We start from the raw sequence: 115,343 nt of genomic DNA on the forward strand, positions 1-115,343 counted from the left end.
TCACTCATTTTGTAGGTTCGCAGGATTTTTTTTTCAGCTTGTGCATAACGTTGTTGTATATGGTTTGTTGCGTGTTTTAAGTAACTAATTTAGTAAATAATTACCGACCAAGAAAGTCCGCGAGGACTTTCGTAAGTAAGCGAGAAGCCAGCAATAAATTATATACGGTGTTAGCCATAGTTATTTTTTGCAATGTTTATCTATTTCCGACTGTAAAAAATTCAAGGTTTTTGTTCTCAATTTTTCAGCTTTAACTTTATTAATTAAATAAAACTCTGAATTGTCTATATTTCTTCCATTTGACTTTCTATTCAGCCATTCCATTAAATCATATTTACTTTTAGACTTATTAATTGAACGTTCTGTAAATCCAATATTCTTACGATTATTCAAAATTTTAGATTGAATTTCGTAGTCGATTTTCTCAATGTTATTTAAACCACTAAATTCTTTAGCTGAAATTATATGTTCAAAATCCCAAGTTCCTCCTGGAATTAATGATTTTCCAGTATAAGTATCAGTGTGATAATTATTAGTTTCTTTGTATAATATTTTTTTTATTTCAGAGAATCCTTTCTCAAAAACATCTCGACGATATTCCATTATGTTAATTCACTTTTATCGTAAAATTCTACATCAAAACTCCATTTCCTTTGATAATTAAAATTACTGTTAGCTTTGAATAATTCTAAAACATTAATATCAAGACCGATGCTCAAGTTTATATCTTCAGTGTACTTTTCAGTTAATTGATTTCCTTCAATACGAGCCTCTATAGTAGATTTTACAGCTGGAATATCAAATATTAATAGTTTATCTTTTTTAGCTCTTTCTGGGTCAAATATTCCTTTACCAAATGTTTTTTCTCTTAATATTTCTTTTGTGTACTTTGATGTAGCATTAGCTTCAACTTTACCTTTTTTTCCACCAGCATCTGCATTAATTGTGGTGAGGTCGTGTATTTTAATGCTTTTAGCACCAAGTGCTTCGTAAGCTCTAATCGTCTCTTCTAAAATTAAAGATTGTATTAAACTATTTGAATTATTTAAAGGGATTAATTGACTTTCATCTTTTGGATGTGCTATGTAAATACCTTCATTAAATTTACCTAATTTTCCTCCAAAGTGAAAAAGGCTTTTAGGCATATCATCTCGTTCTAATATATGTAAAGTTGCACCTCCTTTTGATTTCATTAAAATTTCAAAGGATTTATTTTTAGAAGGCAATTCGTCTAAAAGCCCATATGAATATTCATCTTCTAAATCGTAATCATTTTTAAGTCCTGTATTAGGAATAATAATAGTTTTGTTTTCTGATTTTATTGATTTTTGAAAAACTATTTTTCCTTTATTTTTATTTTTTATAAATTTCTCATAAACCTTTTTTCCTATTAAAGTAGGAAGCCCAATTATCGGAATACTATAAATAGCAATATCAAGAATTGTATCGCGTTTAAGCTGTTTGTTTAATTCCTTTAATTGAGCTTCGTTTAATTTTTTTCTGCCATATATTCCAGATTTATGTTCATCCTTTATTCTATTTACTATTGCGTAGTATTTCATTCTATACTGTATGTTTTTTTTAATTATGGCTAACGTTGATGTATAAGCTTTGTTGCGTTGTTTAAGGAGTGAATTTAGTAAATAAAACACGAACGGCGAAATTCCGGAGGAATTTCCCAAGTGAGCTAAAACCAGCAATAAAGTTTATACGGTGTTACCCAACGTTTTTTATTCAATTCTTATTTCTTTATAAATTCCATTTATTGAGTTGTTATATTTTTCTTTCAGGAATTTATCTACTAATTCATTATAACAAATCATTTCAGATTGAATGATACAACCCATTCCGAAAGTTTCAATTTTATATTTATCGTCTAATATTTTTGCCAATTCTGTATCATAACCAATTCCGAAAAAGAAATACTTTATTTCTCCTTTTTTTAAGTCACTTGCAAATCGAGTTTCCATTTCTTTACAAGTTTTTAATTCATAATATTCAGAAAGAATTTTATTCGTTTTATTCATTTGATATTTATAAAATCCAACGTAAGAATTTATTACTAATGAAATAAAAACCAATCCAATAGTAATATTTTTAATTTTCCTACTTTCTTTAGCTATTAAATAAATAATAAATCCGATAATTCCAATTACTATTAAAATGGCAGAAATATTCAGTAATAAGTTGAAGTTATTAATATTCCTAACATCGGAATTCGAAAACAATAAATATATTCCTAAAGAAGAAATAATTGAAATTATTATTGATGTTTTGAGTTTCATTTTCTATGTTGGGTAACGTTGTTGTATAAGCTTTGTTGCGTTGATTAAGCAGTGAATTTACTAAATAAAACACGAACGGCGAAATTCCGGAGGAATTTCCCAAGTGAGCCAAAACCAGCAATAAAGTTTATACGGTGTTGGCAGCAGGTTTTTTCTTTCAACATTATTGGCATTCAATAACCTCTAACCATATTACAGGATATTTTAAAATAGAATCATTTTTTCTTTCATAAATATAAACCTGTTTATATACCTCAGAATTTTCTAAAATCTTTAGTTTTCCATTTTTTTCAGATTTCTTTATGTTTTCATCTATTAATTTGTTCCTATAAATAATTATTTCAGAAAGAGAGTTTATAATTAAATTTTCAATTTCATTTTTTTCCACGTTTATTAATTCAGAGTTTTTATTATACTCAAAATAATTTCCATTAAAATAGAAAGTCGTATTTCCGTTTTTCTCAATTATTTTTCGATTATTTTTACTTATAATTTCATTGTTCAAGTTGAATGATAAATTCGCGATTTTTGTCTTTTGTGAATAACTATTTACCGAATAAGTTAGAAGAATATAAAGTAAAAATTTCATAATTAAATTTTGATTAGTGCGTGAGGTTTTTTTGACTTGCTGCCAACGTTGTTGTATAAGCTTTGTTGCGTCGTTAAGCAGTAAATTTACTAAATAATTACTGACAAAGAAAGTCCGCGAGGACTTTCGTAAGTAAGCGATTACTAGCAATAAAGTTTATACGGTGTTACCCAACGTAATTATTCCCTTAACTTCTTACTTTCAATTCGTTCCTTTGCATTTAAAATAGCTTGATGTAACCTTTTTTCTAACTGTTTTTTAGGCAAAACTTCTGTCAAGTATTCAGCGACCATAATTCCATCTTTATGCGTTTGTAATAATTCAATATGTTCTTTACTTGCTTCTGAACATAAAATTATTCCTATTGGTGATTTCTCGTCTTTTTGTTTTTCGTGTTTTTCTAACCATTTTAAGTACAATTCCATTTGTCCTTTGTATTTGGCTTTAAATTTGTCAATTTTCAATTCAATTGCTACTAATCTTTGTAGCTTTCTGTTGTAGAAAAGCAAGTCTAAATAATGGTCATCTCCGTCAATTATCATTCTTTTCTGTCGCTCAACAAATGTAAATCCATTTCCTAATTCTAAAAGAAATAATTCAAGTTCTTTAAGAATTGCATTTTCCAAATCATTTTCTAAAAAGTCGCTTTTTAAATCAAGAAAGTCCAGCAAATATGGGTCTTTAAAAACTCCTTTTTCTATGATATTACTTTCCTGAATTTGAATATCTGCATTTTCAGTTCTTTCGTAAACTTTTTTAGAAATTTGTTTTCTTAATTCTCTAACACTGATTAAATTCTCAAAAACTATTTTTGAATAGAATTCACGTTGTTCTTCTGTTTTTAGAGGAATTAATACCAGAAAATGTGACCAAGATAAATGTCGTGACAGTGTAACGACATTTTCAGAATTAGGGAATTGTTCATAAAATTGAACCATTCTCCTAACATTCTTTTCTTTAAAACTTTCTCCAAAATTTAAAGTCAATTCTCGTGACAATGAAACGAGAATCTGTTTTCCATATTCAGCTCTATTATTTTCTAAAATATCGGATTGAATTCGTTTTCCAATTTGCCAAAACATAATAGTTAAAGAACTATTTGCTTGAATAGTAACTTGAGTTTTGGTCTTTTCTACTATTGAAATTAAGTCTTCAAGTATGTTTTCGTAATTAGATTCGTCTGTCAACATTATTTTGATTTTCTACAATTCAAAGATAATATTAAAATTTGATTGATTTTTCTGAAGTTCGTTTTTTATGTTGGGTAACGGCTTATATTAAATCAAATGTATTGATTTTTACTTAAATATCCCGGGATAATAAAACATTTCCCTTGTCTTTATCGGACTTATTTAATTTCTGTAAAGCAATGTCCAAAGGGTTCTGAATTTCCATTAAATCCTTTCTTCTTACATGTGTATAGATCATCGTAGTTTCTGGTTTTGCATGTCCCAACAAAGATTGAATATACCTAATGTCAACACCATTTTCTAATAAATGAGTTGCATAACTATGTCTTAAAGTATGAGGAGTTACTGTCTTTTTGATTCTAGCTCTCGCACAACTTTTTCTTAAAAATTGTCGCACACTTTCTGTGCTATATTTTCCTCCGTTTTGTCCTTCTACAAAATAGATCTTTGGTTTGTAAGAATAGTAATAATTAGATAATAGAGGTAAAAAACTATCTGCTAAACTAACGTATCTGTCTTTTCTACCTTTTCCATTTTTTACTATCAGTTGTTTTCTTTCAATATGAAAATCTACCAATTCTAAATTTGTAAGTTCACTAATTCGTAATCCGCAAGAATAAATTAATGCTAAAATTGCTCGGTGTTTTAAGTTTTGTGTACACCTTATTATCTCTAAAACTTCCTCTTGTGATAAAACACTAGGTAACTTTCTAGATTTCTTAGGTCTTTCTAATACAAGATCATTAATTTTGGTTTGTGGACAAAAAATAATAAAAATCTTTAAGGCACTTATAAACTGTCTTTGAGAGCTAATTGAATAATCTCGTTCTATAAAAACTTTTTCAATAAAAAGTTCAACACTTCTATTGGTAAGTTCATCTAAAGGAATTTTTGTGTGGAAATTTACAAAATCAGCAATAAAAAAAGTATAAGTCTGTATGGTGCTTTTACTATACCTTTTCCCTTTTAAAAAAAGATAAAAGGTGTTTAATAGTTTTTTCTCACTTTCAGTTAAGTCTCTTTTAAAAAGGATTTTTTTATTTATTTTAGAAGTATCAACTTCAGTAATACCTTTAAAAAGAGTGGTGATTTTCTTTAAATTTTCTGGTGTGTTTTTTAAATACCAAGCGGTTAAATTTTGACTCCAATAAGTATCTTTAATAGACTTAACAAGAGTAACTAACTTTTTATCATAGGTAAATCTAACCAAAAGATGATCTTCCTTTCTATGATTCTTTTGTTCCAGATAAATAGTTGGTAGTTTTTCCAAAATTCTTTTTCAGTTTATAGCACTCTAAATATAATGAAAAAAAACAGTATCAACTTGTTTATTTTCAATCAATTATAGTGAAACTGAATTTTAGGAAGCAAAAGAACCATTTAAAAGTGTTAGAAATTTATAAATTATTTATTCCTCATCAAAAGTAGCAGTTGGGCAAAATAATAAATCTGTAGGGTTGTCAATTTCATATAAATACTCATATCCTTTAGATTCTTTTCTACAAAAAGGCTCTAAAAGTCTTGCCATATTTGTAAACCCTTCTAAAGTTAAAATACAGAAAAAAGTCTCATTATCTTCTGTCAATATTCCTTCATCAGTTTTAAATAATCCAAAAATTAAATTACAATTACGTGGTGTTATAAAATCTACAGCTGCCAGATTTAATTTTTGCTTTTTATTGATAACTGTATCTACAATTAGTTCTCTAAAAAGGATTGCTTCTGCTTTGTCAAAATTGTATAAACGGACAATATTCTGATCGTGACCATCTATGTTTTCAATATAATCTAATTCCATTTCTTGTGGTAAACTTGTTTTTAGCTTTAATACTTGGTGTCTATAATTTTTAAAATCTAATGCGCTTGTAACCAGTTTTCTCCAATTCCAACTTCAACATCTAAAGGAACGCTCATTTTAAAAGCATTTTCCATTTCGTATTTTATAATAGGTCTAATAATTTCTAACTCGTCTTTATGCGCGTCAAAAACCAATTCATCATGTACTTGCAATAACATTTTAGATTTAAAACCTTCCTTCTCAAAACGGTTATGAATGTTAATCATCGCTAATTTTATAATATCTGCAGCAGAACCTTGAATAGGAGCATTTACAGCATTTCTTTCTGCGCCACTTCTAACCATAGCATTTCTAGAATTGATGTCTTTTAAATACCTACGTCTGTTTAAAACCGTTTCTACATAACCATGTTCTCTAGCAAAATCTACCTGTGCAGACATATATGCTTTTAACTTCGGATACGTTTCGTAATACGTATCAATTAGCTCTTTTGCATCACTTCTAGACAAATCTGTTTGATTACTTAATCCGAAGGCAGAAACACCATATACAATTCCAAAATTAACTGTTTTTGCATTACTACGTTGTTCACGCGTAACTTCATCTAAAGGAACATTAAAAACTTTTGCAGCGGTAGAAGCATGAATATCTTCACCGTTTTTAAAAGCTTCCATCATGTTTTCTTCTTCACTTAAAGCAGCAATAATTCTTAATTCTATTTGAGAATAATCTGCAGCTAATAAAACGTAATTTTCATCTCTTGGTATAAAAGATTTTCTAACTTCTTTACCACGTTCTGTTCTAATAGGGATATTTTGTAAATTCGGGTTGTTAGAACTCAATCTTCCCGTAGCAGCAACTGCTTGCATGTATTCCGTATGAATTCTTCCTGTTTTAGGATTCACTTCATTTGGCAGCGCATCTACATACGTGCTTTGTAATTTTTTATACTGACGATATTCTTGAATATCTCTAATAATTTTATGGTCTTTTGCTAAGAAGGATAAAATATCTTCACCTGTTTTATACTGACCCGTTTTTGTCTTTTTAGGTTTATCTACCAACTTCATGTTTTCAAACAATACAATACCTAATTGTTTTGGCGATGCAATATTAAATTCTTCGCCTGCTTGCTCATAAATATTTTTTTCAAGTCTATTGATGTCATCTGTTAAGGCGACAGATAATTCTTTTAAGAAATCGATATTGATGTTAATTCCCTCAATTTCCATGGCAGTTAAAACAGAAACCAACGGCAATTCTATATCATTAAAAAGACTAGAAACATTTCCGCTTTCTAATTCGCTTGTAAAAAGTTGTTTTAATTGAAATGTAATATCTGCATCTTCAACTGCATATTCTGTTTGATCTGCAATAGGAACAACACGCATAGAAAGTTGATTTTTTCCTTTTTTACCAATTAAATCTACAATAGAAACTGGTTGGTAATTTAAATACGTTTCTGCCAACATATCCATATTATGACGCATATCTGGATTAATCAAATAATGCGCAATCATGGTATCGAATAATTTACCTTTTACAGGCATTTCATAATTAGACAACACCTTAATATCATACTTTAAATTATGCCCAATTTTTTCAATTCCTTCGGATGTAAAAAATGGACGAAACTCTTCTAAAATTGCTTTGGTTTCTTCTTGATCTTCCGGAAAAGAAACATAATATCCTTTACCAATTTCATAAGAAAAAGCAATACCAATTAACTCCACTTCCAAGGCTCTTAAACCTGTAGTTTCAGTATCAAAACAAACAGAAGTTTGCTCCATTAATTTTTTTAATAATAATTTTCTAGCAAAAGGAGCATCTATATGTTGATAAAAATGACTCGTATCTTTAATTGTTTTAAAACCAGATGCAATTGCTTCTTCAGAAACAGATCCAGTTCCTGGTGCCGCAAATAAATCAAACTGACCTTCAGGAAGTGGAGCTGCTTTTTTGCTTTGCAACGGACTTGAGTCCGTTGTGTTTTTATTATCTTCTACAGAATTTGCTTTTTCTGCATTTTCAACGGCAAAAGTTCGTAAGAAATTAGTTAATAAATTTCTAAACTCTAACTCGTTAAAAAGTTCCGTTACCTTGTCTTTATCTGGCTGATCTAATTCAAAATCTTTTGCATTAAAAGTTACAGGAACATCTAACATAATTGTTGCCAATTGTTTAGAAAGTATACCTAATTCTCCGTTAGCTTCAATTTTCTCTTTCATTTTTCCTTTTAGCTCATGTGTATTGGCTAAAAGATTTTCCATAGAACCATAAGTTGCTAAAAACTTTTTGGCAGTTTTTTCTCCAACACCAGGTAACCCTGGAATATTATCTGCAGAATCTCCCATCATTCCTAAAAAATCGATGACTTGCTCTGGGTTTTCTACACCAAATTTTTCTTTTACTTCATCAACTCCCCAAATATCGTAACCACCACCAAAACGAGGTTTGTACATAAAAATATTTTCAGAAACTAGTTGTGCAAAATCTTTATCTGGCGTTACCATATATGTTTTGTAACCTTCTTTTTCTGCTTGTTTAGCTAAAGTTCCAATAACATCATCTGCCTCAAAACCAGCTTTTACCATTATTGGTATGTGCATGGCTTTTAAAATTTCTTGAATATATGGAACCGCTAACTTAATAGCTTCCGGAGTTTCATCTCTATTTGCTTTGTAAGCTTCAAACATTTCTACCCTGTCTACACTTCCGCCTTTGTCAAAACAAACCGCTAAATGATCTGGTCTTTCACGTTTTATAACATCTAAAAGAGAATTCATAAAACCCATAATAGCAGAGGTATCTAAACCTTTACTATTAATTCTTGGGTTTTTTATAAAAGCATAATATCCTCTAAAAATTAATGCAAAAGCATCCACTAAAAAAACTCTTTTTTGATCTGACATATCTATTTTGTAATCTATTTTAATAATAGTTCTTATAACAATAACTGAAAAATAAGGGGTTATATAAGCAGCAGTAAAGCTACAAAACTTTAACATCCTATTAAAATTCCACCGACAATATAACTGTTATCTTTGACGAAATTTTTTAAAATAAAATTTCTTTTATGAAAATAGCAATTAGACTAATTATTTTGTTTGCCATTATTATGTTGTTAGAGGTGTATGCTTTTCAGGCAATAAAAACAATTACTAAAAATAAAATTTTTCGTTACTCTTGGGTTTTAATAAGTGTAATAGCATATATAAATTTCTTTTATGTATCAATTACCTACGATAGAACTGAAGGTCAAACTCCACAGTTTCAAATGGCAATGGGTATAATGTTAACGGTCTTAATACCAAAATTAGTCATCTTAATAATAATGTTTGGTGAAGATGCATATCGCTGGGTTTTAAAATTGTTTTCTGCCGTTTCAAACGGAGAAACAAATGAACTTGCAGGTAGAAGAAAGTTTATTTCTCAAATTGCTTTAGGTTTGGCAGCAATTCCATTTGCAGCATTTATCTACGGAATTATTCAAGGGAAATACAATTACAAAGTTTTAAAATACCAATTAAGTTTTAAAGATCTACCAGATACTTTCGATGGATATACCATTACTCAAATTTCAGATATTCATTCTGGGAGTTTTACAAACAGAGAAAAAATACAATATGGTGTAGATTTAATAAATCAACAAAAATCGGACGTAATACTATTTACGGGTGATATTGTGAATAATAAATCGGACGAAATGGATAATTGGATGGATGTTTTTGATAAATTAGAAGCAAAAGACGGTAAGTATTCTATTCTTGGTAATCACGATTATGGAGATTATATAGATTGGGATAAGCCACAAGACAAAATAGATAACTTTCAAAAAGTAAAAGACATTCATAAAAAAATTGGATTCGATTTGTTGTGTAATGAAAATAGATATTTAGAAAAAGACGGGCAAAAAATTGCATTAGTTGGTGTAGAAAACTGGGGGAAAGGTGGTTTTCAGAAAAAGGGAGATTTACAAAAAGCATCGGTAAACATTAAAAAAGAAGATTTTAAAATATTAATGAGTCACGATCCAAGTCATTGGGAACATAAAGTAAAAGAAGACCCTTTTAATTATCAACTTACCTTAAGTGGGCATACACATGGCTTGCAGGTGGGTATAGAAATTCCGGGTTGGTTAAAATGGAGTCCTTCTCAGTTTGTCTATAAACAATGGGCAGGTTTGTATGAAGAAGCAGGTAGATTTATTAATGTAAACAGAGGTTTTGGATACCATGCATTTCCGGGTAGAGTTGGTATTTGGCCAGAAATTACGGTGATAGAATTGAAGAAAGCCTGATAATCAGTTAGTTTAAAAACTTTTTTATATCTTTGCACTTTGTAACAAAAATTGTTTGCAGATTATCCCTCATTTAAAACTTATACTATGACTAGATTTGGGGAGTTAATAAATACTGAAAAACCTGTTTTAATTAACTTTTATACAGACAGAAATGATTCTGACACTGCAGTAAGTACCTTAAGGTATGTTGTTGCAGCTATAGGAAGCAAGGCAAAGGTAATTAAGATAGATGTTGCTAATAACGAAAATCTTGCAGATGCTTTACTCATTAAAGGAGGCTCAACTTTTATGATTTATAAAAATGGCGAAATGAAATGGCGTCAAGCAGGTTTACAAGACTCAAAAACTTTAGTAGGTTTAGTACTAAAATATCTTTAATTTTTTTAGAAGCTATTTCCTGTTTCCACTTCTCGCTTTTTTATTCTAAAAAAGAGCTCAAACAATGAGCCTGTCTTGAGCTTGTAGAAAGGTTCTATGAGGGTTAGAATTTGTTTGTTAACTTTTTGTCATTGCGAGGTACGAAGCAATCTCTAATTTATGAAGAGCAAGGCATTATTTCTTCATAAAATTACAAACAAAATTGATTACATTCAGTTTTGCTATTCTTACTGTTATAAGATTTCTTAACCGCTAAAAAGCTCATTTCGAAATGACATTTGGTCGTTTTTATATTGCTTTAAAAACAAACCCTTTATCAGAAAAATGCTGCAACACTTTTGGTAAGGCATATTTGATTCTTTCAGCTGCTTTTACGCTATCATGAAAAACAATAATACTTCCTGATCCCGTGTTTTTTAAAACATTCTCTAAACACTTTTCATTAGAAATAGAGGTATCAAAATCTGCAGATAAAACACTCCACATAATAATTTGGTAGCCTTTTTTAATCAATTCTTGTGCTTGTAATTTTTTAACCTTACCGTATGGGGGTCTAAATAGTTTTGCTTTATCCTGCAAGGTTTCTATAACCTTGTAGGTGTCTTTAGATGTTTCTGCGGTATTTAAATGTACACGGTTCTTAAAAACTTGCAGGTTGTTTTCGCATTCTAAAACATTATCAATATAAGTTGTATTACCAGTTTTCCAACCATTTAAATGGTTTTGGGTATGGTTACCAATGCTATGTCCATCAGTAATAATTTTACTAAAAATTTCTGGGTGATTTTGTATGTTTTTTCCAATACAAAAAAAAGTTGCTTTTGCTTGGTATTTTTTTAATTCGGCTAAAACAAATTGGGTAATTTCAGGCGTAGGTCCGTCATCAAAAGTGAGAAAAATTTCTTTTTTATCAGAAAGAAAACGCCACGTATATTTAGAGAAAAATCTCATAATAAAACGTGGCGTTCTGGGGAAATAACTTTTCATTTAAAAGGTGTTATTCTTCATCCGGAATTAGATGATCAAATAGTTTTACAATATTTATAAATTCATTTTGTAATGCCTCTAAATATTCTTTATCAACTTCGCCTTCTTCTGTTTGTGTAATAATGTTTCTGTACATGTAAAGAGTAGTATCTATGTCGTCAAAAATTAATTGAGTATCTTCTGTAGAAAATGTGCTTAACCAAATTAATTTTTCTTTAAATAAGTCTATCAATGTTCTAGCTGTTTCTCTTGCCTTTTTAGTGTCTCTTAATCTATAATAAGACTCTGGGTACCCCATAGATAGGCTATAATGATCAAAGTCTTCAATTGGCATTTTATCTAATGACAAGTCTAAGAGTTCTAATGCTTTTGCGGTATCTCCTTCTTTCTCAAAAGCTTCAGATAAACGCAATAAGCTATTACGCATAGAAATTGAATTTCTTTTGGTTTGTTCGTCTAAATAAATTTTTCCGTCGTTAATGTTTCTCCAATCCCATTTCTGAATATTGGTGTACATCTTTTCGGTGTCAATTCTACCCATATCAAGTGGGCTCTTTTTAGCCATCGGAGTTTTAATAGGTACTAATTTATAGGCCAAACCATCTAACTGTAAGTAATCTTTTAACCAAAGGTATTCTTCTGCGGCATTTGCACCACCTGTAAAGTAAATTGGTCTTTCCCAATTGTTATTGGCAAGAATATCTAACATTAAAATTCTATTCTTAAATAAAGCTCTATCATCAATAGTTATGTCTATGTAAGGCAGAATCTTATCAGCATCTTTTTGGGCTACAATTCCGTTTTCTAATACTTTTTGTTTGTTAACAGGAATTCTAATTTTATTAGTAGGATAATACTTTTCTTTCTGACCATTTTCTGTTTCTACATAAGTTGCATCACTATCTGAAGCAATCCAACGCATAAAGTTTTTAATAGTCATAATAGAATCTTTAAAACGCGGATGATCCATAGAATAGGCAACATCTAAAGTTCCGTATTTATACTGATCGTGTTCTAATTGAGACGGAATAGGAGCTGCTTTATAAGTAGCTCGTTTCATTTGGTCTATATACCAAGCAGTCGCAAATAAAGAAGTGTTTACTAATTTTACATCTGTTCTAATGCCTTCTACTTCTTGCATATACCAAAGCGGGAAGGTATCATTATCTCCAATGGTAAACATAATTGCGTTCTCATCACAACTTTCTAAATATGCTTGTGCATTTAAGTGCGTTGTATATCTGTTAGAACGATCATGATCATCCCAATTTTGAGCAGCCATTAAAGTTGGCACTGCTAAAAGGGAAACTAAAGAAACTGCTATTGCAATTGTTTTTTTATTTCCAAAATTCTTTAGATATTCATATAGTGCAAGTACACCAAAGCCAATCCAGATAGCAAAAATGTAAAAACTACCCACAACCGCATAATCTCTTTCTCTGGGTTCAAAAGGTTTTGGATTTGTGTAAAAAATTATAGCAAACCCTGTAAAGGCAAAGAATAAAAGGAGTGTAAAGAAATTTTCTTTATCCCATTTAATTTGATATAATAAACCAATAATACCTAAGATTAACGGTAAAAAGTAGTATTTATTTCTTCCTTTATTTTCTAAAACCTGAGAAGGTAAGTTCTTTTGAGAACCTAATCTCATTTCATCTATTGTATTAATTCCGCTAATCCAGTTTCCGTTAAAAACATCTAAGTTTCCTTGAATATCGTTTTGTCTACCAACAAAATTCCACATAAAATATCGTCCGTACATATAGCCAAACTGATAGCTCATCATAAACTTCATATTCTCTGCAAATGTAGGTTTACGTTTACTGTTTTGTGGAATACCTGCAATAGATTTATACATTTTTTCTGAAGCAGGGTTTACCATTCTTGGTATAAAACCTTTGTGTTTGTCAGACCAGTTTGGTACAACGCCTTCGTAGTTATTTACAATCTCGTATTTTCCATTTAATTTCTCATATTTTGGCTTATCATCCTTGTAAGGGTTCTTAGCATCTTGTTCTCTGTCGTAAGAGTTTGAGTAATAAGTGTCGTAAAAAACATTTGCATCACCATATTGTTCACGATCGTAATATGCTAATAATTCACGTGCACTAGAAGGGTTGTTCTCGTTAATAGTAGTGTTGGCGTTTGCTCTAATTGGTAACATCATCCAAGAAGAAAAACCTATCATAATAAACATTACAGAAAGAACTAGTGTATTTGCATGAATTTTATTTTTCTTACGAGTATATTTTAACCCTAGGTAAAATAAAACAACTAAAATAATCGCTGCAATAATACTTCCAGAGTTATAAGGCATTCCTATGGTATTTATAAAAAATAACTCAGAAGCACTAAAGAATTTTAATGTAAACGGAAATAAGAATTTAAAAACAAACATTAAAGCAAGTACAGAAATTACGGTTGCAATTGCAGTTGTTTTTATGTTGATGTTTTTATACGTCTTAAAGAAATACAGCATTACAATTGCAGGAATAACTAATAAAGAAAGAATATGTACCCCAAAAGATAACCCTACCACAAAACTGATAAGAATTAACCATTTGTTTCCTCTAGCTGTGTGTAGTTCGCTTTCCCACTTTAAACCTAACCAGAATAATAAAGCCATTAAAAAAGATGACATTGCGTATACTTCTCCTTCTACAGCACTAAACCAAAAACTATCTGAAAAAGTATAGGCTAAAGCACCTACTATTGAACTTCCTAAAATTGCAATGTATTTTCCTTCGGAAGCTTCACTTGTTTTTAAAGCAAGTTTTAGTGCTAAATTAGAAATTGTCCAAAACATAAATAAAATAGTGAAAGCACTTGCCAGTGCAGACATAAAGTTTACCATTTTAGCAATATGAGTAACATCTGAAGTAAACATGGCAAAAAATGCCCCTAACATTTGAAATAAAGGTGCTCCTGGCGGATGACCAACTTCTAATTTAACGGATGTAGAAATGTATTCTCCACAATCCCAAGCGCTTACTGTTGGTTCTAGTGTAAGGTAGTAAGTAATTAAAGCAATTACAAATGTAGCCCATCCTAAGATGATGTTCCATTTTTTAAATTTTGCTGATGTCATAGTTGTTTAATAATGTGTGGCGAATTTACTAATAAATATGAATTAAATTAGTTGAGTCTCACTTTTAAAAGGAGAAATTTCATCATAAATGTTTGTTAAATGTAAAAAAAATTAAAAAATGTTTGCAGGTTCTAAATAAAGGTTTAAATTTGCACCCGCATTAGAGTATTGGCCTATGGTGTAATTGGTAACACACCGGTTTTTGGTACCGACATTCAAGGTTCGAGTCCTTGTAGGCCAACTGCAAACCCTTTTAATCATTTGATTAAAAGGGTTTTCTTTTTTTACACGTTTTTTGTGTTGATCCTTGTTATTGTGTTTGTACGATTCTTTATTTTCAACTCTAACCAGAGTGATTTCATTTTTAAGTTTAAATTTTCGTTTTTAAAAGCGTAATAAGCTAAAAAAGCACATGGTTTAGGTTTTAAAATCAGTAAAAAAGAGTTTTTATTTTTATTGAGTGCTACAAAAATTTTAGCAGTGTGATTTGCTATTGAATTTTAAGTTTGTGTATTGCCAAAATTAGGTCTAGGCATAATTTTTTAGTATTCAGATATCGCTTAGAATTTGTAATTGAAGAATTCTAAATATCTTTTTTTTATTTTAGCAAGCAATTAGTTTCTGTAACATACCTGCATGTTCAAAACCACCTTCTCAGAAAAGTTAAAAATATTTTACTGGAAGGATTAAAATAAGAGCGCATTGCAAATAAAATTGAAATATTATGGTTTTAAAGTTTGTGTAAATATTTGGTTTAGTATTTTTGGGTTTTTAAACTAATTCCTATCTATTGTAAGAGGTAATCTAAGCTTTCTTTTTATTAATAGGGCAATTTGCATATTCTATAATACATCATGCACGTTTTTTGTTATTAACTTATGGGGTTTAAAAGTATTTTTATTACTTGATAAAAGGCTTAGGATTTATACACTGTGTTAGGCCATTTTTTTTAACTTAAAACAAGAAGGTTTGTATTATTTAGGATTAGACATTGGGAGTTCTTCTATAAAAGCGGCTTTGGTAGAAGTAGAAACGGGAAAAAGTTTAGGAGTTGTACAAGAGCCTAAAGAAGAGATGGGCATGTTTGCTCAAAAAAATGGTTGGGCAGAGCAAAAACCAAACGATTGGTGGCTGCACATTTGCAACGCAATTACCAAGCTAAAAAAAGAATATAATATAAGTAGAACCCAAATTAAAGGTATTGGTATTTCGTATCAAATGCACGGTTTGGTTTTAGTAGATAAAAAAGGAAATCCACTTCGTAAAAGTATTATTTGGTGTGATAGTAGAGCTGTTGAAACAGGTAATACCGCTTTTTCTGAAATTGGAGAAGAAAAATGTGCTTCTCATTTATTAAATTCACCAGCAAATTTTACAGCTTCAAAATTAAAATGGGTTAAAGATAATGAGCCAGATATTTATAATCAGGTTCATAAATTTATGTTGCCAGGAGATTATATTGCTTATAAATTTTCAAACAAAATAAATACCACTATTTCAGGGTTGTCAGAAGGAATTTTTTGGGACTTTAAGAATGATACTATTGCAGATTTTCTTTTAGAACATTATGGAATTGACAAGTCTTTAGTACCAGATATTGTAGATACATTTGGTGTTCAGTCTTTAGTAGATGAAAAAGGAGAACTAGAAAGTGGTCTTGCAGCAGGAACTCCAATTTATTATAGAGCAGGAGATCAACCAAACAACGCGCTATCTTTAAATGTATTTAACCCAGGAGAAGTTGGTGCAACAGGAGGAACATCTGGAGTGGTATATGCTATTACCGATAGTTTATCTGCAAAAGAAAGCTCTAGAGTAAACAATTTTGCACACGTAAATTATCAAAAAGGAGCAGCAGCAAGAATTGGTAAATTGTTGTGTATAAATGGTGCAGGAATTCAGTACCGTTGGTTGTTAAATAATTTAGCCGTAGATTCTTACGAAGAGATGAATAATTTGGCCTCAGAAATTCCTGTAGGTTCAGATGGTGTTTGTTTAATTCCTTTTGGTAATGGAGCAGAGCGTATGCTAAATAACACAGAAATTGGTACTCGTATTGTAAACATGAATTTAAATAACCATCATAAAGGGCACATGTGTAGAGCTGCTTTAGAGGGTATTGCGTTCTCTTTTGTGTACGGTATGGAGATTTTAAAGTCAGACGGAATTAAGCCAAGCGTAATTAGAGCAGGAAATGATAATTTATTCCGTTCAGATATATTTGCAAATACGGTAGCAACTTTAATAGAGCAAGAAATAGAAATATTTAATACAACCGGAGCTATTGGAGCGGCAAGAGCTGCAAATTTACACAAAGGTGATTTTGAGTCTTTTGGAAAAATAATTATGGACAATGATCATGTAATGACCTTTATGCCTTTTAAAGATAAAGAGCCTTATTTAGAGGCTTATAAAAATTGGAAAAAAGAATTAGAACTCGTTTTGAAAAATCAATAAAAAAATATAATTTTGGGCGTTACCTAAAAAGTTAGTGCTTACCAAACATAACCGAATAACATAATAACACGAATAAACAATTAAATAACATTTAAAGATGGCGAATAAGGAATATTTTAAAGGAATTAACAAAATTCAATTCGAAGGTAAAGAGTCAGACAATCCATTAGCATTTAAATACTACAACCCAAACCAAATGGTTGCAGGAAAAACAATGAGTGAATGGTTTAAGTTTTCAATAGCATATTGGCATACATTCTGTGGGCAAGGAGGAGACCCTTTTGGACCAGGAACACAAAACTTTCCTTGGGATCAATCTACAGACCCTATTCAAGCTGCAAAAGACAAAGCAGATGCTGCTTTTGAATTTATCAATAAAATAGGTTTCGATTATTTCTGTTTTCATGATTACGATTTAGTGCAAGAAGCAGGAACTTTTGCAGAATCAGAAAAAAGATTAGATACTATTACAGATTACATTAAAGGTAAGCAAGCAGAAAGTGGCGTAAAATTATTATGGGGAACAGCAAACTGTTTTTCTAATCCACGTTATATGAATGGTGCTGCTACAAATCCAGATTTTAACGTACTTGCAAGAGCAGGTGGGCAAGTAAAATTAGCTTTAGATGCAACTATTAAATTAGGCGGAGAAAATTACGTTTTTTGGGGAGGAAGAGAAGGTTACATGTCTTTATTAAACACAGATATGGGACGTGAAATTGACCACATGGGACAATTCTTAACCGTAGCAAGAGACTATGCAAGAGCACAAGGTTTTAAAGGAACTTTCTTTATTGAGCCAAAACCAATGGAGCCAACAAAACATCAATATGATTTTGATTCTGCAACAGCAATTGGATTCTTAAAAGAGTATGGTTTAGACCAAGATTTTAAATTGAATATTGAGGTAAACCATGCAACGTTAGCACAACACACAATGCAACACGAAATGGCAGTTGCTGCTAAAGCAGGAATGTTAGGAAGTATTGATGCAAACAGAGGAGATTACCAAAACGGTTGGGATACAGATCAATTTCCAAACAACATTCAAGAAGCTACAGAAGCAATGTTAGTGTTAATTGAAGCTGGAGGCTTACAAGGTGGTGGAGTTAATTTTGATGCAAAAATTAGAAGAAACTCTACAGATATGGATGATGTTTTTCATGCACATATTGGTGGAGCAGATACATTTGCTAGAGCATTATTAACTGCAGACAAAATTTTAACTTCTTCTGCTTACAACTCTTTAAGAGAAAAAAGATATAATTCTTTTGATGCAGGAAAAGGAAAAGACTTTGAAGCTGGTAAATTAGATCTTAAAGATTTATACAACATTGCTCATGAAAATGGGGAATTAACATTACAAAGTGGTAAGCAAGAATTGTTTGAGAATATTATCAATCAATATATATAAGAATAAAGAGACCTTTCATATTTAACAATATGAAAGGTTTTTTACTAAAACTCAGTTTTAAAAAAAAAGACTTAAAAAAAACTAACTTCTAGAAAACTATGGTGAAATCAACTAATTCAGGATATCTTATTAAATTAACATTAGTGGCCACTTTAGGCGGTTTACTATTTGGTTATGATACCGGTGTAATTTCAGGAACTGTAGGATCTCTAGATAGTTTTTTTGTAATTCCAAAAGGATTATCAGAAACAGCAGCAAGTGCTTTTAAAGGATTTTTAGTATCAAGTGCATTAATTGGTTGCATTATTGGTGGAATCTTTGGAGGGTTAGTTAGTAAAAAACTAGGAAGAAAAAAAGGGTTAATCTTAGCCGCTATTTTATTTTTAATTTCAGCTTTAGGTTCTGCAATGCCAGAAATGTTTATTGGAACTTTAGGAGAATTAGATCATACATATTCTACAATTTTTATTGTGTATAGAATTATTGGAGGTATTGGAGTAGGTTTAGCATCTATGTTGTCTCCGTTATACATCGCAGAAATTGCTCCTGCAAAAAGTAGAGGTAAATTGGTTTCTTTTAATCAATTAGCCATTGTTGGAGGTTTTATGGTAGTTTATTTTGTAAACTATTTTATTTCTAGGGGTGGTGGTTCTGATGCTTGGTTAAATGAAGTTGGTTGGAGATGGATGTTTGCTTCAGAAGTAATACCTGCGGGCTTATTTTTAGGGCTTTTATTTTTTGTTCCAGACACACCAAGATCTTTAGTATTACGAAACAAACCAACAGAAGCTTTAGATGTTTTAATTAAAGTAAATGGTAAAGAAGAAGGTAATAGAGTTTTTGCAGAAATACAAGATTCTATGAATGAAAAAACATCAGGAAACCTTTTATCTTTTGGTTGGCTAGTAATTATCATTGGAGTTTTACTTTCTATTTTTCAACAATTTGTGGGTATAAACGTAGTATTGTATTACGCTCCAGAAATTTTTAAAACAATTTCAGATGGTACAGATAGTGCCTTGTTAATGACTATTATTGTAGGTGTTGTAAACTTCTTATTTACTATTGTTGCAGTAAAAACAGTAGACAAATACGGTAGAAAACCATTAATGATTATTGGAGCTGCAGGTATGGCAGTAGCTATGGTAAGTTTAGGTTTTGTATTTTATTTAGGTGCAACAGGCTATTTTGCATTGTTTTGTATGATGTTATATGTTGCAAGTTTTGCAATGAGTTGGGGACCGGTAACTTGGGTTTTATTAGCAGAGATTTTTCCAAATAAAATTAGAGGAAAAGCTTTAGCTATTGCTGTTGGAGCACAATGGATTTCTAACTATTTAGTGTCTTTAACATTCCCTATGATGAATGATAATTCTTATTTAACAGGATTGTTTAATCATGGTTTCGCTTATTGGGTATATGGTATTATGAGTGTTTTAGCCATGTTATTTATTATGAAATACATTCCAGAAACAAAAGGGAAAACCTTAGAAGAGATGGAAAAACTTTGGAAAAAGTAATCTTAAAAAAATCAAATTAAAAAAAATAATAATGAATCTCGTTGAGGAGCAGTTTCTCTGTGAGGTGTGTTATAAAAATAGTAAATATGAACAAAAAAATAGACCAACAATCAGCAGATAATATTAGAGCATTATGTGTTGCCATGGTAGAAAAAGCAAATTCAGGACATCCAGGAGGTCCTATGGGAGGTGCAGATTTTATGCACATCTTATATTCAGAATTCTTTAATTTTGATCCTTCAGATATGACTTGGGCATTTAGAGACCGTTTCTTTATGGATGCGGGGCATTTATCAACCTTAATGTATGCACAATATTATCTTTTAGGAAACTATGAGAAAGATGATGTTGCTAACTTTAGACAATGGGGTTCAATTACACCAGGTCACCCAGAAGTAGATGTTGCAAGAGGAATCGAAAATACATCAGGACCTTTAGGTCAAGGACATACTATGGGAGTGGGTGCAGCAATTGCAGCAAACTTTTTAAAAGCTCGTTTTGGAAATTGGATGGATCATAAAATTTATGGTTTTATTTCTGATGGAGGCGTGCAAGAAGAAATATCTCAAGGAGCAGGTAGAATTGCAGGTCATTTAGGCTTAAGTAATTTTATTATGTTCTACGATTCTAATGATATTCAATTATCTACACCAACAGACGAAGTTACTTCTGAAGATACAGAAATGAAGTACAAAGCTTGGGGTTGGAATGTGGTAACTATTGATGGTCATAACCATGATGAAATAAGAAAAGCATTAAAAGATGCAAATGCTGAAACAGAAAAACCAACACTTATTATTGGAAAAACAATAATGGGTAAAGGTTGTGTTACTGCAGATGATAAAACTTTTGAAGGCGAATGTGAATTACATGGACAGCCTATTGGAGCTTCTGGTGCAGATTACACAAAAACCCTATTAAACTTAAATGCAAACCCAGAAAGCCCTTTTGATATTTATGAAGATGTTAGCGCATTTTATCAGAATTTATTAAAAGAAAAAACAGCAAAAGCAGCTGAAAAGAAAACAGAAATTTCTGCATGGAAAAATGCTAATAAAGAACTTTCAGATAAATTAGATTTCTTTTTATCAGGAGAGTTACCAGAATTAGACTTTGAAGGAATTGAGCATAAAGCAGGTTTAGCATCAAGAGCAGCCTCTTCTGGAGTATTAGGATATTTAGCAGAAAAGGTAGAAAACATGATTGTTTCTTCTGCAGATTTATCGAATTCAGATAAAACAGACGGATTCTTAAAGAAAACACACGCACTTAAAAAAGGTGATTTTTCTGGATCATTTTTACAAGCAGGAGTTGCAGAGTTAACGATGTCTTGTATTGCAAACGGAATTGCATTACACGGAGGGATTATTCCTGTAGTAGCAACTTTCTTTGTGTTTTCAGATTATATGAAACCAGCGATTCGTTTAAGTGGTATTCAAGAATTAGGTGTAAAATATGTGTGGACGCATGATGCTTTTAGAGTTGGAGAAGATGGACCAACGCATCAACCAGTAGAGCAAGAAGCACAAATTAGATTGTTAGAAAAATTAAAAAACCATAGTGGAAACCCAAGTTTCATGGCTTTACGTCCTGCAGATTCTGCAGAAACAAGCGTTGCATGGAAAATGGCTTTAGAAAATAAAAACACACCAACAGGTTTAATTTTATCTAGACAAGGAATTAAAGATTTACCAACCAAAGGAGCATCATCAAGATATCAAGAAGCATTAGCTGCTGAAAAAGGTGGTTACTTGGTAAAAGAAGTAGAAAATCCTGATGTAGTATTAGTTGCAAATGGTTCTGAAGTTGCAACCTTAGTAGCAGCAGCAGAAATTTTAGAAGCTAAAAACGGATTGAAAGTAAATATTGCTTCGGTAATTTCTGAAGGAGTTTTTAGATTACAATCTAAAGAATATCAACAAAGTGTAATACCTAAAAACAAACCATTATTTGGTTTAACAGCAGGTTTACCAGTAAACTTAGAAGGTTTGGTTGGAGATGCAGGTAAAGTGTTCGGGTTAGATCATTTTGGGTATTCAGCACCGGCAAACATCTTAGATGATAAATTTGGATTTACAGGAGAAAAAGTAAGTCAACAAGTATTAGAATATTTAAAAACAGTATAAAAATAAACGTATGAAATTTTTTATTGACACAGCAAATCTTAATGATATTGCAGAAGCAGAAGCTTTAGGAGTTTTAGATGGTGTAACTACTAACCCATCTTTAATGGCAAAAGAAGGAATTACAGGAGCAGCAAATATTTTAAACCATTATAAAAAAATCTGTGACATTGTAGAAGGAGATGTTTCTGCAGAAGTAATTGCTACAGATTATGATGGAATGATTGAACAAGGAGAAGAGTTGGCAGCGTTGCACTCTCAAATTGTTGTAAAATTACCAATGATAGCAGATGGTGTAAAGGCGTGTAAATATTTTTCTGATAAAGGAATTAAAACAAATATGACGCTTATTTTTTCTGCAGGACAAGCATTATTAGCTGCTAAAGCAGGAGCTACTTATGTTTCTCCGTTTTTAGGAAGATTAGATGATATTTCTACAGATGGATTAAATTTAATTTCAGAAATGAGATTAATTTATGATAACTACGGATTTAAATCTCAAATTTTAGCAGCATCTGTACGTAATACAATGCATGTTATTAATTGTGCAAAATTAGGTTCTGATGTAATGACTGGACCTTTATCTTCTATTACTGGATTGTTAAAACATCCTTTAACAGATAGTGGATTGGCACAATTTTTAGAAGATTATAAGAAGGGGAATTAGTATTGAGGTTATTGTTATGAAGAAGATAAAAAGGTAAATTCTATTTAGAATTTACCTTTTTTTTTGCAATAATAATTATAGAATTAATCTCATGAATTATAAGATAATTGTACATTTTGCACAATCTATAACACTTCATGCACTTTTTTTGTTATCTATAAATTTAGTTTAAATGTAAATTTATTTTTTTAATAAGTTATATTAACTCAAAATTTAATTTTTAATTTTATGTCAATAACCAAAAGAAGTTTTAGTCTCTATTTTTTACTACTCGTTTTTAATTTTACTTTATTTTCTCAAGGAAAAGTTGAGGGGAAATTAGAAAAATGGAATAAAGTAACCATTCACTTTAATTATAAAGAATTTAGTGAAAATGATAAAGATAATCCCTTCTTAAATTATAGATTAAATGTAACTTTTAAAAATGGAGATGAAGAAATAACAGTTCCTGGTTTTTTTGCTGCAGATGGAAATGCTGCAGAAACAAGTGCTGAAAAAGGTGCTGTTTGGCAGGTGCGTTTTATGCCTAATAAAATTGGAGAATGGACGTACAAAGCTTCTTTTAAAAAAGGAAATGAAATAGCCATAAATGATGATGAAAAAGTTGGAGAATCTATTGGTTTTGATAATGAAACAGGAAGTTTTATAATAAAAAACAGTAAAAATAGAACTGATGGTAGATTAATTAATAAAGACGAACGTTACCTGTATTATTCTGAGTCTAACAAACCCTTTTTAAAAGGTGGTGCAAATAGTCCAGAAAACTTCTTGGCATATTATGAGTTTGATGAAACACCAGCATCTCATAAATATGAACCACATTTTAAGGATTGGAAAAAAGGAGATCCAACTTGGCAAAACGGAAAAGGGAAAAATATTATTGGAGGACTAAATTATTTGGCATCTAAAGGAATGAATTCTGTCTTTTTTTTAACAATGAATGTACAAGGAGATGGAGATGATGTTTGGCCTTGGGCTACTAAAAATGACAGAACTCGTTTTGATACAAGTAAACTAGATCAATGGGAAATTGTCTTTGATCATATGGATAATTTAGGTTTAATGTTACATATTGTTACGCAAGAAACAGAAAACGAATTACTATTAGATATTGGCGAGTTAAAAACGCAACGTAAATTATATTACAGAGAATTAATTGCAAGATTTGCTCATCACTTAGCACTTACGTGGAATTTAGGAGAAGAAAATGGACCTGTTCATTGGTCTCCAAAAGGACAAAATGATGCAGATAGAAAAGCGATGGCTAAGTATGTTAAAACACATGATCCTTATCAGAATTTTGTGGCTTTGCATACACATTCTATTGTAAAAGAACAAGATTTGTTTTTAGAACCTTTATTGGGATATAAGTTTTTAGATGGACCTTCTATGCAAACAAATGACCCAGACTCAATTCATAATATCACTAAAAAATGGATTAATGAATCTCAATTAACCGGAAAAAAATGGATTGTTTCTCAAGATGAAATAGGACCTGCAGATACAGGGGCAAAACCAGATGCAGATGACCCAAACCATAATAATATAAGACATAAAGTTTTATGGGGAAATTTAATGGCTGGAGGAGCAGGAGTAGAATGGTATTTTGGTTATAAATTTGCGCACAATGATTTAAATTGTGAAGATTGGCGATCTAGAGAATTTGTTTGGAACCAAACAAAACACGCATTAGACTTTTTTAATACGTATTTACCTTTTAATAAAATGCATGCTGCAGATGGCTTAACAGATAACCCAGACGATTATGTTTTTGTAGAAAATGATAAAACGTATGCTATTTATTTACCAGAGGTAAAAGAAACAAAAATTAATTTATTTGGTTCAACAAAAAAATACGTTGTAAAATGGTACAACCCAAGAACTGGAGGAGAATTGGTAAATGGTTCTATTAAAAGAATTACAGGTGGAGGAGAAAAATCAATAGGTTTTCCACCTAATAAAGATAAAGATTGGGTTGCACTTATTAAATCTACCAAGAAGGAAGAAGAAGGTTCTCAAGAAATTGAGCAAAAAATAATCAGCTTAAATGCTATTCAAGATTTCAATTTATTAGAAAAGGATGGTTTTGGGTATTACAAGGATTTTCCAAACAACGTATTGGCTATTGAAGCATCCGAAGTAAATAATAGAAACAAATTTGCAACAGCAATTGCTAAATTTAAAGGAGTTACTGGTGTTTATAATTTTACTTTTGTAACTACTGCAGAAAATGATGGAGAATCTGAATATGTAATTAAAATTAATGGTACAGCTTTAGATACTATTAAAAACCCTAGAGTTTCTGAGTCTTTTAAAAGCATTAGACACCAAGTTGATGCTGTTTATTTACATGTAAATGATATTATTGAAATAACCTCTAAAGCGGTTACCAATGGTTTAATTCCAGAAGGAAATGAAACAGCTTGGTCTAGAGGAAGATGGAATTCTATTACTTTTACTCCTAAAGATTATTCGTTACTAAAAATATTAGCAGATACTAAACCTTTTGAAGAAAAAGATGGAATGTTAGAAATTGAAGCAGAAAATTATCACTATAAAAATAATAATAGCACTAAGAGAAATTGGGTTGTAAGATCTTTAGATGATAAAATAAGTGTTGCAAACTATAGTAAATCTGCTAATAAAAATAGTTATATTCAAGCATTACCAGATACAAGGGTTACACATGATGATACTCTTATTTTAGGTGAAAACTTCTTTCCTGTTTCTGGTACAGGAGGTGTTATTTCTTATAAAATAAAAATAAATAATCCAGGAAAATATTATATTTGGGTCAATGCACTCTCTACAGGGACAGAAGATAATGGCGTACATGTTGGTTTTAATGAAAATTGGCAAGAAAGTGGAGCTAGAATACAATGGTGCGATGGTAAAAATGAGTGGACTTGGTCTTCTGCTCAAAGAATGCCCGATAATCATTGTGGTACAGAAAAAACAATTTATTTAAACTTCGAGAAATCAGGTGAATATGTACTGTCTTTTTCGATGAGAGAAGATGGTTTTAAAATGGACCGTTTTATTCTTTCAAAAAATAGTAACTTTAGACCAAATTAAAAATCGCAATTATGCAACTTAAGTGGTGTGTTACTTTTATTTTATCTCTATGCACATTTTTTTGTGCCCCTATTGAAGCACAAAATAAAACGCAAATTTTTAATTTTGAAACGATAAAAGAAGGGATCTCTAAAGTAGGTATTTATACAATTAGTCAAGATAATTACGGTTTTATTTGGATAGGAACCAATGGATCTGGTTTGTATAAATTTGATGGTCTTGATTATACTTCCTATAAGTTTAAGCAAGAAGATGCAACATCAATTAGTAGTAATTTGGTGTTTTCTTCTTACTTAGATAAAAACAATAATCTTTGGATTGGTACAGAAGATGGTTTAAATCTTTATGATAGAGATTTAGACCAATTTAAAAAAATATCTGTTGGTCTTTTAGATACTGCTAATATCTCTGTTTTAAGTATTCTAGAACATAAGGATAATCTATACATTGGTACACGATTTAATGGTTTATTTCAGCTGAATCTAAAAACAAATAAAATACAAAGAATAGCTAGTAAAGATGCTAGTATACCTGCTATAAATAGTATAGAAAAAAATAAAAATGGTGCTATATTTCTTGGTACAAGTTTAGGCTTAAGAAAATTAGATACGCTAAACACTGTAATTTCAAAGCCCAAAAAAGCAGAGGATACTACTATTTTAAATTTTGATGTACCTATTGAAACTTTGTTGGTAGATGATAAAAATAATTTATGGGCAGGAAGCTATACTAAAGGGATTTTTAAATATCAACTTAAAGAAAATAATATTATTGGTTCCTCACAATTTTCTATAACTGAAAAGCGCATATTATCTTTAGTGCAATTAGCCGATAAAACCATTTTATTTGGTTCAGAAAATGATGGCCTTTTTCACATAGATTCTAATGGAGTTTTAATAAAAAATTACTTCTACAATAAAAAAGACAAAAATAGTATTCGTTCAAATTCAATTTGGTCATTATTTGTTGATAATAATCAGAGAATTTGGATGGGATATTACAATAATGGTGTTGTGGTAAGCGATCATTTATTTGATAAATTCGATAACATAGAAAGTTTAGAAAATAATCCAAATTCTTTACAGATAGGATCCGTTACTGGCATTGTAAAAGATACCAATGATAAATTATGGATTACTATGGATGGTGGAGGTATTGATGTTTTTGATATCAATACATCTAAAGTAGACCATATTAATAAAGGTAATAATAAAACATATAAAGGGCTTACAAGTAATCACATTCAAACTGTTTTTATTGATAGTAAAAAGAATATTTGGGCAGGAAGTTGGGATAATGGAATTTACATCTTAAAAGATGGGTCTAAAAACTTTACTAATATTAACATCCAAAATTCTAACGGAAAATTATTGTCTAATGCCATTTTAAGTATTACTGAAGATAAAAATGGTATTATTTGGATCGGTACTTTTTATACAGGTGTTTATAGTTTTAACCCTAAAACACAGGTTTTAACACACTATAATTTACCAGAATTTGCAAAGCATGGTATAAATACAAGTGATGTTAGAAAAATATTGGTAGATAGTGATGGTTCTATTTGGTTAGGAACAACTATTGGCCTTTTTAAGATACAAAATAACCAAGGCATATTAAGTGTAAAGTCTTTTGTGAAGCCAATGGCTAACTCTAACAATAACCAAAGAAGTTCTACCCACATATTATCCTTATATGAAAGTACAGATAATTATCTTTGGATTGGTACAAGAGGAGCTGGATTGTGTAGGTATGATAAAAAAACAGACGAATTTAAATGGTTTAATACGTTTTCTGGACTAAAGGAAGAAAATATTGCAAGTATTATTGAAGATAGAAAAGGGGATATTTGGTTAAGTGGCAATACAGGAATTACAAAATTAGATTTAAAAACAAATGAAGTTGTTAATTATACCATGAATGATGGTTTATTATCTGATGATTTTAATTTTAATGCAGTATATAGAGATAAAGAAGGAAAACTTTATTTTGGAAATTATAAAGGAGTAGATTATTTTAACCCAAAAGACTTAAGTACAAATTCTAGCGTACCTTCTCTTTATTTAACGGGTTTAAAGATATTTAATGAAGACGTACATCCTAATGAAAAAAACTCACCACTTACAAAAATTATTACAGAAACATCAAGTATAGAGTTTAATCATGAGCAGTCTGTATTTACCATACAATATACAGGTATTAACTACACAAGACCAGAGAAAAACCAATATGCTTATTATTTAGAAGGGTTAGAAAAATCTTGGAATTATGTAGGCAATCAAAGAAGTGCTACTTATACCAATTTAGATTACGGAGATTATGTTTTTAAGTTAAAAGCGGCAAATAACGATGGCCTTTGGAACGAAAAACCATTAGAATTAAAAATTACAATATTACCACCTTGGTGGAAATCTAAGTTGGCTTCCGTATTTTATGTATTACTTTTTGGGTTAGGAGTTCTACTTTTAAATAAAATAACAAAAAATAGATTAAAAGAAAAAGAACTCATTAAAAATGAGAGAACTCAAAGAATTCATCAAGAGATTTTAAATAAAAATAAATTACAATTTTTTACAAATATTTCTCACGAATTTAGAACTCCCTTAACCTTGATATTAAATCCTTTAAAGGATATGATGATGGATAAGACTTTAAATTTACCAGAAATAGTTAAATCTAAACACAATACTATTTATAGAAATTCTGATAGATTGTTTAGGCTTATAAATGAGCTAATGGATTTAAGAAAGTTAGAATTTGATAAAGTAAGAGTAAGAGCATCAGAATTAAATTTGGTAGATTTTACCAAGAATATTGTGCTTTTCTTTAAAGAAGAAGCTTTAACTAGAAATATATTTTTGACTTTAGATACAGAGGTATCATTAATAAAAACATGGGCAGATCAGAACATGCTTGAGAAAATTATTTTCAATATTTTGTCCAATGCAATGAAAGTGACTCCAGATAATGGGGTAATCAATGTAAATTTAATAGACAATGATGAAGATTATATTTTACCACTTATTTCATCTACCAAAGCTGTAAAAGTAGTAGAAATTGTAATATCTGATACAGGAAAAGGGTTAGAAGAAGATCAGGTTGATAAAATATTTGAAAGATTTTATCAAGTAGAAAGTCTTAATAAAACATACTATGGCGGTACAGGTATAGGATTAGAAGTAGTTAGTAGTTTTGTTAATTTACATAAAGGTAAAATAGAGGTAACTAGTAAAATAGATGAAGGTACTACCTTTAGAATAATTTTACCAAAAGGAAAAGAGCATTTTTCTAAAGATGAAATTAAGAGTTTTAAAGCAGAAATAGATCTTCCTAAAAAAGAACTAAACTTTATTCCAGAAAATAAAATTTCTGAGACAGAAGAGGAAGAAGAAGCTGAAAAAACAACCTCTAAAAAGTATACGATTCTTGTTGTAGAAGATAATACAGAATTAAGAAACTACTTAAAAACAGAATTAAGTAAAACCTATAAAGTTTTAGTTGCAAATAATGGTTTAGAGGGATTAAAAATTGCAGAAGTATCTTTTCCAGATGTTATTTTAACAGATGTTATTATGCCAGAAATGGATGGTTTTGAGTTTTGTAGACGTATTAAAACAGATGTTAAAACAAGTCATATTCCTTTATTAATGCTTACTGCAAAAGCAAGAATTGATGATCGTATTGAAGGAATAGAACATGGCTCTGATGCTTATATGACCAAGCCATTTGATATGCGTTTGCTTACTTTAAGACTATCTCAGTTAATTACTAGTAGAAAATTAATTTTTGATAAATACTTTAGTGAAGTTAGTGGCGCCAAAGAGAACACGAATGCTACTTCTATAGATAAAAAATTTATTAATAAAGTTTTGGCTTACATCGGTGAAAATATTAGTAACTCTAGTTTAAGTGTAGAAGAATTAGCTAATGAATTAAACTTAAGTAAAAGTCAATCATACAGAAAAATAAAATCTCTAACAGGCCAAACTCCAAATGAACTGTTAAGAAGAATTAGATTAGAAAGAGCATATCAAATATTAGAAACAGGTTCTGCATTTGTAAGCGAGGTAGGTTTTAAAGTTGGTTTCTCTTCTGCATCTTATTTTACAAAATGTTTTAAGGCACATTTTGGAAAACTACCAACCGAGGTTGTTGTCAAAGAAAAAGAATAACCCTTTCCTTTTATTTCTAGAACGTAAAGTTAGCTACCAAAAGCTAATGGATATATTGTTTGTGCTATTTTACCCTATAAAGAGCCAAAATTAACATCGTATGCATTCTTTTTTTTATTCAAAAATACATCAACTTTCTATATTTGAATAGTTGTATGAGTTCGTTGTGCAGAAAAATATCCTATAAGAAATATTATTTTAGAAATATTTATTATGGGTATTTTAATACTGTTACTAATCTTAACCTTTAATTAATGATATTGAATAAAAGTAAAATGAATACCAATAAATTAAAATCTAGAAGCGCTTTTAAGATCTGCTTCCTTTCATTATTTCTTGTTTTTTCATGTAGTAAAGAAAAGACAGAATTTAAATTTCAAAATGAATCTCTATCAACAGAAGAAAGAGCAACAGATTTAATTAGTCTAATGACATTGACTGAAAAAATATCTCAAATGAGATATGATGCACCTGCAATAGAAAGATTAGGGGTGCCAGAATATAATTGGTGGAACGAATGTTTACATGGAGTTGGTAGAGCTGGTGAAGCAACTGTTTTTCCGCAAGCAATAGGTATGGGAGCAACCTGGAACCCAGATTTAATTTTTAATATGGGAACTGTTGTTTCTGATGAAGCAAGAGCAAAACATCATAAATTTATTAGTGAAGGAAAAAGAAGAATGGGACAAGGTCTTACTTTCTGGACTCCGAACATTAATATTTTTAGAGATCCACGTTGGGGAAGAGGACAAGAAACTTATGGAGAAGATCCTTTTTTAACAAGTAGAATAGGAGTAAACTATATAAAAGGTTTACAAGGTGATGATGAAAAGCATTTAAAAGTGGTTGCAACAGCAAAACATTTTGCAGTTCATAGTGGACCAGAAAAATCGAGACATCAAGATAATTATGTAACTACTAAAAAAGATTTGTACGAAACCTATTTACCAGCTTTTGAAGCTGCTGTAAAAGAAGCAAAAGTACATTCTGTAATGTGTGCTTATAATAGGTATAATGATAAACCTTGTTGTGGTAGTGATTTATTACTTCAAAAAATATTAAGAGAAGATTGGGGTTTTAGTGGATATGTAGTTTCAGACTGTTGGGCAATAAATGATTTTTGGGAAGAAGACAAACATGCTGTTGTAAAAACACCAGAAGAAGCAGCTGCAATGGCAGTAACAAGTGGTACCGATTTAAATTGTGGTAGTGCATATGACCCTAACTTAAATGAAGCAGTTTTAAAGCAGTTAATAAACGAAGAAGAATTAGATATTGCTTTGATAAGATTATTTTCTGCTCGTTTTAAATTAGGAATGTTTGATGACCAAAACAATGTTAAATGGTCTAAAATACCATACAGTGTTGTTACAAGTGATAAGCATTATAAATTGTCAGAACAAATAGCCAAAGAATCTATGGTGTTGTTAAAAAATGACAATAATATATTGCCTTTAAGTAAAAGTATAAAATCGATTGCAGTAATTGGTCCAAATGCAGACTCTAAACAAGCATTGTTAGGTAATTATCACGGAACGCCAAAGAATTTTATTACACCGTTAAAAGGATTACAAGAGAAATTACCAAACACAACTATTAATTATGCCTTAGGTTCTTACATTGCAAAAGAATGGCCAAGCTTAAAAGCAATACCTAATGAGGTTTTAAAAAATGAAAATGGTTTAGGTCTTAAAGCAGAATATTACAACAATAGTAATTTAGAAGGAGAGCCGGTATTGGTTAGAAACGATGCTACTGTAGATTTTATTTGGACGCCTATTAGACCTATTAAAGATTTAAAATCGGATGATTTTTCAGTAAGATGGTCAGGAGAAATTGTGCCAGAAGAATCTGGAGATTATAGAATTGGTTTAAAAGCAAGTAGCTATGCAAAGCTGTATATCAATGATTCTTTAAAGTTTGAATACAGTGCAGAATATGAGCCAAAATTAGAATATTTTGATGCAAAATTAAAAGCAAAAGAAGCTTATAAAATAAGAATAGAATATAATAATACACTATCAGACCCTCAAGCACATTTAGTTTGGGCAAAATTAAATGAAGACTTATTATCGCCAGCATTAGAAGCTGCAAAAAAATCTGAAGTAGTAATTCTTTGTTTAGGATTAACACCAGAAATAGAGGGCGAAGAAATGTCTGTTGTTATAGAAGGTTTTGATAAAGGAGATAGATCTAAAATTACACTACCAAAAACACAGTTAGAATTAGTTAAAAGCATTCAGAAATTAGGCAAGCCAACAATTGTTGTTTTAATGAATGGAAGTGCTTTGGCTATTAATTGGACTGCAGAAAATGTTCCTGCTATTTTAGAATCATGGTATCCTGGTGAATTTGGTGGTAGAGCAATTGCAGATATTCTTTTTGGAGATTATAACCCATCTGGGAAACTACCAGTAACTTTTTATAAATCTGTAAAAGATTTACCAGATTTTAAAAATTACAACATGGAAAACAGAACGTATAGATACTTTAAAGGAGAGCCTTTATTTTCTTTTGGCCATGGTTTAAGTTATGCTAATTTTGAGTATTCAAATTTAGAAATATCAGAGAAGATTGCTAAAAATGAGGATTTTATGATTTCGGTTGATGTAAAAAATAACAGTAAATATTCTGGAGAAGAAGTTGTACAATGTTATGTTACACATGAGAACGATACAATTAAAAACAATCCAATAAGAAGTTTGGTAGACTTTAAGAAAGTGCTTATAAAAGCGAACGAAACTAAAACAATAACATTTAAAATTCCTGCTAAAAAATATGCAAGAATATCTGAAGAAGGAAAAAAAGTAATAGAATCTGGAATGATGAATATTAGTATTGGTGGCAAACAACCAGATGTAAAGTTGTCATCAGAAAAGAATGTGTTAATCACTAAAGTTCAAGTTCAATAAATTTAAATTATTCAAAATGATAAAAATGAAAATCGCTATCATAGCATTAGTTATGATATGTACTCAGAGTCTGTTTTCACAATCTAAGACTGTTAGCGGAACAGTAAAAGATGCCATGGGAGAATTATTACCTGGTGTTAGTGTAGTAGTAAATGGAACACAAAAAGGAGTACAAACAGACTTTGATGGTCTTTTTAAGATTGACAATATTTCGCCTACAGATGAGTTAGTCTTTGCATACATTGGTATGACTGGTCAAACTATTTTAGTTGGAGATAAAACAAATATTGATGTTGTTTTAATAGCATCTTTAGAAAGTCTTGATGAAATAGTTGTAGTAGCTTATGGTAAACAAAGTAGAAAAACAGTTACAGGTGCCATTGCAACAGTAGATGCGGCAGAAATGGCCTCATTACCAGTAGCAAATGCAGAACAAGCTTTACAAGGTAGAGCTGCAGGTGTAACTATTGTTAATTCAGGAGCACCAGGATCTAGTCCTCAAGTTTTAATTAGAGGTTTAGGTACTTTTGGTAACAATAGTCCTTTATTTGTTATTGATGGTGTAATTGTAGGAGATCTTTCTGGAATTAGCCCTTCAGATATAGAAAACGTGTCTATATTAAAAGACGCTTCTACTACTGCATTATATGGAGCAAGAGGTTCTAATGGTGTAGTTTTAGTAACTACAAAAAGTGGAAAAAAAGGTAGAGGAACCTTAAATTTCTCTTCATATACAGGTGCTCAGACAGTTACTAACAGGTATAATCTTATGAATACTGCTCAGTATTTAAAATTTGCTGCTAATAACAATGTTTTTCCAGACAGACCTGCAGCAATATTTGAAAACGATACAGATTGGCAAGATGCACTATTTCAAGTTGGTTTAATACAAGATTATAAATTAGATTATTCTAAAGGAACAGAAAATAGTACACAATATTTTTCAGCAGAATATTTAAAACAAGAAGGTACAATTGTTAATACAGGTTTCGATCGTTATTCTTTTAGAGCAAACAGTTCTTATACTTTAGGAAAGTTAAAGTTTGGACAAACAATGTCTATATCATTAAGTAAGTCTAAAGGAGAACAAATGGGGGGTGGTAGAACGTTAATAACACATGCTGTAAATTCAGTTCCATTTTTACCGGTATATAATCCTGATAATAAAGGTGGTTTTCAAGGACCAGATAATGTTGGTGATAGCCAAAATGCAGAGAATCCTATTAGAATTCAAACACTTCCAACATTTAGTACCCATAATATAGGAGTTATTGGTAGTTTGTATGGTGAATATGACATTTTAGAAGGTCTTAAATTTAGAACTCAAATAGGTTTAGATTATTTTAATAGTAGAAATAGTACTTTTGTACCTATTTATTCTGATGATGCTAGTAATACGCATGCACAAGACTTTGCTTCTTTTAATGCAGGTGTAGCTTACGGTCAAGGATTGGTTTTTACAAACAGTTTAAACTACGAAAAAACATTTGCAGAAAAGCACAATGTTGAGTTTTTAGCTTTAGTAGAAAAAACAGAAAACACTTATTTAGGTTTTGGTGGTAGTGCAAGAAACCTTGTTACTGATGAGGTACAGCAGTTTGGACCAGATTCTCAAACTATTGGAAGTAATAATAACAAAACAACTAGGTTAGGTTATTTAGCACGATTAAACTATAATTATGATACTAAATATATTTTCTCTGCTTCTGTAAGAAGAGATGCTTCTTCTAGATTTGGAGAAAACAATCGTTGGGGTACTTTTCCAGCAGTATCTTTAGGGTGGGTAATTTCTGAAGAAGAATTTTTTGGAGATGATAGTAATATTAATAATTTAAAATTAAGATCTAGTTACGGTATTAGTGGTAACGATGCTATTGGAGATTACCAATACTCTGCTACACTTGTTGGTGGTTTTGAATATCCTGTAGGAGATTCTTTTGCACCAGGTTTTACCCAAGATGGTGGTTCTAACCCAGATTTAAAATGGGAGGAAAAAACGAATTTAAATATAGGTCTTGATGTAGGTATACTTAATAATAAATTTACAGCAAGTTTAGAATATTTTAACAACAGAAGTGATGATTTATTAGTGAGTTTACCAACGCCATTATCTTCTGGTTCTCATGCTGGTAACATTACATCAAATATTGGTTCTGTAGAAACTAAAGGTTTTGAAGCAATTTTAGGATATAATGATAATGAAGGTGATTTGACTTGGTCTGCTAATTTTAATATTGGTTCTAGTACTAATAAAGTGTTAATTTTAGGGGTAAATGAAATTCCTAGAAATTTTCTGCAAGATGCTGCAGTTAACGTTACAAACATTCAACAGGGAGAAGCGATAGACCATTTTTATGGTTATATTAGTGATGGTATTTATCAAAACCAAGGAGAAGTAGATGCTGTTTTTTCTGCAAATACGGGTCAAACAGATATTAAACCAGGAGATATAAGATATAAAGATATAAATGGTGATGGACAGATTAATGCTGATGATAGAACTGTGTTAGGAAATGGACTTGCAGATTTTACTTATGGTTTAAATTTAAGTGCTAATTATAAAAACTTTGATGCTAGTTTATTTATTACTGGTGTACAAGGAGTTGATGTTTATAATACCATTAGATATGATTTAGAAGGTGGTGCTCGTAGAGTATTTAATGGAAGCCCTGTTTTGTTAGATAGTTGGACTCCTGGTAATTTAACAACTACAACACCAAGATTTGGTGGATCTACAGAAAACTTTGCAGTATCAGATAGATTTATTGAGGATGGTTCTTACACCAGGTTAAAAAACATTAATTTGGGTTATACAGTTCCTAGCGAGTTGTTAAAAGGTTACCTTTCTAAACTTAGGTTGTATGTAAGTGGGCAAAACTTAATTACTATAACAGATTATAGTGGATTAGATCCAGAATTAACATCAGGTGTAGATTATGGAAGATATCCACAACCAAAATCATTCTTATTCGGAGTTCAAGTTTCATTTTAAAAAATAATAATCATGAAAAAATATAAAATTTTATTTCTGTTTCTTACAGGTGTTTTTGCTATAAATTCTTGTAGTACAAATGATCTAGAGTTAGCAGATCCAAACCAGGTAATGCCAGAAACTTTTTTTGCAAACGAAACACAAGTTCAGTCTGCTGTTAATGCCTCATACGCTAACTTACAACCTGGTGCCTTATATGGTAGGTTAATGTGGTTTATGAATGACAATATGTCTCAAGAAGCTGTTAATGGTGGTGGTATGGAACCAAATAAAGAAGTGTTTTTAGACTTTAGCTTTAACTCTACAAATGTTTTTATTAAAGACTATTGGGATGCTTGTTATAGAGGTATCAATAAAGCAAATTTTGTAATTGGTAATGCGGCAATTATTGATGGAATTCCAGAAGGAGAATTAAGTAATGCAAAGAGATTAAAATTCTATGCAGAAGCTAAATTTTTAAGAGCACAATACTATTGGTTGTTAGTTAATAAGTTTGGAGACATTCCATTATTAAGAAACGGAGACTTTACAGAAAGCTTAGGGAAGGAAATTAGCCCAAAAGCAGATATAATTGCATTAATAATTGAAGATTTAGAAGATGCTTCAATTCATTTATTGCCTAAAGAGTCAGAAGAAAACGGTAGAGCTACTAAAGGTGCTGCACAAGCTTTCTTAGGAAAAGTATTATTGTATCAAAAGAGATATGTAGATGCGTTAGCTTCATTTAACAAAATGTCTGGTTACGATTTAGAGCCTAATTTCTTAGATAACTTTTTAGAAGAAACAGAACATGGTATAGAATCAGTTTGGGAAGTGCAATATGATTTAAGTTTAGGAACTAACAATAAATGGGGTAGCGATGGTACCGGTAAAAACCATGCTACTTTTAGAGGACAAGATTATGGAGCCTTAGATTGGTTTGGATCTGCGCCTTCAGACGATTTAGTTAATTCTTTTGAAGCTGGTGATAAGAGATTAAATGCAACATTTTATTTTGCAGGAGATTCTTATGATAACAATACTAAAACCTTTAAAGCAACTGACTTTGCTGTAGGGAGAGGTTGGAGAAAATATCAAAATTATTATAAGCAACCTAGTGAAGTACAAGAATCTGGAATTAATGCGAAAGTAATCCGTTATTCAGATGTGTTGTTAATGATGGCAGAATGTGAAAGTCTAAAACCTGGTGGATCACAATCTATTGCAGTTGGTTATATAAATAGAGTAAGAGCTAGAGCAGGTGCAACAGCAGGAGGAGTATTTCCTTTATTACCAACGACACTTTCAAAAGCAGAAGTTTTTGAAGCTATTGTACATGAAAGAAAAGTAGAATTAGCAGGTGAACAAGTTCGTTTTGATGATCTTATTCGTTGGGACAGAGCTGCAACCTTTTTAGCTGGTACAGGTTTCCAGACAGGTAAAAATGAATTATGGCCAATACCAGATAAGGAAATTTCTTCTAACCCTAACGTTACAAGTGCTGACCAAAACCCTGGGTATTAATACCTATTAAAGATAAAAAATTTGAGTTGATTGATTAAAACGGCGTATTCTAACGAAGCGCCGTTTTTTTTATTTTAAAAAATAAGCAATATTCAACTAAATATTTTTTTACAACGTACTATTCTTGGGTATTTTTCTAGCAATAAAATAATACATATCAAAAGAGAAATTTATACTTGTTTCTGGGAGAAAATTGAATATAAATTTTTAAAATTTTGATAAGCAAACCAATGATTTAAATTGCTTAAATTATATAGACACATTAGCTAAAGCTAGAGTAGCTACCGATAATTTTAATATGAATGGTTTAGTAGATATTTACTTGACAATTCTTCAAAAATTTAGTAAATTAGTTTAAAATAAAATTGGTTTTATTTTGATGATATGATGCTGTCAAGAAAAGTAGAAAACATAGAAATTTATGTTATTGATTGTTAATAAAGGTGAGGCAAAATATTTATTTATCTAAATCATTAAATAATTATGATGAAATAAATTTTTAGCAACTAAAAAATAGCCAATACATCATGTTTAAAACGTGTAAATATTAACAATGGATTATCTTTATTTTAAAAAAAAAAATATATAAAAATGAAATCTTATTTTAAACACATTTTATTATTGCTTACAATAACTACTCTTTGTAATTGTACATCGGCTAAAAAAGAAATTAATATAGAATCTACACAAATTTTTAGTCAGTTAAAAAATACGGACACAAATATCGATTTTAAAAACATTCTTACAGAAAACGACTCTATAAATTATTTTACCTATTCTTATATTTATATGGGTGGTGGTGTTTCTGTTGGTGATATAAACAATGATGGATTGCCAGATTTATATTTTACAGGTAACCAAGTTTCAAATAAATTATATCTAAATAAAGGAAACTTACAATTTGAAGATATTACAGAAAAAGCTGGTGTTTCTGGCAATAAAGAGTGGCACACAGGGGTTACAATGGCAGATGTAAATAATGATGGTTTTTTAGATATCTATTGTTCCGTTTCAGGGAAATTTGGAACATTAAAAAATCAGTTATTCATCAACAATAAAGACAATACTTTTACAGAACAAGCAGAAAAATATGGTTTAGCAGATGAAGGAAATAGTGTAAATGCTACTTTTTTTGATTATGATAATGATGGAGACTTAGATGTGTATGTAGCAAATTATCCTCCTTTAAAATTTAATTCACCAGCATTTGTTTATCAAATGAAAATGAAAAACGTAAAAGAAAACGAGTCAGATCATTTATATAGAAATGATGGAGAAACTTTTACAAATGTTACCGATGAAGCTGGTTTAAAAGCATTTGGTTTGTCTTTAAGTGCTACGGTAGGAGATTTAAATAATGATGGATGGCAAGATTTGTACGTTTCTAATGATTTTAGTTCTCCAGATTTTATGTACATCAATCAAAAAGATGGAACTTTTAAGGAAGTTGTAAAAAAAGCAACTGCACATACGGCATTTTATGGAATGGGTGTTGATATTGCTGATTTTAATAATGATGGAAATTTAGATATTTTTCAGGTAGATATGGATGCTAAAAGTAACCGTAGACAGAAGGCAAATATGGCAAGTATGAATCCAGATTTGTTTTGGAGTGTTGTAGATGCTGGTTTTCATTATCAATACATGCAAAACTGTTTTCAAGTAAATTCTGGCGTTTTTGATGACGGAATTCCATATTTTTCAAATATTTCTAGAATTACAGGTACTTCTTCTACAGATTGGAGTTGGGGACCTTTAATGGCAGATTTTGATAATGATGGGTTTAAAGATGTTTTTATTACAAATGGTACACGAAGAGAAGTAAATAATAGAGATTATTTTAAAAAATTAGAAGAAGCGAATGTAGGGGTGAGTAAGTCTTTAGAAATGAGTTTACAAATTCCATCAGAAAAAATAGATAATTTTATTTTTAAAAATAATGGTAATCTTAATTTTGAAAAAGCGAATAAAAAATGGGGAATTGAATATAAAGGGTTTTCTAATGGTGCTGTTTATGCTGATTTAGATAATGATGGAGATTTAGAAATTATTACCAATAATATAGATGATTATGCTGCTGTTTTTGAGAACACAACTGCCGACAATAGCAATTTCTTAAAGGTTCGATTTAAAGGAGGTTTAAATAATAAATTTGGATTAGGAAATAGAGTTTATGTAAAAACTGCCGATAAAACTCAAATGCAAGAGTTAACACTAACAAGAGGTTTTCAGTCTTCTGTGGCACCAGAAATGCATTTTGGTTTGGGCACAACTTCTAAAATTGAAGAAGTAAAGGTTGTATGGCAAAATGGTAAAACTCAAATTTTAAATAATGTTTCTGTAAATAAAAATCTAGTTTTTAATTATGATGATGCTACAACGGCTGTTATCAATAATAAAGAAGAAAAAGAGAATTTATTTGTAGCAGAAAAGAACCTATTTCCAAAGTACAAACATGAAGAAAACGTACATGACGATTTTGAAACTCAGGTATTATTGCCTCATAAATTATCTTCTTTAGGACCTGCTTTAGCAATAGGAGATTTAAATAATGATGGTTTAGAAGACTATTTTATTGGAGGAGCAAAAGGAAAATTAGGAGCAATGTTTTATCAAACTAAAACAGGGTTTGAAGCACAGAACACAAGTTTCTTACAAGAAGATCTTTTAAGCGAAGACTTAGGGGCTCTCGTTTTTGATGCAGATGCAGATGGAGATAATGATTTGTATGTTGTAAGTGGAGGTTATGAATATGATGCAACATCAGAATTATTACAAGACAGATTGTATGTAAATGATGGAAAGGGAAATTTTTCTAAAGCAAAAAAAGGAACTTTACCTAAATTTATTTCAAGTGGTTCAAAGGTATATAATGCAGATTTTGATAATGATGGTAAAGAAGATTTGTTAGTTTTAGGCCGTCAAATACCTGGTCAATATCCATTACCAGCCACAACGTATATGTTAAAAAATGTTGGTTCAAAAGGAAATCCAAAATTCGAATTCTTTTCTGATGATTTTACAAAACCTTTTAAAGATTTAGGAATGGCAACATCGGCAACAATTACAGATATTAATAACGACAATTTAAAAGACATTATAATTGTTGGAGAATGGATGCCAATTAAAGTTTTTAAAAATAATAAAAATGGTTTTGTAGATGTTTCTAAAGAATTAGGTTTAGATAAAAATACTACAGGTTGGTGGTGGAGCATTAATCAAGGAGATTTTGATAATGATGGAGACACAGATTATATTTTAGGTAATAATGGTCTTAATTATAAGTATCAAGCAAACCAAGACGAAACCTTTGATATTTATGTGAATGACTTTGATAAAAATAACAAACAAGATATTGTATTAAGTTATTATAATGAAGGGAAACAATACCCTGTAAGAGGTAGATCATGTTCATCTCAACAAATACCTGGAATTAAAAAGAAATTTAAAAATTACGAAAGTTTTTCTGAAGCTACTTTAATCGATGTTTATTCTGATAAAGCATTAGAATCTGCTTTACACTATCAAGTAAAATCGTTTGCGAGTATTTATTTAGAAAATAAAAACGGAAAATTTATTGTACACAAACTTCCTCAAGAAGTTCAAATTTCAAGTATAAATGAAATTATTGTTAAAGATTTTAATGATGATGGCAATTTAGATGCTTTGGTTGCAGGTAATTTGCATATGTCTGAAGTAGAAACACCAAGAAATGATGCAAGTTATGGCGTTTTTTTACAAGGAAATGGTGATGGAACCTTTAAGGCAACTTCAAGAAAGGAATCTGGTTTTTTTGCCTCGGGTGATGTAAAAGGAATGGGACTAATTAATAAAGATGAAAAGAAGTATATAATTGTTGTTAGAAATAACGATGCGTCCAATTATGTAAAAATCAATAAATAGTTTCAATTTTAAGGAAACGTTACCGTTAAAGGGAATGAGTCCCATTAAATATCAAAAATGATGTGTTTTTTTTAGAAAATGCATCATTTTTTATGTTTAAAACAAGATGTTATTTGTATTTTTATATGTTCGATAAAAAAAACATTATTATAAATTATATTTAAATATGAAAATCACTAAAATTTTAAGCTTTTTATTTTTGGTAACAGTACTTATTTCTTGTGGAGGATCAGAAGAAAGTGATGGACCAATAATAATACCACCAGCAAAAGTTAGGGCTGCTTTTGAGATGACAATATCTCCAACAGACCAAAACGTACTTTTGTTAGACAATAAAACTGTTGGAACTGGAGAGTTTACAAGCGAATGGGATTATGGTCAAGGAAATGGTTTTGTATTAGATCAACCAGGAATTGAAGAAGTTAGGTTTGATGTTGATGGAACTTTTAGCGTTACATTAAAAGTGACTAATGAAGCAGGTGTAACACAAGATGTTCAAACAGTAGTTGTTGCTAATAGTGCAGGAGGAATATGTCCTAATGGAATTTGCGTTACATCTAATGCAGGAGTTTTAAAAGATGTATCAACCACCTTTTTAGTTGGTAATATAACAAGAGCTTCAAAAGTAAATAGTGTTGGTATAGATTCAGAAATTTTAAAAACACATTTTTCAAGTATTACTTCAGAGTATGAAATGAAAATGGATAGAATGCATCCATCACAAGGTACTTTCGATTTTGCAGCTGCAGATGCTATTGTAAATTTTGGAGTAGCTAATGGAATTAATGTACATGGCCATGCTTTAATATGGCACAATGCAACACCAGATTGGGTTAAAAACTTTTCTGGAACAGATGCAGAGTTTGAGACAATGGTTAAAAATTATATTACAACAACGGTAACAAGATATAAAGGTAAAGTAGCTTCTTGGGATGTTGTAAATGAGGCTATTGAGGATGGTAGTGGAAACCCTTTAAGAAATTCTGTTTTTAAACAAAAAATGGGAGACGATTATATTAAAAAATGTTATCAATGGGCAAGAGATGCAGATCCAGATTGTTTGTTGTTTTACAATGACTATAACATGGCATCTAGTACAGGGAAAAGAGCAGCAATGTTTAAAATTGTAGATAGTTTAGGAGATTTAATAGATGGTGTTGGTGCTCAAATGCATATTAATTATAATTTTCCATCAAAGGCAAATATTCAAGCAGTTGCAGATGGTACTGTTTCTAGAGGATTAAAACTACATTTTGCAGAATTAGATGTTAGAGCAAATCCAGATAATGATCAAACTAGTTTAACATCAGAAAGAGCTGGTCTTCAAAAAGCAAAATTTACAGAAGTTGTAAAAATTTATAATTCAATACCGTTAGCAAATAAATATGCATTAACAGTATGGGGGGTAAGAGATAATGAAACTTGGCTAACAGATTTTTGGGGTCATATAGACTGGCCACTAATGTTTAATGAAGATTACAGTAAAAAGCCTGCTTACGATGGTTTTTTAGAAGGGTTGCAATAAATAAGTTATTTGTTAGGTGTAATAATACAGAATCAGTTAAACTTTTCAACGAAGTTTAACTGATTTTTTTTTAGAATAAAGAATCAGTTAATAGTTTAAATAACTTATTATGAATTGCAGTATATGTTTCAATTCAATATTTATAATTACAACAGTTTCTTTATTACATTCTTGTAATAGTGGGGTACAGAAGGAAGAAATAAAAAAAAATAAGTTATGAAGAAATTTTTTATAGTAGTATTTATCAGTACGTTTATTCTAAGTTGTTCAGATAAAAAAGTAATAAGTAAAGTTATAGCAACCACATTTACAAATCCTGTTTTAAAAGGGTTTTATCCAGACCCAAGTATTTGTAAAGTAGGGGATAGTTATTATCTAATAAATTCAACTTTTGCTTATTTTCCGGGAATTCCTGTTTTTAAAAGTGATGATTTAGTAAACTGGAAACAAATAGGAAATGCTTTAGACAGACCAGAACAGTTAGATTTAGAAGGTTTAGAGGTTTCTCAAGGAGTTTTTGCACCTGCAATTTCTCATCATAATGGTGTGTTTTATATTATTAACACAATTGTTGGTGGTAATAATAATTTTATTATTTCTGCTACTAACCCTGCAGGACCTTGGTCTAACGCAACTTGGTTACCAGAAGTAGAAGGTATAGATCCTGCACTGTTTTTTGATAAAGATGATAAAACGTATGTTATTTTTAATAGCACTCCTCCTAATAATTTACCAGAATATGACGGACACAGAACTATTAAAATTATAGAATTAGATGTTAAGAACCTAAAAACAGTTGGTGAAGCTAAAATAATTATAAATAAAGGAGCAAAACCAGAAGACAAACCAATTTGGATAGAAGGTCCGCATATTTATAATAGAAACGGGTTTTACTATTTAATGGCTGCAGAAGGTGGTACCGCAGAAGAGCATTCTGAAGTTGTTTTTAGAAGTAAAAATGTTTTAGGTCCTTATAAAAGTTATGAAAATAACCCAATTTTAACTCAAAGAAATTTAAGTGATACTAGAGAAAACCCAATTACATCAACAGGGCATGCAGATATTATAGAAGACAATTTAGGGAATTGGTGGGGCGTTTTTTTAGGATGTAGACCTTATGATGGTGATAACCACTTTAACACAGGTAGAGAAACTTTTATGGCACCTGTAAAATGGAAAAATGATTGGCCTGTTTTTGATTTAGAAGGAGATGCTGTAAAAGATCATTATCAAATAACATTACAGAAACCTCTTACAAATGTACCGTCTGTTAATGCAGATTTTATAGATGAATTTAAGACAGATACTTTAGCTTTCGACTGGCTTTTTTTAAGAACACCAAAAGAAAAATGGTATTCACTTTTAAACGGAGAATTAACTATAAATACACGTTTAGAAACCACCTCAGGTACATCAAACCCAAGTTTTATTGGGTATAGACAAAAACATTTATTTGGTGAGGTAACCACAAATTTATCTTTTAAAGCAGTTGCAGAAAATGAAAAAGCGGGTTTAATTGCCTTTCAAAATGAAAAACATTATTACTATGTCTGTAAGAGTTTAAAAGGTAATAAACCAGTGGTTCAGTTACTAAAATCAACAGAAAACGGAACAGAAGAAATTACTTTTAAAGCAATAAAAGAGAGTGATAAAATTTCTTTTAAGATAGAAGCAAAAGGAATCTATTATAATTTTTACTACTCCATAAACAATACAGATTGGCAAGTTCTAAATGAAAATGTTGATGCTACTTTTTTAAGCACCAAAAAAGCAGGTGGTTTTGTAGGTACAATTTACGGAATGTATACAACTTCATCAGCAAAAAAAAGTACAAACAATGCAGTTTATCACTGGTTTAAAAATAAGAATATAAATTAATAACAATAAAAATAGAATTCATGAAGTATAGATATAGTATTTTTATAGCCCTTTTAGTAACTTTAATTTCCTGTAAATCCATAGCTATTAAAGAAGAGGTTAAGCCACCAAAGGCTAAAAATGTTATTCTTTTAATTGCAGACGGTACTGGCTTGTCTCAAGTATCATCGGCATTTTATTATAAAAAAACCAAACCCAATTACGCAAGGTTTAAGTCAATAGGGCTTATTAAAACCTCTTCTGCAACAGAAGATGTTACAGATTCTGCTGCAGGAGCAACCGCTTTTTCTACAGGAGAAAAGACTTACAATGGTGCTATTGGTGTTGCTGTAGACTCTACGAAGCTAAAAACTTTGGTAGAAATTTTATCACTACAAAATGTTAAAACCGGATTAATTTCTACCTCGTCAATACAACATGCAACTCCGGCAAGTTTTTATTCGCATGTTTTACATAGAAGTCAATATGAAGATATTTCTTTAGATTTAGTTACTTCTGATGTAGACTTTTTTGCTGGTGGAGGTATAAAATTTCTTAATAAAAGAAAAGATGGAGAAAATTTATTAGCAGAGTTAAAAGTAAATGGTTTTGAAGTAGATACTACTGCTTTGGGTAGTTTTTCTGAAATTAAAAAGCATTCTAAAATGGCTTACTTATTAGCTAAAGAACACATGAGTGCAGCAGCAAAAGGACGTGGAGATTTTTTACCTAAAGCAACAGAATTAGGAATAGAATTTTTGAATAAAGATGCTGCTAAAGCTGGTTTTTTTATGATGATAGAAGGTTCGCAAGTAGATTGGGGCGGCCATTCTAATGATGCTGATTATTTGGTGTCTGAATTGATTGATTTTGATGACGCTGTAGGTAAAGCGCTAGATTTTGCAGAGAAAGATGGTAATACTTTGGTTATTGTAACTGCAGATCATGAAACCGGAGGGTTTACGTTAGCTTCTACGCCAAAGAAAAAAGAAGATGGTACCACTTATGACGATTATAAGGAAATTACAGGAACGTTTTCAACCAAAGGGCATTCTGCTACTTTAATTCCGGTGTTTGCTTTTGGTCCAGGTTCTGAAGCATTTACTGGAATCTATGAAAATACAGCTATTTTTCACAAAATATTTGAATTAACAAATTGGAAGAATAAATAGCTTCTTTTTATTCAAATATTAAAGGCTATAGCAATTAGTATAGATTATAAAACTCAAAATAATGTTACATTCTAAAATAGTACATTTTCTTCTTTTAAGCATTTTTATTTCTCAAAGCCTCTTTGTAAATGCACAGGATAAATCAGAAAATCAGTTACAAGAATTATCAAAATATATGGGTACTTGGTATGGTGCAGAAAATATTAATGATGATAATTTAAGTGAAAACCCTAAGGTTAAAATGACTGTAAAACCTACAATTGGTTTTACAAATGGTTTACAAGTAGAAGTTTTTGAAAGTAAAAAAAATGAATGGAAAACTACTTTGGTAGAACTCATTTCTTATGATGTTGTAACTGATAAAATTATAGCAAAAGGTATTAATGATAAAAACGAATGCTTTATAGGCAAAGGAGCTTTTTATGAAAATAACCTTTGGATTATGAAAGATGAGAATTTAAATGGAGAACATATTTCTACCGTAAAATTTAATTTTTTAAGTAGTTCAGAAGTAGTTTTAAAGGGCACAGACTCTGCAGGTAAAGAACTTTGGAAGATAAAATATATCAAGAAAAATCCAAAAGATAAAAATATTGGTATTCAGTTAGTTTCAGTAAAGGATTTAATGGATAAAAACCCAGAAAATACGCTGAAACAATTAGGGAGAATGGGGTATAGTTATATAGAGACCTTTGTGTATAAAGAAGGTAAATTTTATGGTTATTCTCCAAAAGAATTTAGAGATGTAGTAGAAAAAAATGGCATGCGTTTTTTAGGTTCTATGACTTTTTATAATCCAATTAATAAAAGTGAAAAAGAAATAGAGAAGTGGTGGAGTAAAACAATCTTAGATCATAAAAATGCAGGTGTCGCTTATTTATCAACTTCAAATAACAATCTAAAAAACATCAAATCTTTATCAGAGTTAAAGGTATATACTGATTATTATAATTTAGTAGGGAAGCTTTGTGAAAAAGCAGGGTTAAAATTTCTATTTCACAATCATAAAGACGAGTTTTTAGAGGTAGAAGGAAAAATAATTTATGAGTACTTTTTAGAGAATACCAATCCAAAATATGTAAGTTTTCAATCTGATTTGTATTGGATGGATGTTGCAGGTGTTAATCCTGTAGATTATTTTGAAAAATATCCAAAACGATTTATAAGTTGGCATGTAAAAGATTATAAAGAATTAGGGCAAAGTGGTAAAATAGACTTTAATAAGATTTTTTTATCAGCAGAAAAAGCAGGTTTAAAATATGTTATTGGAGAAGTAGAAGATTACGCTTATCCAGCCATTACAAGTGTTGGTTTAGCATGGGAATATCTGTATTATGAATTATTAAAATAAACGTTTAATTATGAAATTTTTTAAAATGAAATACCTTTTATTAACTATATTTTTCTTTACAATGATTAAAACTAATGGGCAAGACCAGTTTAGTGTTTTGTTGTTTACGCAACATGATACTTGGCATTACAATAGCATACCAGTTGCTGTTGAGGCTTTTGAAGAAATGGCCGCAGAAAATCAGTTTAAGTTTGATTGGACACAAAGACCAGATGATCTTATTGATAAATTACCAGAATATGATGTAGTCATATTTATGAACGCCAATGCAAATTTTTTAACTCCAAAACATATGGATGCTTTAAAAGTATTTATGAAACGAGGAGGAGGTTTTGTAGGTATACACACAACATCAGATGGTGAAAAGGATAATGCCTGGTTTGATGGTCTTGTTGGAGCAAAATTTATAGATCACCCAAAATTACAAGCCGCAATAGTAAAAGTTGAGAATAATGATTCTCCGGTAACATGGCATCTACCAAATAAATGGCTTCGCAGTGATGAATGGTATAACTTTAAAAACATGAATTTAGAGAAACTAAATATTCTATTAACTGTTGATGAAGCTTCTTATGATTTTACTGCAGGTTATGATGACATTCCGTTAAAAGGTATGGGAGAGAAACACCCTATTGCATGGTGTCAAGAGTATGATGGTGGGAAATCTTTTTATACTGCTTTGGGACATAGACCAGAATCGTTTAAAGATAAAAATTTCTTAAATCACATTTTTGGAGGCATATACTGGGTTTTAAAAAAGAATTAACAATAAGTAAGACTATATTAAAATGATAAAATTAATAGATGCTAATCAGTTTTCTAAAGGCTTTGAGAAACAGGGAATTAAATTATTTACCTTAAAAAATAAAAATGGAATTGTTAGTCAGATTACCAACTATGGTGGTAGGGTTGTAAATTTATTTACTCCAGATAAAGAGGGCCTTTTTAAAGATGTTGTTTTAGGCTATGACACGGCAAAAGAGTATTTAGAAAAGCCAGATCATTTTTTTGGAGCTATTATTGGCCGATATGGTAATAGAATTGCAGACGGTAAATTTAGTATAGATAATAATGAGTTTTTGTTACCTAAAAATGAAGTAGAAAATCAATTACATGGTGGTAATAAAGGTTTTCATACAATTGTTTGGCAGGCAACACAAATATCAGCATCTAGTTTAGAGTTAACTCACTTTTCTAAACATTTAGACCAGGGTTTTCCTGGTAACTTAGAAGTAAAAGTAGTGTATACGTTAACAGAATACAATGAATTGCAAATAGAATATTCTGCAGTTTCAGATGCAAAAACCGTTATAAACTTAACAAATCATTCTTATTTTAATTTATCGGGTAATTTTAATAAATCAATAGAGAATCATTTATTTCAAATAAATGCAACTCATTATTTACCGGTAAATGATAAAATGGTTCCTGTAGGAGTTTTAGAGGATGTTACCAATTCTCCTTTCGATTTTAAAAAATTAAAAAAGTTAGAACACGTTGTTGATAAAGAACATCAACAAATAGAATTAGGCAGTGGTTTTGATCATAATTTTGTTTTAGATGATGTGAATTCAGGTTTTGTAGCAAAGGCAATTGATGAAAATTCTGGAAGAAGTTTAGAGGTGTATACGACCGAACCCGGAGTACAATTTTATTCGGGGAATCACCTAAATAATTTAGAAGGCAAAAACGATATTTTATATCAAAAAAGAGCCGCGTTTTGTTTAGAGACGCAACATTTTCCAAATAGTCCTAATCAAAGCAATTTTCCATCAACTTTATTATTACCAGAAGAAAAGTATTTTTCAAGAACTATTTATAAGTTTAGTGTTTATAAGTGATTGCTAGAATTTAGTAATACTTTTAAAACATAAATTAGTTATTGTAATGCAAGAATTGTTCTACTAAAAGCAGTATTTGTTTTACAGTAATCTACATATTACAGTTAATTTTAATCCTATAACAAGTCGTTTTTTTTTTAAACTATTTGTTGGTTAATTTAGCTTTAAAAAACTCACTTAATAGCAGAGTGACATCCTTAGAAATTCACAAATAAATACAATTTAGATATGTTTAATAAAATTAATACAACTTTACTCTTACTCTCAATTTGCCTTTTAAGCTGTAAAGAAGCAAAAAAAGAAACTGTTAGTGAAACACCTCAAAACAAGACCTCTTTAAAAGATAGTTTTAAAGAAGACTTTTTAATAGGAACAGCACTTAATACAGGTCAAATTAAAGAAGTAGATGCAGGTCAAACAGCTTTAATAACTAATGAGTTTAATGCTATTACACCAGAGAACGATTTAAAATGGGAGCAAATTCATCCTCAAAAAGACACTTTTAATTTTGAAGTATCAGATGCTTATGTTGCTTTCGGGAATAAAAATAACATGCATGTTGTAGGGCATACCTTACTTTGGCATAGTCAATTGGCACCTTGGGTACATGAAATTACAAATAAAGATACTTTAGTAAATAGTATTACCAAACATATTAATACAATTGCAGGTAGATATAAAGGGAAAATTGATTCTTGGGATGTTGTTAATGAAGCTTTAAATGAAGATGGGTCTCCAAGAGAGTCTATGTTTTATAAAATTTTTGGTGGAGAAAGCTATATAGAATTGGCTTTTAAACTTGCAGAAGAAGCAGCACCAGATGCAGATTTAGTTTACAATGATTATAACCTTTGGAAACCAGCAAAAAGAGAAGGAGTTATTAGAGTTGTAAAAAACTTACAAGCAAAAGGAATTAAAGTTGATGGTGTAGGTATGCAAGCACATTGGAGTTTAGATGGGCCATCTTTAGAAGATATTGAAAACAGTATTATTGCATATTCAGACTTGGGTGTAAAAGTAATGTTTACAGAGTTAGATATTACTGTACTACCAAATCCTTGGGAATTAGACGGAGCAGCTGTAGAGCAAAGCTATGAAAGATACGAGAATGACCCTAAAATGAATCCTTATCCAAATGGATTAACAGAAGACATTGAATTAAAAATAGCAAAACGTTATGAAGATATTTTTAATCTTTTCTTAAAACACCAAGATAAAATTAGTCGTGTAACTTTTTGGGGAGTTAATGATGGACAATCTTGGTTAAATAACTGGCCAATTAAAGGGAGAACAAATTATCCATTACTTTTTGGAAGAGATGATAAACCAAAAAAAGTATATAATAATGTAATTGCGCTTAAAAATAAGGCAAACTAATAATCCCTAAAAATGACAACTATTTCACACAAATTATCTGTAAAAGAAAAAGTAGGTTATGCTCTTGGAGATTTAGCAGCCAATTTAGTTTTTCAAACTTTAGTAACCTATCTATCTTATTTTTATACAGATATTTATGGTCTAAAGCCAGAAGATGCCGCATTAGTAACCTTAACGGTTGGTCTTATAGCTGCGTTTGGTTTTAATCCTATAGTGGGGGCTTTGGCAGACAGAACAAACACTAAAATGGGTAAATTTAGACCATGGATTTTATGGACTGCAATACCCTTAGGAGTAACGGCATTATTAGCTTTTACTACGCCAGATTTTGAGTATCAAGGAAAGGTTATTTATGCTGTAATTACCTATTCTTTACTGTTATTGCTATACTCCGCAAATAATTTACCGTACTCTGCTTTAAGTGGGGTTATTACAGGAGATATGAAAGAGCGTAATAGCTTATCTGCATATCGATTTGTAGGTGTTTTAGGAGCACAATTTTTTGTACAAGTTTTTATGTACGATTTAATTTTAAAAGCAGGTAATGGAGATAAAGCTGCAGGTATGGAAACCGTAATGACCTATTTGGCAATTATAGGAACCATAATGTTATTGATTACGTTTTTTACAACAAAAGAAAGAGTAGTACCTAAGCCAGAACAACAATCTAGTTTAAAAGAAGATTTATCTGATTTGTTTAAAAACAAACCTTGGGTAATTATGTTGGTACTTACCACTCTAATCTTTGTTACGTTAGCAATGAAAGGTGGATCTTATGTTTATTATTTTGAAAACTTTGTTAATGAAGAAAAATTAAGACTGTTTTTAGATCCGTATAGATCAATTTTACCCACTTTTGAAAATGAAACTTCTTTTGGTTTAGGAGTCTTTAATGGAATTGGAATTTTAGTTGGGTTAATAGGAATCATTCTTTCTAAACGTTTGGCAGATAAATATGGAAAACGAAATGTTTTTGCTATTTCGCTTTTTATTTCAACCTTATTTATCATTGCTTTTTATTTTTATCAACCAGAATCTATAGAGCTTATATTTATTACTCAGATTTTACACATGTTTTTCTACGGAATTGGTACCCCAATTCTTTGGACGATGATTGCCGATGTAGCTGATTTTTCTGAATGGAAAACAAACAGAAGAGCCACTGCTATTATTTTTTCTGCAATGATGGTTGGTTTAAAAGGAGGTATTAGTATTGGTAGTGCTTTAGTTTCATCAATTTTAGGAGCCTATGGATATGATTCTCATTTAGAAGTACAAAGTGAAACAGTTATTCATGGTACAAAATTATTAATTAGTTTGTATGCTGCAGTTCCATTTTTAATAGGTGTAGGTCTATTATATTTTTATGAAATTGATAAAAAAATGGAATTAAAAATTGAAAAAGAATTAAAAGAAAGAAGAGCAATTTAAAAAAAAATATAATGCCAGAAAATAGTATAGAACACATCAATTTTGATGAATTAAATAAAAAAGCCATTTCGCAACCATTAGTGTCTAATATTTATACAGCAGATCCATCTGCACATGTCTTTGATGGTAAGATATATATATATCCATCTCATGATATTGATGCTGGAGAAGCTTTTGATGACTTAGGAAGTCATTTTGCTATGGAAGATTACCATGTAATCTCTATGGATAGTATAGATAGTAAGGCGGTAGATAATGGTGTTGCTTTACATGTAGATGATGTTCCTTGGGCAAAACAACAAATGTGGGCACCAGATGCAAATGAAAAAGACGGTACTTACTATTTGTTTTTTCCAGCAAAAGCACATGATGATATTTTTAGAATTGGTGTAGCTACAAGTAAATCGCCTACGGGTCCGTTTAAAGCAGAACCAGAAGCAATTAAAGGTAGTTTTTCTATAGATCCAGCAGTTTTTAAAGATGATGATGGAAGTTATTATATGTACTTTGGTGGTCTTTGGGGTGGACAATTACAACGTTGGAGATCTGGAGAGTTTAATGCAAGCCAACCAGAAAGCCCAACAGCGTTTCTGCCAGAAGGTGATGAGCCAGCATTATTACCATACATTGCAAAAATGACTGGTGATTTATTAGAATTTGATGAAAAGCCAAAAGAAATTGAAATTGTTGATGAAAATGGAGATTTATTAGTAGCAAGTGATAATGATAGACGATTTTTTGAAGCAGCATGGTTACATAAACATAACGGAAAATATTACTTCTCCTACTCTACAGGTGATACTCATTTTATCTGTTATGGAATTAGTGATAGTCCTTATGGACCATTTACGTATGGTGGTAGAATTTTAGAACCAGTTGTTGGTTGGACATCTCATCACTCTGTTTGTAATATAGAAGGAAAAGATTATTTATTTTATCATGACTCTAGTTTATCTAAAGGAGTAACACATTTACGTTCTGTAAAAGTTGCAGAAATTAAATATTTAGAAGACGGACGTATTGAAACTTTAGAGCCATATCTATATTAATTTAATATAGATTATTTAATAAGAAAACTTCTTAAAAAAGAAAGTCGTTTAAAAAGAAATTTTTAAACGACTTTCTTTTTTGCATTTTAATAAGTATCCAAATCTATCTACTTTAGAAATTAATACTATGATAGAATTAAAATTAAAAATTTACTATGATAAGTGTTTTTTAGTAAAATATTGATGTGCTAAAAACTAAAAAAAATAAGTATTTTAATAAGTGCGTAATTGCTTTGTATGAGCTAAGCCTACTTGTACAAATCTTAGAATAAATAAGAATATAGATATTTTAATTTTATAACTACACCCAACAGACAACTTAAGGAAGCTAAAGTTATCTGTTGGGTGTAATTATTTTCTAGAACTTGTTTAATCTATATAATGCTGTAATTTTAGTATTTAATGCTAAGTTTTTGTTATTGAATACTTTATATTAAAACTAATTTAACAAAGTTAAATTTTAATCTTTCAAATAATTATTTTTAAATGGAAAAGCTTCATGGTTTTAGAATAGTACTGTGTTTTGTATGTGTATTTACTACATCGATTATTTCTGCACATGGTAGTTTGTCAAAAAGAATAAGAGTAAAAACAGCTGAAATTTCCGAGCATCCTAAAAATGAAAAACTATATTTTGAAAGAGGTTTCTTATATGAACAACACGAGGAATTCAATAAAGCAATAAAAGACTATTTAAAATCAGAAAAACTAGGAAATTCTAACATATTAATTCAATATAGAAAGGCCAAAACATATTATTACCAAGGTAAATTTTCTAAGGCGTTGGAATCTTCCAACTTATATTTAGAAAAAAATAGTACCGATGTAAAGATTCATAAGTTACATGCTCAAATATTAATTCTTTCTGAAGCCTATTATAAAGCAATACCCTACTACAGTTATTTTATTAAAAATACAATAGACATTAACCCTAGAGATGTTATAGAATATAGTGAGGTTTTTTTATCAATAAATAATAATAACTATTCAAAAGCTATAGAGGTAATAGAATTGGGCTTGAATAAATTGGGCAAAGATGTTTTTTCATTACAGTTAAAAAAATTAGAGTATTTAGAAGCATCGTTACAATTTGATAAAGTAATAGAGCAATACAATTACTTTATTTTAAGCTCTAGTAGAAAGGAATTTTGGTATTATAAAAAAGCGAAGTATTTATTTGAAAATAATAAAATTAACGATACTAAAATTGCAATTCAGCAAGTAAAAACAGCAATACTTTTGTTGAATGACAAAATTATTAATACAACATCAATTAAAAATTTAAAACAGCAAATTAACTTACTTGAATTAAACTTAAATCAATAAACCATGATTAAAACAATTTACATTACACTCTTGATACTGTTTTTAACAACCTTATCAAATGCTCAAAATAAAACAACCATAATTCCTATGGATGCAGATTGGAAATATCTTGTAACGCCAGCTGCACCAGATAATGATGCAGAAGGTGACACTTGGAAAGTAAATGCATTTGATGATACAACGTGGCCAATTGGAGCTGCTCAATTAGGGTATGGAAATAATGGAGATGGAGACCAAACGACTATCGGTTTTGGTGGAGATAGCTCTAATAAATACAGAACTACCTATTTTAGAAAAAGTTTTACAGCTACTGCAGCAAATTTAGCAGATCTTACATTACATATTGATGGCTATATAGACGACGGTGTTGTTATTTATCTAAATGGGGCTGAAATTTGGCGTGATAACATTGCTTCTGGTGCAGTGGAATATGCTACCAAAACTATTACAGATTATGAGGGCGGCTTTTCAGCTTCATTAACCAACTCTTTAGTTTTGGGAACGAATATTATATCTGGAGAATTACATCAAGTAAGTAGTAGCAGTTCTGATTTAAGTTTTAATTTGCAATTGGCAACCTCTACTGATAATACAAATCTGAGTGACGAAGTTATTTCTACAGGTTCTAATTGGAAATATTCTGATTTAGGCGCCGCACCTGACAATGATACAGAAGGAGATACCTGGAAACAAAATACCTATAACGATGCCTCTTGGGCTTCTGGTAATGCACAGCTTGGGTATGGTGAAAGTGATCAAGCTACTGTAATTAGCAAAATAGCAAAAACAGCCTACTTTAGAAAAGAGTTTAATTTAACAAAAGATCAAGCAGCTTTTACGTATGTACAAATGTCTGCATTGGTAGATGATGGAATGGTTGTATATCTAAATGGAAATGAAGTTTGGAGAGATAATTTGCCTTTAGGAGCTATTGATTATGGAACTTTTGCAAGAACAGATTATGAAAACACACAAGTTGAAGAGGTTATAACAAGTACTTTGTTGGAAGGTAAAAATACTATAGCGGTAGAAGTACACCAACTTTCCTTAACAAGTTCAGATATTAGCTTCGATTTTGAATTAAAAGTTAGTGCACAAATTACAGCTGAATTAAAAAGAGCTCCTTATTTACAAAAAGGAAGTTCTAACGCTATGACTATAAAGTATAGAACGAGTGCAGATACAGAAACTATTATTAATTATGGAACTTCTTTAGGTTCATTAAACAGTATAGCATCTGACAATACGTTAAAAAGTGACCATGAAATTGAAATAACAGGATTACTTCCTGATACAAAATACTATTACGAAATAGCCTACAGTTCAGGTGTTTTCTTAGCAGAGTCTAGTGATTTATTTTTTAAAACAGCCCCAGAAGTTGGTTCAGACCAATTTGTTAGAGCTTGGGTTTTAGGTGATGCTGGTACAGGTAATCAAAACCAAAAAAATGTAAGAGACAGATACTATGATTACGTTAAAAACGCAGCTACTAAAAACCCTAATCAAACAGATATGATGTTGTTTTTAGGTGATAATGCTTATAATGATGGATTAGATGTAGAATATCAAAGAGCTTTTTTCGATATTTATGAAGCACAGTTAAAAAATACTGTTTCTTGGTCAACACTTGGTAATCACGATGGTTATTCTTCTAATTCAAATTCTCAAACAGGACCATATTATGATATTTTTACGTTTCCTACTGCTGCAGAATCTGGTGGAATTGCTTCTGGAACAGAGGCTTATTATTCTTTCGATTATGCAAATATCCATTTTATTGTATTAGAGTCTTATACTTTAGATGAAGACGCAACACAAATAGCTTGGTGTAAACAAGATATGCAAGATACCAAACAAGATTGGATTGTTGCAGTATTCCATCATCCACCTTATTCAAAAGGTTCTCATGATTCTGATAATGAGAGTGAATTAATAAATATGAGAACTAAATTTTTACCTATTTTAGAAGATAATGGAGTTGATTTAGTATTAAACGGTCATTCACATTCTTATGAAAGATCTTTTTTTATAAATAAACATTACGGAAATTCAGATACCTTTAGTACTACATTAAATACGGTTGGTGTAAATGGTAATTTATCAGGAAAAGCAGATACCGCAGATGGTGCTTACAAGAAAACAAATACTCAAAACCCAGGAGCTGTTTATATTACCACAGGGTCAGCTGGTAAAATTTCTGGAGGAGATTTAGATCATGAGGCTATGTATTCTTCTTTAAATGAATTAGGGTCTTGTATTTTAGAAATTGATAGCGATGGTGGATCCGGACAAAATTTAACAATTAAGTTTATAAATGATTCTGGTTCAGTATCAGATTATTTTACAATTAACAAAACCGGAGTAACACTTTCTACAAAAGTTAATAAATTAGAAGATAATGATGTTAGAATATATCCTGTTCCAGTAAATGGTATTTTAAATATAGAGGTTACTTTAAATCAGCAATTAAAGACTGTAAATATATATAATATAGTGGGGGAACTAGTGAAAACTACTACTCGTGATAAAATTAATTTGAGTACACTAACTAAAGGTACATACGTCGTTCAAATCATTACAGATAAAGGAGATTTAACTAAAAGTATTGTAATTGAATAATTATTCAAAAAATTGTTACTTGCTTAAATAGTACTATAATATTAATAACTTAAAGGTAGTGGTTTTATATCACTACCTTTTTTTGTTTCATATTCTTTTGTTTTCAGTTGTTTAGAGTAGAATACCTATCGCAATTCTTAAATAAAAATAAAATTATTTTTTTGTACAAACTTTAAAATCTAGAATTCTACCTGTGGTATCTATTTATAAACGGTAATATGAATCTAAATAGGTGTTGACTGTTGATTAAAGTTGGTATTTAATGCTCTTAAATAGTTTGTAAAAGTAAATTGTACTAAAAATAGAAGTAGACTTTTTAGGTAGTAAAGCAAAGTAATAAATTTATGATGTTTTGGTAGCTTAATTTAAAGAAGCAACAAAAAAGTCCTAACAATTTTAATTGTTAGGACTTTTTAATTTTAAGAAGTTAAAGTTTTTATTCCTTCATTAAGAAATCTTTTAAATCTTGGTACGTAGAAGCTTTGTAAGCTACTTTTTTATTGTTGATTACCTTTTTAATCTGTTCAGGAATTGCAACTTTAACAGGTAAAGTTTCTTCTACAACATCTAAAAACTTTACTGGATGGGCAGTTTCTAGAAAAACACCGAATTCATTTTCTTTTAAACCATGTTTTTTCAACCCTAAGTAACCAACAGCTCCATGAGGGTCTGCAACATAACCAGAGTTTGCATAAATTTCTTTCATAGTTGCACGTGTTTCATCATCAGAAAAACTATATGAAGAAAAAGCAGTTTTAAGAGCTTTTAAGTCGTTATTAAATAATTCTTGTATTCTGATAAAGTTACTAGGGTTACCAACATCCATGGCGTTAGAAATAGTTGCTTTAGATGGTTTTGGTTTGTAAACACCATCCACTAAATAATTAGGAACCGTATCATTTACATTTGTAGAGGCTACAAAGTGTTTAATTGGTAAACCTAATTTTTGTGCCATGATTCCTGCGCAAATATTACCAAAATTTCCACTAGGAACAGAAAATATGAGGTCTTTATGTTTTTTATGTAATTCTTTATAAGCAAAGAAAAAATAAAACATTTGTGGTAACCAACGCGCAACGTTTATAGAGTTTGCAGAAGTTAATGTTTTGGTGATTTCTTCATCTAAAAAAGCAGTTTTTACCATTTCTTGACAATCATCAAAAACGCCATCTACTTCTAATGCTTTAATATTCTGACCAAGAGTTGTCAGTTGTTTTTCTTGAATATCACTTACTTTACCAGAAGGATATAAAATAACCACATTTACACCCTTTGCACCTAAAAACCCGTTGGCAACTGCGCCACCAGTATCTCCAGAAGTAGCTACTAAAACAGTAACTTCATCATCACTATCTTTGTTGAAATATTCTAGACATTGTGCCATAAATTTAGCACCAACATCTTTAAAAGCCATGGTTGGGCCGTGAAATAATTCTAAAGCAGCAATATTATCATCCACTTCTACCAAAGGAAAATCGAAAGAAACGGTTTTTGCAACAATCTCTTTTAATTTTTCAGTCGGAATTTCATCACCTACAAACTGTTTAATTACCTCATACGCAATTTCATGATTTGTGTAATCAGAAATATTTTCAATAAAATCTTTAGAAAGTTGTTGAATATTATCTGGAAAATAAATCCCTCTGTCTTTTGCTAAACCTTGTACAACTGCATTTTTAAAAGTTGATATTGGTGATTTATGATGTAAACTGTAATAGTTCATTTTGTTTGTTTATTAGTCATTGCGAGAGCAACGAAGCAATCTATTTGTTAGAAAGAGATTACTTCAGTTATTCTTCCTTTGTAATGACGATTAATTACTATTTATTATTTTCATTCCTTTATGATTCACTTTAGAAATAAACATTTCAAAGTCAATACCTGTATTTTTATAACTCTCTTCGATGCTTTTGTATACCTCTTTTGCAATTTCATCACCTTTACAAAGTGCGAAAATTGTAGGTCCAGAACCACTAATTCCTGCGCCTAAAGCACCTGCTTTTATAGCTGCGTTTTTAACATCATCAAAATGTGGAATTAATTTTTTACGATGAGGTTCTACAATAATATCAACCAAAGAATTACTAATTAGCTCGTAATTATCTGAATATAAGCCGCTAATTAAACCACCAACATTTGCCCATTGTGTAACGGCATCTTTCAATGCAATTTCTTTAGGTAAAACTTCTCTAGCATCTTTTGTTTTTACTTCTACCTGCGGATGAATTGCCACAACTCTTAATTCGCTAGGAACTGGTAATTTTATAATTTCTAAAGGTTCGTAGCTTCTTACTAAAACAAAACCACCGTAAATGGCTGCAGAAACATTGTCTGCAATTGGAGTTCCGCAAGCAACTTCTTCACCAAACATGGCAAATTTTGTCAGCTCTAAATCAGAATAGATATTACCTAATAACTGGTTTGCACCAAAAGCAGCACCAGCAGCACTCGCAGCAGAACTTCCTAATCCACTTCCTGGAGAAAACCCTTTGTGAATAGTTAATTCAATTCCGAAATCGGCATTTGCTTCAATCAGTATTTTTTTAACTACGGCACTTGCAGCATTTTCATCAACATTGTATGTTAGGTTTGCACCTGTAATATTGGTTATTTTAACACCTTTTTCTGTTGTTTTTGTAAAAGTCATTTCATCTCCAATTGCATCAACAGCAAAACCTAGAGAATCAAAGCCACAAGAAACATTAGCAACAGTAGCAGGAGCAAATATTTTTAAATAATCCATATTTTTTAAGTCTTCAGTTTGCAGTCTTCAGTTTGCAGTCAGTTTGATACTTAAAACTACCTATTGAAGACTATTTAATTGTTTTTATTTTCAGAAACAGATTACAGCCAGATTTTTGACTGCTTACTGCCTACTAAAAACTGCCTACTTATTTGAGATTCTAATTACATCTGCAAAAATACCAGAAGCAGTAACATCTGCACCGGCACCAGCACCTTTTATAATTAAAGGATTTTCTGGATATCTGTCTGTAAAGAACAATACAATATTATCACTTCCTTCTAAATTATAAAAAGGATGATCTGACGGAATGTGTTGTAAACCAACATTTGCCTTTCCGTCTACAAATTCTGCTACATATTTTAATCGACAATCTTTATCGTTTGCTTCTTTAAATATATCTTGAAAATGCGCTTCATTTTTAGTTAAAGAAGCGTAAAAATCATCATTATTAGTTGTGTTTAAGCTTTCATCAGGTAAAAAGGCATTTTTTGCAATGTCTTCTAATTCCATCTTATAGCCACTTTCTCTCGCTAAAATTAATATTTTACGAGCAACATCTACACCACTTAAATCAATTTTTGGATCTGGTTCTGTATACCCTTCTTTTTGAGCAGCAGCAACAACGTCATGAAAAGTTGAATTTTCATTAAAGTTATTGAATACAAAATTTAAACTTCCAGATAACACAGCTTGAATTTTATGAACTCTATCGCCAGAATTGATTAAGTTTTTAAGTGTATCAATAATTGGTAAACCTGCCCCAACGTTTGTTTCGAATAAGAAAGAAGCATTGTATTTTCTAGAAACTTGTTTTAACGTTTTATAGTTATCAAAACTAGAAGCACACGCAATTTTGTTACATGTTACCACAGAAATACTTTCGCGTAAATATTTTTCATAGATTTCAGAAACTTGTTGGTTTGCTGTGTTGTCTATAAAAACACTATTTATATGATTACTTTCTTTAACTTTTTTATGAAAGCTCTCTAAAGTTGTTGCTTCGCCATTCTCTAAAGCCTCTTTCCAATTATTTAGATCGATACCATTATCATCGAAAGCCATTTTTCTAGAATTGGCAATTCCGATAACATTAATACTTAATTTTAAGTTTTCTTTTAAGAACTTTTTTTGTTGATGAATTTGAGCTAGAAAACGTTCACCAACATTACCAACACCTGTTACAAACAAGTTTAATTGTTTCGTTCTTTCTTCAAAGAATTGCTCATGTAACGTGTTTAAAGCTTTCTTTGCATCATATTTATTAATAACTGCAGAGATGTTTTTTTCTGATGAACCTTGTGCAATTGCTCTCACATTTACATTGTTTCTTCCTAGGGCGCTAAACATTTGTCCGCTTAAACCTTGGTAGTTTTTCATGCTCTCACCAACCACGGCAATAATAGCCAAATTACTTTCAACAATAATTGGCTTAATTTTTTTCTTGTCTATTTCTATGCTAAAAGTATCGTCTAAAAGTTCTTTAGCTTTTGCAGCATCATTTTCAAAAACCCCTACGCAAATAGAATGCTCTGATGAAGCTTGTGTTATAAAAACTACATTTATTTTAGCAACAGAAAGTGTTTCGAATAAACGCTTAGAAAAACCAGGAATTCCAACCATTCCTCCACCTTCTAAAGTAATTAAGCTAATATCTTCTATATGAGAAATTCCTTTAACTTCATTACCGTTTTTAGGGTTCTTACAGATTAATGTTCCAGCACTTTCTGGTTCAAACGTATTTTTAATACGAATAGCAATTTCTTTTCTTAAAGCAGGCTGAATTGTTGGTGGATATAAAACTTTTGCTCCAAAATGAGACAACTCCATTGCTTCTTCATAAGAAATTTCTGAAATAGGATATGCTTGGTTTACAACTCTAGGGTTTGCAGTATACATACCAGAAACATCTGTCCAGATTTGTAATTCATTTGCATCTAAAGCGGCAGCATAAATGGAGGCAGTAAAATCAGAACCACCTCTACCTAATGTAGTTGTTTCTTCAAAAACATTCGAAGAGATAAAACCACCTAAAACAACAACCTGATGTTTGTTCTCTTCAAAAAAGGAAGTAATATTATTATTAGTGACTTTAAAATTTACTTGTGCATCTAAATACTGATTGTTTGTAATTATTAAATCTCTACTTTCTTTATGAGTAGCATCAAACAATTCTTTTGCTGCATTTGCAATAATATAAGAAGAAAGTCTTTCTCCAAAACTATATACTTTGGCTAGTGTTTTATCAGATAATTCTTGTAATAAGAAAATTCCTTCATAAATAGATAGTAATCTGTCAAATAGATAAGTAACCTCTTCGTGAACTTCTTTTTTATTTTTAGCAATTAAATCATCAATTACTTCAAAATGAATTTCTTTAATGGTTCCTAAAATTTCTTTAGCAGTTGTAATGTCTTCTAAAGCTTCATTTGCACCAGCAAATAATTTATCAGTAGTTTTTCCGAAAGCAGAAACTACTACGGCTATTTTTTCTTTTTTAGATGCAGCCTCAACAATAGCTAAGACTTTTTGTATTTTCTCTGAACTTGCGACAGATGAACCGCCAAATTTTAATACTTTCATTTTTAATGAATAGTTTGAGTAATTAAATTTTTTTGAGTTTGTTTCGTTTTTATTCGAAACAATATATAACCTGTGGTGATATGAATATAGTAGAACCCCTAAAGGGTAATTGTTGTATTTGTGCGTGTAATTGTGCGCATAGAAGTATAAACTACGATGGTAGTTTTAGAAGAATTAATATGTGTATTAGATAAACTCACAAAGCAAAAATAGGAGTATTATTTAATATTATCCCTTTTGATAGAGATTATTTCCTGAAATTTAATGATTTATGCAGTATTATTAAAAATAAGCTATTTCTAATGTAATTTTAATATTATTTACTAATTGGTTTTATTTTTTCTTTAATAATTAAAGCAATCGGTTTATTTTGAATTTTGCTCTCTAACCAAGATAAGATGTCTAAATATAAGAAAGCTCTTTTTTCATACGGATGATTTTCGAACGTTTTTAATTTGGCATGAATTTTCTTAAACTCACTCCTTATTTCATGCGGAAAAACATCACTTAAATCTCTAATAGAAGTTAGAAAAACTTTCTGAACTTCTTGTAGGTTTTCCATTTTTAGTAAGAACTTATAGGTATCTACAAACTGTCTTTCTAAATCGTAATCTAACCCACATTCATAATGTGCAATTAAGTTTAAAATACGTGCAAAACATTGTAAATCTTCTGCAGAACCTATGTTTTTAGAGCGAATTATTTTTTGTAAATAAATAATACACAATTTGTTTTTACCCATTCCAAAATACAAACAGGCAATTTTGTAGTAGAGTAAGACAATAAAATGACTGTCTAGTCTATTTTTATACTTTTCAATTTTATTATTAATAATGTCAACAAGATATTCTCCTTTTTCAAAAGAACCTTCTAAAAAGTGAAGGTGTAATTTATTAGAATAGAAATACAAGAAAATTAATAGTTCTGTATTGGTATTCATTGGTATTTCTTTTTGATCTATTTCAGATTCAAAAAGAGTTAATTCTCTTTTAAAAGTAGAAACTTTTTTCACTAAAAAAGAAGCTTCAAGTAAGTAGTTTTTAGATTTTAAATAGAAAACTGGGTGTGTATTAATCAGTTTTGGGCTGTCAAATAAATCAACACATTTTTTAGCATATTTATAGCTTAATAAAAAATCTTGCACCAAAAAACTATGCCAAAGATGTGCTTTGTATAACCATAATTTTTCACGAAAACCTAACTTTTGATAATCGTACTTTGGCATTCGATCACTAAAATATTTATCAACAAACTTTAGTTCTTCTTCATTTTTTACGTAGCCATTTTGTATTAAATGACTGTATAATTGTAATGATAAATTAGAAAGTTTGCTAGCAATTACATTGTCTTGGCTTAATTCTTTTGCCTGTATAGACAGTTGGTTTGCTCTGTTGCTTAAACTTCTTGTAATGTATTGTGTTTCTATTACTTTTTCTAGTTCTACAATTTCATAAGCAATATTTTTCTCATCATTATCTAAAGCCATGTTTTTGGCTTTTTCTAAAAGTTTTAAACTCTGTTTGTACAATCCCTTTTGATATAAAACAGTTGCAAAATCTAATTGTTCTCTAATTTGAATTCGCACATTTTTATGGGCAGGGTTTAAACGCAAACTAATTAATATCTGTTTATATAAATGCGCCTTTAAGTTAGAGAGTTGTTGCTTAGAAACAATTCCGCTGCCAATGATAACTTTTTCATCATATACCTTCAGTTTTTCTAAAAACTTAAATAAAGAAAAAAACTTAGCATCGATGTTTCCACCTAATCTACCTACATATAAATTAAATTGTCTCTTTTCTGACTTAGTTAAAGACTTAATTAAAACAAAAAGAGCATCATTTTGTTGATTGGCTGATGTAACACTTTTACTCATAAAGCTCTTATTATTAGGTTTTTAAGTTTTTGTAAATGATATTAGAAATCGTACGGAACTGTAAAAATAACTATTTATTTTAAGTTCAATATATACATTTGAGTTTAAATAAGATAATCTTTACAGAAATTATGCAAGATAACAAGGTTCAAATTTTTGACACGACATTAAGAGACGGAGAACAAGTTCCTGGCTGTAAGTTAGATACAGCTCAGAAATTAGTAATTGCTGAAAGATTAGATTTGTTGGGTGTAAATGTAATTGAAGCTGGTTTTCCGGTTTCTAGCCCAGGAGATTTTATTTCAGTAACTGAGATTTCAAAAATTATAAAAAATGCAACAGTTTGTGGTTTAACCAGAGCTGTAGAAAATGATATTAAGGTTGCAGCAGAGGCATTAAAATATGCAAAATATCCAAGAATTCATACAGGTATAGGTACCAGTGATTCTCATATAAAATTCAAATTTAATTCAACAAGAGAAAAAGTAATAGAACGTGCTGTAAAAGCAGTTTCTTATTCAAAGTCTTTTGTAGAAGATGTAGAGTTTTACGCAGAAGATGCAGGTAGAACAGACAATGAATATTTGGCAAGAGTATGTGAAGCTGTTATTAAAGCAGGAGCAACAGTTTTAAATATTCCAGATACAACGGGGTATTGTTTGCCAGAAGAATATGGTGCAAAAATTAAATACTTACGTGAAAACGTAAAAGGAATAGAAAACGTAATTCTTTCATGCCACTGTCATAACGATTTAGGTATGGCAACTGCAAATTCTATTGCAGGTGTAATTAATGGTGCTCGTCAAATAGAGTGTACTATTAATGGTATTGGAGAAAGAGCAGGAAATACAGCTTTAGAAGAAGTAGTAATGGTGTTAAAGCAGCATCCATATTTAAACCTAGAAACAAGTATCAATACAAAACTATTGTATGATACCAGTATAATGGTTAGAGAAAGTATGGGAATGCCGGTACAACCTAATAAAGCAATTGTTGGCGCAAATGCTTTTGCACATAGTTCTGGAATACACCAAGACGGAGTTATAAAAAACAGAGAAACATACGAAATTATGGATCCAGAAGATGTTGGTGTAACAGAAAGTGCTATTGTATTAACAGCAAGAAGTGGTAGAGCAGCGTTGGCATACAGAGCCAAAAAGATTGGTTATGAACTAACAAAAGTTCAGTTAGATGTTGCTTATGATGCTTTTTTAAGTACTGCAGATAAGCAAAAAGAAGTAAAAGATGATGATATTCATGCTATTATGACAGAGGTAGGTAAAATCTCTAAAGTAGCAACAGCTTAAAAATAAACTTTGTCTTCGAGGGTAGTTGTGAATTTTAAGACCACTATTTTAAAATAATCAACTACCTTTGATAAACAGAATAATTTTAGATTATAAGTAGAGAATGAAATACACAATTGCAATAATCCCCGGAGATGGTATTGGACCAGAAGTAACCACACAAGCAAAAAAAGCTTTAGATGCGGTAGCAGAAGTTTACGACCATATATTTTTATATAAAGAAGCTCAAATGGGCGCTTGTGCAATTGAAAAAACGGGTAATCCATTACCGCAAGAAACCATAGAGATCTGTAAAAATGCAGATGCAATTTTATGTGGAGCTATTGGAGAATTAAAGTACGATAATGACCCAACCTTAAAAATAAGACCGGAACAAGGTTTATTGCGTTTAAGACAAGAATTAGAATTGTTCTGTAATGTAAGACCTGTAAAAGCATATCCTAAATTACTCAAAAATTCACCTCTTAAAAAAGAGATTATTTCAGGTACAGATATCCTTATTTATAGAGAACTTTCTGCCGGCATTTATTTTGGCAAAAAAGAGCTAAGTGAAGATGGTAAAGAAGCATCAGATGTTTGTTCTTATACAGTAGATCAAATTTCTAGAATTACACATTTAGCCTTTAAAGCAGCCCAAGACAGAAAGAAAAAAATAACCTTAATAGATAAGGCAAATGTTTTAGCAACTTCTCGTTTGTGGAGAAAAACAGTTGCAAAAATAGGAGAACAATATCCAGATGTTGCTTTAGATTTTATGTTTATAGACAATGCAGCAATGCAAATTGTATTAAATCCAAAACGTTTCGATGTTATTTTAACAGAAAACCTTTTTGGAGACGTTATCTCAGATGTAGCCTGTGTAATCGGTGGTTCAATCGGTATCTTGGCATCAAGTTCGGTAGGTGAAAAAACCGCATTATTTGAGCCAATTCACGGTTCATACCCGCAAGCAGCAGGTAAAGATATTGCCAATCCTTTAGCATCTATTTTATCAGCAGCATTAATGCTAGAGCATTTAGGCTTGCATGATGAGGCAGACGCAATACAGAGAGCTGTAGAAAAATCGTTAGATTTAGGTATTACAACCCAAGATCTAAAAGGTAAAAACCAATATTCGGCTTCCACAGCAAAAGTGGGCGATTTTATAGCAGATTATATTGCAAACCAAGAAGATAGTAATATGAATTTTAAAAATATTCATATGGGACAAAGCACAATTATTTAAGTTTTTTAGAAGCTATTTCCAGCTTTCATTACTCGCTTTTTTTGTGAAAAACAAAAAAGAGCTCAAACAGACCATTCAATCTGGGCTAGACTTGTTTGCAAGTGGCTATCAATAAAAAAAATATTAGTTGTGTATTTAAATATAAATCGCAATATTTACACCAATGAAAAAACAATTATTAAATAGTATTTCAATTATCAACGTCATCGTAATTATTACGAATTGATAGGGAAGTGATATTTATATTTTTTATAAACGAACCTTCCATTAAAATGGAAGGTTTTTTTATGATTTTATTTTAAAGATTGAGTATCATAATTAAGTAGACTTAATTAACTTAAATTCAGTTAATTAGGGTGTTTTTTTAACACGTGAATTTAAAGTAAGTTATTGAATTTTATTCAATAAAAACAGAGAAACATAGTAATTTAGACAACAAATTGAAGAAAACATTAAATGAAACTAAATAAACACAGTAGCAGATTAACACAAGACGAATCTCAACCAGCATCACAAGCAATGTTGTATGCGGTAGGTTTAACGGATGAAGACATGCAGAAAGCGCAAGTTGGTATTGCGAGCACTGGTTATGATGGTAACCCATGTAATATGCATTTAAATAATTTGGCGGCAGAAGTCAAGATTGAAAGCAAAATTGCAGGTTTAGTCGGTTTAGGATTCAATACAATAGGTGTTTCAGATGGTATCTCTATGGGAACCTCTGGTATGAATTACTCATTAGCATCTAGAGATATTATTGCAGATTCTATAGAAACTGTAATGAATGCTCAAAGTTATGATGCATTGGTTTCTGTTGTTGGTTGTGATAAAAACATGCCAGGAGCCGTAATTGCAATGTTGCGTTTAAACCGTCCATCAATAATGATGTATGGTGGTACAATTGCATCTGGAAATTATAAAGGAAGAAAATTAAATGTTGTTTCTGCTTTTGAAGCTTTAGGTCAAAAAATGGCTGGCGAAATAGAAGAAGAAGAATATAGAGAAATTATAAAAAGAGCAATTCCAGGAGCCGGGGCATGTGGAGGTATGTATACTGCAAACACTATGGCTTCTGCAATAGAATGTATGGGGTTCTCATTACCTTATAACTCATCAATACCAGCAGAAAACCCTAATAAATTATCTGAAGCAGAAAGAACCGCTTTGGCAATTAAAAATTTATTAGAATTAGATTTAAAACCTTTAGATATAATTACTAAAAAATCTTTAGAAAATGCTATCGCAATTGTAAATGCTTTAGGTGGCTCTACAAATGCAGTATTACACTTTTTAGCAATTGCACATGCAGCAGATATTGAGTTTACATTGGCAGATTTTCAAAAAGTATCAGACAGAACTCCGTTAATAGCAGATTTAAAACCATCTGGTAAATACCTAATGGAAGATGTTCATAGTATTGGAGGAACACCGGCAATAATGAAATACTTATTAGATAAAGGGTATTTACATGGAGATTGTATGACGGTTACTGGTAAAACATTAGCAGAAAACTTAGAAAGTGTAGCAGCAATGGAATTTGATGAGCAAGATGTAATTCATCCAACAGATAAAGCATTAAAATCATCAGGAAATATTCAAATAATATATGGAAACCTTGCAACTGAAGGAGCTGTTGCAAAAATTTCTGGAAATGAAGGATTACTTTTTGAAGGAAAAGCAGTTGTTTATGATGGTGAACAAGCAGCAAATACAGGTATTGCTAACGGAGAAGTAGAAAGAGGAGATGTAGTTGTTATTAGATATGTTGGACCTAAAGGAGGACCCGGAATGCCAGAAATGTTAAAACCAACTTCGTTAATTATGGGAGCAGGTTTAGGAAAATCTGTAGCCTTAATTACAGATGGTCGTTTTTCTGGAGGAACCCATGGTTTTGTGGTTGGACATATTACACCAGAAGCACAATCTGGAGGTACAATCGGAATTTTAGAAACGGGAGATAAAATTAGAATTAGTGCAGAAGATAATTCTATAAATGTGTTAATTTCTGATGAAGAAATTGCAAAAAGAAAATCTAAATGGGTTGCACCAGCATTAAAGCACACTAAAGGAATTTTATATAAATATGCTAAATCAGTAGCGTCAGCATCTAAAGGATGTGTTACTGATTTGTAATTAGAAATAGAATCAAGAAACAAGATTTAAAAAGAGACAAGATATCCTGCAAGGTTTTTAAAACCTTGTAGGTATTTAAAACATAAAACTATGGAAACGCAAACCATACAAAACAAACAAAACACAGCAAAAGTTACAGAAAGAATTTCTGGTAGCGAAGCAATCGTTAGGTGCTTAATAGCAGAAGATACTAAAATAATTTATGGATATCCTGGTGGAGCAATTATGCCAGTTTATGACGAATTATATAAGTATCAAGATAAAATTCATCACGTTTTAACACGTCATGAACAAGGTGCAACGCATTCTGCACAGGGATTTGCAAGAATTTCTGGTAAAGTAGGTGTGTGTATTGCAACTTCTGGCCCTGGGGCAACCAATTTAATAACTGGTATTGCAGATGCACAAATAGACTCTACACCAATGGTGTGTATTACGGGTCAGGTATTTTCTCATTTATTAGGAAGTGATGCGTTTCAAGAAACCGATATTGTTGGTATTTCTACACCAGTTACAAAATGGAACTGTCAAGTAACCAAAGCATCTCAAATTCCTGAGGCAATCGCAAAAGCTTTTTACATTGCAAAAAGCGGAAGACCAGGACCTGTTTTAGTAGATATTACTAAAGATGCACAACAAGAAATGTTTGATTTTTCTTATGAAAAATGTACAAAAGTTAGAAGTTATTTTCCGTTACCAAAAATAGATGTTTCATCAATTGAGGCTGCTGCAAAATTAATTAATGCTGCAAAAAAGCCATTAGTAGTTTGGGGGCAAGGAGTAATTTTAAGTGAAGCAGAAGAAGCGTTTAAATCCGTAATTGAAAAAGCAGGTATTCCATCTGCCTGGACAATCTTAGGTGCTTCTGCAATTCCTACTTCACATCCATTAAATGTTGGTATGGTTGGTATGCATGGTAATTATGCACCAAACGTTTTAACAAACCAATGTGATGTTTTAATTGCAATTGGTATGCGTTTCGATGACCGTGTTACGGGAAGTTTAAACACGTATGCAAAACAAGCCAAAGTAATTCACTTTGAAATTGATCCTGCAGAGGTAGATAAAAACGTAAAAACAGATGTAGCGGTTTTAGGTGATGCAAAAGCAAGCTTAGAATTGTTGTTACCAATGTTAAATGAAAATAAGCATCCAGAATGGCGTAAGGAATTTGCAGATTTATACGCTATTGAGTATGAAAAAGTAATAAAAGGCGATTTGTACCCTACAAAAGAAGGGATTACAATGGGTGAGGTTTTAAAAGAAATAAACATTCAGAGTAAAGGAAATGCTGCAATTGTAAGTGATGTTGGTCAACACCAAATGATTGCTTGTAGATATGCAGAATTCAATAAAACCAAAAGTAACATTACTTCTGGTGGTTTAGGTACTATGGGCTTTGGTTTACCAGCAGCAATTGGCGCTAAAATGGCCGCTCCAGATAGAGAAGTTGTTTCTATTTCTGGTGATGGAGGTTACCAAATGACAATTCAGGAATTAGGAACTATTTTTCAGCAAAAAGCTGCGGTAAAAATAGTTGTTTTAAATAACGATTTCTTAGGAATGGTACGTCAATGGCAACAGTTATTTTTCGACAAACGTTATGCATCTACAGAAATGGTGAATCCAAATTTTGTAGCTATAGCAGAAGGGTATTATATAAAAGCGAAGAAAGTAACCAAACGTGAAGAATTAGCGGGTGCTGTTGCAGAAATGATGGCTAGTAAAGAGGCTTACTTTTTAGAAGTATGTGTAGAAAAAGAAGGAAATGTTTTTCCTATGATTCCTACAGGAGCAAGTGTTTCAGATATAAGGTTAGAGTAGAATTATATAAGTTGTCTCCTCGAGCGCAGTCGAGAGGTATTATTTAGGTCTCGACTGCGCTCGACCAGACATTCAAATTTATTATTATGAGTACAGAAAAACAATTTTACACAGTATCTATTTATACTGAAAATAATATTGGATTGTTGAATAGAATTTCGGCAATTTTCCAAAGAAGACACATAAATATAGAGAGTTTAAATACGTCTCCATCAGAAATACCGGGTGTTTCTAAATTTACCATTGTTGTAAGTATGACAGAGGAAAATATTAAGAAAATTATCGGTCAGATAGAGAAGCAAGTAGAGGTTATTAAAGCGTATTATCATAATGATGATGAAACAATTTATCAGATTTCTGGATTGTTTAAAATTAAATCTGAATTGTTATTTGAAGAACCTCAAATTCAGAATATCATTAAAAAGAGCCACGCAAGAATTGTTACTGTAAATACAGAATTTTTTGTATTGGAAAAATCAGGAAAAAAAGAAGAAATAGTAGCATTATACGATCAATTAAGCGTTTTTGGTATTATGCAATATACACGTTCAGGACGTGTTGCTATTACTAAAGAAGAAATGAAAATATCAGCATTACTAGAAACATACAACAACTAAATAAAAAGAGTAAAGAAGCAAGGAGTTAGATTGTAGGTGCTTACGTAAAGTTAATATGGTGTCTATATTCTAAAATCTTAATTCTAATCAACAAACAAAAACAATAAAAATGTCAAATTATTTTAACACATTAACATTAAGAGAACAATTAGAACAATTAGGAAAATGTCGTTTTATGGACGCTTCAGAATTTGAAGACGGAGTAGAAGCATTGAAAGGGAAGAAAATTGTTATTGTAGGTTGTGGAGCACAAGGTTTAAACCAAGGTTTAAATATGAGAGAATCTGGTTTAGATATTTCTTATACTTTAAGAGGAGCTGCAATAGAACAAAAGAGACAATCTTATATTAATGCATCTTCAAATAATTTTGAAGTTGGTACGTATGAAGAAATGTTACCAACTGCAGATGTGGTAATTAATTTAACACCAGATAAACAACATACTAGTGTTGTAAATGCAGTAATGCCTTTAATGAAAAAAGGAGCTACATTATCTTACTCTCATGGTTTTAATATCGTAGAGGAAGGTATGAAAGTTCGTGAAGATTTAACTGTAATTATGGTGGCGCCAAAGTCTCCAGGATCTGAGGTTAGAGAAGAATATAAAAGAGGATTTGGAGTACCAACATTAATTGCGGTTCACCCAGAAAATGACCCAGAAGGAAAAGGTTGGGCAGAGGCAAAAGCATATGCTGTAGGAACAGGAGGACATAAAGCAGGTGTTTTACAATCTTCTTTTGTTGCTGAGGTAAAGTCAGATTTAATGGGAGAACAAACTATTTTATGTGGTTTGTTACAAACAGGAGCAATTTTATCTTTTGATAAAATGGTTGAAGAAGGAATTGAGCCAGGTTATGCAGGTAAATTAATTCAATATGGTTGGGAAACTGTAACAGAAGCTTTAAAGCATGGTGGGATTACTAATATGATGGACAGATTGTCTAACCCTGCAAAAGTAGAAGCTTTTAGATTATCTGAAGAATTAAAAGATATTATGCGTCCGTTGTTTCAAAAACATATGGATGATATTATGACAGGTCATTTCTCTAAAACAATGATGGAAGACTGGGCTAATGATGATAAAAACTTATTAACTTGGAGAGCTGCAACAGGAGAAACTGCTTTTGAAAAACAAGTAATTACAACTGATGAAATTTCTGAACAAGAATATTTTGATCACGGAACATTATTAGTTGCTTTTGTAAGAGCTGGTGTAGAATTATCTTTCGAAGCAATGACAGATTCAGGAATTATAGCTGCTTCTGCATATTATGAATCTTTACATGAAACGCCATTAATTGCAAATACAATTGCAAGAATGAAATTGGCAGAAATGAACCGTGTAATTTCTGATACGGCAGAATATGGTTGTTATTTATTTGACCATGCTTGTAAGCCTTTATTAACAGATTTTATGAAAGATGTAAAAACTGATATTATTGGTAAATCTTTTAGCTCAGAAAACGGAGTTGATAACCAAGAGTTAATTAGAATTAACGCTATTATTAGAAATCATCCAGTAGAAGTAGTAGGAGCAAAATTAAGAGCTTCTATGACAGCTATGAAAGTTATAAAAACGGTTTAATATAGTCCGTTTTTATATTGAAATAAATCCTCAAAAGAGGTGTAATTTAGGTTTCTATAAATTATAATGTCCCCCAAAAATTGAGTTAAAAAAACCTGTTAGATTTCATAATCTGACAGGTTTTATTTTTACATTTGATCGATGCAAACAAACCAAATTTATTATCCAAGTTTAGAAAGTGTAAAAGAGGCTTTAGAAAACTTAAAAGGTGTCGCTTTTGAGACGCCGCTTAGTAAAAACTTTAATTTATCAAAAGAGCTAGCAGCAACCATTCTTTTTAAAAGAGAAGACTTGCAGGTGGTACGTTCTTATAAGATTAGAGGAGCATATAATAAGATGTCTTCTTTAACTTTAGATGAAAAACAGCGAGGAATTGTTTGTGCAAGCGCTGGTAATCATGCACAAGGAGTCGCTTTGTCTTGTAAATTATTGCAGATTAAGGGAACTATCTTTATGCCATCTCCAACGCCAAATCAAAAAATTAACCAAGTAAAAATGTTTGGTGAAGATTTTATTGAAATCGTAATTGAAGGAGATACTTTTGATGATGCTTCTGATGCTGCAAAAATAGAATGTGACTCTAAAAATAAAACGTTTATCCATCCTTTTAATGATGAAAAGGTTATTGAAGGTCAGGCTACTGTTGGTTTAGAAATTTTAAACCAAACTAAAGAGAAAATAGATTATGTTTTTGTGCCTATTGGAGGTGGAGGATTGTCTGCAGGATTGTCTTCTGTTTTTAAATACTTATCGCCAGAAACAAAAGTAATTGGTGTGGAGCCAGCAGGTGCATCTTCTATGCTAACATCTCTTAAAAATAAAGAAAATACGTTATTAGAAACCATCGATTCTTTTGTAGATGGTGCAGCAGTAAAAAAAGTAGGTGATTTAAATTTTGCAATTTGCCAGCAAAACTTATCAGAAGTAATTACGGTTCCAGAGGGTAAAATTTGTCAGACTATTTTAGATTTGTATAATAAAGATGCCATTGTAGTAGAGCCAGCAGGTGCTTTAAGTATTGCTGCTTTAGATTTTTTTGCTGATAAAATAAAAGGAAAAAACGTTGTTTGTGTGGTTAGTGGTGGTAATAATGACATTACAAGAACTGCAGAAATTAAAGAACGAGCCTTGTTGTATGCAAACCTAAAACATTATTTTATTGTAAAGTTTCCGCAAAGAGCAGGAGCGTTAAAAGAATTTGTAGCAGAAATTTTAGGACCTAATGATGATATTACTCATTTTGAATATACCAAAAAGAATAACAGAACAAATGGATCTGCTGTTGTTGGCTTAGAATTAAAATCTTCTAGAGATTTGGCTCCTTTAATTCAAAGAATGAAAGAAAACAATTTCTTTGGCGACTACCTAAATGATAAGCCAGATTTATTTCAATTTTTGGTGTAATTATATTAAGAATTTAATAAAAAGCAAAAATAGAACCTCGAAAACCATTTCGTGTTTTAAAGTCTAAATGAGGTGTTTTACAGTTATTTTTAGTTAATTTTGAAGTATAAATAATAGTCTATTTATTTTTGAATTATTATTTTTTATATAATTTATAAAATTAATTTATGAAGAAACAATTTAAAGAAATTCCAGAAGCATATAAAATAACATCACTGTTACACCAAAAAACATATTTAGTTAGTGGTGAGTTAAAAGAATGGGAAGGTGAAACAACAGAAGTATATTCTACAATTTCATCAACTAAAGACTACAAACCAACGTTGTTAGGTACTGTTCCTAACTTAACAGGAGAAGAAGGTTTAGAGGCCTTAAATTCTGCTTATAGAGCTTATGATAAAGGTCAGGGTTTATGGCCAACAATGAGAGTTGCAGACAGAATTGAGTGTATGGAGGAATTTGCAGAGCAAATGAAAACCAAACGAGATGAGGTTGTAAAGTTGTTAATGTGGGAAATTGGAAAAGCATTACCAGATTCTGAAAAAGAATTTGATAGAACGATAGAATATATCTACGATACTATTGAAGACTATAAGCAAATGGATAGAGATTCTGCTAAGTTTGAAAAAAGTAGTGGAGTACACGCGCATATTAGACGTGGTCCTTTAGGTGTAGTTTTATGTTTGGGCCCTTATAATTACCCTTTAAATGAAACATTTGCGTTGTTGATTCCTGCTTTAATTATGGGAAATACAGCGGTTTTTAAACCAGCTAAACATGGGGTTTTATTATTATCTCCGTTGTTAGAAGCTTTTCAAAATAGTTTTCCAGAAGGTGTGGTAAATGTTATTTATGGTAGAGGTCGTGTTTTAGCAACACCTATTATGAAAACGGGTAAAGTAGATGTGTTGGCTTTAATAGGTAACAGTAAATCTGCGAATGCAATTCAAGCAAACCACCCTTTTAAAAACAGATTACGTCTAGTATTAGGTTTAGAAGCTAAAAATCCGGGAATAGTTTTGCCAGATGCAGATTTAGACTTGGCAATAGATGAATGTCTTTCTGGAGCAACTTCTTTTAACGGACAACGTTGTACTGCGCTAAAGATTTTATATGTTCATGAACATATTGTAGATAAATTTAACAAACGATTTGCAAAAAGAGTTGATGCATTAAAGTTTGGAAACCCATGGGAAGACGGTGTAAAGTTAACACCTTTACCAGAACCAGAAAAACCAGCATATATTCAAGAATTAATTGACGATGCTACTTCTAAAGGTGCAAAAGTGATTAATAAAAAAGGAGGAAAAACTTCTGAAAATTATATTTTTCCGGCAGTTTTATATCCGGTTACTAAAGATATGAGAGTTTTTCAAGAAGAGCAATTCGGTCCAGTAACACCTATTGTTTCTTTTAAAAATATTCAAGAACCTTTAGATGATATGGCAGAATCTAATTACGGACAACAAGTGAGTGTTTTTGGAAGTGATGTAAAAACTTTGGCGCCATTAATTGATACTTTGGTAAATTTAGTGTGTAGAGTTAACTTAAACAGTGCTGCGCAAAGAGGTCCAGATGTGTATCCGTTTACGGGAAGAAAAGATTCTGCAGTGGCAACTTTAAGTGTGCATGATGCTTTGCGTTCTTTTTCTATTAGAACATTTTTAGCTTCTAAAGATACAGATTACAACAATGCTATTTTAGAAGAGTTATTAGATAAAAAAGCATCTAATTTTATAAGTACAGATTATCTTTTGTAAGAGAAGATAGAAGTTACATTAAATAAAAAAAACCTCCAATTTTGGAGGTTTTTTTATTTTATAATAAGTAATATCTTTCTAAATGCTTTAAAATAAGAGGTAGTTTTGGTTTTAAATTCTAGTAGTCATTTATTTAAACCTTTATAGTTAACATAGGTTTTAAAGCGTTTTTGGTTAAATTTTTTATAACACTACCTGTAAATAAATGTGCCAAACCGCTTCTGCCGTGTGTACTTAAGGCTATTAAGTCTACATTAATATCTTTGGCGAAATTTAAGATACCTTTTTCTACAGAAACATCATTATAGATGTTTATTTTGTGTTTTGGTAAGCTGTAATCAGTTATAAAGTCCTTTATTTTTTGTTTTGTTTCTGAAGTTGACTGAAAATTAGCAGGAGTATTTATTTTTAATAAATGAATGTTGCTATTAAAAATTTTAGCAAATTCTATAAATTTACCAAATACTTCTTTGTTCTCTTCTTTAAAATTAGAAGCAAAAACTAAATTTTTTAAATTAAACTTTCTACTATCCTTTTTTACAACAATTACGGGTCTTTTGGAGTTTCGTACTACTTTTTCAGTATTAGAGCCAATAAGCATTTCTTCTAGTTGAGAATGACCTTTAGAGCCCATTATTATTAAGTCTGCATCAATTTTATCAGCATATTTTTGTATTCCTTCAAAAGGATTGTTTAATTTTATAAAGTATTTAACTTGTGTTTCTTTATTAAAAAAGTTTTCTTTAAAGGCTAGTACTTTTTCTCTAACTTTTCTTAAATACAACATGCTTTCTGGAATGCTAAATTTACTTCCAGATCCCATATCTATAACTCCTTTAGGTAGTTCTATAAGGTGAATAAGGTAAACTGTGGCATTTGTTTTTACTGCAATTCTTGCTGCCATTTTTGAGGCGTATTCAGAAGTTTTTGAAAAATCTATTGCGACTAAAATTTTTTTCATAATACAGCAAATTAGAGGTTAATATGATTGTATATAAAGTTACAAAAAATAATTGACTTAAACTTAGTTTGGTAAATCCCAAACATTTAGTATATTTGCACCGAAATTTACAATAAATGGAGAAGGAAGGGGACTAAAGAGTCCCCTCTTTTTATATTTTATTTTAGGATTTAAAATGGACCAAACCAAAGTAAGAAATTTAGTAGAGGAAGCACTGGCCGAGAATGAGTCGTTATATTTGATAGATTTATCTATTTCAGAAAACAACAAAATTCAGGTTACAGTAGATGGAGATAATGGTGTTCCTTTAAGTGAATGCATTAGAATTAGTAAAAGTGTAGATAATAATTTTGATAGAGAAGAAGAAGATTTTTCTCTAGAGGTTTCTACACCAGACATATCGCATCCATTAAAAGTGAAAAGGCAATATATTAAAAACATCAATAGAATACTTAAAGTAAAAACTTCTGAACAAGAATTTGAAGGAACTTTGGTAGAAGCAGATGAAGATAAGATTGTTTTAAATTGGAAAGCAAGAGAGCCAAAGCCAATAGGTAAAGGGAAGGTTACTGTAACAAAAACAGCAACTTTAGCCTATAAGGATATTATAGAAGCAAAAGTGAAGATTGTATTTTAAGCAAAAAATGTAATGGAGAATATAGCATTAATTGATTCGTTTTCAGAATTTAAAGATAACAAGAGTATAGACAGAGTAACATTAATGTCTATTTTAGAAGAGGTTTTTAGAGCTGCCCTAAAACGTAAGTTTGGTTCGGATGATAATTTTGATATAATTATTAACCCAGATAAAGGAGATTTAGAAATTTGGAGAAATAGAGTTGTTGTTGCAGATGGTTTTTCTGAGGATGATAATGAAGAAATTGAATTAGCGGAAGCAAGATTAATTGAGCCAGATTTTGAAATTGGTGAAGATGTATCTGAAGAAGTTAAGTTGATAGATTTAGGTAGAAGAGCTATCTTAGCATTACGTCAGAACTTAATTTCTAAAATTTACGAACACGATAGTACAAATATCTTTAAACAATTTAAAGATTTAGAAGGAGAATTATATACAGCCGAAGTACATCACATTCGTCACAATGCAATTATTTTGTTGGATGATGAAGGAAACGAAATTGTATTACCAAAAAGTGAGCAAATCCGTTCAGACTTTTTTAGAAAAGGAGATTCTGTAAAAGGAATTATTAAAACGGTAGAATTAAGAGGAAACAAACCAGCGATTATCTTATCTAGAACATCGCCAGTTTTCTTAAATAAATTATTTGAGCAAGAAATTCCAGAAGTTTTTGATGGTTTAATTACTGTTGAAGGAGTTGCAAGAATACCAGGAGAAAAAGCAAAAGTAGCGGTAGATTCTTATGATGATAGAATAGACCCTGTTGGAGCTTGTGTTGGTGTTAAAGGTTCAAGAATTCATGGAATTGTACGTGAGTTAGGGAATGAGAATATAGATGTTATTAACTATACCAAAAACGAGCAGTTATTTATTTCAAGAGCATTAAGTCCTGCAAAAGTGACTTCAATGGAAATAGAAATGTTTGAAGAAGAAAGAAATGGTAAAAAAGGACGTGTAAGCGTTTTATTAAAACCAGAAGAAGTTTCTAAAGCAATTGGTAGAGGTGGTGTAAATATTCGTTTAGCAAGTGAGTTAACAGGTTACGAAATAGACGTTAAGAGAGAAGGTCTAGAAGAAGAAGACGTAGAGTTAACAGAGTTTGGAGACGAAATTGAAGATTGGGTTATTGCTGAATTCAAAAAGATTGGTTTAGATACTGCTAGAAGCGTATTAGAAACTAGTGTAGAAGAGTTGGTGAAAAGAACCGATTTAGAAGAAGAAACAATTACGGATGTTCAAAAAATCTTGAAAGAGGAATTTGAGGACTAAGTATAGTAAAGAAGTAACGTAAAAAGCATATTTTTACAAGTATAAAGTTAAAAAGAATATATGTCTGTAGGCAAAACAATGAGGCTTAATAAAGTTTTAAGAGAATTAAACATTTCTCTTGATAGAGCAGTCGAATATTTAGCGGGAAAGGGTCACGAAATAGAATCGAGGCCAACCACTAAAATTACGGGTGACGTCTATCAAGTTTTACTTGATGGCTTTGAAAAAGATGCTAATAAGAAAGCAGCATCTAAAGAAGTTGGTGAAGAAAAACGAAAAGAGAAAGAAGCTATTCGTTTAGAGCATGAAGCTAAATTAGAGAAGAAAAGAGCGGAAGAGGTTAAGAAGGAAGAGGTTTTAAGAGCCAAAGCAGATAAATTAGAGTTTAAAACTGTTGGTAAAATCGATATTGATAATATTGGTAAAAAACCTGCTGACAAAGTTGAAAAGGTAAAAGAAGAACCTGTAGAGGTTGTTGCAGAACCTAAAACTAAAACAGAAGAACCTAAAGTTGATGAACCTAAAGTAGTAGCAGAAGCTCCAGTTGTAGAGACTAAAGCAGAAGCTTCTAAGGTAGCAGAAACTCCGGTTGTTGAAAAACCAGTTGAAGAAAAACCAAAGGTTGTTATACCAGAGGTTAAAAAAGCTGTTTCTGAAATTGAAAAAGAAGTTTCTAAAGTTGGTGATAAACCAAAAGGGAAAAAAGACGCTTCAAAATCAGAAGAAAAAGCAGAAGAGGTTACTGCAGAAAATGCAGAAGCTATCAAAACGCAATATAAAAAGCTAGATGGTCCTAATTTTACAGGGAAGAAAATTGATTTAAAACAATTTGAAAGACCTAAGAAAAAGAAACCTGAACCTAAAAAAGATGCAAACGCAGACAAAAAGAAACGTAAGCGTATTGTAACTAAAGCTGGTGCGCCAGGTTCTGCTACGGCAAGACCAAGTAGACCAGGTCAAGGAAATAGAGCAGGTGGAAGTAGACCTCCATTTAATAGAGGTGGTAGAGGTGCCGCTAGACCAGCAGCAGTTAAAAAAGAAGAACCAACTGAAGCAGAAATTCAAAAACAAGTAAGAGAAACACTTGAGAAACTGCAAGGAAAATCTTCTAGAGGAAAAGGAGCAAAATACCGTAGAAATAAAAGGGACGCCCATAGAGAGCATTCTGATGCTGAGTTAGAAGCTCAAGCATTAGACAACAAAATCTTAAAGGTAACAGAATTTGTTACTGTAAGTGAAGTTGCAACGATGATGGAAGTACCTGTTACAAACATTATTTCTGCATGTATGTCTTTAGGTATGATGGTAACAATGAATCAGCGTTTAGATGCAGAAACATTAGTTATTGTTGCTGAAGAATTTAACCACAAAGTAGAATTTGTTGGTGCAGAAGTAGAAGAGTCTATAGAAGAAGTAATTGATAAACCAGAAGATTTAGAAAATCGTGCACCAATTATTACGGTAATGGGTCACGTAGATCATGGTAAAACATCTTTATTAGATTATATTAGAAAAGCAAATGTTATTGATGGCGAAAGCGGAGGGATTACACAGCATATTGGTGCGTACTCTGTAAAAGTTGGAGATCAAAAAATAGCATTCTTAGATACACCAGGTCACGAGGCGTTTACAGCAATGCGTGCACGTGGAGCTCAGGTAACAGATTTAGTTATTATTGTAGTTGCAGCAGATGATGATGTGATGCCGCAAACAAAAGAAGCAATTTCTCATGCACAAGCAGCAGGAGTGCCTATTATATTTGCAATCAATAAGATTGATAAACCAAATGCAAATCCAGATAATGTAAAAACGCAATTATCTCAAATGAATTTGTTGATAGAAGAATGGGGTGGTAACATACAGTCTCAAGATATTTCAGCAAAACATGGAACAGGTGTTCCAGAATTATTAGAGAAAGTTTTATTAGAAGCTGAAATTTTAGAATTGAAAGCAAATCCTAATAAAAATGCAGTTGGTGCAGTAGTGGAAGCATTGTTAGATAAAGGTAGAGGATATGTTTCTACTGTATTAGTACAAGCAGGAACTTTAAAAATTGGAGATTACTTGTTAGCAGGTAAACACAGTGGTAAAGTAAGAGCAATGTTTGATGATAAAGGAACTAATTTAAAAGTTGCAGGTCCATCAACACCAGTATCTATTTTAGGTTTAGACGGAGCGCCACAAGCTGGAGACAAGTTTGTAGTTTTTGATGATGAAAGAGAAGCAAAACAAATTGCCTCTAAACGTTCTCAATTACAACGTGAGCAATCTGTAAGAACTCAGAAAACATTAACGTTAGATGAAATTGGACGTAGAATTGCGTTAGGAGACTTTAAAGAATTAAACATTATCTTAAAAGGAGATGTAGATGGTTCTGTAGAAGCTTTAACAGATTCTTTCCAGAAACTATCAACAGAAGAAATTCAAGTAAATATTTTACATAAAGGTGTTGGAGCCATTACAGAAAGTGATGTGTTATTAGCAACAGCTTCAGATGCAATTATTGTTGGGTTTAATGTACGTCCGCAAGGAAATGCAAGAGCAGTAGCCGATAGAGAAGAAGTAGATATTAGAACATACTCTATTATTTATGCAGCTATCAATGACTTAAAAGACGCCATGGAAGGAATGTTATCTCCAGAAATGAAAGAAGAAGTTACGGGTAATGTAGAAATTAGAGAAATCTATAAAATCTCTAAAGTTGGTAACATTGCAGGTTGTATGGTAATGTCTGGTAAAATCCAAAGAGATTCTCAAATTAGAATTATTAGAGACGGAATTGTAGTGCACGACGGAACTTTAACAGCGTTAAAACGTTTTAAAGATGATGTTAGAGAAGTTACTAAAGGATTCGATTGTGGGGTTCAAATTAAAAACTATAATGATATTATAGAAGGAGATGTAATTGAAGCTTACAAAGAAGTAGCAGTTAAGAAGAAATTGAAATAATAATTTCAAAACTTATATATTAGGTCGAGATTTCAGCATGCTGAAATCTCGATTTTTTTTTATGTCTATTTTTTAGCATACATAAAAGACTTGTTTTAAATTGTACTCTTAAAATAATAACAAACCTTTGTAAGGTTTTTACTTTTAAGAAGACTTGAATACTAATATTATAAATAAATATAACAAACCATGAAAAAATCTATTTTATCAATTGCAATTTTTGCTATTACATTAATGAGTTCAACAGGAACAAATGCACAAGACTTTAAAGGTTTAGATAAAAGCCCAATGGATGGTGCTGCATACCCAAGTAGTTACAAAATTTCAGACAAAGTTGTAAAAGTAACTTACGGAAGACCACAGTTAAATGGAAGAGAATTAAGTAAATTAGCTCCTGTTGATAAAGTTTGGAGAACAGGTGCAAATGAAGCTGCAGAAATTACTTTCTACAAAGATGTTGTTTTTGGTGGTAAGGATGTAAAAGCAGGAACTTATACTTTATTTACAATTCCTAAAACCGAAGGAGATTGGGTTGTAATTTTAAGTACAGCAAAAAATGTTTGGGGATCTTATTTTTATAAAGAAGACCAAGATGTTGTTAGAGTACCAGGTACGGTTTCTACATCAGACAAAAATATAGAAGCGTTTTCTATGATGTTTGCAGACGATATGACTTTAAAAATGGGATGGGCTAATACGTTAGTTTCTGTTTCTATTAAATAATTTTATTTAAGAAATATATAAAACTGTCTAAAGAAATTTAGGCAGTTTTTTTATGTCATTTAATTTAAAGAAATCAATTTCTTGCTTACAAAGAATAAACGTAAATTTGTGCACTTTAATAAAAGAATCAAATGCAATATAATCACTTAGATATAGAAAAGAAATGGCAAAAATTTTGGGCAGAAAACCAAACTTTTAAAGCCAGTAATGAATCGGAAAAACCTAAATATTATGTTTTAGATATGTTTCCTTATCCATCCGGAGCAGGTTTACATGTTGGACATCCTTTAGGATATATTGCCAGTGATATTTATGCACGCTACAAACGTCATAAAGGGTTTAATGTATTGCATCCGCAAGGATATGATTCTTTTGGTTTACCAGCAGAACAATACGCAATACAAACAGGTCAGCATCCAGCGAAAACTACAGAAGAAAACGTAGCAACTTACAGAAGACAATTAGATACTATTGGTTTTTCTTTTGATTGGAGCAGAGAAGTAAGAACTTCTAGTCCGGAATATTATAAGTGGACACAGTGGATTTTTATTCAATTGTTTAATTCTTGGTACAATAAAGATTCGGATAAAGCAGAAGATATTTCTGAATTGGAAAAAATCTTTAAAAAAGATGGAAATACAACTGTAAACGCAGTTTGTGATGAAGAAATTCAATCTTTTTCTTCGGATGAATGGAAAGCCTTTTCAAAGAAAGAACAAGAAGAAATCTTATTACAATATCGTTTAACATTTTTGTCAGATACAGAAGTAAACTGGTGTCCTGCTTTAGGAACCGTTTTGGCAAATGACGAAATTGTAAACGGAGTATCAGAAAGAGGAAGCCATCCTGTTGTTCGTAAAAAGATGACACAATGGTCTATGAGAATTTCTGCATATGCACAACGTCTTTTAGACGGATTAGAAAAAATAGATTGGCCACAACCTTTAAAAGACTCTCAAACCAATTGGATTGGAAGATCTCAAGGAGCAATGGTTACTTTTAATGTTGATAACGGTGTTAAGAATACTTCTTCGGAAGTAAAATTATCTTACAAAGAATTAGAAGCATTAAAAGAATTACGTCAGAATTTATCGAAAGCAGAAACCGTTCTTTGGGACGAATTAAAGAATAAAAAAGGAGCAGCAAAATTCAGAAAAAAATATACAATAGGTACTTTTTTGGTAGATTATGTATGTTTAGCTAAAAACCTAATTGTAGAGTTTTCTGGTAAAGAAGATGAAGCAGCAAGAACAGCCTTTTTTAATAATGAAAGTTTTAATGTTGTTCGTTTTAAAAACGAAGAAGTAATTGAAAACGTTCTTAAAGTAGTTGCAGCAATTAATACTGCAATTCAATTTCCAAAAAAGATTGAAAAATTAGTAGAAGCAGAAGTAGTTGTAAAAGATGAGAAATCTTATAAGATTGATGTTTTTACTACAAGACCAGATACTATTTACGGAGTAAGTTTTATGACATTGGCTCCAGAACACGAGTTGGTTTCAAAAATTACAACAGATGCTCAAAAAGCAGATGTAGAAGCTTATATTACAGCTACAGCAAAACGTTCTGAACGTGATAGAATGGCAGATGTAAAAACCATTTCTGGTGCTTTTACTGGTGCGTATGCAATTCACCCTTTTTCTGGTGAAAAGGTTCAAATTTGGATTGGAGATTACGTGTTAGCAAACTACGGAACAGGAGCAGTTATGGCTGTGCCTTGTGGAGATCAGCGTGATTATGATTTTGCAAAACACTTTGGAATTCCGATTCCTAATATTTTTGAAGGTGTAGATATTTCTGAAGAAGCACATACCGGAAAAGATGGAACAAAGATTGCAAATTCTGATTTTTTATCAGGATTAAAATATAAGAAAGCATTAAAATTAGCCATTTTTGAAATGGAGAAACGTGGCTTCGGTTACGGAAAAATAAACTACCGTTTGCGTGATGCTGTTTTTAGCAGACAACGTTATTGGGGAGAACCTTTCCCAGTTTATTATAAAGACGGAATGCCACAAATGATTGATGCAGAACACCTGCCAATCGTATTGCCAGAAGTAGAAAAATACTTGCCAACCGAAGATGGAAAACCACCTTTAGGAAACGCAACAGAATGGGCTTGGGATTCTCGTGGAAAGAAAGTTGTTTCTAACGATAAGTTAAAAAATAAGACTGTTTATCCTTTAGAGTTAAACACAATGCCAGGTTGGGCGGGTAGTTCTTGGTACTTTAACAGGTATATGGATGCTACAAATTCTAACGAGTTTGCCAGCAAGGAAAGTTTAGAATATTGGAAAGAAGTAGATTTATATATTGGTGGATCTGAGCATGCAACCGGACATTTATTATATGCTCGTTTTTGGCAAAAATTCTTATTCGATAAAGGAATTGTACCTGTAGATGAGTTTGCCAAAAAACTGATTAACCAAGGAATGATTTTAGGAACTTCTGCATTTGTTTACAAAGCAACTGCTTTTGTAAAGAATGGTTGTGGATGTTCTGATGAGAAATCTATGGATGATGTTTTAGAGAAAATCCCAACCGTATTTGTGTCTAAAAATACATTTACTTCTGATGACGAATTTGAAACGGTTGTTATAAATTACTTATTAGATAATAAATTCTTAGACCCTAATTTTGCAGATTTAGTAATGATTACTAAAACGGCTTTACATGCAGATGTTTCTTTAGTAAATGCTTCTGATGAGTTAGATGTGGATGGATTTAAGAATCATGCTTTAAATGCTGATTATAAGAATGCCGAATTTGTTTTAGAAAACGGAGCATATAAAGTAGGTCGTGAAGTAGAAAAAATGTCTAAGTCTAAATACAATGTGGTAAACCCAGATGCTATTTGCGAAGAATATGGAGCAGATAGTTTACGTTTATTCGAAATGTTTTTAGGACCTTTAGAACAAGCAAAGCCTTGGAAAACTTCTGGTATTTCTGGAGTTTCATCTTTCTTAAAGAAATTATGGAAACTATACTTTAACGAAGAAGTGTTTGAGGTTTCTGATGCAGCACCAACAAAAGACGAGCTTAAAACATTACATAAAACCATTAAGAAGGTAGAAGATGATATAGAGAATTTCTCTTTCAACACTTCTGTTTCTACCTTTATGATTGCTGTAAATGAATTAACTGCTTTAAAATGTAACAAGCGTACAATTTTAGAACCTTTAGCAATTTTGGTTTCTCCTTATGCACCACACATTGCAGAAGAGTTATGGAGCTTATTAGGAAATAGTGAATCTATTTCTACTGTAGATTTCCCTGTTTTTGAAGCAAGTCATTTAGTAGAAAGTGCTAAAAATTATCCTATTTCTTTTAATGGAAAAATGCGTTTTACGTTAGAACTTCCTTTAGATTTATCGAAAGAAGAAATAGAAAAAATAGTAATGGAAAATGAAAAAACAATAGCACAGTTAGAAGGTAAAGCTCCTAAAAAAGTGATTATTGTTCCTGGTAAAATTATAAATATAGTTATCTAAAGGCGCAGCCTTTTTAATATTCGCTTGTTTGTAGTTTTTTACGAAACTAAGTACAAAATATAAGTTGTCATTATCAAATGAGCCTTTTTAGGCGACTGAAAAATCTCAAAAAAAATAAAAAGTCATTACAAATATTTGTAATGACTTTTTTTATTTACCTATCTTGTCAACGCAATGAGTGTAACAAAAAATCAATTTTTTAAACGTCAAATTACTTTATCAGAAATTGGTGAAGTCGGACAAGGAAAATTACAAAAATCAAGTGTTTTAGTAGTTGGTTGTGGCGGATTAGGAAGCCCAATAGCGGTGTATTTAGCCGCAAGTGGAATTGGGAAAATACATTTAGTAGATTTCGATACCGTTGATGTTTCCAATCTACACAGACAAGTATTTTATGCTCTAGATGATGTAAATAAACCAAAAGCAGCCGTTTTATCAGAATTTATAAAAAAGAGAGCCCCTTTTACAGAAGTTACTTTTACAAATAAACCAATTACAAAAGATAATGTTTTTGGGTTGATTTCTCAGTTTGATATTGTTGTAGATGGTACAGATTCTTTACCAACAAAATACTTATTAAACGATGCTTGTGTTCTTAAAAAGAAACCATTGGTGTACGGATCTTTGTATAAGTTTGATGGATATGTGTCTACTTTTAATGTTTTGCAGAAAGACGGAACTTATTCAGCAAATTTAAGAGATGCTTTTCCAGAAATGGCAACAGATATTCCCAATTGTTCAGAGGCAGGTACCATGAACTCGATTGTAGGTATGATTGCAACGCAACAAGTAAATGAAGTTTTAAAGTTGATAACAGGTATAGGAAAACCATTATCAAACGAATTGTTGATTTACAATTCGTTGCAAAATACACAGTTAAAAATGAAATTAAAACCAGCTGTTTTAAAAGATAAAATTGCAAAATTATTTGAAGTGCAAACATATTTTGATGCAGTTTGTGAGCTTCAAAATAAGGATTGGCAAATATCATCAGAAGAGTTAAAAGAATATTTATCACTTGAAAAGCAGTCGAAAAGTTTAGAATTGATTGCTGTTTTACCCAATTTAAAATTGCCTTTTAAAGTTGATCAAACAATTCCTATTCAAGAATTTAATGTAGATGCAATTAAAATTGATTTAAATAAAACCTATGTGATGGTTTGTCAAAGAGGTTTTAATAGTTACAAAGCAACCAAAATGTTAAAAAAGAAATACCCAACACTTAAGGTTTTAAGTTTGTTTGGTGGAATTTCTAATTATAATAAATAATATTAAAATGAATACTCCTTCCAATTTTTATAGTGAAGAAAAGTTAGCATTAGAAAAAGATGCAACTCTTTTAAAAAAGAAATCTATAAACCTAAGTATTTTTAGGTTTGGAGTTTTTTTAGCGACTTGTTTTTTAATTTATTTAACTTTTGGTAAATATCCAGATGTTTTTATCATTGCCTTTTTAGGCATTTTACTATTTGGTTTTTTAGTTACAAAACACGTTAGTTTACAAAGAAAAAGAGCTATTATAAAAGCTAAGATTAATATAAATACGACAGAACTCGATGTTTTAAATAGAAAATTCCATCACTTAGAATCTGGTGAGGAGTTTGTAAATCCTATGCATTATTATAGTAATGATATCGATTTATTTGGTGTTGGTTCTTTTTTTCAATATTTAAATAGAACGGTTACTTCAGAAGGGAAAAAATTATTAGCCAAAACGTTTACGGAAAATAAAACGAATGAAATTGTAGAGAAGCAAAACACCATAAAAGAATTAGCAACAAAGGTAAAATGGAGGCAACACTTTGCTGCTTTGGCAAGCTTAATTACCACAAAAGATACGTCTGGTTTTATAGTAAATTGGGTTCAGAATTATAAAGCTGTTCTCCCTATGTTTTTAAAGGGAATTCAACTTGTTTTTTCTGTGCTTTCAATAGTGTTTATTGGTTTGGTTTCTTTGGGTTTTATTTCTTTTTCTTATTTAATAATTTGGTTTTTTATTGGTCTTTTTATAAGCGCTGCCTTTGTTAAAAAAACAGGTAATTTATATGCAGACACAGATAAAGTAAGAGAAACCTTTAAGCAATACCACGTATTGTTAAATGAAATTGAGGGAGAAGAATTTTTGGCAACAATTTTAAAAGAAAAACAAGCAATTATAAAATCTGAAGATAAAAAAGCGTCAACTATTTTTAAAGAATTTTCTAAAGTTTTAGATGCTTTCGATCAACGTAATAATTTGGTAATTGCATTTTTTGGAAATGGATTTTTTCTACTTGATATTAGAAATGCAGTGAATGTAGAAAAATGGATTATTAACTATAAACACACAGTAGATAAATGGTTTTCTGTTGTTGCTTTTTTTGATGCTCAAAACTCATTGGCAAACTTTCATTTTAATCATACAAAATTTGTTTTTCCAGAAATCACAAATGAAAAAGAAGTAGTAAAAGCTACCAATTTAGGACATCCATTATTGGATGCAACAAAAAGAATTGACAACGATTTTACAATTAACAAAGAAGAGTTTTTTATTGTTACTGGAGCAAATATGGCGGGTAAAAGTACTTTTTTAAGAACCATTTCTTTGTCTATTGTAATGGCAAATTGTGGGTTGCCTGTTTGTGCAGAAAATTTTAAATATTCGCCAATTAAGCTGATTACAAGCATGCGAACTACAGATTCTTTAACAGAAGATGAGTCTTATTTTTACTCAGAATTAAAGCGTTTAAAGTTTATTGTTGATGAAATTAAAACAACAGACTATTTTATCATTTTAGATGAAATTTTAAAAGGAACGAACAGTAAAGACAAAGCTATTGGCTCTAAAAAGTTTGTAGAAAAATTGACTAAATCTAAGTCAACCGGAATCATTGCAACTCACGATGTTAGTTTGTGTGAGCTAGAAAATGAGTTTACAGACATTAAAAACTATTATTTCGATGCAGAAATTATAGAAGATGAACTACATTTCGATTACACTTTAAAAAACGGAATTTGTAAAAATATGAATGCTTCTTTCTTATTGCAAAAAATGGAAATTATTTAGAAGCTATTTCCTGCTTTCGCTACTCGCTTTTTTTTGAGAAAAAAAAAGAGCTCAAACAATTACCCTGTCTTAAGCGAAGTCGAAAGTCTCTATAAGGGCTAAACTTGTTTGCTTACTAAAATTCTTATTTCGATTTTAATAGAAGCTTTATAATAAATAGAACGTATAACGTGAGTAGCCTTATGAGGTTTCTCTCTGCTAGTGCTCGTTTGTAACGAGTACCGAAGCTAATGTTCTATATGTTATTGGCACTCGTTACAAACGAGCGCGAGCAATAAATCAATGAAAAGGTCTAATAGACAAAATTGTTTAGTTATTAAAACGGCTTAATCCTTAATGCGTATTGCAAACCTAATAAGGAAGGTTTTTTAAGACGACCAAAAAAATATTCAGACCTCACAGGTTTTTAAAACCTGTGAGGTCTTTTTTAAACGTATAATTCACCACTCACTTGTTACTTCGAAGAATTAAAAAGTCACATAACAGTGATAACATAAACCTGAGTCACATGATGAGATTTCTAGCTGCGTTTTAAAGAACAAACATCATTAACTAAAGCAAGCAAACAAGTCTAGCCCCGATTGAAACGGCATCCTTTTTTCTGTCAGTTCGAGTGAATTTGCTTTTTTGCAAATTTGTATCGAGAACAGAAGAAAAAAGATACAGTAGAAAGCGGGAAATAGCTTCAAAAAATAATGCTACACTTTTTGTAAAATACTCAAAGCAGTTTTTACGCTATCAATTCTTATAAAAGTGATTAATAATCGCAATCCGTTTTTAGATTCTTTCTCTTTCATAACACAACTTTTAGGGTTTAGTTGCACGTATTTTAACATGCGTGTAAAGGCATCTGTGTGGTAAAATTCACTTTGTTGATTGGCAACAAAATACCCCATCATTCTTTTTTGTTTTAGAATTACTTTTTCTAAACCAAGCTCTTTTGCCAACCATTTTATACGAACAGAATCGAGCAAATCTTCTACTTGCGTAGGGAATTCTCCAAAACGGTCTATAATTTCAGTTTCAAAAACTTGTAGTTCTTCCTCGGTTTTTAATTCTCCTAATTTGTTATACAAAGCCAACCTTTCTGTGATTGAATTGATATAATCATCCGGAAAAAGAATTTCGAAATCGGTATCAATCGTAACCTCTTTTACGTACTCTTTAGGTTTAGAATTGTCTGAAGGATAGAGTTCTTTAAATTCATTCTCTTTTAACTCTTCAATAGCTTCTTGTAGTATTTTTTGGTAGGTATCAAACCCAATATCATTGATAAAACCACTTTGCTCACCACCTAATAAATCTCCTGCACCACGAATTTCTAAATCTTTCATGGCAATGTTAATTCCGCTTCCTAAATCAGAAAATAAAACTAAGGCTTCTATACGTTTTCTAGCATCATCGGTCATCATATGATACGCCGGAGTGATAAAGTAACAGAATGCTTTTTTGTTAGATCGACCAACTCTACCACGCATTTGGTGTAAATCTGAAAGTCCGAAATTGTTAGCATTATTGATGAAAATTGTGTTGGCATTTGGTACATCTAAACCGCTTTCTATAATGGTTGTAGAAACCAAAACATCGAAATCTCCTGCCATAAAACCAAGCATTAAGCCCTCTAGTTTTTTACCTTCCATTTGTCCGTGACCAATACCTACTTTTGCGGTAGGAACTAATCTTTGTATTAAACCAGCAACTTCTTTTATGTTTTCTATTCTGTTGTGAATAAAGAAAACTTGTCCTCCACGAGAAACTTCGTAAGCAATAGCATCACGAATAGTTTCTTCAGAAAAACGAATTACATTACTTTCTATAGGATGTCTATTCGGCGGCGGTGTTTTTATAACAGACAAATCTCTTGCAGCCATTAAACTAAACTGTAAAGTTCTAGGAATTGGGGTTGCAGTTAGTGTTAATGTGTCTACGTTTTCTTTTAAAGTCTTTAATTTATCCTTTACAGCAACTCCAAATTTTTGCTCTTCGTCTATAATTAAAAGGCCTAGGTCCTTAAATTGTAGCCGTTTGTTAGTTAGTTGATGCGTACCAATAATAATATCTATAGAACCATCATTTACACCATTAATAGCTTCTGTTTTTTGTTTTGCAGTTCTAAAACGATTTAGATAATCAATTCTTACAGGAAAATCTTTTAAACGCTCTGTAAAAGTTTGATAATGTTGAAAAGCAAGAATGGTTGTAGGTACTAAAATTGCGACTTGTTTACCGTTATCTACCGCTTTAAAAGCAGCTCTTACGGCAACTTCTGTTTTACCAAAACCAACATCACCACAGACTAATCTGTCCATGGGTTGTTCTTTTTCCATATCATTTTTTACATCTTGTGTAGATGTAAATTGATCTGGAGTATCCTCATACATAAAACTGCCTTCTAGTTCATGCTGAATGTGTGTATCTGGGCCAAAAGCAAATCCTTTTTGTAGCTTTCTTTTTGCGTATAGTTGAATTAAATTAAAAGCAATATGTTTAACTCTTGCTTTTGTTTTTTGTTTGATTTTTTTCCAAGCACCAGAGCCTAATTTGTATATTTTAGGTGCTTTACCATCTTTACCATTGAACTTAGAAATCTTATGAAGCGAGTGAATACTTACATATAAAATATCTCTTTCTCCGTACACTAACTTAATGGCTTCTTGTTTTTTACCTTGAACGTCGATTTTTTGTAAACCACCAAATTTTCCAATTCCGTGATCCATGTGTGTTACATAATCTCCAATTTCTAACTTGTTTAAATCTTGAAGCGTAATTGCCTGTTTTTTAGCGTATCCGTTTTTTAATCTGAATTTGTGATAACGCTCAAAAATTTGATGATCTGTGTAACAAACTAATCTATTTTCAACATCTATAAAACCTTGATATAAAGGAAAAACAACCGTTTCATAATGCACTTCTTGTGCTGCATCATCAAAAATATCATGAAAACGTTTTGCTTGTTGATCGTTTGCACAAAATATATAACTGGTAAATTTGGCTTTGTGATATTCTTCTAAGTTTTCTATTAATAAATTGAATTGTTTATTAAAAGAAGGTTGTGCTATGGTATTGAATTTAATTTCTGGCAAATCTTCTTGCAAAGTTTTAGAAACTTTGTAGGTATTTGTGTTTCCAAAATTTATTAATGTAAAATCTTGTAATTGATTTTTTATAAAATTACCATCGCAAAACAATTCTACTGGTTTTGCGTGTTTTATTTCTTTAGATAAATCTAAAAAAGCTTCTTCTGCTTTTTGATAAAACTTATCTAGATTTCCAACAAGTAGATCTATATTTTTTGTAAAAACAACTGTTTTAGAAGAAATATATTTAAGAAAACTCTCTCTGTTTTCTTCCAATGTTTTATTTTCTACATTGGGCATTATAGAAATTTTCTTCAGTTTTTCTTTAGATAACTGTGTTTCTACATCAAAAGAACGGATACTATCTATTTCATCACCAAAAAACTCAACTCTGTAAGGTTCATCATTAGAAAAAGAAAAAACATCTATAATTCCTCCACGAACAGAGAAATCACCTGGTTCTGTAACAAAATCTACTCGTTTAAATTTGTATTCGAATAAAACTTCGTTTACAAAATCTAAAGATAAACTTTCGCCTACTGCTACTTTTAATGTGTTTTTTTCTAGTTCTTTTTTAGTAACCACTTTTTCGAACAAAGCTGTTGGATAGGTTACAATTACTGCAGGTTTTTTACGTGAATTAATTCGGTTTAAAACCTCAGATCGTAATAAAACATTGGCATTATCAGTTTCTTCTATTTGGTAAGGTCTTCTGTAGGATCCCGGATAAAAAAGCACATTTTTTTCACCTAGCAATTGTTCTAAATCGTTAAGGTAATAAGCTGCTTCTTCTTTATCATTAAAGATTAAAAGAAAAGGTTTGTCTGCTTTTTTAAAAGTTTCTGAAATAACAAAAGACAACGAAGAGCCGACCAAATTCGATATTTGAAAATGGTTTTTATCTTGTTGAAGTTGGTTAATTATCTGCGATACATTCGCAGAATTCTGATATTGATTTACAATGTTCTGCTTGCTCAACCCGAAATGTTTTAGCAAAGATATTAATTTGAATTTGTTAAAATAAAATGTTTTAAAACTATTTTAAATAAGACATAATTTTTTATTAAAATAGTTTAGTGAAATTATAAAGAAAGGTTTACGTTCTATATTCTGTAATGACGATTTAATTATTTTTGTTACATTTTAAAGCAGCAGATTATAATGTAAGGTATTGGTTTGTAAATTATGAATTTACAATTAATTAGGTGTTATTTTTGTTATATTCGAATAAATTAAAATTTCGACTAAATAAAAAACACAGTACTTTATTTTCTTTGTTTAATCAATATATTTGTAAAAAAAATTATTGGGAATTGGAAAATGTTTTTCTTTTACCCTAAAAAAGAAAAATTAAAATGAAACATATCGTTTTTACACTTGTTTTTTTATGTACCCTGCATAGTTTTAGTCAGAATGAAACTAATAAATGGGCTGTAACACTTGGTACAGGTTCTGTACTTTATTCTGTAGAAGATGGTAAAGATTTGGGAGGTAGGCTTATTCCTCAATTTCCAAGATTATCTCTTGCTACATATTTGTTTAAGAATGTAACTTTAGCAGGTAGTATTTCTAGTGATTTTAATGATAATCAAAAATACACCACGTTTGATGGTGAGTTTAGATATGATTTTGGTACTTCAGAAAGCACTATTAATCCTTTTGTTTTAATAGGAGGTAGCCTTGTAAAGTCTAAACATGTACTTCCAACCTTAAATTTTGGTATTGGTGGTACGCTTTGGATTTCTGATCATTTTGGATTACAAGGAATATTGATGCACAAGTATAATGAAGAAAGATTTAAAAGTCAGCGTTCTCATACATACGGTTCTGTTGGTGTTACATATCGTTTTTCATTTAGTGGAGGGAATAGTGGTTCTAGTTCTGGTAGAAAACGTATCTGGGAAGACAAACATTAATTTTCTATTTATACCCATTGTATATTTTGATGAATTTATGTTAATTTGAGGGTCTCTTAGAGAGATAGGTTGTCAATATTTTACTAATTTCTTTTGCTGATAAAAAGGAATCTATCTGTTCATCTATAGTATTATTTGCACTTAAAATAATAGTAGATGGATAGCTAATGGTGTTGTTTTTAAAAGCAAGTACCTCTACTATCTCATGAATGCCAGACTTGTTCTTAAAAATCTTGTCTTTTATATTTACCAAGTCTTTACTTTCTGCATTAAAAGAGATAAAGTAAAACTCTTTATTTAATAAGGCTACCACTTTTTTATTGATAAAAGTATTTTTTTTCATCGCAAAACAATATTTACACCAGTTTGTATGAAAAAAAACTACAATTGGCCTTTTTTCTTTTTCTTGTAGTTTATAAGCCTCTTCAAAAGAGTAACTCTTTAAAGTATGGTTTTTCTGACTAAGTAATATACTAGTAGAAAATATAAAAAAGAAAAGAAGCGTTTTTTTCATTATTGTAGTTTATATCTAAGTCCTAAAAACATACGAGTTCCTTGATTTGAAGCGTATACATAAGCTGGGTCGAAATTTTCACTAAATGGTTCTGAAGCATTTAAGATACTATTGGCTGCAGGAGTAAAATTTAATAAGTTTTTTACACCTCCAAAAATTTCAAATTGATCATTAAGTGTTTTAGTGGCTTGTATGTTTTGAATACTGTACCATGGAGATGTTGGTGATCTTGGGTCTATATCTGTATTGTCTGATATTAATGGTAAATCCATTGGAGCGTATACATTACCTGTATAATCTAGTTTTAAATCGATTGCCTTTATTTTGTAAGAAATACTCCAAGTACCACTAAAACTTTCTGTTAATAATTGTTTTTCGGTAATTCCATTTTCAGTAGTAGATACCTCCATTAAAGTTGCACCTGCTATTATTGAAAGTCCATTTCTTAAATTGATATCTGTGTTTAGAGATATTCCTTTAGAAACTGCATGACCATTTAAATTTGAATAAATAATTTGTGTTGGTTCTGTTTCGTAATCTGGAATTATTTTATTGTCGAAATAAGTATAGAAAGCACTTGCATCTAAATTAATTATAGTGTTATTGCCTGTAACTAACTTTTTAACATAGTTAATATTAGCATTCCAAGAAGTTTCTGGGAGTAATTCATCTTCAAAAACAACCTTTCTATTTCCTGTAAGTGCAGCATGATCTTCTGTAAAAACATTAGCAACCCTAAAACCATTACCAATACTAACCCTAAGCACATCTTCGTTATTTTCTGAGTTCCATTTATAATTTACTCTTGGAGAGAAAACACTTCCGTGTACATTATTATAATCATATCTTGCGCCTAAAAGCAACTTGTTTTTTGGAGATAGTGTAATTTCATCTTGAATAAAAGCACCTGGTAAATGAGTTATTGATGGAGCATTACCAGTATCACTATTTGTTGCTGTTGTGTTATCGTCATAATTTGTGTAACGATAAGCAACTCCCATTAGTACATCATGGTTTTTGCCAAAAGTAGTGTCGTATGTTAATTGGCCAAAAGCAATAAATTGATCTGCTTTATAAAAAGTGTCTCCGTAATAAGAGTTTTGGTCATGTCCATTCGCGCTAAATTGTAAATTTATTTTTTTATCGGTAGGCAATTGGTAAGTTCCAAAAGTTTCCCATCTACTGGTGTAAATGCTTTCGCCATAAACCTCTGTTCCACCTCTATATTTAGGCTCCCAATTCATTTCTCCTCCCCATCTATCTTCGTAAACATAACGTCCGGCTACAGTAAAAATACGATTGTTTTTTCTTTCAAAATTAAATTTATTAAAAATAGAAATTCTGTCTTGTAAAGTCAAATCTGTAAAACCATCCTTATTATTATCAATAGGGTTTTGGTAATTAAAATAATTAACACCTAACAGTCCATCGGTTTTTCCTAATTTATATTTTAAACCAATATCTGTATTTACTTCTCCCCAAGAACTTGCATAAGATTCTACGGTAACTAACGGGGCTGAAGATGGCTTTTTAGTGATAATATTAATGATACCACCAACAGCTTCAGAACCATATAAAGTAGAAGCAGGACCTTTTACAATTTCTACACGTTCTATTAATGCCTGCGGAATTCCTGTTAATCCATACACGGTAGATAAGCCGCTTACAATGGGCATTCCGTCTATTAAAACAAAAGTATAAGGACCTTCTAATCCGTTAATATGAATATCTCCTGTGTTACAAACACTACAATTTACCTGCGGACGAACACCATTTACATTTTGTAAGGATTCAAAAATAGATGGTGCTGGGTTTTTCATAAAAAAAGTAGGAGAGTATACTTCTACAGGTACAGAACTATCTAGTTTTTTAACCGGTTTCATGGTTCCAGAAATTACAATTTCGTCTAAAGAGTTAGCTTCTGATAAAGAAAAGTTTTTAATAATTTTTTGATTTTCATCAATCGTTATTTTAATCGATTTAGATTTATAACCAACACTACTAATAACAAGTGTATAGTTTCCTTTTGGTATGTTTTTTAACTGATAAAAACCATTTTCGTTAGAAGCTGCTCCAATTTTAGATTTTTTTAAATACACATTCACGTAAGCTAGTGCATCTAATTTGTTAGTTATTTTACCAGAAATAGAATTATTCTGTGCAAAAATTGCATTTAAGCTGATAAGAGCTGCAAATAAGATAAGTCTTTTTAGTTTCATTTAATTTTATTTTATGGCAAATGTAATTTATTTTTTAGACTTGTCTAAAAATATATTTATTAAAATTAAAAAGTATATCTTTGTAGTATAAAATTTGTAGATGTTTACACTTTCTGAAGAAAATTATTTAAAAGCAATTTATCATTTAGAGTTAGATTCCGATAAAGGAATTAGTACAAATGCTATAGCTAAAAAATTAGAAACGAAAGCTTCTTCTGTTACAGATATGATTAAAAAATTGTCTGAAAAGGAAGTTGTTGTCTATAAAAAATATAAAGGTGTAAAATTAACGGTCTTGGGTAAAAAAACTGCCGCAAACATTGTAAGGAAACATAGGCTTTGGGAAGTTTTTTTAGTAGAAAAATTAAATTTTTCTTGGGATGAAGTTCATGATGTTGCAGAACAGTTAGAGCACATTAAGTCTCCAAAGTTAATAGAACAATTAGATGCTTTTTTAGGTTTTCCAACACGTGACCCTCATGGAGATCCTATCCCGGATAAGGAAGGTAATTTAAAAACCATCGAGAAAAGTTTATTATCAACTTTATTAAAAAATGAAAGTGGAATTTGTATTGGTGTTGATGATTCTTCATCAGAATTTTTAAAATTCTTAGATAAAAAAGGTATTATATTAGGTAAACAAATTACCGTATTAGAAAAAGAAGATTTTGATGATTCAGTTTCCATTATGGTTGATGATAAAAAACTATCAATTTCAAACAAAATAGCTAACAATTTATATATTAAAAAAATATGAGTACTTACAGCCCAGTAGTAGCGCTTTTAGTGTTTTTTGGCGTTATTTTAGTCTTATTTATTATTTTTAATCCTAAAAAAGGACTCTTTTTTAAATACTTAAAAGCACGTAAAGAAACAGAGAAAACGGCTATTGAAGATGTTTTAAAGCTTTTGTATCATGACCCGAAGACATCTATAAATACCATTTTTAATGAACTAGATTTTAGTCATAGTTTGTTGTTAGAAAGTATTGATACCATGGTAGAATCTGGTTTGATAAGAAAAGAACACGATCTTTTTTCATTAACCGAAGACGGAGATGAATATGCGTTAAGAATTGTGAGAGCTCACCGTTTATGGGAAAAGTATTTATCAGAAAAAACAGGGTTTCATAAAACAGAATGGCACAGTAGAGCAGAGAAAAAAGAACACGAGTTATCTGGTGAAGAAGTAGAAAATTTGTCTACACTCTTAGGAAATCCGAGATATGACCCTCATGGAGATCCAATACCTACTAAGTCTGGTGAAATTCCAGAGAAAAAAGGAATGCTACTTGCAGATTTACCTATTTTGAATTTTGGAAAAATTATTCATATAGAAGATGAGCCTACAAGTATTTATAAACAAATTTTAGCAAAACATATTCATTTACATTCTCAGGTGTACATGAAAGAGATTAGTGAAAATCGTATTGTTTTTGAATCTGAAGGAGAGCAATTTGTGTTGCCGCCTATAGTAGCAAAAAATATTACCGTAATTTCTTTAGACAAAGCAGATGTTGTAGAAACAGATACGTTGCGTTTATCTAATTTAGAAAATAACCAAAAAGCAATAATTATTGGTGTTTCTAAAGAATGTAGAGGAGAAAATAGACGAAGATTATTAGATTTAGGTTTTGTAAAAGGAGCAACGGTTAGTATCGATTTGTTAAACCCGTTAGGAGATCCAAAAGCATTTTTAATTAAAGGAACGGCCATTGCTCTAAGAAAAGACCAGGCTGTTAAAATTTTAATTACCAAAGCATAAAAAAATGAAAACAGCACCAAAATCGGCTTGTGACACTTGTGCACATCATACTTTAGAAGGAGTTAAAAAATTAGGAGTAGATACAGAAAATGTAGATTTTGTAATTGCATTAGCAGGAAACCCTAATACAGGAAAAAGTACTGTTTTTAATGCGTTAACAGGTTTAAGGCAGCATACTGGGAATTGGCCAGGAAAAACAGTAACTAGAGCAGAAGGTGCTTTTGAATATCAACAACAAAAATTTAAATTAATAGATTTACCGGGTACGTATTCTTTAATGTCAAGATCGGAAGATGAGGAGGTTGCTAGAAATTTTATTCTTTTCGGTAAACCAACATTAACAGTAATAGTTGTTGATGCAAGTAGGTTAGAACGTAATTTAAACTTAGTACTGCAAATTTTAGAGATTTCTTCGAATGCAGTTCTTTGTTTAAATTTAATGGATGAAGCAGAAAAAAATAATATAAATATAGATTATAGAAGTTTATCTAGAGAATTAGGAATTCCGGTTGTGCCTACAAGTGCAAGGTCTAAAGAGGGGATTCCAGAATTAATTGCTGCAATTAGCGATTTGGCAAACGGAAAAATAGTTTGTAAACCTTATAAAATAAAGAGTATTCCAAAACATGTAGAAGTTGCTGTACAGAAGTTAAGCAATGCTATTAAAGAAGAATACCCAACTGTTTCTAATAGCAGGTGGTTAGCTTTTAGAGTTTTGGAAGGAGATACACATATTTTAGAAGCCTTAAAAACAGGTGATTTTATTTAATTATAAAAAATGGAAACAAAAAATATTGATAAAATTATAGAATTATCAAACGAATTACGTTGGCAAATTGGCGATGATTTTCATGATAACTTAACAGAAGCAATTTATGCGGATGCTTCTAAGATTGTTGAAAAAACAGTTGTAAAAGACAATAAAAAAGGAGCTTTTTATTTAAATGCTAAAATAGATAAAGTAGTAACTAGTAAAATTTGGGGGTTTCCAATTATGCTATTGTTATTAGGTTTGGTACTTTGGTTAACTATTATTGGGGCAAATTATCCGTCATCTATGTTGGCTAGTTTATTGTTAGATACTATTCATCCTTTATTAAAAGAAGGTGCAGCGTTCTTGAGTTTTCCTTGGTGGTTGTCTGGTTTTTTAATTGATGGCGTTTATTTAGCAGTTGCTTGGGTAATTGCTGTAATGTTGCCGCCAATGGCAATCTTTTTCCCATTATTTACCTTGTTAGAAGATTTTGGATATTTACCTAGAGTTGCTTTTAATATGGATTCACTTTTTAAAAAATCTGGAGCACATGGTAAACAAGCTTTAACCATGACCATGGGTTTTGGTTGTAATGCAGCAGGAGTTGTAGCAACAAGAATTATTGATAGTCCGAGAGAGCGATTAATAGCCATTATTACTAATAATTTTTCTTTGTGTAATGGTCGTTGGCCAACGCAGATTCTATTAGCAACAATTTTTATTGGTGCTGTTGTACCTTCTACATATTCTAGTTTAATTTCTTTAGTTGCCGTTGTTGGAATTGCCGTTTTAGGAATCTTTTTTATGTTTTTCTTTTCTTGGGCATTGTCTAAGACAGTTTTAAAAGGTGAGGTTTCTACCTTTAATTTAGAGCTTCCTCCTTATAGAACTCCTATGTTTTGGAAAACCATTTATACCTCTTTAATAGATAGAACAATAATTGTTTTATGGAGGGCAATTGTGTTTGCTGCGCCAGCAGGAGCCGTAATATGGCTGGTTTCTAATGTGTTTATAGGTGATGAAAGCATTGCTGTACATTTAATTAATTCTTTAGATGGATTTGGGTTTTTATTAGGTTTAAATGGTGTTATTCTACTAGCATATATTGTAGCAATTCCTGCCAATGAAATTGTAATTCCTTCTATATTAATGTTAACAGTTATGGTAACAGGAGTTGCTGGTGGAGCAGGAGCTGGAGTAATGTTTGAATTAGATTCTGTAACTGCTACTGGAGATATTTTAAGAAGTGGTGGATGGACGCTTTTAACAGCTGTAAATGTGATGCTATTTAGTTTATTACACAACCCATGTAGCACAACGATTTATACCATTTATAAAGAAACAAAAAGTAAAAAATGGACAGTGGTAGCAACAGTTTTACCAGTTGTAGCAGGTTTTATTGTTACTTTTTTAGTGGCGCAAATTTGGAGAATTTTAAGTTAATCACTCTAAAATAAATCTTGATATTTACCTAAACTTAATTGCTTAATTTGTATTTTGCAGTAAAATAAATTGTGCAAAATACATCTACCTTTCAGGTTTATAATGCTTCTGCAGGAAGTGGTAAAACCTTTACCCTTGTAAAAGAATATATAAAAGTCTTATTAACTTCTGAAGATATTTTTTCGTTTCAGAAAATATTAGCAATCACGTTTACCAACAAAGCAGCTGGTGAAATGAAAGAACGTGTGTTGTCTAGCTTAGAAGATTTTGCAGATGGTAAAGAGAACGATCTACTCAATATTATTATTGATGAAATTACTATTGATAAAGCAATAATTCAAGAAAGAAGTAAGAAAATTTTAGATGCAATTTTAAAAAATTACTCCGCTTTTTCTATTACTACCATTGATAGTTTTACACATAAAATAATAAAAAATTTCGCTTTCGATTTAGGCTTGTCGCTAAACTTTGAAGTAGAAATGGATGCTGTTTCTCTTTTAAATGAAGCCGTAGATGTTTTAATTTCTAAAATAGGTACCGATAAAAAATTAACCAATCTTTTAATTGATTATTCATTAGACAAAACAGATGATGATAAGTCTTGGGATATTTCTAGAGATTTAAGTGAATTTGCAAGAATCTTATTAAATGAAGATGATGTACAGCATTTTAGAAGTCTTGCAGATAAAAAATTAGAAGACTTTACAAATTTAAAAACAAAGCTTTACAATCAGCAAAAAGAATTGAAAGATTCTATTAAAAAAGTTGGTGAAGAATGCCTTCAATTAATAGAAAATAACGATTTAGAGCATAAAAATTTTATGCGAGGAACTATTCCTAAGTTCTTTGCTGATCTAAGTGAGAAGTCTGTAAATATAGATTTCATCAAACGAAGTGAAACGATAAAAAAAGCAATTGAGAATGATCAGTATTATTCAAAATCTACTGTAGATTCAGTTGCCACTTCTATAGATCAAATTGTTCCAGATATTGTTCGGTTATTTAAGGAAGCTGAGGTTATTTATCAGCAATTCTCTATGAATAAATTGGCGTTGAAAAGCATTATTCCTTTAGCTGTTTTAAATAATATCAATTCAGAATTAGAAACCATAAAAGAAGATAATAATATTCGATTAAATGCAGAGTTTAATCAATTGATTTCTGATAATATAAAAGATCAGCCAGCACCTTTTATTTATGAAAGAATTGGGCAACGTTTTCAGCATTATTTTATTGATGAAATGCAAGATACTTCTGTGCTGCAATGGCAAAACTTGGTGCCTTTAATAGATAATACATTAGCGCAAGAAAATAGTAACTTGTTGTTGGTTGGCGATGGAAAACAAGCTATTTATAGATGGCGTGGTGGAAAAGCAGAACAGTTTATTGAGTTAGGTTCTGATAGAGTAAACCCTTTTCATGTTTCTAAAGAAATTAAAAACTTAGAGACCAATTTTAGAAGTTATTCCGAAGTTATTAATTTTAATAATTCGTTTTTTCAGCATACGGCAAATTTTATTGAAAATGAATCGTATAAGAATATTTTTATAGAAGGAAATAAGCAAATAGAAAATTCTAAAAAAGGAGGTTTTGTCTCGTTGAGTTTCCTTGAAAAAAATGAAGATAAAGAACTTGAAAAAGTAAAATATCCGCAGAAAGTTTTAGAGAAAATACTTCAATTAAAAGAACAGTTTTCTTTGAGTGAAATTTGCGTATTAACCCGAACTAGAAAAGATGGGGTTGCAGTGGCAAATTATTTATCAGAAAAAGGAATTGATATTGTATCTTCGGAAACTTTATTACTTAAAAACAGTGCAAAAGTTACTTTTATTGTAGATGTTTTAAATGTTTTACAAAACCCGAGTGATGAGGAAACACGTTTTGAAATGCTGTATTTTTTACATCAACATTTACAAATAGAACAACCAAAACATGTCTTTTTTAATGAATTTGCAAAAGCTGATAATCAGACGATATTAGAGTCTTTAAAAAATCTTGGTGTAACGTTTAATATTTCAGCATTTCATCAATTACCCTTTTATGAGAAAATAGAAGAAATTATTAGAGGTTTTAATTTGATAAATTCTTCTGATGCCTACATTCAGTTTTTTTTAGATGTTGTTTTAGAACAGCAAAGAAACGGAACCGATGTTGGTGAGTTTTTAGAGTTTTGGGAACTTAAAAAAGAACGCTTAAGTATTGTTGCCCCAGAAAGTGCAGGTGCTGTTCAGATTATGACGATTCATAAATCGAAAGGATTAGAATTTCCTGTGGTAATTTTCCCCTGCGATGTAGATATTTATAGACAGATAAAACCAAAATCGTGGTTAAATAAATTGCCAGAGTCATACGATGGTTTCGATGAGTTGTTGGTAGATTATAGTAAAAGTTTAAGTATTGTTAGTGAAAGAGGTTTAGATATTTATAATAAGCAAAGAGAAGAATTAGAATTAGATAATTTTAATTTGTTATACGTTACATTAACCAGGGCTGTAGAGCAATTACATGTTATTACGGATAAAAAAATATCCTCTAAAGGAGAAGAAAACACTAATTTTTATTCAGGCATTTTTATCAATTACTTAAAGCAACAAGATCTTTGGAATGATGATGTCTCAGACTATTCTTTTGGAGTTGAACAAAGAGTTAGTAAAAAAGAAAAAGAAAGTTCTGTTGCAGAAATTCATGAGAAATTTATTTCTACTCCTTGGCAAGAACATAATATTGTTTTATTAGCAAACTCTTCTAAGTTATGGAATACAGAACAAGGAAAGGCAATTGATTTTGGAAATTTATTTCATGAAATTTTATCAAAAATTATTACTTTAAAAGATGTTGAAAAAGTAATTTCTATTTATTATCAACAAGGAGTTATAAATAATGAACAACAAATTTTTATTACAAAGAGTATTTTCAATATTGTAAATCATCCTAAATTAGAACTTTATTTTTCAGAAGGTGTTAAAGTTTTTAATGAAAGAGAAATTCTTGATGTAGATAATCACATTATCATTTTAGATAGATTAATTTTTATAGCGGATAAAAAGGTGGTTATTCTAGATTATAAAACAGGAAACCCTTCATCAGAACATCATCAGCAATTATTAAGGTATGAAAGAACTTTAAAATCGATGAATTTTACTGTAGATGAAAAACTATTGATCTATATTAATGATGTAGTAGAAGTTGTTGAAGTGTAATTTATATAAAAATAGTAACTTAGTAATCTTGATGTTACTATAAGTCAAGCAAGATAAATTTAAAAATAAAAAAGTAATTTAATTGCTTATTTTACTTCTCTTTAAAGCTGAAAAAAAAGATTTGATTTCCCTTTACTTCATGCTAATGAGTGTTTTAAAGTACGATCTTGAAGTTTTTATAAAAATTAGGTAGAGAATTAAAGACGGGTAGAATTAATAAAACGTATTGTTTTAATAATATTTTGTAGATTTGTCTTTGTAGATACGATTTAAGGATTTACTTTTGCGTATTATAATAACGAACTTTTAATTTAAAAATTTGATAATGAAACGATTAAAAATAGCTGTGATAGCTTTGTTTACGTTGGTAACAGTTGGTAACGTAAACGCACAAGATGAAAACAACCCTTGGGCTGTAGGTTTTGGTGTAAACGTAGTAGACTTTTACAATGGTGATGACTTTAGTGACCAAATAAAAGATTTAATTGGTAATGGAGATTGGAATATTTTACCTTCTATTTCTAGAATATCTGGAGAGAAGTATTTAGACAAAGGTTTCTCTTTACAATTAGCAGGGTCTTTAAATAAAATTGAAACAGTTACAATTAAAGATGATTCAGATTTTCTTTATTGGGCTGTAGATGCAGTTGTAAAGTATGACTTAAATAACTTAGTTGGACAAACAGGTTGGTTTGATCCTTATGTATATTTAGGTGGAGGTTATACTTCTGTAGATTCTAGTGGTGAAGGAATGTTAAATGGTGGTTTAGGTTTTAATACTTGGTTTAATGATAACTTAGGTTTAAACTTTCAAACAGGAACTAAAAAAGGTTTTTCTGATAAAGTAAGAGCACACTATCAAACTTCTTTAGGTTTAGTAATTAAATTTGGAGGAAAAGATACAGACGGAGACGGAGTATATGATAAAGATGATATGTGTCCTGAAGAAGCAGGTTTAAAAGAATTTAATGGTTGTCCTGATGCTGATGGCGATGGAGTAAAAGATTCTGATGATGCTTGTCCTAACGTTGCAGGTTTAGCAGCTATGAACGGTTGTCCTGATTCTGACGGAGACGGTGTAGCTGATAAAGATGATATGTGTCCTAATGCTAAAGGTACAAAAGCTAATAAAGGTTGTCCTGATGCTGATGGAGACGGTGTAGCTGATAAAGATGATAAATGTCCTTCTATTGCAGGTCCAGCTGATAATGCAGGATGTCCTTGGCCAGATACTGACGGAGACGGAGTTTTAGATAAAGACGATAAATGTCCAGAGTTTGAAGGTGTAGCTTCTAATAATGGTTGTCCAGAAGAAGCTATGACTGCAGAGCAAATTGCAGCTTTATCAGGATTTTCAAAAGAAATTTTATTTGGTACAGATAGTGCTAGAATTAATAAAGCTTCTGCAGCAAAATTAGACAAGGTTTACGGTTTAATTAGTTCTGTAGATAATGTAATCTTTGTAGTAGAAGGTTATGCAGATAGTAGAGGTTCTGATTCTTATAACTTATACTTATCTGAAAGAAGAGCAGAATCTGCTAAAACTTATTTAGTAGGAAAAGGTTTTGATGCTAATAGATTAGAAACAATTGGTCAAGGAGAGAAAAATCCTATTGCTAATAACAATACTAATTTAGGAAGAAGTAAAAACAGAAGAGTAGTTATTCAGTTATCTGATAAATAATTGTCAACTACATTTTAATATAAAACTCTGCTCATTTTGAGCAGAGTTTTTTTTGTTTATGCTATTTGTTTCTTTTTCAATTAAAAAAGAGGAAAATCTTTTTTAATTAAAGACAAAAAAATTACCTTTGCAATCTGAAAAAAGAGGCTGAAATCTCTAAAAAAAAATAATAACTTTAATTAGATACATAATGTCTACAATAACAGGTAAAGTTTCACAAATTATTGGGCCAGTAATTGATGTTGAATTCAATACTGAAAATGAACTTCCTAAAATTTACGATTCGTTAGAAATCAAAAAAGCTGACGGCTCTATTTTAGTGTTAGAGGTACAACAGCATATTGGAGAAGATACAGTTAGAACTATCTCGATGGACGCTACTGATGGATTAAGTAGAGGAACTGAGGTTGTAGCTACAGGTAGTCCTATTCAAATGCCTATTGGAAACGATATTTATGGCCGTTTGTTTAATGTAACTGGAGACGCTATTGATGGTTTAGGGAACTTGAAAAAAGAAGGTAAAGATGGTTTACCAATTCACAGATCTGCACCTAAATTTGAAGATTTATCAGTATCTACAGAGGTTTTATTTACAGGTATAAAAGTAATCGACTTAATTGAGCCTTACGCAAAAGGAGGTAAGATTGGATTATTTGGTGGAGCCGGAGTAGGTAAGACAGTATTAATACAAGAGTTAATTAACAACATTGCAAAAGGACATGGTGGTTTATCAGTTTTTGCAGGTGTTGGAGAAAGAACTCGTGAAGGAAACGATTTACTTCGTGAAATGCTAGAATCTGGAATTATAAAATACGGAGACGATTTTATGCATTCTATGGAAGCAGGAGGATGGGACTTATCTAAAGTAGATAAACCAGGAATGAAAGATTCTAAAGCTACTTTCGTATTCGGTCAAATGAATGAGCCACCTGGAGCACGTGCACGTGTTGCATTGTCTGGTTTAACAATTGCAGAGTACTTTAGAGATGGAGCAGGAGAAGCAGAAGGTAAAGATGTACTTTTCTTTGTTGATAATATTTTCCGTTTTACACAAGCAGGTTCTGAAGTGTCAGCACTTTTAGGGCGTATGCCATCTGCGGTAGGTTACCAACCAACATTGGCAACTGAAATGGGTGCAATGCAAGAACGTATTACATCTACTAAAAAAGGTTCTATTACATCTGTACAAGCAGTTTATGTACCTGCAGATGATTTAACAGATCCAGCGCCAGCAACAACGTTTGCTCATTTAGATGCAACAACAGTATTGTCTCGTAAGATTGCAGAATTAGGTATTTACCCAGCGGTAGATCCTTTAGATTCTACTTCAAGAATTTTATCTGCAGCAATTTTAGGTGATGAACACTATAATACTGCAACAGCTGTAAAAGAAATTTTACAACGTTATAAAGAATTACAAGACATTATCGCTATTTTAGGTATGGAAGAATTATCTGAAGAAGATAAATTAGTAGTTCATAGAGCTAGACGTGTACAACGTTTCTTATCTCAACCTTTCCACGTAGCTGAACAATTTACTGGTATACCAGGAGTTTTAGTTGATATTAAAGACACTATTAAAGGTTTTAATATGATTATGGATGGTGAGTTAGATAAATACCCTGAAGCAGCATTTAACTTAAGAGGATCAATTCAAGATGCAATTGATGCTGGAGAAAAAATGTTAGCAGAAGCATAAAATTAGTCAGTGGTTTGCAGTTTACAATCTTTAAAAGAGTATAAACTGCAAATTGAAGACTGTAAACTATAAGAGATATGTTTTTAGAAATTGTAACACCAGAAGCTATATTATTTTCAGCAAGAATTGACTCATTGTCGGTTCCTGGAGAGAATGGTGAGTTTCAAATGTTAAATAATCACGCACCAATTGTTGCTAACTTAAAGGAAGGAATAGTTAAAATTCATGTTCATAGTAAAGAACATCTAGAATTCGATCAATTTAAAGGACATTATGAAATTCATATAGATGATGATAATATTCTAACAATTGCTATTAAATCTGGAACTTTAGAATTAAAAGATAATAAAGCAATTATTTTAGCAGATTAAATTTCTAAAATAATTATAAAAATTAAAAGTCTCAAAACATATGTTTTGAGACTTTTTTAATTTAGACACTCTCTATAAAATATTAAGTGCTTTTTTTTTTGCAATTTCCCCCTTTACTTTTCTTTTTATTTCATACTCCAAAATTGATAAATAATTTAGAATAATCTGTTAGTGTAAACCTTTATATTTAAATAGGAAAAACACCTTTTTAAAATTTGGTCGTTATAGGGATAATGTTAATTAAATATCTGATACTTAGGGATTAGTATTTTTTGATATTGTTTAATGTTTTTATACTTTTATATATTATAATTTAAGTTGTATTTTCATACATATTAATCCAACTATGATGTTATGAAAGCGCTTTTTAAATTTTATCAAATATTTTTTTTATCATTATTTATCATTAGTTGTCAGTCTGAGACCATATCGCAGGTTCCGCAAGTTGATAGTTCTAGGCCTTCTAACACCATAACATATAAAGAAATGGCGAGTATGTTTCATCAATATGATATAGGGCAGAAACCTGTTTTAGATCAATATAGAAAAGAGCTTACAGGTAATGCTAAAGAAATAGAGAGTGTTTCTCATTATTATGACATTAATCAATTAAAGCAGTATATTGCTTATATAGAACGATTGTCTAAAGAAAAAGATATTACACTTACTGGTGTTAGAATTTTCTCTGCAGCATATCCTAACGATTATTCAGATAAACTTTTAAGAGGGAGACAAACTTTAATTTTTATGCCTACAGCAGACACAAAAGAAAAGAAAAATGTTGCTTATGAACCTTTGTATTCTAATAAAGGTGAGGCAATTCCTTTTACAAAATTCTTAGATCAATTTAGTAGTAAAGAAACTCAGCAAGTTGTAAGGGCTTCTTTTTTGCCTTTTATAGGAGGTCAAGAAGATTTTAAGAGTTCTGGAGCTAATAGATTGAAACCTACACCACCAATGTAATATTTTGGAGAAAATAATTTACATATTATATTTTTTAGCCATAGCGGTCTATGCTATCTTCTATTTTAAAAAATCTTTTGATGTTGATTTAAAATACTTTTTGGGGTACTTAATTGCTATGTTTACTTTTGAAATGATTGCTAGCTATGTGAAATATAATTTAGCGCTATATAATTTATGGGTATACAATACCCTTACTTTTGTAGAATTTAACTTATTATTCTTATTTACAAGACAAATTTTAATTTCAAGAAAAACACAAAAAATAGTTTCAAGAGTTAGTATGCTCTTTAATGTAATTTATTTGCTAACTACGTTCTATTATTTGTATCAAGGAACTTATTTTGTAACCTACAATAGCATTGCTTCTATTTCAGGGAGCTTATTAATAGCTATTGTTTTATTCTTATTTTATAGGGATTTTTTATCTTCTAATGAAATTCTTAATTATAAGAAATCTCTTACTTTTTGGATTGTTTTTGGTTTATTATTCTATTATTTAGGCACTATACCAATAACTTCTATACTAAATAATATGAAAGGAACACCAATTGAGGTGATAGAATATTTATATAATATTCAGTTCGTTTTATTGATATTTATGTATAGTTGTTTTATATTGGGGGCACTATGGAGTCAGAAGCGAGTCAAATAATATTAATTGTAACCACTATAATAATAGTTACGTTTGTTATTTTTATTATATTATTGTTTACTGTTTTTCAGAAAAGAAAAAACTCCCTGTTAGAGCAGCAAGAAGAGAATAAAAAGAGATTTGAAAGAGAGATTGCAGAAACACAAATTGAAATTAGGGAGGAAACCTTAAGAAATATTAGTTGGGAGTTACACGATAATATTGGGCAATTACTAACACTAGCTAAAATTCAATTGCAGAATGTTTCTCTAGAAAATATTCATGAAGTTTCAGAAACGATTACTAAAGGGCTGACAGAAGTAAGGGCGCTATCAAAATTAATAAACCCTGAAGCTATAAAAAACATCAAATTAAGAGAGGCTATACAGCTAGAAATAGATAGATTTAATAGATTAAATTTTATCAATTCTGCCTTAATTATTAAAGGAGAGGGAGAATTAAATAATGAAAAATCTTGCATTATTATTTTTAGAATCTTACAAGAGTTTTTTTCCAATACCATTAAACATTCCAAAGCATCTAATCTAACTGTAGAGTTAAATTTCAGTGAACATTATTTAGAAATTACAGCGAAAGACGATGGAGTTGGTTTTTCCTCTTTAGAGGGTAAATCTAATGGAATAGGATTACAGAATATTAAAAATAGAGCAAAATTAATAGGTGCAACGGCCGTTTTTACTTCCGAAGTAAATAAAGGTACTTCCCTAAATATAGTATATAAGTTATGATGAAATATTCTGTTGTTATTGTAGATGATCACACATTGCTTTCGCAAGCAATTGCTGCTATGGTAAATACTTTTAGTAAATTTAAAGTCTTATATACCTGTAAAAATGGACAAGAATTAATTGATAAATTTTCTACTTCACCAGAATTTATTCCAGATGTTGTTTTAATGGATATTAATATGCCGATAATGAACGGAATTGAAACTACAGAATGGATTTCTAAAAACCATAAAGATGTGCACGTAATGGCACTTTCCGTAGAAGATGAAGACGCTACTATTTTAAAAATGTTAAAAGTTGGTGCTATAGGCTATTTATTAAAAGATACTGAAAAAGTAGTTTTAGAAAAGGCTCTAGTAGAAATAGCAGAAAACGGATTTTATCATACCAAAAATGTAACCAATCTATTAATGAAATCTCTTTCTGGTGGAGGAAAGGCCGAAATACAACTAAAAGAAAGAGAAATTACCTTTATGAAACACGCTTGTTCTGAGTTAACCTATAAGGAAATTGCAGAAATTATGTGTTTAAGTCCAAAAACAATTGATGGATATAGAGATGTTTTGTTTACTAAATTACAGGTAAAAAATAGAGTAGGTTTGGTAATGTATGCAATTAAAAATAAAATTTACACTCCATAAAAAAAGTGTAAATTTGCAGCATGGAAGAAACGAACAGACAACGTAAAATTGCAGGAGTATTGCAAAAGGATTTGGTAGATGTTTTACAGAAAGCAGCACAAGATGGTATGAAGGGAATAATTATTTCTGTTTCTAAGGTTCATGTAACATCAGATTTAGGAGTCGCTAAAGTTTATTTAAGTGTATTTCCTTCTAGCAATAGAGAAGAGCTGATTAAAGGAGTGCAATCTAACACTGTTTTAATTCGCCATGAAATGGCTAAAAGAACAAAACATCAATTACGTAGAATGCCAGAATTATTGTTTTTTGGAGATGATACGTTAGATTATATTGAGGAAATTGATAAATCTTTAAAAGGTGAAGACGACAACCCTATTAAAGACCCTAGCGTTTTACCTAGACGTAAAAGGAATTAAATTAATTATTTCATTTGAACTTTCCCTTATACATAGCCAAAAGATATTTATTTACTAAAACAGGTAATAATGCCATAAATATTATTACCATTATTGCTTCTTTTGGAGTGATTGTAGGTTCATTGGCCTTGTTTATTATACTTTCTGGCTTTTCTGGTTTACGTACATTTAGTTACAGTTTATTAGATGTTTCAGATCCTGATATTAAAATAACTTCTAATAAAGGAAAGACTTTTTTATATACGGATGATGTTCATCAAGCATTCATAAACAATACTTCTATTAAAGCAACTTCTAAAATTATAGAAGAGCGTGTTTTTTTAGAGTACAATGATAAGAATGAAATTGCTTATATAAAGGGAGTTGAAGCGAGTTATACTTCTATTACAAACATAGATTCTGTAATCAGTTTAGGGAATTGGTTAGATGTAAATCAGCCAAATACTGCAGTTGTTGGTAATGGAATTTCAAGAAAATTATCATTAGGAGTTTTAAATTATGGAGCTCCTTTGACAGTTATGGTTCCTAAGCCAGGAGTAGGTTTTATCAACCCAAATAATGCTTTTTACAAAACAGAAGTGCAAATTGTGGGCTTGTATTCTGGTACAGAAGAGTTTGAAAGTAAATTTGTTTTTGTTTCTATAAATGACGCAAAGAATTTGTTGAATTTTAAGAAAAATGAAATAACAGGTATAGAAATTAAATTAAAAGATAATTTAGATGCAGATTTGTTTTCTGAAGAACTACAAGAACAATTAGGAGATCAATTTAAAGTACAAACCAAACAACAATTAAACGAGGTTTTTTATAAGGTAATCAACACAGAGAATTTTGTGTCTTATCTTATTTTTACGTTAATTGTAATTATAGCATTATTTAATGTTATTGGTGCAATTATAATGATGATTATCGATAAAAAATCGAATTTAAAAACCCTTTTCAGTTTAGGTGCCTCTATAAAAGACATTAAGAAAATATTTATTTTACAAGGTTTTCTATTAACCTTTTTAGGAATGATTATTGGTTTATCATTAGGAATTCTAATCGTTTTTATTCAGAAAGAATTTGGCGTATTTATGATAACTCAAAACTTTGCTTATCCGGTAGAATTTAGATTTTCTAATCTTTTTATTGTAATTGCTACTATTACTGTCTTAGGTTTTATTGCCTCTAAAATTGCAAGTAGTAGAATATCTAAAGAGTTTGTTGAGAAATAAAGAATTATTAAAAAGTTTTAAAACTGAGGGATAATTGTATTTTTAAACTTCGCTTCAACTTCATCAAAGGCAGCAAAAACATCACTAGCATCATCCGAAGTTACCATTTTCATTCTGTATTCTTTAAAATGCGGTATTCCTTTAAAATAATTGGTGTAATGTCTTCTAGTTTCTAAAACTCCTAAACCAGCACCTTTCCAATCAATAGCCATTTGTAAATGTCTTCTTGCCATTTCTACACGTTGTGCAATTGTTGGTTTTGCTAAATGTTCACCAGTATTAAAAAAATGTTTTATTTCGTTAAAAAACCAAGGATATCCAATAGCTGCTCTACCAATCATACAGCCATCTAAACCGAAAGAATCTCTCATTTCCATTGCTTTTTCAGGAGAGGTTACATCTCCATTTCCAAAAACCGGAATGTGCATTCTTTGGTTATTTTTTACAGCTGCGATAGGTTTCCAATCTGCTTCCCCTTTATACATTTGGGCACGCGTTCTACCATGAATAGAAATGGCAGCACAACCAACATCTTGCAATCTTTCTGCTACTTCTACAATTCTAATAGAGTCATGATCCCAACCTAATCTAGTTTTAACTGTAATAGGCAAATTAGTGTGTTTTACCATGGCTTCTGTTAATGAAACCATTAAATCTATGTCTTTTAAAATTCCTGCACCTGCGCCTTTAGAAACGACCTTTTTAACAGGGCAACCAAAGTTGATATCAATAATATCTGGATTCGATTTTTCAACAATTTCGACGGTTCTTAACATCGACTCTAAATTGGCTCCAAAAATCTGAATTCCTACCGGACGTTCTTTTTCATAGATGTCTAATTTCATGATACTTTTTGCAGCATCACGAATTAAGCCTTCAGAAGAAATAAACTCTGTGTATACCACATCTGCTCCATGTTCTTTACATAAGGCTCTAAATGGTGGGTCAGAGACATCTTCCATTGGTGCTAATAAAAGAGGAAAGTCTGGTAATTCTATGTTGCCGATTTTAATCAAAACGATATAATTTTTTGCAAATTTAGTGTTTTTTTAAACCTTTAAGGGGAAAAATATTTTTTGCTATTTTTAAGATTGAAATATCCCTAAATTCATTTTTAAATCATCTCTTAGAAATATGAAAAGCTTTGTATTTTAAAAATAAAATGATATCTTACAGTATAAAAGAATCAAATTATATTATGGGAGCAAAAGAAGATATTTTAAAGAAAATCAGTTTTTTAATTACTAGTAAATTTCAAAGTCCGGCAGAAGCTTTTCTTTTTTTTGATAAAGATAAAGATGGTAAATTAAATAAAGGCGAAGTAAAAGATCTATTAAAAGATGCTGATATCAGTGGCTTTTTTAGAGGAATTGTTGCTGGTGAATTGATAAAAGGATATGATAAATCTGGAGATGAATGTATCAATTTAGAAGAATTTAAAGTAGCCATTGCAGAACTAGAAAGAGATTTGTAAATCTCTTTCTAGTTTTTTTTACAATATAAAATAACATGCTTAATAAGGTTTTAAAAATGCTTTTCTTGTATACTGCAAAAGATAGCTGTTAACTACAAAAATTAAGATACTTTTAGTTATTTAATTCACAAACTTATTTACCTATCTTTGTCAGTTGAACGCAGTTAGAAAACGAAGTATGAAAAACATTAGAAACTTTTGCATTATCGCACATATAGATCATGGTAAAAGTACGTTAGCAGATAGATTGTTAGAGTACACAGGTGCTGTAACAGATCGTGAAAAGAAAGATCAGTTATTAGATAATATGGATTTAGAGCGAGAACGTGGTATTACCATAAAATCGCATGCTATCCAAATGGATTTTGAATATAAAGGAGAGCAATATATCTTAAATTTAATTGACACTCCTGGTCACGTAGATTTCTCTTACGAAGTTTCTCGTTCTATAGCCGCTTGTGAAGGCGCATTGTTAATTGTAGATGCAGCACAAAGTATACAGGCACAAACAATTTCTAATCTATATCTTGCTTTAGAGAACGATTTAGAAATTATTCCTATTTTAAATAAAGTAGATTTACCTTCTGCAAACCCAGAAGAAGTAACAGATGATATTGTAGATTTATTAGGTTGCGACCCAGAAGATGTAATTCACGCAAGTGGAAAAACAGGTTTTGGAGTGGAGAATATTTTAGCTGCAATTATAGAAAGAGTTCCTGCTCCAAAAGGAGATCCAGATGCACCATTGCAAGCCTTAATTTTCGATTCTGTTTACAATTCTTATCGTGGAATAGAAACTTATTTCCGTGTTTTAAACGGAGAAATAAAAAAAGGACAACAAATTAAGTTTATGGCAACTGGCAAAAATTATTTTGCAGATGAAGTTGGTACTTTAAAGCTAGAGCAAGTTGTAAAAAAATCTGTTAAAACAGGTGATGTTGGGTATTTAATTACAGGAATTAAAACAGCAAAAGAAGTAAAAGTAGGAGATACTATTACAGATGCTCTTAACCCAACTACAGAAATAATTGATGGTTTTGAGGATGTAAAACCAATGGTTTTTGCAGGAATTTATCCTGTAGATACAGAAGATTTTGAAGAATTGCGTTATTCTATGGAAAAATTGCAATTAAATGATGCTTCTTTGGTTTTTGTACCAGAAAGTTCTGCCGCTTTAGGTTTTGGTTTCCGTTGTGGATTCTTGGGAATGTTACACATGGAAATTATTCAAGAACGCCTAGAACGTGAGTTTAATATGACCGTTATTACAACGGTTCCTAACGTTTCTTACCACGCGTATACAAAGAAAAATCCGAACGAAATATTACTTTTAAATAACCCTACAGATTTACCAGATCCATCGAGGTTAGATAGAGTGGAAGAGCCTTTTATTAAAGCAAGTATTATTACTAAGTCAGATTATGTTGGGCAAGTAATGAGTTTGTGTATAGAAAAACGTGGTGAAATAGTAAATCAGACCTACTTAACCACAGAAAGAGTAGAATTGATTTTTGATATGCCTTTGGCAGAAATTGTTTTCGATTTTTACGATCGTTTAAAAACGGTTTCTAAAG

Annotated in this window: 75 protein-coding genes and 1 tRNA gene (1 of these 76 running past the window's edge); 57 read left to right on the plus strand and 19 right to left on the minus strand. The window is 30.8% G+C overall.

All coding sequences use genetic code 11. From position 1 onward, the window contains the following. Nucleotides 1–180: 180 nt before the first annotated feature. From GQS58_RS06180 to polA, 8 genes are all read right to left on the minus strand, one after another. Entirely contained in the window at nucleotides 181–603 is a 423-nt protein-coding gene (locus GQS58_RS06180; protein ID WP_166383966.1) for a hypothetical protein, read from the minus strand. Then, on the minus strand, nucleotides 603–1,562 hold the full coding sequence (locus GQS58_RS06185) for a hypothetical protein (protein WP_166383968.1): 960 nt from the start codon (nucleotides 1,560–1,562) through the stop codon (nucleotides 603–605). Before GQS58_RS06185 ends, GQS58_RS06180 begins: the two co-directional genes overlap by 1 nt. 168 nt (nucleotides 1,563–1,730) lie before the next feature. Beyond that, on the minus strand, nucleotides 1,731–2,285 hold the full coding sequence (locus tag GQS58_RS06190; protein ID WP_166383970.1) for a hypothetical protein: 555 nt from the start codon (nucleotides 2,283–2,285) through the stop codon (nucleotides 1,731–1,733). A gap of 163 nt (nucleotides 2,286–2,448) precedes the next feature. After that, the gene (locus GQS58_RS06195) at nucleotides 2,449–2,790 is read right to left on the minus strand and encodes a hypothetical protein (protein ID WP_166383972.1); all 342 of its coding nucleotides are present in this window, start codon (nucleotides 2,788–2,790) and stop codon (nucleotides 2,449–2,451) included. A gap of 263 nt (nucleotides 2,791–3,053) precedes the next feature. Beyond that, nucleotides 3,054–4,064 (minus strand): YhcG family protein, encoded by a 1,011-nt coding sequence (locus GQS58_RS06200; protein WP_166383974.1) that lies wholly within the window; start codon nucleotides 4,062–4,064, stop codon nucleotides 3,054–3,056. A 112-nt stretch (nucleotides 4,065–4,176) separates the two neighbouring features. Next, entirely contained in the window at nucleotides 4,177–5,334 is a 1,158-nt protein-coding gene (locus tag GQS58_RS06205) for a tyrosine-type recombinase/integrase (RefSeq protein WP_166383976.1), read from the minus strand. Nucleotides 5,335–5,472: 138 nt separating this feature from the next. Beyond that, nucleotides 5,473–5,862, minus strand: a complete 390-nt coding sequence (locus GQS58_RS06210; protein WP_166383978.1) for a hypothetical protein — start codon at nucleotides 5,860–5,862, stop codon at nucleotides 5,473–5,475. Nucleotides 5,863–5,918: 56 nt separating this feature from the next. Further along, nucleotides 5,919–8,774, minus strand: a complete 2,856-nt coding sequence (gene polA, locus GQS58_RS06215) for a DNA polymerase I (RefSeq protein ID WP_166383980.1) — start codon at nucleotides 8,772–8,774, stop codon at nucleotides 5,919–5,921. A gap of 164 nt (nucleotides 8,775–8,938) precedes the next feature. On the opposite strand from polA, the gene GQS58_RS06220 reads away from it, so the two are divergent. Both GQS58_RS06220 and GQS58_RS06225 read left to right on the plus strand, forming a co-directional pair. After that, nucleotides 8,939–10,162, plus strand: a complete 1,224-nt coding sequence (locus GQS58_RS06220) for a metallophosphoesterase (protein ID WP_166383982.1) — start codon at nucleotides 8,939–8,941, stop codon at nucleotides 10,160–10,162. 87 nt (nucleotides 10,163–10,249) lie between these two features. Next, nucleotides 10,250–10,543 (plus strand): thioredoxin family protein, encoded by a 294-nt coding sequence (locus GQS58_RS06225; protein WP_166383984.1) that lies wholly within the window; start codon nucleotides 10,250–10,252, stop codon nucleotides 10,541–10,543. Nucleotides 10,544–10,831: 288 nt separating this feature from the next. On the opposite strand, the gene GQS58_RS06230 is transcribed toward GQS58_RS06225, so the two are convergent. Both GQS58_RS06230 and GQS58_RS06235 read right to left on the minus strand, forming a co-directional pair. Continuing rightward, a complete protein-coding gene (locus GQS58_RS06230; protein ID WP_205860400.1) occupies nucleotides 10,832–11,530 on the minus strand; it encodes a polysaccharide deacetylase family protein in 699 nt (232 codons plus the stop codon). 10 nt (nucleotides 11,531–11,540) lie between these two features. Further along, the gene (locus GQS58_RS06235) at nucleotides 11,541–14,618 is read right to left on the minus strand and encodes a DUF2723 domain-containing protein (protein WP_166383986.1); all 3,078 of its coding nucleotides are present in this window, start codon (nucleotides 14,616–14,618) and stop codon (nucleotides 11,541–11,543) included. 169 nt (nucleotides 14,619–14,787) lie between these two features. On the opposite strand from GQS58_RS06235, the gene GQS58_RS06240 reads away from it, so the two are divergent. The 23 genes from GQS58_RS06240 to GQS58_RS06350 all read left to right on the plus strand — a co-directional run bounded on the left by GQS58_RS06240 (nucleotide 14,788) and on the right by GQS58_RS06350 (nucleotide 56,901). Continuing rightward, nucleotides 14,788–14,859, plus strand: a tRNA-Gln gene (locus GQS58_RS06240). Nucleotides 14,860–15,587: 728 nt separating this feature from the next. Further along, a complete protein-coding gene (locus GQS58_RS06245; RefSeq protein WP_166383988.1) occupies nucleotides 15,588–17,075 on the plus strand; it encodes a xylulokinase in 1,488 nt (495 codons plus the stop codon). Between the two features lie 97 nt (nucleotides 17,076–17,172). After that, complete coding sequence (xylA, locus tag GQS58_RS06250; RefSeq protein ID WP_166383990.1) at nucleotides 17,173–18,489, plus strand: xylose isomerase; 1,317 nt, start codon at nucleotides 17,173–17,175, stop codon at nucleotides 18,487–18,489. A gap of 98 nt (nucleotides 18,490–18,587) precedes the next feature. Beyond that, nucleotides 18,588–20,009, plus strand: a complete 1,422-nt coding sequence (gene xylE / locus GQS58_RS06255) for a D-xylose transporter XylE (RefSeq protein WP_205860401.1) — start codon at nucleotides 18,588–18,590, stop codon at nucleotides 20,007–20,009. 86 nt (nucleotides 20,010–20,095) lie between these two features. Continuing rightward, nucleotides 20,096–22,135 carry a transketolase family protein gene (locus GQS58_RS06260; protein ID WP_166383993.1) on the plus strand — a complete coding sequence of 680 codons (2,040 nt, stop codon included), beginning with the start codon at nucleotides 20,096–20,098 and terminating at the stop codon, nucleotides 22,133–22,135. 10 nt (nucleotides 22,136–22,145) lie between these two features. Next, on the plus strand, nucleotides 22,146–22,799 hold the full coding sequence (gene fsa, locus GQS58_RS06265; protein ID WP_166383995.1) for a fructose-6-phosphate aldolase: 654 nt from the start codon (nucleotides 22,146–22,148) through the stop codon (nucleotides 22,797–22,799). Between the two features lie 228 nt (nucleotides 22,800–23,027). Then, on the plus strand, nucleotides 23,028–25,874 hold the full coding sequence (locus GQS58_RS06270) for a DUF5060 domain-containing protein (RefSeq protein ID WP_166383997.1): 2,847 nt from the start codon (nucleotides 23,028–23,030) through the stop codon (nucleotides 25,872–25,874). Between the two features lie 11 nt (nucleotides 25,875–25,885). Further along, a complete protein-coding gene (locus tag GQS58_RS06275) occupies nucleotides 25,886–30,043 on the plus strand; it encodes a two-component regulator propeller domain-containing protein (protein WP_166383999.1) in 4,158 nt (1,385 codons plus the stop codon). Between the two features lie 275 nt (nucleotides 30,044–30,318). After that, nucleotides 30,319–32,955 carry a glycoside hydrolase family 3 protein gene (locus GQS58_RS06280; RefSeq protein ID WP_166384001.1) on the plus strand — a complete coding sequence of 879 codons (2,637 nt, stop codon included), beginning with the start codon at nucleotides 30,319–30,321 and terminating at the stop codon, nucleotides 32,953–32,955. Nucleotides 32,956–32,980: 25 nt separating this feature from the next. Beyond that, nucleotides 32,981–35,947, plus strand: coding sequence for a SusC/RagA family TonB-linked outer membrane protein (locus GQS58_RS06285; protein ID WP_240914569.1), 2,967 nt, complete (start codon nucleotides 32,981–32,983; stop codon nucleotides 35,945–35,947). Nucleotides 35,948–35,959: 12 nt separating this feature from the next. Then, nucleotides 35,960–37,450 carry a RagB/SusD family nutrient uptake outer membrane protein gene (locus GQS58_RS06290; RefSeq protein ID WP_166384005.1) on the plus strand — a complete coding sequence of 497 codons (1,491 nt, stop codon included), beginning with the start codon at nucleotides 35,960–35,962 and terminating at the stop codon, nucleotides 37,448–37,450. 591 nt (nucleotides 37,451–38,041) lie between these two features. Beyond that, complete coding sequence (locus tag GQS58_RS06295) at nucleotides 38,042–41,353, plus strand: VCBS repeat-containing protein (RefSeq protein WP_166384007.1); 3,312 nt, start codon at nucleotides 38,042–38,044, stop codon at nucleotides 41,351–41,353. Between the two features lie 166 nt (nucleotides 41,354–41,519). Then, nucleotides 41,520–42,878, plus strand: coding sequence for an endo-1,4-beta-xylanase (locus tag GQS58_RS06300; protein ID WP_166384009.1), 1,359 nt, complete (start codon nucleotides 41,520–41,522; stop codon nucleotides 42,876–42,878). A gap of 216 nt (nucleotides 42,879–43,094) precedes the next feature. Then, nucleotides 43,095–44,756 carry a glycoside hydrolase family 43 protein gene (locus tag GQS58_RS06305; protein ID WP_166384012.1) on the plus strand — a complete coding sequence of 554 codons (1,662 nt, stop codon included), beginning with the start codon at nucleotides 43,095–43,097 and terminating at the stop codon, nucleotides 44,754–44,756. 20 nt (nucleotides 44,757–44,776) lie between these two features. After that, nucleotides 44,777–45,907 (plus strand): alkaline phosphatase, encoded by a 1,131-nt coding sequence (locus tag GQS58_RS06310; protein WP_166384014.1) that lies wholly within the window; start codon nucleotides 44,777–44,779, stop codon nucleotides 45,905–45,907. A gap of 61 nt (nucleotides 45,908–45,968) precedes the next feature. Then, complete coding sequence (locus tag GQS58_RS06315) at nucleotides 45,969–47,258, plus strand: sugar phosphate isomerase/epimerase family protein (protein WP_166384016.1); 1,290 nt, start codon at nucleotides 45,969–45,971, stop codon at nucleotides 47,256–47,258. A gap of 25 nt (nucleotides 47,259–47,283) precedes the next feature. After that, nucleotides 47,284–48,024, plus strand: a complete 741-nt coding sequence (locus GQS58_RS06320) for a ThuA domain-containing protein (protein WP_240914570.1) — start codon at nucleotides 47,284–47,286, stop codon at nucleotides 48,022–48,024. Between the two features lie 22 nt (nucleotides 48,025–48,046). After that, the gene (locus GQS58_RS06325; protein WP_166384020.1) at nucleotides 48,047–49,099 is read left to right on the plus strand and encodes an aldose epimerase family protein; all 1,053 of its coding nucleotides are present in this window, start codon (nucleotides 48,047–48,049) and stop codon (nucleotides 49,097–49,099) included. 228 nt (nucleotides 49,100–49,327) lie between these two features. Further along, nucleotides 49,328–50,476, plus strand: a complete 1,149-nt coding sequence (locus tag GQS58_RS06330; protein ID WP_166384022.1) for an endo-1,4-beta-xylanase — start codon at nucleotides 49,328–49,330, stop codon at nucleotides 50,474–50,476. Nucleotides 50,477–50,488: 12 nt separating this feature from the next. Beyond that, nucleotides 50,489–51,907, plus strand: coding sequence for an MFS transporter (locus GQS58_RS06335; RefSeq protein WP_166384024.1), 1,419 nt, complete (start codon nucleotides 50,489–50,491; stop codon nucleotides 51,905–51,907). A gap of 11 nt (nucleotides 51,908–51,918) precedes the next feature. Then, on the plus strand, nucleotides 51,919–52,956 hold the full coding sequence (locus tag GQS58_RS06340; protein ID WP_166384026.1) for a glycoside hydrolase family 43 protein: 1,038 nt from the start codon (nucleotides 51,919–51,921) through the stop codon (nucleotides 52,954–52,956). A gap of 486 nt (nucleotides 52,957–53,442) precedes the next feature. Next, on the plus strand, nucleotides 53,443–54,282 hold the full coding sequence (locus GQS58_RS06345) for a tetratricopeptide repeat protein (protein WP_166384028.1): 840 nt from the start codon (nucleotides 53,443–53,445) through the stop codon (nucleotides 54,280–54,282). Nucleotides 54,283–54,285: 3 nt separating this feature from the next. After that, nucleotides 54,286–56,901, plus strand: a complete 2,616-nt coding sequence (locus GQS58_RS06350; RefSeq protein WP_166384030.1) for a metallophosphoesterase — start codon at nucleotides 54,286–54,288, stop codon at nucleotides 56,899–56,901. A gap of 436 nt (nucleotides 56,902–57,337) precedes the next feature. Here GQS58_RS06350 and thrC read toward each other — a convergent pair whose 3' ends face one another. From thrC to GQS58_RS06370, 4 genes are all read right to left on the minus strand, one after another. After that, a complete protein-coding gene (gene thrC, locus GQS58_RS06355; protein WP_166384032.1) occupies nucleotides 57,338–58,624 on the minus strand; it encodes a threonine synthase in 1,287 nt (428 codons plus the stop codon). Nucleotides 58,625–58,714: 90 nt separating this feature from the next. After that, nucleotides 58,715–59,644 (minus strand): homoserine kinase, encoded by a 930-nt coding sequence (locus tag GQS58_RS06360; RefSeq protein ID WP_166384034.1) that lies wholly within the window; start codon nucleotides 59,642–59,644, stop codon nucleotides 58,715–58,717. A 144-nt stretch (nucleotides 59,645–59,788) separates the two neighbouring features. After that, nucleotides 59,789–62,227 carry a bifunctional aspartate kinase/homoserine dehydrogenase I gene (thrA, locus tag GQS58_RS06365; RefSeq protein ID WP_166384036.1) on the minus strand — a complete coding sequence of 813 codons (2,439 nt, stop codon included), beginning with the start codon at nucleotides 62,225–62,227 and terminating at the stop codon, nucleotides 59,789–59,791. A gap of 316 nt (nucleotides 62,228–62,543) precedes the next feature. Next, complete coding sequence (locus tag GQS58_RS06370) at nucleotides 62,544–64,103, minus strand: hypothetical protein (RefSeq protein WP_166384038.1); 1,560 nt, start codon at nucleotides 64,101–64,103, stop codon at nucleotides 62,544–62,546. 131 nt (nucleotides 64,104–64,234) lie between these two features. Between GQS58_RS06370 and GQS58_RS06375 the strand changes: the two genes are divergently transcribed. The 8 genes from GQS58_RS06375 (at nucleotide 64,235) to GQS58_RS06410 (ending at nucleotide 75,958) form a co-directional block, all read left to right on the plus strand. Next, nucleotides 64,235–65,410 carry a 2-isopropylmalate synthase gene (locus tag GQS58_RS06375; protein ID WP_166384040.1) on the plus strand — a complete coding sequence of 392 codons (1,176 nt, stop codon included), beginning with the start codon at nucleotides 64,235–64,237 and terminating at the stop codon, nucleotides 65,408–65,410. 103 nt (nucleotides 65,411–65,513) lie between these two features. After that, nucleotides 65,514–66,635 carry a 3-isopropylmalate dehydrogenase gene (leuB, locus tag GQS58_RS06380; protein ID WP_166384042.1) on the plus strand — a complete coding sequence of 374 codons (1,122 nt, stop codon included), beginning with the start codon at nucleotides 65,514–65,516 and terminating at the stop codon, nucleotides 66,633–66,635. A 456-nt stretch (nucleotides 66,636–67,091) separates the two neighbouring features. Beyond that, a complete protein-coding gene (ilvD, locus tag GQS58_RS06385; RefSeq protein WP_166384044.1) occupies nucleotides 67,092–68,768 on the plus strand; it encodes a dihydroxy-acid dehydratase in 1,677 nt (558 codons plus the stop codon). A gap of 90 nt (nucleotides 68,769–68,858) precedes the next feature. Next, a complete protein-coding gene (gene ilvB / locus GQS58_RS06390; protein WP_166384046.1) occupies nucleotides 68,859–70,592 on the plus strand; it encodes a biosynthetic-type acetolactate synthase large subunit in 1,734 nt (577 codons plus the stop codon). A gap of 86 nt (nucleotides 70,593–70,678) precedes the next feature. After that, a complete protein-coding gene (gene ilvN / locus GQS58_RS06395) occupies nucleotides 70,679–71,209 on the plus strand; it encodes an acetolactate synthase small subunit (protein ID WP_165734284.1) in 531 nt (176 codons plus the stop codon). 109 nt (nucleotides 71,210–71,318) lie between these two features. Continuing rightward, a complete protein-coding gene (gene ilvC / locus GQS58_RS06400; RefSeq protein WP_166384048.1) occupies nucleotides 71,319–72,794 on the plus strand; it encodes a ketol-acid reductoisomerase in 1,476 nt (491 codons plus the stop codon). Between the two features lie 141 nt (nucleotides 72,795–72,935). Then, on the plus strand, nucleotides 72,936–74,198 hold the full coding sequence (ilvA, locus tag GQS58_RS06405) for a threonine ammonia-lyase IlvA (protein ID WP_166384050.1): 1,263 nt from the start codon (nucleotides 72,936–72,938) through the stop codon (nucleotides 74,196–74,198). Nucleotides 74,199–74,365: 167 nt separating this feature from the next. Continuing rightward, the gene (locus tag GQS58_RS06410) at nucleotides 74,366–75,958 is read left to right on the plus strand and encodes an NADP-dependent glyceraldehyde-3-phosphate dehydrogenase (RefSeq protein ID WP_166384052.1); all 1,593 of its coding nucleotides are present in this window, start codon (nucleotides 74,366–74,368) and stop codon (nucleotides 75,956–75,958) included. A 133-nt stretch (nucleotides 75,959–76,091) separates the two neighbouring features. Here GQS58_RS06410 and GQS58_RS06415 read toward each other — a convergent pair whose 3' ends face one another. Next, nucleotides 76,092–76,919 (minus strand): universal stress protein, encoded by an 828-nt coding sequence (locus GQS58_RS06415; RefSeq protein WP_166384054.1) that lies wholly within the window; start codon nucleotides 76,917–76,919, stop codon nucleotides 76,092–76,094. A gap of 175 nt (nucleotides 76,920–77,094) precedes the next feature. Between GQS58_RS06415 and rimP the strand changes: the two genes are divergently transcribed. From rimP to GQS58_RS06450, 7 genes are all read left to right on the plus strand, one after another. After that, nucleotides 77,095–77,556 carry a ribosome assembly cofactor RimP gene (gene rimP / locus GQS58_RS06420; RefSeq protein WP_166384056.1) on the plus strand — a complete coding sequence of 154 codons (462 nt, stop codon included), beginning with the start codon at nucleotides 77,095–77,097 and terminating at the stop codon, nucleotides 77,554–77,556. Between the two features lie 12 nt (nucleotides 77,557–77,568). Further along, nucleotides 77,569–78,825 (plus strand): transcription termination factor NusA, encoded by a 1,257-nt coding sequence (gene nusA / locus GQS58_RS06425; RefSeq protein WP_166384058.1) that lies wholly within the window; start codon nucleotides 77,569–77,571, stop codon nucleotides 78,823–78,825. 60 nt (nucleotides 78,826–78,885) lie between these two features. After that, the gene (gene infB / locus GQS58_RS06430; protein ID WP_166384060.1) at nucleotides 78,886–81,774 is read left to right on the plus strand and encodes a translation initiation factor IF-2; all 2,889 of its coding nucleotides are present in this window, start codon (nucleotides 78,886–78,888) and stop codon (nucleotides 81,772–81,774) included. Nucleotides 81,775–81,963: 189 nt separating this feature from the next. Further along, on the plus strand, nucleotides 81,964–82,497 hold the full coding sequence (locus GQS58_RS06435) for a DUF2911 domain-containing protein (protein ID WP_166384062.1): 534 nt from the start codon (nucleotides 81,964–81,966) through the stop codon (nucleotides 82,495–82,497). 131 nt (nucleotides 82,498–82,628) lie between these two features. Further along, nucleotides 82,629–85,988 carry a leucine--tRNA ligase gene (locus GQS58_RS06440; protein ID WP_166384064.1) on the plus strand — a complete coding sequence of 1,120 codons (3,360 nt, stop codon included), beginning with the start codon at nucleotides 82,629–82,631 and terminating at the stop codon, nucleotides 85,986–85,988. Nucleotides 85,989–86,162: 174 nt separating this feature from the next. Continuing rightward, entirely contained in the window at nucleotides 86,163–87,257 is a 1,095-nt protein-coding gene (locus tag GQS58_RS06445; RefSeq protein WP_166384066.1) for a HesA/MoeB/ThiF family protein, read from the plus strand. Between the two features lie 7 nt (nucleotides 87,258–87,264). Continuing rightward, complete coding sequence (locus tag GQS58_RS06450) at nucleotides 87,265–89,034, plus strand: MutS-related protein (protein WP_166384068.1); 1,770 nt, start codon at nucleotides 87,265–87,267, stop codon at nucleotides 89,032–89,034. A gap of 698 nt (nucleotides 89,035–89,732) precedes the next feature. Here GQS58_RS06450 and mfd read toward each other — a convergent pair. Next, the gene (gene mfd, locus GQS58_RS06455; RefSeq protein WP_166384070.1) at nucleotides 89,733–93,089 is read right to left on the minus strand and encodes a transcription-repair coupling factor; all 3,357 of its coding nucleotides are present in this window, start codon (nucleotides 93,087–93,089) and stop codon (nucleotides 89,733–89,735) included. A gap of 377 nt (nucleotides 93,090–93,466) precedes the next feature. Between mfd and GQS58_RS06460 the strand changes: the two genes are divergently transcribed. After that, nucleotides 93,467–94,027 carry a hypothetical protein gene (locus GQS58_RS06460; protein WP_166384072.1) on the plus strand — a complete coding sequence of 187 codons (561 nt, stop codon included), beginning with the start codon at nucleotides 93,467–93,469 and terminating at the stop codon, nucleotides 94,025–94,027. 40 nt (nucleotides 94,028–94,067) lie between these two features. Here the strand turns inward: GQS58_RS06460 and GQS58_RS06465 are convergent, their stop codons facing one another. Together GQS58_RS06465 and GQS58_RS06470 are read right to left on the minus strand one after the other, a co-directional pair. Next, complete coding sequence (locus tag GQS58_RS06465) at nucleotides 94,068–94,541, minus strand: thioredoxin family protein (protein WP_166384074.1); 474 nt, start codon at nucleotides 94,539–94,541, stop codon at nucleotides 94,068–94,070. Further along, the gene (locus GQS58_RS06470) at nucleotides 94,541–96,760 is read right to left on the minus strand and encodes a TonB-dependent receptor (protein ID WP_166384076.1); all 2,220 of its coding nucleotides are present in this window, start codon (nucleotides 96,758–96,760) and stop codon (nucleotides 94,541–94,543) included. Before GQS58_RS06470 ends, GQS58_RS06465 begins: the two co-directional genes overlap by 1 nt. Nucleotides 96,761–96,860: 100 nt before the next feature. Between GQS58_RS06470 and GQS58_RS06475 the strand changes: the two genes are divergently transcribed. The 14 genes from GQS58_RS06475 (at nucleotide 96,861) to GQS58_RS06535 (ending at nucleotide 112,295) form a co-directional block, all read left to right on the plus strand. Continuing rightward, nucleotides 96,861–97,517: a metal-dependent transcriptional regulator gene (locus tag GQS58_RS06475; protein WP_166384078.1), complete on the plus strand. Its 657-nt coding sequence runs from the start codon at nucleotides 96,861–96,863 to the stop codon at nucleotides 97,515–97,517. Continuing rightward, nucleotides 97,514–98,524 carry a DtxR family transcriptional regulator gene (locus GQS58_RS06480; RefSeq protein ID WP_166384080.1) on the plus strand — a complete coding sequence of 337 codons (1,011 nt, stop codon included), beginning with the start codon at nucleotides 97,514–97,516 and terminating at the stop codon, nucleotides 98,522–98,524. Before GQS58_RS06475 ends, GQS58_RS06480 begins: the two co-directional genes overlap by 4 nt. Nucleotides 98,525–98,528: 4 nt before the next feature. Continuing rightward, nucleotides 98,529–99,293, plus strand: coding sequence for a FeoB small GTPase domain-containing protein (locus GQS58_RS17385; RefSeq protein ID WP_410524702.1), 765 nt, complete (start codon nucleotides 98,529–98,531; stop codon nucleotides 99,291–99,293). 9 nt (nucleotides 99,294–99,302) lie between these two features. Then, nucleotides 99,303–100,721 (plus strand): nucleoside recognition domain-containing protein, encoded by a 1,419-nt coding sequence (locus GQS58_RS17390; RefSeq protein ID WP_410524703.1) that lies wholly within the window; start codon nucleotides 99,303–99,305, stop codon nucleotides 100,719–100,721. A gap of 71 nt (nucleotides 100,722–100,792) precedes the next feature. Continuing rightward, entirely contained in the window at nucleotides 100,793–103,921 is a 3,129-nt protein-coding gene (locus tag GQS58_RS17340; RefSeq protein WP_166384082.1) for a UvrD-helicase domain-containing protein, read from the plus strand. A gap of 325 nt (nucleotides 103,922–104,246) precedes the next feature. Further along, the gene (locus GQS58_RS06495; RefSeq protein WP_166384084.1) at nucleotides 104,247–105,605 is read left to right on the plus strand and encodes an OmpA family protein; all 1,359 of its coding nucleotides are present in this window, start codon (nucleotides 104,247–104,249) and stop codon (nucleotides 105,603–105,605) included. A 190-nt stretch (nucleotides 105,606–105,795) separates the two neighbouring features. Beyond that, nucleotides 105,796–107,304, plus strand: coding sequence for a F0F1 ATP synthase subunit beta (gene atpD, locus GQS58_RS06500; RefSeq protein ID WP_166384086.1), 1,509 nt, complete (start codon nucleotides 105,796–105,798; stop codon nucleotides 107,302–107,304). 77 nt (nucleotides 107,305–107,381) lie between these two features. Beyond that, the gene (locus tag GQS58_RS06505; protein WP_165734305.1) at nucleotides 107,382–107,675 is read left to right on the plus strand and encodes a FoF1 ATP synthase subunit delta/epsilon; all 294 of its coding nucleotides are present in this window, start codon (nucleotides 107,382–107,384) and stop codon (nucleotides 107,673–107,675) included. 354 nt (nucleotides 107,676–108,029) lie between these two features. After that, complete coding sequence (locus GQS58_RS06510; RefSeq protein WP_166384088.1) at nucleotides 108,030–108,638, plus strand: hypothetical protein; 609 nt, start codon at nucleotides 108,030–108,032, stop codon at nucleotides 108,636–108,638. A gap of 4 nt (nucleotides 108,639–108,642) precedes the next feature. Next, nucleotides 108,643–109,293 carry a hypothetical protein gene (locus GQS58_RS06515; protein ID WP_166384090.1) on the plus strand — a complete coding sequence of 217 codons (651 nt, stop codon included), beginning with the start codon at nucleotides 108,643–108,645 and terminating at the stop codon, nucleotides 109,291–109,293. Continuing rightward, nucleotides 109,269–110,021, plus strand: coding sequence for a sensor histidine kinase (locus tag GQS58_RS06520; protein ID WP_166384092.1), 753 nt, complete (start codon nucleotides 109,269–109,271; stop codon nucleotides 110,019–110,021). The genes GQS58_RS06515 and GQS58_RS06520 overlap by 25 nt, the downstream gene beginning before the upstream one ends. Continuing rightward, nucleotides 110,018–110,662: a response regulator transcription factor gene (locus GQS58_RS06525; RefSeq protein WP_166384094.1), complete on the plus strand. Its 645-nt coding sequence runs from the start codon at nucleotides 110,018–110,020 to the stop codon at nucleotides 110,660–110,662. The genes GQS58_RS06520 and GQS58_RS06525 overlap by 4 nt, the downstream gene beginning before the upstream one ends. A gap of 20 nt (nucleotides 110,663–110,682) precedes the next feature. After that, a complete protein-coding gene (gene rbfA, locus GQS58_RS06530) occupies nucleotides 110,683–111,078 on the plus strand; it encodes a 30S ribosome-binding factor RbfA (RefSeq protein ID WP_166384096.1) in 396 nt (131 codons plus the stop codon). A gap of 14 nt (nucleotides 111,079–111,092) precedes the next feature. Further along, nucleotides 111,093–112,295 carry an ABC transporter permease gene (locus GQS58_RS06535; RefSeq protein WP_166384098.1) on the plus strand — a complete coding sequence of 401 codons (1,203 nt, stop codon included), beginning with the start codon at nucleotides 111,093–111,095 and terminating at the stop codon, nucleotides 112,293–112,295. 17 nt (nucleotides 112,296–112,312) lie between these two features. Here GQS58_RS06535 and dusB read toward each other — a convergent pair whose 3' ends face one another. Next, a complete protein-coding gene (dusB, locus tag GQS58_RS06540) occupies nucleotides 112,313–113,311 on the minus strand; it encodes a tRNA dihydrouridine synthase DusB (RefSeq protein ID WP_166384100.1) in 999 nt (332 codons plus the stop codon). A 146-nt stretch (nucleotides 113,312–113,457) separates the two neighbouring features. Here dusB and GQS58_RS06545 point away from each other — a divergent pair, with 146 nt between their 5' ends. Both GQS58_RS06545 and lepA read left to right on the plus strand, forming a co-directional pair. Then, entirely contained in the window at nucleotides 113,458–113,769 is a 312-nt protein-coding gene (locus tag GQS58_RS06545; protein ID WP_240914571.1) for an EF-hand domain-containing protein, read from the plus strand. 178 nt (nucleotides 113,770–113,947) lie between these two features. Further along, nucleotides 113,948–115,343: the 5' portion of a translation elongation factor 4 gene (lepA, locus tag GQS58_RS06550; protein WP_166384102.1), read on the plus strand. Its footprint extends 401 nt past the window's final position; only the first 1,396 of its 1,797 coding nucleotides appear in the window; its start codon is at nucleotides 113,948–113,950; its stop codon lies off the right edge, out of view.

Origin of the sequence: Polaribacter sp. 11A2H (assembly GCF_011379025.1) — a bacterium.
Taxonomy (GTDB): domain Bacteria; phylum Bacteroidota; class Bacteroidia; order Flavobacteriales; family Flavobacteriaceae; genus Polaribacter.

Bases quoted from the DNA above. Each gene is read 5' to 3' on its own strand.
- GQS58_RS06180 (WP_166383966.1), bottom strand. From the start codon at position 603: ATGGAATATCGTCGAGATGTTTTTGAGAAAGGATTCTCTGAAATAAAA.
- GQS58_RS06185 (WP_166383968.1), bottom strand. From the start codon at position 1,562: ATGAAATACTACGCAATAGTAAATAGAATAAAGGATGAACATAAATCT.
- GQS58_RS06190 (WP_166383970.1), bottom strand. From the start codon at position 2,285: ATGAAACTCAAAACATCAATAATAATTTCAATTATTTCTTCTTTAGGA.
- GQS58_RS06200 (WP_166383974.1), bottom strand. From the start codon at position 4,064: ATGTTGACAGACGAATCTAATTACGAAAACATACTTGAAGACTTAATT.
- GQS58_RS06210 (WP_166383978.1), bottom strand. From the start codon at position 5,862: ATGGAATTAGATTATATTGAAAACATAGATGGTCACGATCAGAATATT.
- polA (WP_166383980.1), bottom strand. From the start codon at position 8,774: ATGTCAGATCAAAAAAGAGTTTTTTTAGTGGATGCTTTTGCATTAATT.
- GQS58_RS06220 (WP_166383982.1), top strand. From the start codon at position 8,939: ATGAAAATAGCAATTAGACTAATTATTTTGTTTGCCATTATTATGTTG.
- GQS58_RS06225 (WP_166383984.1), top strand. From the start codon at position 10,250: ATGACTAGATTTGGGGAGTTAATAAATACTGAAAAACCTGTTTTAATT.
- GQS58_RS06230 (WP_205860400.1), bottom strand. From the start codon at position 11,530: ATGAAAAGTTATTTCCCCAGAACGCCACGTTTTATTATGAGATTTTTC.
- GQS58_RS06235 (WP_166383986.1), bottom strand. From the start codon at position 14,618: ATGACATCAGCAAAATTTAAAAAATGGAACATCATCTTAGGATGGGCT.
- xylA (WP_166383990.1), top strand. From the start codon at position 17,173: ATGGCGAATAAGGAATATTTTAAAGGAATTAACAAAATTCAATTCGAA.
- xylE (WP_205860401.1), top strand. From the start codon at position 18,588: ATGGTGAAATCAACTAATTCAGGATATCTTATTAAATTAACATTAGTG.
- GQS58_RS06260 (WP_166383993.1), top strand. From the start codon at position 20,096: ATGAACAAAAAAATAGACCAACAATCAGCAGATAATATTAGAGCATTA.
- fsa (WP_166383995.1), top strand. From the start codon at position 22,146: ATGAAATTTTTTATTGACACAGCAAATCTTAATGATATTGCAGAAGCA.
- GQS58_RS06270 (WP_166383997.1), top strand. From the start codon at position 23,028: ATGTCAATAACCAAAAGAAGTTTTAGTCTCTATTTTTTACTACTCGTT.
- GQS58_RS06275 (WP_166383999.1), top strand. From the start codon at position 25,886: ATGCAACTTAAGTGGTGTGTTACTTTTATTTTATCTCTATGCACATTT.
- GQS58_RS06280 (WP_166384001.1), top strand. From the start codon at position 30,319: ATGAATACCAATAAATTAAAATCTAGAAGCGCTTTTAAGATCTGCTTC.
- GQS58_RS06285 (WP_240914569.1), top strand. From the start codon at position 32,981: ATGAAAATCGCTATCATAGCATTAGTTATGATATGTACTCAGAGTCTG.
- GQS58_RS06290 (WP_166384005.1), top strand. From the start codon at position 35,960: ATGAAAAAATATAAAATTTTATTTCTGTTTCTTACAGGTGTTTTTGCT.
- GQS58_RS06295 (WP_166384007.1), top strand. From the start codon at position 38,042: ATGAAATCTTATTTTAAACACATTTTATTATTGCTTACAATAACTACT.
- GQS58_RS06300 (WP_166384009.1), top strand. From the start codon at position 41,520: ATGAAAATCACTAAAATTTTAAGCTTTTTATTTTTGGTAACAGTACTT.
- GQS58_RS06305 (WP_166384012.1), top strand. From the start codon at position 43,095: ATGAAGAAATTTTTTATAGTAGTATTTATCAGTACGTTTATTCTAAGT.
- GQS58_RS06310 (WP_166384014.1), top strand. From the start codon at position 44,777: ATGAAGTATAGATATAGTATTTTTATAGCCCTTTTAGTAACTTTAATT.
- GQS58_RS06315 (WP_166384016.1), top strand. From the start codon at position 45,969: ATGTTACATTCTAAAATAGTACATTTTCTTCTTTTAAGCATTTTTATT.
- GQS58_RS06320 (WP_240914570.1), top strand. From the start codon at position 47,284: ATGAAATACCTTTTATTAACTATATTTTTCTTTACAATGATTAAAACT.
- GQS58_RS06325 (WP_166384020.1), top strand. From the start codon at position 48,047: ATGATAAAATTAATAGATGCTAATCAGTTTTCTAAAGGCTTTGAGAAA.
- GQS58_RS06330 (WP_166384022.1), top strand. From the start codon at position 49,328: ATGTTTAATAAAATTAATACAACTTTACTCTTACTCTCAATTTGCCTT.
- GQS58_RS06335 (WP_166384024.1), top strand. From the start codon at position 50,489: ATGACAACTATTTCACACAAATTATCTGTAAAAGAAAAAGTAGGTTAT.
- GQS58_RS06340 (WP_166384026.1), top strand. From the start codon at position 51,919: ATGCCAGAAAATAGTATAGAACACATCAATTTTGATGAATTAAATAAA.
- GQS58_RS06345 (WP_166384028.1), top strand. From the start codon at position 53,443: ATGGAAAAGCTTCATGGTTTTAGAATAGTACTGTGTTTTGTATGTGTA.
- GQS58_RS06350 (WP_166384030.1), top strand. From the start codon at position 54,286: ATGATTAAAACAATTTACATTACACTCTTGATACTGTTTTTAACAACC.
- thrC (WP_166384032.1), bottom strand. From the start codon at position 58,624: ATGAACTATTACAGTTTACATCATAAATCACCAATATCAACTTTTAAA.
- GQS58_RS06360 (WP_166384034.1), bottom strand. From the start codon at position 59,644: ATGGATTATTTAAAAATATTTGCTCCTGCTACTGTTGCTAATGTTTCT.
- thrA (WP_166384036.1), bottom strand. From the start codon at position 62,227: ATGAAAGTATTAAAATTTGGCGGTTCATCTGTCGCAAGTTCAGAGAAA.
- GQS58_RS06370 (WP_166384038.1), bottom strand. From the start codon at position 64,103: ATGAGTAAAAGTGTTACATCAGCCAATCAACAAAATGATGCTCTTTTT.
- GQS58_RS06375 (WP_166384040.1), top strand. From the start codon at position 64,235: ATGCAAGATAACAAGGTTCAAATTTTTGACACGACATTAAGAGACGGA.
- leuB (WP_166384042.1), top strand. From the start codon at position 65,514: ATGAAATACACAATTGCAATAATCCCCGGAGATGGTATTGGACCAGAA.
- ilvD (WP_166384044.1), top strand. From the start codon at position 67,092: ATGAAACTAAATAAACACAGTAGCAGATTAACACAAGACGAATCTCAA.
- ilvB (WP_166384046.1), top strand. From the start codon at position 68,859: ATGGAAACGCAAACCATACAAAACAAACAAAACACAGCAAAAGTTACA.
- ilvN (WP_165734284.1), top strand. From the start codon at position 70,679: ATGAGTACAGAAAAACAATTTTACACAGTATCTATTTATACTGAAAAT.
- ilvC (WP_166384048.1), top strand. From the start codon at position 71,319: ATGTCAAATTATTTTAACACATTAACATTAAGAGAACAATTAGAACAA.
- ilvA (WP_166384050.1), top strand. From the start codon at position 72,936: ATGCAAACAAACCAAATTTATTATCCAAGTTTAGAAAGTGTAAAAGAG.
- GQS58_RS06410 (WP_166384052.1), top strand. From the start codon at position 74,366: ATGAAGAAACAATTTAAAGAAATTCCAGAAGCATATAAAATAACATCA.
- GQS58_RS06415 (WP_166384054.1), bottom strand. From the start codon at position 76,919: ATGAAAAAAATTTTAGTCGCAATAGATTTTTCAAAAACTTCTGAATAC.
- rimP (WP_166384056.1), top strand. From the start codon at position 77,095: ATGGACCAAACCAAAGTAAGAAATTTAGTAGAGGAAGCACTGGCCGAG.
- nusA (WP_166384058.1), top strand. From the start codon at position 77,569: ATGGAGAATATAGCATTAATTGATTCGTTTTCAGAATTTAAAGATAAC.
- infB (WP_166384060.1), top strand. From the start codon at position 78,886: ATGTCTGTAGGCAAAACAATGAGGCTTAATAAAGTTTTAAGAGAATTA.
- GQS58_RS06435 (WP_166384062.1), top strand. From the start codon at position 81,964: ATGAAAAAATCTATTTTATCAATTGCAATTTTTGCTATTACATTAATG.
- GQS58_RS06440 (WP_166384064.1), top strand. From the start codon at position 82,629: ATGCAATATAATCACTTAGATATAGAAAAGAAATGGCAAAAATTTTGG.
- GQS58_RS06445 (WP_166384066.1), top strand. From the start codon at position 86,163: ATGAGTGTAACAAAAAATCAATTTTTTAAACGTCAAATTACTTTATCA.
- GQS58_RS06450 (WP_166384068.1), top strand. From the start codon at position 87,265: ATGAATACTCCTTCCAATTTTTATAGTGAAGAAAAGTTAGCATTAGAA.
- GQS58_RS06460 (WP_166384072.1), top strand. From the start codon at position 93,467: ATGAAACATATCGTTTTTACACTTGTTTTTTTATGTACCCTGCATAGT.
- GQS58_RS06465 (WP_166384074.1), bottom strand. From the start codon at position 94,541: ATGAAAAAAACGCTTCTTTTCTTTTTTATATTTTCTACTAGTATATTA.
- GQS58_RS06470 (WP_166384076.1), bottom strand. From the start codon at position 96,760: ATGAAACTAAAAAGACTTATCTTATTTGCAGCTCTTATCAGCTTAAAT.
- GQS58_RS06475 (WP_166384078.1), top strand. From the start codon at position 96,861: ATGTTTACACTTTCTGAAGAAAATTATTTAAAAGCAATTTATCATTTA.
- GQS58_RS06480 (WP_166384080.1), top strand. From the start codon at position 97,514: ATGAGTACTTACAGCCCAGTAGTAGCGCTTTTAGTGTTTTTTGGCGTT.
- GQS58_RS17385 (WP_410524702.1), top strand. From the start codon at position 98,529: ATGAAAACAGCACCAAAATCGGCTTGTGACACTTGTGCACATCATACT.
- GQS58_RS17390 (WP_410524703.1), top strand. From the start codon at position 99,303: ATGGAAACAAAAAATATTGATAAAATTATAGAATTATCAAACGAATTA.
- GQS58_RS06495 (WP_166384084.1), top strand. From the start codon at position 104,247: ATGAAACGATTAAAAATAGCTGTGATAGCTTTGTTTACGTTGGTAACA.
- atpD (WP_166384086.1), top strand. From the start codon at position 105,796: ATGTCTACAATAACAGGTAAAGTTTCACAAATTATTGGGCCAGTAATT.
- GQS58_RS06505 (WP_165734305.1), top strand. From the start codon at position 107,382: ATGTTTTTAGAAATTGTAACACCAGAAGCTATATTATTTTCAGCAAGA.
- GQS58_RS06510 (WP_166384088.1), top strand. From the start codon at position 108,030: ATGAAAGCGCTTTTTAAATTTTATCAAATATTTTTTTTATCATTATTT.
- GQS58_RS06520 (WP_166384092.1), top strand. From the start codon at position 109,269: ATGGAGTCAGAAGCGAGTCAAATAATATTAATTGTAACCACTATAATA.
- GQS58_RS06525 (WP_166384094.1), top strand. From the start codon at position 110,018: ATGATGAAATATTCTGTTGTTATTGTAGATGATCACACATTGCTTTCG.
- rbfA (WP_166384096.1), top strand. From the start codon at position 110,683: ATGGAAGAAACGAACAGACAACGTAAAATTGCAGGAGTATTGCAAAAG.
- GQS58_RS06545 (WP_240914571.1), top strand. From the start codon at position 113,458: ATGATATCTTACAGTATAAAAGAATCAAATTATATTATGGGAGCAAAA.